At 50.6% G+C, this 115,343-nt stretch carries 94 protein-coding genes and 1 riboswitch (2 of these 95 running past the window's edge); of the genes, 54 read left to right on the forward strand and 40 right to left on the reverse strand.

Annotated elements, in window-relative coordinates; genetic code table 11:
* Both MUN82_RS01675 and MUN82_RS01680 read left to right on the forward strand, forming a co-directional pair.
* Positions 1–110, forward strand: partial view of a right-handed parallel beta-helix repeat-containing protein gene (locus MUN82_RS01675; protein ID WP_245094340.1) — the 3' end only. It extends 1,789 nt beyond the left edge of the window; only the last 110 of its 1,899 coding nucleotides appear in the window; its start codon lies off the left edge, out of view; the stop codon is at positions 108–110.
* Between the two features lie 192 nt (positions 111–302).
* Positions 303–2,066: a glycoside hydrolase family 10-like protein gene (locus tag MUN82_RS01680; RefSeq protein WP_245094343.1), complete on the forward strand. Its 1,764-nt coding sequence runs from the start codon at positions 303–305 to the stop codon at positions 2,064–2,066.
* Between the two features lie 202 nt (positions 2,067–2,268).
* On the opposite strand, the gene MUN82_RS01685 is transcribed toward MUN82_RS01680, so the two are convergent.
* The 3 genes from MUN82_RS01685 to MUN82_RS01695 all read right to left on the reverse strand — a co-directional run bounded on the left by MUN82_RS01685 (position 2,269) and on the right by MUN82_RS01695 (position 8,483).
* Positions 2,269–3,525, reverse strand: coding sequence for an SPFH domain-containing protein (locus tag MUN82_RS01685; RefSeq protein ID WP_245094346.1), 1,257 nt, complete (start codon positions 3,523–3,525; stop codon positions 2,269–2,271).
* 132 nt (positions 3,526–3,657) lie between these two features.
* Complete coding sequence (locus MUN82_RS01690; protein WP_245094348.1) at positions 3,658–5,184, reverse strand: SusD/RagB family nutrient-binding outer membrane lipoprotein; 1,527 nt, start codon at positions 5,182–5,184, stop codon at positions 3,658–3,660.
* A 185-nt stretch (positions 5,185–5,369) separates the two neighbouring features.
* Complete coding sequence (locus MUN82_RS01695) at positions 5,370–8,483, reverse strand: SusC/RagA family TonB-linked outer membrane protein (RefSeq protein ID WP_245094351.1); 3,114 nt, start codon at positions 8,481–8,483, stop codon at positions 5,370–5,372.
* 341 nt (positions 8,484–8,824) lie between these two features.
* On the opposite strand from MUN82_RS01695, the gene MUN82_RS01700 reads away from it, so the two are divergent.
* Positions 8,825–10,006: an acyltransferase family protein gene (locus tag MUN82_RS01700; protein WP_245094354.1), complete on the forward strand. Its 1,182-nt coding sequence runs from the start codon at positions 8,825–8,827 to the stop codon at positions 10,004–10,006.
* 82 nt (positions 10,007–10,088) lie between these two features.
* Entirely contained in the window at positions 10,089–10,637 is a 549-nt protein-coding gene (locus tag MUN82_RS01705) for a DUF2059 domain-containing protein (RefSeq protein WP_245094356.1), read from the forward strand.
* 94 nt (positions 10,638–10,731) lie between these two features.
* On the opposite strand, the gene MUN82_RS01710 is transcribed toward MUN82_RS01705, so the two are convergent.
* From MUN82_RS01710 to MUN82_RS01725, 4 genes are all read right to left on the reverse strand, one after another.
* Positions 10,732–10,959: a DUF2905 domain-containing protein gene (locus MUN82_RS01710; RefSeq protein ID WP_245094359.1), complete on the reverse strand. Its 228-nt coding sequence runs from the start codon at positions 10,957–10,959 to the stop codon at positions 10,732–10,734.
* Between the two features lie 126 nt (positions 10,960–11,085).
* Complete coding sequence (locus MUN82_RS01715) at positions 11,086–14,178, reverse strand: serine hydrolase domain-containing protein (protein ID WP_245094361.1); 3,093 nt, start codon at positions 14,176–14,178, stop codon at positions 11,086–11,088.
* Positions 14,179–14,407: 229 nt separating this feature from the next.
* On the reverse strand, positions 14,408–17,554 hold the full coding sequence (locus tag MUN82_RS01720; protein WP_245094364.1) for a T9SS type A sorting domain-containing protein: 3,147 nt from the start codon (positions 17,552–17,554) through the stop codon (positions 14,408–14,410).
* Between the two features lie 273 nt (positions 17,555–17,827).
* Positions 17,828–18,544 carry a 3-ketoacyl-ACP reductase gene (locus MUN82_RS01725; protein WP_245094367.1) on the reverse strand — a complete coding sequence of 239 codons (717 nt, stop codon included), beginning with the start codon at positions 18,542–18,544 and terminating at the stop codon, positions 17,828–17,830.
* A gap of 146 nt (positions 18,545–18,690) precedes the next feature.
* Positions 18,691–18,885: riboswitch (cobalamin riboswitch) on the forward strand.
* A 199-nt stretch (positions 18,886–19,084) separates the two neighbouring features.
* On the opposite strand from MUN82_RS01725, the gene metE reads away from it, so the two are divergent.
* Positions 19,085–21,391 (forward strand): 5-methyltetrahydropteroyltriglutamate--homocysteine S-methyltransferase, encoded by a 2,307-nt coding sequence (gene metE, locus MUN82_RS01730; protein ID WP_245094370.1) that lies wholly within the window; start codon positions 19,085–19,087, stop codon positions 21,389–21,391.
* Between the two features lie 281 nt (positions 21,392–21,672).
* Positions 21,673–22,908, forward strand: a complete 1,236-nt coding sequence (locus MUN82_RS01735; protein ID WP_245094373.1) for a carboxypeptidase-like regulatory domain-containing protein — start codon at positions 21,673–21,675, stop codon at positions 22,906–22,908.
* A 142-nt stretch (positions 22,909–23,050) separates the two neighbouring features.
* On the opposite strand, the gene MUN82_RS01740 is transcribed toward MUN82_RS01735, so the two are convergent.
* The 5 genes from MUN82_RS01740 to MUN82_RS01760 all read right to left on the reverse strand — a co-directional run bounded on the left by MUN82_RS01740 (position 23,051) and on the right by MUN82_RS01760 (position 29,701).
* A complete protein-coding gene (locus MUN82_RS01740) occupies positions 23,051–25,393 on the reverse strand; it encodes a GAF domain-containing protein (RefSeq protein ID WP_245094376.1) in 2,343 nt (780 codons plus the stop codon).
* Between the two features lie 77 nt (positions 25,394–25,470).
* Complete coding sequence (locus MUN82_RS01745; protein WP_245094379.1) at positions 25,471–26,031, reverse strand: hypothetical protein; 561 nt, start codon at positions 26,029–26,031, stop codon at positions 25,471–25,473.
* 170 nt (positions 26,032–26,201) lie between these two features.
* The gene (locus MUN82_RS01750) at positions 26,202–26,816 is read right to left on the reverse strand and encodes a hypothetical protein (RefSeq protein WP_245094382.1); all 615 of its coding nucleotides are present in this window, start codon (positions 26,814–26,816) and stop codon (positions 26,202–26,204) included.
* Positions 26,817–27,127: 311 nt separating this feature from the next.
* Positions 27,128–28,549 carry a dicarboxylate/amino acid:cation symporter gene (locus tag MUN82_RS01755; RefSeq protein WP_245094385.1) on the reverse strand — a complete coding sequence of 474 codons (1,422 nt, stop codon included), beginning with the start codon at positions 28,547–28,549 and terminating at the stop codon, positions 27,128–27,130.
* A 78-nt stretch (positions 28,550–28,627) separates the two neighbouring features.
* Positions 28,628–29,701 (reverse strand): PA14 domain-containing protein, encoded by a 1,074-nt coding sequence (locus MUN82_RS01760; RefSeq protein WP_245094388.1) that lies wholly within the window; start codon positions 29,699–29,701, stop codon positions 28,628–28,630.
* Positions 29,702–30,096: 395 nt separating this feature from the next.
* Here MUN82_RS01760 and MUN82_RS01765 point away from each other — a divergent pair, with 395 nt between their 5' ends.
* Entirely contained in the window at positions 30,097–31,113 is a 1,017-nt protein-coding gene (locus MUN82_RS01765; protein ID WP_245094390.1) for an enolase C-terminal domain-like protein, read from the forward strand.
* 176 nt (positions 31,114–31,289) lie between these two features.
* Here the strand turns inward: MUN82_RS01765 and MUN82_RS01770 are convergent, their stop codons facing one another.
* A complete protein-coding gene (locus MUN82_RS01770; RefSeq protein WP_245094393.1) occupies positions 31,290–31,880 on the reverse strand; it encodes a DUF6799 domain-containing protein in 591 nt (196 codons plus the stop codon).
* Positions 31,881–32,035: 155 nt separating this feature from the next.
* On the opposite strand from MUN82_RS01770, the gene MUN82_RS01775 reads away from it, so the two are divergent.
* Both MUN82_RS01775 and MUN82_RS01780 read left to right on the forward strand, forming a co-directional pair.
* Positions 32,036–32,485, forward strand: a complete 450-nt coding sequence (locus tag MUN82_RS01775) for a MarR family winged helix-turn-helix transcriptional regulator (protein ID WP_245094396.1) — start codon at positions 32,036–32,038, stop codon at positions 32,483–32,485.
* A 33-nt stretch (positions 32,486–32,518) separates the two neighbouring features.
* Positions 32,519–33,160, forward strand: coding sequence for a YceI family protein (locus MUN82_RS01780; RefSeq protein ID WP_245094399.1), 642 nt, complete (start codon positions 32,519–32,521; stop codon positions 33,158–33,160).
* Between the two features lie 269 nt (positions 33,161–33,429).
* Here the strand turns inward: MUN82_RS01780 and MUN82_RS01785 are convergent, their stop codons facing one another.
* Entirely contained in the window at positions 33,430–33,987 is a 558-nt protein-coding gene (locus MUN82_RS01785; protein ID WP_245094401.1) for a hypothetical protein, read from the reverse strand.
* A 282-nt stretch (positions 33,988–34,269) separates the two neighbouring features.
* Between MUN82_RS01785 and MUN82_RS01790 the strand changes: the two genes are divergently transcribed.
* Complete coding sequence (locus tag MUN82_RS01790) at positions 34,270–34,551, forward strand: ATP-dependent Clp protease adaptor ClpS (protein WP_245094404.1); 282 nt, start codon at positions 34,270–34,272, stop codon at positions 34,549–34,551.
* 1,084 nt (positions 34,552–35,635) lie between these two features.
* Here MUN82_RS01790 and MUN82_RS01795 read toward each other — a convergent pair.
* The 6 genes from MUN82_RS01795 to MUN82_RS01820 all read right to left on the reverse strand — a co-directional run bounded on the left by MUN82_RS01795 (position 35,636) and on the right by MUN82_RS01820 (position 39,372).
* Positions 35,636–36,052, reverse strand: coding sequence for a hypothetical protein (locus tag MUN82_RS01795; RefSeq protein WP_245094407.1), 417 nt, complete (start codon positions 36,050–36,052; stop codon positions 35,636–35,638).
* A gap of 70 nt (positions 36,053–36,122) precedes the next feature.
* A complete protein-coding gene (locus tag MUN82_RS01800; protein WP_245094409.1) occupies positions 36,123–36,302 on the reverse strand; it encodes a hypothetical protein in 180 nt (59 codons plus the stop codon).
* 18 nt (positions 36,303–36,320) lie between these two features.
* Positions 36,321–36,884, reverse strand: coding sequence for an HNH endonuclease (locus MUN82_RS01805; RefSeq protein ID WP_245094412.1), 564 nt, complete (start codon positions 36,882–36,884; stop codon positions 36,321–36,323).
* The gene (locus tag MUN82_RS01810) at positions 36,884–37,504 is read right to left on the reverse strand and encodes a phage antirepressor KilAC domain-containing protein (RefSeq protein ID WP_245094415.1); all 621 of its coding nucleotides are present in this window, start codon (positions 37,502–37,504) and stop codon (positions 36,884–36,886) included. Before MUN82_RS01810 ends, MUN82_RS01805 begins: the two co-directional genes overlap by 1 nt.
* Positions 37,505–37,529: 25 nt before the next feature.
* Positions 37,530–38,207, reverse strand: coding sequence for an antA/AntB antirepressor family protein (locus MUN82_RS01815; RefSeq protein WP_245094418.1), 678 nt, complete (start codon positions 38,205–38,207; stop codon positions 37,530–37,532).
* Between the two features lie 856 nt (positions 38,208–39,063).
* Entirely contained in the window at positions 39,064–39,372 is a 309-nt protein-coding gene (locus tag MUN82_RS01820; protein WP_245094421.1) for a hypothetical protein, read from the reverse strand.
* 368 nt (positions 39,373–39,740) lie between these two features.
* Here MUN82_RS01820 and MUN82_RS01825 point away from each other — a divergent pair, with 368 nt between their 5' ends.
* The gene (locus tag MUN82_RS01825; protein WP_245094423.1) at positions 39,741–40,712 is read left to right on the forward strand and encodes a replication initiation protein; all 972 of its coding nucleotides are present in this window, start codon (positions 39,741–39,743) and stop codon (positions 40,710–40,712) included.
* A gap of 474 nt (positions 40,713–41,186) precedes the next feature.
* The gene (locus tag MUN82_RS01830; RefSeq protein ID WP_245094426.1) at positions 41,187–41,495 is read left to right on the forward strand and encodes a hypothetical protein; all 309 of its coding nucleotides are present in this window, start codon (positions 41,187–41,189) and stop codon (positions 41,493–41,495) included.
* 49 nt (positions 41,496–41,544) lie between these two features.
* On the opposite strand, the gene MUN82_RS01835 is transcribed toward MUN82_RS01830, so the two are convergent.
* On the reverse strand, positions 41,545–41,766 hold the full coding sequence (locus tag MUN82_RS01835) for a hypothetical protein (protein WP_245094428.1): 222 nt from the start codon (positions 41,764–41,766) through the stop codon (positions 41,545–41,547).
* Between the two features lie 756 nt (positions 41,767–42,522).
* On the opposite strand from MUN82_RS01835, the gene MUN82_RS01840 reads away from it, so the two are divergent.
* The 29 genes from MUN82_RS01840 (at position 42,523) to MUN82_RS01980 (ending at position 73,351) form a co-directional block, all read left to right on the forward strand.
* Positions 42,523–44,040 carry a hypothetical protein gene (locus MUN82_RS01840; RefSeq protein WP_245094431.1) on the forward strand — a complete coding sequence of 506 codons (1,518 nt, stop codon included), beginning with the start codon at positions 42,523–42,525 and terminating at the stop codon, positions 44,038–44,040.
* A gap of 4 nt (positions 44,041–44,044) precedes the next feature.
* Complete coding sequence (locus tag MUN82_RS01845) at positions 44,045–44,584, forward strand: HNH endonuclease (RefSeq protein WP_245094434.1); 540 nt, start codon at positions 44,045–44,047, stop codon at positions 44,582–44,584.
* An 83-nt stretch (positions 44,585–44,667) separates the two neighbouring features.
* Positions 44,668–45,057, forward strand: a complete 390-nt coding sequence (locus MUN82_RS01850) for a hypothetical protein (protein ID WP_245094436.1) — start codon at positions 44,668–44,670, stop codon at positions 45,055–45,057.
* Complete coding sequence (locus MUN82_RS01855) at positions 45,057–45,398, forward strand: hypothetical protein (protein WP_245094438.1); 342 nt, start codon at positions 45,057–45,059, stop codon at positions 45,396–45,398. The genes MUN82_RS01850 and MUN82_RS01855 overlap by 1 nt, the downstream gene beginning before the upstream one ends.
* A gap of 60 nt (positions 45,399–45,458) precedes the next feature.
* Positions 45,459–45,917 carry a terminase small subunit-like protein gene (locus tag MUN82_RS01860; protein WP_245094441.1) on the forward strand — a complete coding sequence of 153 codons (459 nt, stop codon included), beginning with the start codon at positions 45,459–45,461 and terminating at the stop codon, positions 45,915–45,917.
* Positions 45,918–46,171: 254 nt separating this feature from the next.
* Positions 46,172–47,632 carry a phage terminase large subunit gene (gene terL / locus MUN82_RS01865; RefSeq protein ID WP_245094444.1) on the forward strand — a complete coding sequence of 487 codons (1,461 nt, stop codon included), beginning with the start codon at positions 46,172–46,174 and terminating at the stop codon, positions 47,630–47,632.
* A gap of 50 nt (positions 47,633–47,682) precedes the next feature.
* Positions 47,683–48,969: a phage portal protein gene (locus MUN82_RS01870; RefSeq protein WP_245094446.1), complete on the forward strand. Its 1,287-nt coding sequence runs from the start codon at positions 47,683–47,685 to the stop codon at positions 48,967–48,969.
* A 185-nt stretch (positions 48,970–49,154) separates the two neighbouring features.
* Positions 49,155–49,907: an HK97 family phage prohead protease gene (locus MUN82_RS01875; RefSeq protein ID WP_245094449.1), complete on the forward strand. Its 753-nt coding sequence runs from the start codon at positions 49,155–49,157 to the stop codon at positions 49,905–49,907.
* A gap of 26 nt (positions 49,908–49,933) precedes the next feature.
* Positions 49,934–51,073 (forward strand): phage major capsid protein, encoded by a 1,140-nt coding sequence (locus MUN82_RS01880; RefSeq protein ID WP_245094451.1) that lies wholly within the window; start codon positions 49,934–49,936, stop codon positions 51,071–51,073.
* A 12-nt stretch (positions 51,074–51,085) separates the two neighbouring features.
* Positions 51,086–51,328 (forward strand): hypothetical protein, encoded by a 243-nt coding sequence (locus MUN82_RS01885; RefSeq protein ID WP_245094454.1) that lies wholly within the window; start codon positions 51,086–51,088, stop codon positions 51,326–51,328.
* Positions 51,329–51,357: 29 nt separating this feature from the next.
* On the forward strand, positions 51,358–51,906 hold the full coding sequence (locus tag MUN82_RS01890; protein WP_245094456.1) for a head-tail connector protein: 549 nt from the start codon (positions 51,358–51,360) through the stop codon (positions 51,904–51,906).
* The gene (locus tag MUN82_RS01895; RefSeq protein ID WP_245094459.1) at positions 51,896–52,222 is read left to right on the forward strand and encodes a phage head closure protein; all 327 of its coding nucleotides are present in this window, start codon (positions 51,896–51,898) and stop codon (positions 52,220–52,222) included. The genes MUN82_RS01890 and MUN82_RS01895 overlap by 11 nt, the downstream gene beginning before the upstream one ends.
* Positions 52,212–52,544 carry an HK97-gp10 family putative phage morphogenesis protein gene (locus MUN82_RS01900; protein WP_245094462.1) on the forward strand — a complete coding sequence of 111 codons (333 nt, stop codon included), beginning with the start codon at positions 52,212–52,214 and terminating at the stop codon, positions 52,542–52,544. The genes MUN82_RS01895 and MUN82_RS01900 overlap by 11 nt, the downstream gene beginning before the upstream one ends.
* Before the next feature lie 4 nt (positions 52,545–52,548).
* Positions 52,549–52,995: a tail completion protein gp17 gene (gene gp17, locus MUN82_RS01905; RefSeq protein ID WP_245094465.1), complete on the forward strand. Its 447-nt coding sequence runs from the start codon at positions 52,549–52,551 to the stop codon at positions 52,993–52,995.
* Positions 52,996–53,070: 75 nt separating this feature from the next.
* Complete coding sequence (locus MUN82_RS01910) at positions 53,071–53,502, forward strand: phage tail tube protein (protein WP_245094468.1); 432 nt, start codon at positions 53,071–53,073, stop codon at positions 53,500–53,502.
* A 40-nt stretch (positions 53,503–53,542) separates the two neighbouring features.
* Complete coding sequence (locus MUN82_RS01915) at positions 53,543–53,935, forward strand: hypothetical protein (protein WP_245094471.1); 393 nt, start codon at positions 53,543–53,545, stop codon at positions 53,933–53,935.
* 107 nt (positions 53,936–54,042) lie between these two features.
* Positions 54,043–54,345: a hypothetical protein gene (locus tag MUN82_RS01920; RefSeq protein ID WP_245094473.1), complete on the forward strand. Its 303-nt coding sequence runs from the start codon at positions 54,043–54,045 to the stop codon at positions 54,343–54,345.
* 26 nt (positions 54,346–54,371) lie between these two features.
* Entirely contained in the window at positions 54,372–57,872 is a 3,501-nt protein-coding gene (locus MUN82_RS01925) for a phage tail tape measure protein (RefSeq protein ID WP_245094474.1), read from the forward strand.
* 20 nt (positions 57,873–57,892) lie between these two features.
* Positions 57,893–61,462, forward strand: coding sequence for a DUF1574 domain-containing protein (locus MUN82_RS01930; protein ID WP_245094475.1), 3,570 nt, complete (start codon positions 57,893–57,895; stop codon positions 61,460–61,462).
* Positions 61,463–61,491: 29 nt separating this feature from the next.
* Complete coding sequence (locus MUN82_RS01935; RefSeq protein WP_245094476.1) at positions 61,492–63,756, forward strand: hypothetical protein; 2,265 nt, start codon at positions 61,492–61,494, stop codon at positions 63,754–63,756.
* 12 nt (positions 63,757–63,768) lie between these two features.
* Positions 63,769–66,813, forward strand: a complete 3,045-nt coding sequence (locus MUN82_RS01940) for a phage tail-like protein (RefSeq protein ID WP_245094478.1) — start codon at positions 63,769–63,771, stop codon at positions 66,811–66,813.
* Entirely contained in the window at positions 66,814–67,389 is a 576-nt protein-coding gene (locus tag MUN82_RS01945) for a hypothetical protein (protein WP_245094480.1), read from the forward strand.
* Positions 67,390–67,403: 14 nt separating this feature from the next.
* A complete protein-coding gene (locus MUN82_RS01950; RefSeq protein ID WP_245094482.1) occupies positions 67,404–69,869 on the forward strand; it encodes a hypothetical protein in 2,466 nt (821 codons plus the stop codon).
* 44 nt (positions 69,870–69,913) lie between these two features.
* A complete protein-coding gene (locus tag MUN82_RS01955; protein ID WP_245094483.1) occupies positions 69,914–70,360 on the forward strand; it encodes a hypothetical protein in 447 nt (148 codons plus the stop codon).
* Between the two features lie 297 nt (positions 70,361–70,657).
* Positions 70,658–71,167, forward strand: a complete 510-nt coding sequence (locus MUN82_RS01960; RefSeq protein WP_245094485.1) for a hypothetical protein — start codon at positions 70,658–70,660, stop codon at positions 71,165–71,167.
* Positions 71,168–71,183: 16 nt separating this feature from the next.
* Entirely contained in the window at positions 71,184–71,855 is a 672-nt protein-coding gene (locus tag MUN82_RS01965) for a glycosyl hydrolase 108 family protein (RefSeq protein WP_245094486.1), read from the forward strand.
* 8 nt (positions 71,856–71,863) lie between these two features.
* Positions 71,864–72,076, forward strand: a complete 213-nt coding sequence (locus tag MUN82_RS01970) for a hypothetical protein (RefSeq protein ID WP_245094489.1) — start codon at positions 71,864–71,866, stop codon at positions 72,074–72,076.
* Positions 72,077–72,705: 629 nt separating this feature from the next.
* Positions 72,706–73,029: a hypothetical protein gene (locus tag MUN82_RS01975; RefSeq protein WP_245094491.1), complete on the forward strand. Its 324-nt coding sequence runs from the start codon at positions 72,706–72,708 to the stop codon at positions 73,027–73,029.
* Positions 73,030–73,099: 70 nt separating this feature from the next.
* A complete protein-coding gene (locus tag MUN82_RS01980; protein WP_245094493.1) occupies positions 73,100–73,351 on the forward strand; it encodes a hypothetical protein in 252 nt (83 codons plus the stop codon).
* A 412-nt stretch (positions 73,352–73,763) separates the two neighbouring features.
* Here the strand turns inward: MUN82_RS01980 and MUN82_RS01985 are convergent, their stop codons facing one another.
* Positions 73,764–75,167, reverse strand: a complete 1,404-nt coding sequence (locus tag MUN82_RS01985; protein WP_245094496.1) for a tyrosine-type recombinase/integrase — start codon at positions 75,165–75,167, stop codon at positions 73,764–73,766.
* Positions 75,168–75,230: 63 nt separating this feature from the next.
* On the opposite strand from MUN82_RS01985, the gene recR reads away from it, so the two are divergent.
* From recR to MUN82_RS02010, 5 genes are all read left to right on the forward strand, one after another.
* Positions 75,231–75,845: a recombination mediator RecR gene (gene recR, locus MUN82_RS01990; protein ID WP_245094498.1), complete on the forward strand. Its 615-nt coding sequence runs from the start codon at positions 75,231–75,233 to the stop codon at positions 75,843–75,845.
* A gap of 146 nt (positions 75,846–75,991) precedes the next feature.
* Entirely contained in the window at positions 75,992–77,380 is a 1,389-nt protein-coding gene (locus MUN82_RS01995; RefSeq protein WP_245094501.1) for an aspartate kinase, read from the forward strand.
* 72 nt (positions 77,381–77,452) lie between these two features.
* Positions 77,453–79,150, forward strand: coding sequence for a glycosyltransferase (locus MUN82_RS02000; RefSeq protein ID WP_245094504.1), 1,698 nt, complete (start codon positions 77,453–77,455; stop codon positions 79,148–79,150).
* Between the two features lie 94 nt (positions 79,151–79,244).
* Positions 79,245–80,465 carry a pyridoxal phosphate-dependent aminotransferase gene (locus MUN82_RS02005; RefSeq protein ID WP_245094507.1) on the forward strand — a complete coding sequence of 407 codons (1,221 nt, stop codon included), beginning with the start codon at positions 79,245–79,247 and terminating at the stop codon, positions 80,463–80,465.
* Positions 80,466–80,712: 247 nt separating this feature from the next.
* Positions 80,713–81,732: a bifunctional heptose 7-phosphate kinase/heptose 1-phosphate adenyltransferase gene (locus tag MUN82_RS02010; protein WP_245094510.1), complete on the forward strand. Its 1,020-nt coding sequence runs from the start codon at positions 80,713–80,715 to the stop codon at positions 81,730–81,732.
* 239 nt (positions 81,733–81,971) lie between these two features.
* Here the strand turns inward: MUN82_RS02010 and MUN82_RS02015 are convergent, their stop codons facing one another.
* Together MUN82_RS02015 and MUN82_RS02020 are read right to left on the reverse strand one after the other, a co-directional pair.
* Positions 81,972–82,850, reverse strand: coding sequence for an NmrA/HSCARG family protein (locus MUN82_RS02015; RefSeq protein ID WP_245094513.1), 879 nt, complete (start codon positions 82,848–82,850; stop codon positions 81,972–81,974).
* Between the two features lie 94 nt (positions 82,851–82,944).
* A complete protein-coding gene (locus MUN82_RS02020) occupies positions 82,945–83,526 on the reverse strand; it encodes a Crp/Fnr family transcriptional regulator (RefSeq protein ID WP_245094516.1) in 582 nt (193 codons plus the stop codon).
* Between the two features lie 552 nt (positions 83,527–84,078).
* Here MUN82_RS02020 and MUN82_RS02025 point away from each other — a divergent pair.
* Complete coding sequence (locus MUN82_RS02025) at positions 84,079–85,410, forward strand: OmpA family protein (protein ID WP_245094519.1); 1,332 nt, start codon at positions 84,079–84,081, stop codon at positions 85,408–85,410.
* Positions 85,411–85,482: 72 nt separating this feature from the next.
* On the opposite strand, the gene hemE is transcribed toward MUN82_RS02025, so the two are convergent.
* Together hemE and MUN82_RS02035 are read right to left on the reverse strand one after the other, a co-directional pair.
* Positions 85,483–86,517, reverse strand: coding sequence for a uroporphyrinogen decarboxylase (gene hemE, locus MUN82_RS02030; RefSeq protein ID WP_245094521.1), 1,035 nt, complete (start codon positions 86,515–86,517; stop codon positions 85,483–85,485).
* A gap of 202 nt (positions 86,518–86,719) precedes the next feature.
* Positions 86,720–87,346 carry a MarC family protein gene (locus MUN82_RS02035; protein WP_245094524.1) on the reverse strand — a complete coding sequence of 209 codons (627 nt, stop codon included), beginning with the start codon at positions 87,344–87,346 and terminating at the stop codon, positions 86,720–86,722.
* A gap of 150 nt (positions 87,347–87,496) precedes the next feature.
* Between MUN82_RS02035 and MUN82_RS02040 the strand changes: the two genes are divergently transcribed.
* A complete protein-coding gene (locus MUN82_RS02040) occupies positions 87,497–88,642 on the forward strand; it encodes an endonuclease/exonuclease/phosphatase family protein (RefSeq protein WP_245094527.1) in 1,146 nt (381 codons plus the stop codon).
* 165 nt (positions 88,643–88,807) lie between these two features.
* Here MUN82_RS02040 and MUN82_RS02045 read toward each other — a convergent pair whose 3' ends face one another.
* The 4 genes from MUN82_RS02045 to MUN82_RS02060 all read right to left on the reverse strand — a co-directional run bounded on the left by MUN82_RS02045 (position 88,808) and on the right by MUN82_RS02060 (position 93,342).
* On the reverse strand, positions 88,808–89,956 hold the full coding sequence (locus MUN82_RS02045) for an FAD-dependent monooxygenase (RefSeq protein ID WP_245094529.1): 1,149 nt from the start codon (positions 89,954–89,956) through the stop codon (positions 88,808–88,810).
* Positions 89,957–90,149: 193 nt separating this feature from the next.
* Positions 90,150–90,791 (reverse strand): gluconate 2-dehydrogenase subunit 3 family protein, encoded by a 642-nt coding sequence (locus MUN82_RS02050; protein ID WP_245094532.1) that lies wholly within the window; start codon positions 90,789–90,791, stop codon positions 90,150–90,152.
* 24 nt (positions 90,792–90,815) lie between these two features.
* Positions 90,816–92,558 (reverse strand): GMC family oxidoreductase, encoded by a 1,743-nt coding sequence (locus MUN82_RS02055; protein WP_245097496.1) that lies wholly within the window; start codon positions 92,556–92,558, stop codon positions 90,816–90,818.
* 97 nt (positions 92,559–92,655) lie between these two features.
* Entirely contained in the window at positions 92,656–93,342 is a 687-nt protein-coding gene (locus tag MUN82_RS02060) for a 3-keto-disaccharide hydrolase (protein ID WP_245094535.1), read from the reverse strand.
* Between the two features lie 356 nt (positions 93,343–93,698).
* Between MUN82_RS02060 and MUN82_RS02065 the strand changes: the two genes are divergently transcribed.
* Positions 93,699–93,851: a hypothetical protein gene (locus MUN82_RS02065; RefSeq protein WP_245094538.1), complete on the forward strand. Its 153-nt coding sequence runs from the start codon at positions 93,699–93,701 to the stop codon at positions 93,849–93,851.
* Positions 93,852–93,957: 106 nt separating this feature from the next.
* Here the strand turns inward: MUN82_RS02065 and dnaK are convergent, their stop codons facing one another.
* The 5 genes from dnaK to MUN82_RS02090 all read right to left on the reverse strand — a co-directional run bounded on the left by dnaK (position 93,958) and on the right by MUN82_RS02090 (position 100,540).
* The gene (gene dnaK / locus MUN82_RS02070) at positions 93,958–95,895 is read right to left on the reverse strand and encodes a molecular chaperone DnaK (protein WP_245094539.1); all 1,938 of its coding nucleotides are present in this window, start codon (positions 95,893–95,895) and stop codon (positions 93,958–93,960) included.
* 113 nt (positions 95,896–96,008) lie between these two features.
* A complete protein-coding gene (locus MUN82_RS02075) occupies positions 96,009–97,067 on the reverse strand; it encodes an alpha/beta hydrolase (protein ID WP_245094541.1) in 1,059 nt (352 codons plus the stop codon).
* On the reverse strand, positions 97,067–97,891 hold the full coding sequence (locus MUN82_RS02080) for a pseudouridine synthase (RefSeq protein WP_245094542.1): 825 nt from the start codon (positions 97,889–97,891) through the stop codon (positions 97,067–97,069). Before MUN82_RS02080 ends, MUN82_RS02075 begins: the two co-directional genes overlap by 1 nt.
* Before the next feature lie 57 nt (positions 97,892–97,948).
* Entirely contained in the window at positions 97,949–98,383 is a 435-nt protein-coding gene (locus MUN82_RS02085; protein WP_245094544.1) for a hypothetical protein, read from the reverse strand.
* A 78-nt stretch (positions 98,384–98,461) separates the two neighbouring features.
* Positions 98,462–100,540 (reverse strand): VWA domain-containing protein, encoded by a 2,079-nt coding sequence (locus MUN82_RS02090; RefSeq protein ID WP_245094546.1) that lies wholly within the window; start codon positions 100,538–100,540, stop codon positions 98,462–98,464.
* Between the two features lie 243 nt (positions 100,541–100,783).
* Between MUN82_RS02090 and MUN82_RS02095 the strand changes: the two genes are divergently transcribed.
* Positions 100,784–101,269 carry a hypothetical protein gene (locus tag MUN82_RS02095; RefSeq protein WP_245094547.1) on the forward strand — a complete coding sequence of 162 codons (486 nt, stop codon included), beginning with the start codon at positions 100,784–100,786 and terminating at the stop codon, positions 101,267–101,269.
* A gap of 29 nt (positions 101,270–101,298) precedes the next feature.
* On the opposite strand, the gene MUN82_RS02100 is transcribed toward MUN82_RS02095, so the two are convergent.
* Positions 101,299–101,856, reverse strand: coding sequence for a YiiX family permuted papain-like enzyme (locus MUN82_RS02100; RefSeq protein ID WP_245094549.1), 558 nt, complete (start codon positions 101,854–101,856; stop codon positions 101,299–101,301).
* Between the two features lie 148 nt (positions 101,857–102,004).
* Positions 102,005–102,205, reverse strand: a complete 201-nt coding sequence (locus MUN82_RS02105) for a winged helix-turn-helix domain-containing protein (RefSeq protein WP_245094551.1) — start codon at positions 102,203–102,205, stop codon at positions 102,005–102,007.
* Between the two features lie 147 nt (positions 102,206–102,352).
* On the opposite strand from MUN82_RS02105, the gene MUN82_RS02110 reads away from it, so the two are divergent.
* From MUN82_RS02110 to MUN82_RS02125, 4 genes are all read left to right on the forward strand, one after another.
* The gene (locus tag MUN82_RS02110) at positions 102,353–103,024 is read left to right on the forward strand and encodes a hypothetical protein (RefSeq protein ID WP_245094552.1); all 672 of its coding nucleotides are present in this window, start codon (positions 102,353–102,355) and stop codon (positions 103,022–103,024) included.
* A 363-nt stretch (positions 103,025–103,387) separates the two neighbouring features.
* Positions 103,388–106,066 (forward strand): TonB-dependent receptor, encoded by a 2,679-nt coding sequence (locus MUN82_RS02115; RefSeq protein ID WP_245094555.1) that lies wholly within the window; start codon positions 103,388–103,390, stop codon positions 106,064–106,066.
* Positions 106,067–106,076: 10 nt separating this feature from the next.
* Entirely contained in the window at positions 106,077–107,237 is a 1,161-nt protein-coding gene (locus tag MUN82_RS02120; protein WP_245094558.1) for a DUF4249 domain-containing protein, read from the forward strand.
* A gap of 40 nt (positions 107,238–107,277) precedes the next feature.
* A complete protein-coding gene (locus MUN82_RS02125) occupies positions 107,278–109,683 on the forward strand; it encodes a hypothetical protein (protein WP_245094561.1) in 2,406 nt (801 codons plus the stop codon).
* A 138-nt stretch (positions 109,684–109,821) separates the two neighbouring features.
* Here the strand turns inward: MUN82_RS02125 and MUN82_RS02130 are convergent, their stop codons facing one another.
* From MUN82_RS02130 to fabG, 3 genes are all read right to left on the reverse strand, one after another.
* Positions 109,822–111,159 carry an alkaline phosphatase family protein gene (locus MUN82_RS02130; RefSeq protein ID WP_245094564.1) on the reverse strand — a complete coding sequence of 446 codons (1,338 nt, stop codon included), beginning with the start codon at positions 111,157–111,159 and terminating at the stop codon, positions 109,822–109,824.
* Positions 111,160–111,269: 110 nt separating this feature from the next.
* Positions 111,270–114,431, reverse strand: coding sequence for a TonB-dependent receptor (locus tag MUN82_RS02135; protein ID WP_245094567.1), 3,162 nt, complete (start codon positions 114,429–114,431; stop codon positions 111,270–111,272).
* Between the two features lie 217 nt (positions 114,432–114,648).
* Positions 114,649–115,343: the 3' portion of a 3-oxoacyl-[acyl-carrier-protein] reductase gene (gene fabG, locus MUN82_RS02140; RefSeq protein ID WP_245094570.1), read on the reverse strand. It continues 55 nt past the right edge of the window; 695 of the gene's 750 nt are visible here — the last part of the coding sequence; the start codon falls outside the window, past its right edge; it ends in the stop codon at positions 114,649–114,651.

Genomic DNA, 115,343 nt, shown 5'->3' on the forward strand with positions numbered 1-115,343 from the left:
TGCAGGGCCGTGAAACAGAAGTGCCTGTGGCTGGTCTGGCCAGCGGCGTGTACGTACTGCGGGTAGAAGCCGCTGCCCAGCATTATCAGCAGCGTATTGTGGTGGAATAAGGTACTTATTAGTTATCGGTAAAAAGCACTTGTCATCCTGAGCTTGCGAAGGACCTTATGCTAGTTGAACGCCAACTGTACGGTTCGCTCAACTAGCATAAGGTCCTTCGCAAGCTCAGGATGACAAGTGCTTTTTACGGACCACTTCACAACTCGTAACTTGCGCGCTTATCCGATTTTAGAAGCGTGCAAATGATGCGAGTAGTAGCTGCCGGCTGCCGATGGGGTGCGGGTGTACTGATGTTATTGTGGTTGTTGGGAAATGGTGCCGTGCAAGCCCAGGACGCGCCGCCCAAGCGGGAGTTGCGGGGCGTGTGGATTGCCTCAGTGGCCAACATCGACTGGCCCAGCCGGCCCGGCCTCACCGCCGATCAGCAGCGCAACGAGTACCGTCGGATGCTGGACCAGCAGCAGCGCACGGGTATCAATGCCGTGTTTGTGCAGGTGCGGCCCGCCGCCGATGCCTTCTACCGGAGTGGTCTGGAACCCTGGAGTAAGTGGCTGACGGGCCAGCAAGGCAAAGATCCCGGCTACGATCCGCTCCCGTTTTTGATTGACGAGGCGCATAAGCGCGGCATGGAGTTTCATGCGTGGTTTAATCCCTACCGTGCCTCGCAAGATACGCTCACGCGGCGCCTGGCCGCTACCCATGCCTACCGCCAGCACCCCGAATGGTTTTTGCGCTACGGCGGCAAGCTGCTATTCAATCCCGGCTTGCCAGAAGTGCGCCAGCGCATTACGGAGGTGATTCTGGACGTAGTGCGTCGCTACGACATCGATGGCGTGCATTTCGACGACTATTTCTATCCCTACCCCGAAGCCGGCCAGGTAGTGCACGATGAAGCCGCTTTCGCTCAGTTCAACCCCGACCGCCTCGCACTGGCCGACTGGCGCCGGCAAAATGTGAACCTGCTGATTGAAAAGCTGAGCCGCGAGATTCACGCTACCAAGCGCTGGGTGAAGTTCGGCGTTTCGCCGTTTGGGGTCTGGATGAATCGCTCGGCTCATCCCGAAGGCTCCGACACGCGGGCCGGTCAGCCTACCTATGCCAACCTGTATGCTGACACGCGCCTGTGGCTACAGCGCGGCTGGATCGATTACATTGTACCACAGCTGTATTGGAGCAGCAACTTCCGGCTGGCGCCCTACCCGGTGCTAGTGGAGTGGTGGAGCCGCAACCACTTTGGGCGCCATCTTTATGTTGGACAGGCACCTTACCGGATGCTGGAAAACACCAAAGGCGATACCACCTGGCGTAATCCCCGCGAACTGATGCGTCAGATTCGTCTCAATCGCAGCTACCCTACGGAGGTAAGCGGCAGCGTATTTTTTAGCTCGAAATCATTGCTGGCCAACCCGCTGCACGTCACAGACTCGTTGCGGCAAAACGTATTTCGCTATCCGGCGCTGGTGCCCGCCATGCCCTGGCTGGACGCGGTGCCGCCCCGCCCGGCTCAGCAGCTGGTGCTGGTGCGCACGCCCCCGGCCGTGACGCTCACCTGGCAGCCCGGCCCCACCGCCGCCGATGGCGATGATGCCCGTTACTTTGTGGTGTACCGCTTCGCGGAGGGCGAAACCCCCTCGCCCGACGACCCCCGCCACATTCTGGCTCTGGTGCCACGTACCGCCTACGCGCCTACCCTGATTGATACCACGGCCCTGGCCGGCCAGGAATACGCCTACTATGTGACGGCCGTAGACCGCCTCCACAATGAAAGCGCCCCCGTGCACGTGGTGACCAGAAAAGGCGAAATTCTGGTAGCGCAAGCTCCCCGTCCAGCTGCCCTACCCTCGGGGCCTGTACCCGTTCCTGCACCACCTACTCCCGCGCAGCCTACCCCCAAGCCGGCTACTGACGTGAAAGTGAAAACCAAAACCGAAGCCGGTACCATCAAGAAGAAAACCAAGCTGAAAAAGCGGCGCAAAGGTTTCTTCGGGCGGTTGTTTGGGGGATGAGAAAGAGTGAGGTGGTGAAATAGCAAAATGGTGAAAGGGTGAAGTAGAAAAGCAGGTGTCATCCTGAGCGCAGTGAAGGACCTTCTCACAGCAGAACGATACTCGTAACAACGACTCGTTTTCACGTGAGAAGGTCCTTCGCTGCGCTCAGGATGACATACGCTTTTCACTCACAACTTCACAAACTCACCCTTTCACCAGCTCACAGCATTCGATACTCAAACCGCACCCGCGAGGTAGCGCCGGTGGCGCCGGTTTTCACGCCCAGAATGCGCAGGAGTATCACTTCGCCGGTGCCGCGCACGCGTACGGCGTACACGTCGCCAGCGGTGGCGGCGCCCAGCTCGGCGGTGTTGGTGTTCTGGTACAAGAGGTTGCCCACGGCGTTGGCAGTGGCTTGGGTATAGAAACCAGCCGCTACTTGAGTAGCAGGTACTTTGTAGTAGCGCGTGTTGTTGCCGGCCGTAAGCGTGACGCTGCTGTTGGCAACACCACTCACAAACAGGTCTTTGGTAGTGGCAGCGCTGGCGGCGGGCTCGTTGCGGGCCAGCTTTAGATTATAGGCCAGCGAGTCGGGAGAAGCACCGGTGCCGAAGCTGACCATGCCGCGCTGGGTGGTAGCCAGCGTGGTAGGCGCCACAATATTGAGGGTAGCGGAGGACAGATCGACGCGCTGAGTTTGGGCGAAGGCCGAAAACAGGAACGTGATGGGCTGGCCCTGCGCCCCGGCGGGCACGCGTACATCTACGGCGCGGGTGGCGGCCACACCAGCTGTGGGCGTGCGCAATACCCCCTGGCGCACGGGCGCTTGTGTGCCCACGCGGGCATAGTACACCAGGCTGTCGATGTTTTTGAACAGCGTGGCGCTGCTGCCAGCGGCAGGTACCGTCGAAATGCCGCCTTCATTCATCACAATAGAGTAGCCAATCAGGTCGCCGGGACTCTGAGCGTTAGCCGTCAGGCCGTTGCGGTAGGTGGCGGGGGTAGCGCCAAACTTTAGGGTAGGGGCCGAAGCTACGGTGTAGGAGAAGCGCCGCAGCTGCTTGGAGCCATTCGTGAAGTTTAACGTCACGTCTACCCGCACGGGCGTTTTGTTGGCCAGCGCAGAGGGCACTGTGTAGGGCACCGACTGCGAGAAAGCCTGCGTGGTAGCATCCAAGGCGCCGCTGGCGGGGTAGGTGCCGACTACCGCTGAATCCTGGCGGTTTATCACCTGAAATACCGTAATGTCGCGGAGGTTGTCCTGCTGGTTGTAGCTCACCAGTACCGGCACGGTTTCGCCGGGCGCAAACTTGGTAGCCGTCGTCACTAAGCCCCGCAACGAGCCGAAGCCCGCGTCTTGTTGCACAGTGTATAACTCGTCGTACGGCTCTTTCTCGCAGCCCGCGAGCAGGGCCACGGCGAGGCACGCTACCACTGGTAGCGTGCGGCGTAAAGTGAAATAAGTAGAATATAACATGCTGATGAATTGCGTTTTGGGAATGAAAGGGTAGGACGTTGTCTGTCATTTCGAGCGTAGCGAGGAATCTGGCGCAACCGTTGTGGGTGCATACTCAGATTACTCGCTACGCTCGGAATGACAGCAGGCCTTCTAATTGGCCTGATCCCACCACAGTGGCTTGGTGATGTAGTTACCGTTGGAGGTGGCGCCCACGTCGCTGAATAGCTTGGCTACGGCCACTGGGTTGTAGAGCACTTCGGTGGCGCCGGGCAACATGCGGCGCGGAAACTTGCTTTCTACCTCGGGGTTAGCCTCCACAGGGAAGCGGAAGTTGGGGTAGATGTCAGTTGAAAAATCCAAGCGGCGCAGGTCCGACCACGACTCCGGGTTCAGGAACATAGCAATGTACTTCTGCTCCATAATGCGCTTCAGGCTAAGCTGGCCCTCATTCTGGGCCACGGCGGCACTGTTCAGGTAGTCGTCAATCTGTGAGGTGGCGATAAGCGGGAACGTAACAGGCGGCACAGCGTTGGAACCTCCCGAGCCAATTTTCTCGATATGTGCCCGAATGCCAGCCCGGTAGGCCGTGAGGGCCCGCGACAGGTTGCCGGCCCGGTAAGCCGCTTCGGCCTCAATAAACTTGGCCTCTGCGTAAGTCATCACCTGAAAAATACCCAGGTCGCGGGCGTACCAGCCGGAGTAGAAGTCAGAGTAGCCATTCAATACAAAGCTGGTAGAAGGCACGCTCACGCCCGGGTCGGTGCCCAGGCTAATGGAGGTAGCCATAATGGTATAGCGCGGATCTACCACGCCAGGGTAGGCCGCCCCGCCCGCGTTGCCATTCAGGTACTTGATGATGTTGGCCGAGAAAGTGGCCGTGGAGTAGTTGTTGCGCGTGGTTCCGAAGATGTTGGTGGTGCTCGTTTGCGGCGCCACAGCCGGAATGTATTGAATCTGCGCGTCGTCAGCGTTGCTCGTAAAACCCTTGTCGAGCAAGGCCAGCACTTGCTGCGGGTTGTAGGAGCCTTTCTTGGTGAGGTGGTTGAGCTGCCGCGCTTTCAGCGTGTTGGCAAAGCGAATCCACTTTTGCACGTCGCCTTTGTACAGGATGTCGCCGCTTTCGCTGGGCGAGGTCACATACAGCGGCCGGAACTCCTCGCTGGCGGGGCGCTCCATCAGGGCAATGCCCTCATCCAGCAGGGTGTTGATAGTGGCGTAAATCTGCTGCTGTGGGTCGTAGGCGGGCGTGTAGTTGGCCGCGCCTTTAAAGGCCTCGGTATAGGGTATGTCGCCCAGCATATCGGTGGCATGGGCCAGCACCATGGCCGTCATAATCTTGCCCGCGCCCACGTAGTAGGGCGAGCCCTCTGCTTCGGCGGCGGCCGTCATCGTCGGCACGTTGCCGGCCGAGTAGTAATAGGTGTAGTTGAAAACGTTGGTGCTGTTGGCGTTCGAGAGAAAATACTGGTCGGTGCTGCCTACTGGCGTTTTGCGCACCGTGTACTGCGTGAGGTAGGTAGTGGTAAGCGAGGTGAACATCTGCGTTTGAAAGCCCTGCGAGATGATGCCAGGCAGCAGGAAATTCGGGGTCGTGGTTACTGGGTTGTTGGGGTCGGTATTCACGTCGAGGTAGCTCTCGCACGCCGTAAAGGTGCCGCTACCCAGCAGAAGACCCATCAAAAGTAGATATCGTGATTTCATTGAGTTCATATGTTGAATTGTTGTTGCCGTCCGCATTCCTGTTATGCTGAGCGGAGGCGGAGTATCTCTGCTGTAAGCTACTTTTAGTTGGTAGCAACGAAGCAGTAGAGATGCTTCGACTTTGCTGCGCTCAGCATAACGGCCTGACGAGGGGCTTCCACTTAAAAGTTCACCCGTAGTCCCATGTCTACGCCGCGGGTGCCGGGCACAGCGCCGTAGTCGAAGCCGCCGGAGCCGCCACCGCGCACGCCGGCACCCGAAGCTGCTGTTTCGGGATCTACGCCTGAGTATTTGGTGAGCAGCAGTAGGTTGCGGCCGGTCACATTCAGCTCCACGCCTTTAATGAACTTGTTGCGCTCCAGCAGGGCGGCGGGTAGGGCATACGTCAGGTTCACGTAGCGCAGGCGCACCCAGGAGCCGTCTTCAATAAACGGCGTACCGATAGCGCCCAGCACGTTTTGGTAGTAGGCTTGCGTCAGCTCTACAGGGCGCGTGTTGGCCGAGTAGGTGCCGTCTGCGTTGGCAATTACCCCATCGAACACCACCTGCTTGTAGCGGTCTTGGGTGCGCTCGGCTAACCCGGTGCCTGTGAGGTACAACTCATTGCCATTGAACACTTTGCCACCCTTCCGGAAGTCCGTCAGGAACGACAGGCCCAGGCCTTTGTAGCTGAACGAGTTGGTAATCTGGACCGTGAAATCGGGCGCGCGGTTGCCAGCGTAGATGAACGTGCCGGTGTTGATGAGCGGGTAGCCCGTGTTGCGGTTGATCAGAATCTGTCCGTCGGGTGCGCGCTGGAAATCGGTGGCGCTGATGGAGGAAATCGGGCGGCCCAGGAAGGCACCGCCGCGGGCCCCGGTCAGATTCACATCCGACTGGAACACCTCCGTCAAGAAACTCGGAATGGACTCTACCTTGTTGCGGTTGCGGGTGTAATTGGCCAGCACATCCCACGTAAAGCCGCTGGCGGCGCGCACGGGTGTGCCCGTCAACGACACTTCCCAGCCCTGGTTGCGCACGTTGCCTGCATTGATGTATTGCAGAATAAAACCCGTGGCCTGGCTCACGCGCGGCCCAATGATTTGGTCGCGGGTGAGCTGGTTGTAGTACGTCACGCTCAGGCCCAGGCGGTTCTGAATGAACTGCAAGTCCAAGCCGCCCTCAATGGCGCGGGTGCGCTCGGGTACCAGGTTGGCGTTGGAGCCGAAGAAGCCGTTGCGGAAGCCGCCCCCAATGTAGGTAGCCTGCGCCAGCGGCGAAAACACCCGGTAGGGCTGGGTGTCCTTGCCCACGTCGGCCACCGCCGCCCGAATCTTACCAAAGTTGAGGTAGCGGTTTTGATCCAAGCCCAGCAGACGCGTAAACTGCCAGCCCGCCGCCACCGAGCCGTAGCCGAAGAGCTTGCCAAAGTTTTTGCCTTCGTCGGGGCGGGGTAGGGTAGAGGATTGGTCGATGCGGCCGTTCACCTCCAGCGTCACCTGCTGCAACATGTCCAGGCTCAGGCGGGCAAAGTTACCAATTAGGCGGCGGTCCTGGGTGGTAATCAACACGTTGCGGTTCACCGTGTTGTTGATGCTGGTGAAGGTAGGGTTCTGGAAAATCAGGCCCAGATTGTCGGTGGTTTCGCGGTGCAGGTACTCCACGGTGTTGCCCAGTACCAAGGAGCCGCTAAAGTTGTCGCTGAAGCGGTGCGTGAGGGTAGCCAGCAGGTTGCTGGTAATGAGCTGGTTGAAAACGTCAGATTCTGAAATGCCCCCGTTCTGGTTGTCGCGCTGGGTGGTACCCACAGCCCGTACCGAGCGGTCTTTCTGAAAGTAGAAGTCGTTGCCGATGTTGTAGCTGAAGTTCAGCCAGTCGGTGGCTTTGAAGCCCAACTGCACGTTGCCCAGCATGCGGTTGGTGCGGCTGGTCTGGGGGTTGCGGTACACCTGGAAGTAAGGGTTATCAGCATCGGTGCTGGCTTGGGCAGCGCCCAGCAGGCGGCGCACCGAGCCATCGGGGTTCAGGTAGTTGCGGGCATCGTCGTTGCGGGGCCAGTTTAGGAGGCTACGGAGGTAGCCGCCCGCGCCCCCAAACAGGCCATCGCCCTGCAAGGGCGAGCGGTTGCCCGAATTCAGGTATTCCACCGAGCCCGAACCGCTGAACTTTGGCGTAAACTGAAAGGTGCCCGACAGGCGCGCCGTGGTTTTGTCGTACTGGCTGGTAGGCGCCACACCGGTTTGATCGAGGCGCGAGGCCGACACGAAGAAGGTCCCTTTGTCGCTGCCACCCGACATAGTGAGGTAGTGCTGCCAGCTTTTGCCGGTCTGGAAGAAGTTACCCAGGTTGTCGTATACCGGTTCGCCTGGCTGGAAGCGCGGCCCCCAGGAGCCCCGCACACCCGTATCAAACACGCCCTGCGAGCCTTGCTTGTACTGGTCCTGTAGCTTGGGTAGGCGGCTCACCTCATCCACCGAAAACTGGGTGCGGTAGTTGAGGGTAGTAGTGCCCTTGGTGCCTTTTTTGGTGGTAATCACCACAGCACCGTTGGCGGCGCGCAGGCCGTAGATGGCCGAAGCGGCCGGACCTTTCAGCACCGTCATGCTTTCAATATTCTCGGGGTTCAAGTCACCAGCGCGGTTAGTGCTGGCCGATGAGCGACCTAGAATGCCGTTGAAGGCAGAGCCTCCGCCCGGCGCCGTCGACTCCACAAACGAGGAGTTGTCCATGATAATGCCGTCAATCACGAATAGCGGCTGGTTGTCCGAGTCGAGCGAGGCCCCACCGCGAATCACGATAGACGCTCCCTCGCCGGGCGCGCCGCCCGAGCTGGTCACCTGCACGCCGGCTACCTTGCCCTGCAGGGCATTCACCACGTTCGGCTGCCGCGATTCAATAATGTCCTTGGACTTCACCACCTGCACGGCATAGTTGATTTTAGCCTGCTCTTCCTTGATGCCGTAGCCCGTCACCACGGCCTCCTGTAACTGCTGCGCCGACTCGCGCATGGACACGCTGATTTCGCCGGTAGCCTCTACCGTGCGCTCCTGACTGGTATAGCCGATAAAGCTGAATACGAGCACCGTACCAGGCGCAGCCTGTAGCGTGAAGCGGCCGTCGCCGTTAGTGGTAGCGCCGTTGGTAGTATTCTTCACCACTACCGTCACACCGGGTAGGGGCGAGTTGTCGGAGGCAGCCGTGACTACGCCCGTTACGGCGCGGGGTGCCCCCGTTTGGGCGTAGGCGCTGGGCACTACAAAGCCTAATAGCAGGAGAAATAGTAGGAGTTTGTGCATAGAAATGGGAAAGGGAAATGGAAAACATAGAGACATCGACAGCCGATGAATGCAAAGCAGAAAGTATGGCGGAACTGGAAACTTGAAAAAGGTCTATTGCTGCCGCTTTGTACAAATTACGATTGTCAGCTAGCTACTTAAAGTGCAATTGAGCTTGCTTGATGCATAAGAATCTGCTTTTCAATCTACATTTTCACCGACAATAGCGCAAGCAGTGTGAGCTGTTTGTCGAGGCTGCTTGGTATTCTGTGGGGTCAATAGCCGTCTTTATCGGTGCTGACAGCAGATAGGAAATGGGAGGTCGTGGTGAAATATATACATTTAGCAAAACGCCCCTACCTATGCACACCACTACCCAGGCTGCCGCCGCTACCACCGGTGCCCTACCCCTGGCCGAAGCCTCGCAGCCCGGCCGCTTGCTTTCTCTGGACGTGTTCCGGGGCTTCACGGTGGCGGCCATGCTGCTCGTCAACAACCCCGGCGACTGGGGCCACATCTACGCCCCGCTAGAGCACGCGCACTGGAACGGCTGCACGCCCACCGACCTCATTTTTCCGTTTTTCCTGTTTATCGTGGGCGTCAGCATTGCCTATGCCCTGGGCACGGCCCGGCAAGACACCAGCCGCCACCCGCAACTGCTCCTGCGCGTGCTAAAGCGAGCCGCCATCCTATTCGGACTAGGACTGCTGATGGCCCTCGAACCACGCTTCGATTTCGCGCACGTGCGCGTGCTAGGCGTGTTGCAGCGCATTGCGCTGGTATTTTTGGTGTGCGGAGTGGTGTTCGTAAAAACCGACTGGCGCACGCAGGTGTGGCTGCTGGTAGCGGCCCTGGTAGGGTATAACATCCTGATGCAGGTAGTGCCTGTGCCGGGGGGAGGGGCCGCCAACCTGGAGCCCGCCACCAACCTCGGCGCCTGGCTCGACCGCACGGTGTTGGGCGAGGACCACCTCTGGAGCCAGAGCAAAACCTGGGACCCCGAGGGCCTACTAGGCACCCTACCCGCCGTGGGCACGGGGTTGCTAGGCCTGCTGGCCGGGCAGTGGCTGCGCCGCAAGGCGGTGCCCGTGGCCGAGCGCATTGCCTGGCTGTTCGTACTAAGCGCCGCCGCCGTGGTGCTGGGCCTCATCTGGAACGGCTGGTTCCCGATCAACAAAAGTCTGTGGACCAGCTCGTTTGTGCTTTATGTAGGCGGACTGGCGGGTGCTACCCTAGCAGCGCTCTACTGGCTCTGCGACATACAGGGCTACCGGGGCTGGTGGTCGCGCTTTGCGGTGGTGTACGGCGTCAATGCCATTACCGTGTTTTTCCTGTCGGGGGTGGTGGCGCGGTGGCTGGGCATGTGGCAGGTGCCCAACGGGACAGGTGGCACCACGTCGGCCCACCAGTGGCTGTACCAACGTTTCTTCGTGCCCTACCTCAGTCCCCTCAATGCTTCACTGGCGGCAGCCATCGTGTGCGTACTCATCTGGTACGGCGTATTGTGGGTGATGTACAAACGTCGGATCATTATTAAAGTATGAGGCTGATTTTTGGCGTATTCCCACAAGACTCGGCTGTGTGCGCTACCTTGTATGCACACTCTCATACTCCGTATACTGCTTTATGAAACACTACATAGTACTACTGGCCTGCGGGCTACTGCTGACTGCTCCCGCGGCAGTGGCTCAGACTAAATCAGCAAAAGGCAAAACCACCAAGCCAGCTGCTGCGGCCACAACACCCGTTCCCGCACCGGTAGCCGCAGAGCCTATACCTGCTGCGCAGCGGCAAGCGGCCGAAACACTGTTTGGTACCATGCAAATGGACAAAAACATGACCACCATGATGGAGCAGATGCTGGACATGCAGGTAAAGCAGAATCCGCAGTTGCAGACAGTAGAGCCAGAAATGCGCGCATTTTTCAATAAATACATGAGCTGGACTGCGCTCCGGGAAGATATGGTGCAGGTATACGCCCGGGAATTCACGGCATCCGAGCTACAGGACCTCAACCGGTTCTACCAGACGCCCACCGGCCAGAAATACATCAGCAAGCAGACCAGTTTGATGCAGGAAGGGATGCTGATTGCTCAGCGCCGTGTGCAGGAACACATGCCTGAGCTGCAGCAGACGATTATGCAGAAGTTGGGTCAAGGCCAATCCACGGAGTAAGCTCCAACTCCTTCTTGTACACAACACCCCCTACCCCAGCACTGGGGTAGGGGGTGTTGTGTACAAGAAGGAGTTGGAGCCGTCTATCAATAATTCAGCTAAAACGTCTGATTATCCACAGTACCAGGCTAAGCAGCAGGCTGATGAGTAGCATCGAGACAAACGGCACGTAGAGCCGAAAACCGGGCCGCTCCACGCGGATGTCGCCGGGCAAGCGGCCAAACCAACTCAGTACACTACCACCGCCCCACCAAATAATGGTGCCTACTACCGCCAGCGTGAGGCCAAGAAGAACCAGTAACTTTCCAAGCTGCGGACTCATACTACAGAGAAAAACATGAGTATAACTGCTGACTGGCAGAATATGGCAAGGTAGAAAAAAATAGAGGCCGTGCGGAAAGCAATCAGTTGCTTTCCGCACGGCCTCTGCACGTGGCAGCCGCTGGCGCTACTCCTCCTTCGGCACCGTCGACTCGATGGGTAGGCGCGCCGTTTTACCGGCTTGTGCGGCCTCAATGGCAATCTGCAGAAAGTTGCTACGCACACTCAGCTCGCCCAGCTTGTTGTTGTTGCGCGTTGGATATACGCGGTTGGTAAGCAGAATGCACACCAGATCTTCGGTGGGCTCTACCCAGAAATAGGTGCCCGTGTAGCCCGTATGGCCGTAGCTCTGCTGCGAGGCACTCTTGGCCGAGTTGATGGTCGGGTCGAGGGTAGGGCGGTCGAAGCCCAGGGCGCGGCGGTTGTCGGGGCAGAACTGGCAGCGGGTGTACTCCTGCAGCGTTTCTTTTTTCAAGACCTGCTGCCCGCCGTAGCGGCCGTTCCAAGCATACATCTGCACCACTTTGGCTAAGTCGTTGGCGTTGCCGAACAAGCCGGCGTGGCCCGATAGGCCGCCCAGCAAAGAGGCCCCTTCATCGTGTACGGCACCGTGCAGCAATTGGTGCCGGTATAGCGAGTCGTACTCGGTGGGCACAATGCGGCTGAGCGGGAAGCGGCGGGTAGGGTTGAACGTGAGCGTGGTAGCCCCCAGCGGCTGGTAAATTTCCTGGCCCACAAACTGGTCCAGCGGCTCACCCGCCACGCGCTTCACAAACTCAGGATACATAATAAACGACAAGTCGGAATACACGTAGCCCGGCTTCTCGTTCAGTGGAGAAGCGCCAATTTCCCGGTGAATACGGTCGGGCATATCCTTGCGCACCCACACGTTATTGGCTGCCCGGATGGGGAACCGCGCCGACGAATCGGCCCGGAAGTAGCGCCGGCTCATCTCGCTCGGCTTCTTATCCGATACCGTAACGGCATCCGGGCGCTTGTTGAGCAAACCTTTGGGCGCCGTGTATTCCTTCCAGAATGGAATCCAGGCCTTCAGGCGGGCCTGGTGGGTAAGTACGTCGCGCAGCTTCAGATCGGCTTTGTTGGTGCCTTTGAACTCCGGAAACACCTGGCCCATCGTCATTTCGGGCGAGAACTTACCCTCGTCTTGCAGCTTCATCAGCGCGGGTAGGGCTGCCGTAATTTTCGTCACCGAGGCCATGTCGTACAGGTCGGTATTCGTGACGGGCCGGGCCTTCTGGCCGGCCGTAGGGTAGGTGTGCGTGCCGTAGCTTTTGCGCAGCACCACCGTGCCGCGCCGGGCAATAACTACCTCTGCGCCGGGAAACGCCTTGGCCGCAATAGCATTGTTGATCAGCGAGTCGATACGATGTTCGAGGTTGTTGCTCATGCCCACTGCCTCGGGGTAGGAGTAGGCCAGGCGCTGCCCGCCCTGCGTGGTGAGGCCGGCATCGTACGGAAACTGCTGGTTGATGGTAACGGGCAGGCGCCCGGTGGCACCCACGCCCCCGAAAATGATTTCGGCGGCCACTTCCTGAGCGTTCTGGCTTTCCTGGTAGGCCAGTACCACGGCGGTGGCGCGGTTCAGATCGCGCAACTTGTCTACGGCGTAGGCATTGCCAAACACGCTGACCACTACCCGCTGTTTCCCGGTGCTCAGCTCGCGCAGCAGCACGTTGGTTTCGGGCGTCACACCGAAGTTGGTAGCGGGTAGGCGGCCCAGGTTGTTCACGCCCACCAAGATGGTGTTATAAGGCTTCAGCGCTTCACGCATGCGCATCAGCTCGTCGAGGCTGGCGGAGGCAGGCAGCCAGAAGTGCTTGGTAGTGGCGTAGTCGGCCACCATTTTTTGGAAGTAGGTGGTATCGGTGGTACCAATGGCCAGGGTGGCGATGCGCAGGGTATCGAGGCGCTGCAGGGGTAGGGTTTGCTGCTGATTGCGCAGCACCGTTACGCTCAGCTCCGAGAGGCGGCGCGTGAGGTACTCGGCGTGGGGCGTGTTCAGGTCCTGATACAGGTTCTTTAGCTCCACGGGGCGGTAATGGTTGAGGCCTACCCATTGCTTGAGGGCCAATACCTTGCGGCAGCGCCTGTCTATTTCCTGCTGCGTTAGCTCGCCGCGGTTGATGGCCTCACGCACCATGCGCAGGGCCAGCGGAATGTTTTTCGAGAATTCCAGAATATCGTTGCCGGCGAGCAGGGCGCGCACATCGGCCTCGCCGGGCGGGTACTTGCTGATGACGCCCTTCATGTTCATGGCGTCGGTGAAAATCATACCGTCAAATCCCATCTTCTGCTGCAACAAGCCCGTCACGATGGGCTTGCTGAGGGTAGAGGGTAGGCCGGTGCTGTCGAGGGCCGGGATGTTGAGGTGGGCCACCATCATACCACCCAAGCCGCTCTTAATCAGGCTTTTAAATGGAAACAGCTCCAACGTATCAATCCGGCGCTGGTCTACCCGAATGAGGGGTAGGGCCAAGTGCGAGTCGGTGTCGGTGTCGCCATGGCCGGGGAAGTGCTTGGCCACGGCCAGCACGCCAGCATCCTGCATGCCGCGCATGTACTGGTAGCTTTTCTCGGTTACGTCCTCGCGGTTCTCGCCCCACGAGCGGTAGCCAATCACGGGATTGGCAGCGTTATTGTTCACGTCTACCACCGGCGCGAAGTTCACGTGCATGCCAATGCGCTTGAACTCGCGGGCAATTTCCTTCCCCATGTCGTAGAGCAGCTGATTGTCGCGGAGGCCGCCCATGCTCATCTGGTAGGGAAACCGAATGGTGCTATCTAGGCGCATGCCCAGGCCCCACTCCCCATCCAGCGCCACCAGCAGCGGCACCTTGCTCTGGCTCTGGTAGCGGTTCAGTAGCTTGGCTTGCCGCACCGGGCCACCCTGGAAAAAGATCAGCCCCCCAATACCATATTGCTGAATGAGAGTCGATACCGAATCCTCGAACGCGCGGTTGCGGTTGGAGTAGGCGGCCACCATAAACAGTTGCGCCACGCGCTGGTCGGGCGTCAGCGTGGCCATCACCGAATCAACCCAGCGTGAGCTGAGCTGCGGGGCAAAAGGCACAGGCGTGTTCAATGAAGCGGCTGGCGCAGGAGTTTTGGCTGGCTTCCGCCGCCGCTGGGCCGAAGCATCCGGGGCGTGCAGCAGCGCGAACAGCAGCAACAGGCACGGTAGAAGACGAGAGGTAGACAAGGTATTTCGCAACAGTTGAGATACGTAAGTTGCGAAAATAGAGGAATTAGGAGGGAAATAGTTGCATCTGCCCCAGCAGAAGAATATGCTAATGCGCTTGTGCAGCCCTGGGGCGTTTGAGGTGGTCTGACCGTACTAGCCAGAATAGCGCTTTGACGTGGTACTTCAGCAAAACGCCCCTGCTGCGGAAAGCAACAGGGGCGTTTGGGTGGGGGCAAAAGAGAAAGAGTTACTCTTTTATAAACTGATGTACTGAGCTGCCCTGCGGCATTTCTACGCGCAGAATGTACAACCCCGAGGCCAGCGAGCGAACATCTAGCGTTGCTGAGGTGTGCGTAGTGGTGGTAGTTTGCAGTAGGCTGCCAGCAGGAGAATAGATCAGGCAGCGGGCACCGGCAACGGGTAATTGCACATGCAGTTCCTGGCTAGCTGGGTTAGGCAATACCTGCACTACCACTGAGGCACCAAAGCGGATAGCCTGTACAGGGCTATAGGAGATAGTGCCATCCAGATCTACTTGCCGCAACCGGTAGTACACCATACCTGGCAACTCGCGCCCAATACCGGCATCTGTGAATGAGTAGGTGTGGCTGGAAGAGGAGGCTCCTTGCCCGTTCACCCGGCCAATCTCGCTGTACTGGGTACCATCTAAGCTGCGCTCCACGGCAAAATAGGCACTGCGTAGTTCCTGGGCCGTTGCCCACGTAACCAGGGCATCTTCTTTGCGGGCTACCACTGCAAATTGCTTGAGCACTACCGGTAGCGGTGCCCCAACCGGAATAGAGAAGGTAGCTGCTGCGGAGCTTTCCAGTCCTAAGTTGTCGGTGGCTGTATAGTTGAAACTGTAAGCTCCTGTGACACTAGGTTGATAAGCCAACAAATTGGCTTGGTTGAACGGAATTTGCATACCCACCGTGGCCAGTACACTGTTGAAGTAAAGCGTACCGCTGGTGGGCAACGTTTTGATTGTATAGCCTACCACAGCACCGTCCGAGTCTGTACCAATTAAGCTGTTAATGGACGTAATTCCTGCATTGCGCGGAATAGTGGAGTTCGTGACGTTGCCAGCCACTGGCTGGGCATTGGTAGCTGTGCTGGTACCGGTGCCTACCGGAATAGTGTAGGTGGCCGCGCTACTCAGCCCGTTCTGGTTGTCGGTGGCTGTGTATTGGAATATTGCCTGCCCGTTGTAGCCCGCAGCCGGAGTGAAAAGTAACTGGCCTGCACGGGCAAAGCTTACAACTGTGCCTGCTGTCACGGTTACTGTAGCTGTACCATTGTTGTAGTACAGCACGCCTGCGGCAGCGGGAGGAATGGTCGTGATTGTGAAGGCTGTAATAGTACCGTCGGTATCTGTCCCGCTGAGCGATGTTATAGCTGTTTGGCCAGCTGTGTTAGCAATGGTGGCGTTTGTTATATTATTGGCAGTAGGCGGATTGTTAATCGGAATAGTGAGTGTGGCATTGCCCGCGCTTACTGTGCCTGTATTGTTGGTGGCTGTGTAACCAACCACCGCTTCACCTGAGAAGCCACTTGCCGGATCGAATGACAAGTTGCCTCGGTCTGCAAATGGAATTACCTGACCTGCCTGCACAAGACTGGTGGTGCTCCCACTGGTATAGTACAGCACACCAGAAGCCGCTGCTGGCAACGATACGATCGTGAAAGAGGTGATGGTAGTGCCACTAGGAGTAGTAGCATCCAGTGCGGCCGTTAGTGCTGTGCGAGGCGCCATATTTTGCAAAACGGGGTTGACCACATCATTAGCGACTGGAAACTGGGCAGCAGCCGTCACAGTGAAGTTATTCGATGCTTCTGAGGTGCCCCGGGCTGTAAGCCAGGCGGTGCCGCTAATGGCGTTGCCCGCTACCAGATTGCTGACGGTAAGCGCAACGTTGGTAAAGGTTCCGTTGCTGGCTGCCGTAATCGAGCCAAGGTAGCGGCGGGTTTCGCCGTGGGGGACAGATCCTGAAGAAGTAGTTGTAATGGTGCCGTCATTGTTGCCATCATCTACTGCTTCAAAAATCTCTACGGTAGCACCTCCAAAGTCAGTTTGACCTGCTGCCGTACCTACGTAGCCGCTTACTGTAAGCGTATTGCCATTCAGAGCAGCAGCAGTGAAAATAGGGTAGTTGATGCGGTAGTTAGGAGATGCCGTGTTCGTACCAAAGGCTCCGCTGTTAGGCGTTACCCCATCCCCGTTACCGTACGTATCGGCGTTAGGAGCAGCTGTACCCACGCGAATAGCAGAGTTATCGATTAGATCGATGCTCAGCAAGCCATTGCTATAAATAGCATTCTCCGTAATGCGCACGTTGCGCTGGCCATAGCCAACCACGATACCAGAGGCTTCTGAGCCTTGAATAATATTGCGTCGGATAATGTCAGCATTCGTACCGGTGCGGGTGCCGTCGCGCTGGAGGTAGCAGATAGCCGAGCCCTCCAGCGAGGCTGTATTGGTGCCGTTACCACCTAATCCCGAGGCGAGCATCGTATTGTTCTCAATGATAGAGGCTGAAACAGAGCCAATTTCGAATTGCACGGCACTAGAGTTGGTAGCCGTGAACAAATTGCCGCGAACGGTTGCTGGCCCAGCAACCGCCGTTCCGGACCTACCTAGTGTAATGCCGTCGCCTCCGCCTCTGGTGTAGCCATTTTGGTTGAACTGACAGCCCGTAACGCTGACGGTGTTAGCAGCACCATTAATGACGTAGATACCCGAGCTGCCCGTAAAACCAATTAAGGAGTTCGTAACACTGCCTGCCCCGCCAGTGCCAATGGTAATGCCAAACGAAGCGCAGGGAGCATTTGCTGGGTAGCCGTAGTCGAGTGCCGTGGTACCTATAAGGCAATTCACTACGCTGAAACCGCTGCCATTCAAAGTCAGGGCTGCACTGTTGAACTGGTCAGAGCCTCCATGTATGGCAACACCACGGATAGTAAATCCTGCGGCCGTGCAAGTAAGTGCGGAGAAGCCTGTAGGAAAGCTAATTTCAACTTCAGGTCGTTCCACGGGAGACACAGCCAGCCCATCTATTCCTACAGTCGCGGTGGTGCCAAAGGTACCTGTGTTCGTATTGCCTACGGTTGTGGTCTGCGTAAAACCATCAAGCGTGACATTCGCTACGGTAATGTTGGGTAAAGCAGATGCAAGCGTGATTAAGGCCCGCTGGCTTGCAAAAGAACCCGTAAGCGCGCTGCTGGGAATATTGAAGGCAATAGTGTGCGGCCCAGCACCGGCGGCATTCACATCGGTAATAGCTTGCCGTAATGAGCCGGTGCCCGCATCGGCAGTGTTCGTAACAGTGAAAGTAGCCGCTTGGCTGATACTAGTGAAACCTATGATAAGGTAACTAGTCAGTAAGAAATGTTTCATAACGCTGGCAGGTAAAACAGTGCCAGAGTCCTTACAAACTTATTGCCTTACTTTATGAAGATTGGGTCTACAAAGCCTGATGTTTGAAAAGTGAATGAACATATAAGTTAAAGCCATTCCATCGGTATACTAAGTTGAAAACGAGCTGTTACGGATCGATAGGAAGGATTTTGTTTAACCATAGTTCTCTAAAAATAAGAAAGTACCTAATCGAGCGAAGCTCCTCCTAAACAGATCGTAAGCAGGAGCTTCGTTCGATTAGGCACTTCTGCTTTACGGATTGGTGCTCCACAGCCCGGCTTCCTTCACAAACACCCGGCGGTTCAGCTTGAGTTGGGCAATGATGAACTCGGCCAGATCTTCCGGCTGCATCACTTTCTCGGGGTTGCCATCCGTAAGCTTTAGCTCCTGCGCCAGCGGGGTAGCCACGGTGCTAGGTGTGAGGGCCGACACGCGAATGTTGTGCTTGCGCACCTCCTGCATCAGCGACTCGGTGAGGCCCAGCACGGCAAACTTGGAGGCCGAGTAGGCACTGGTGCCTGCCGCCCCGCGCTGTCCGGCCGTGGAAGAAATATTGATAATGTCGCCGGTCTGGCGCTCAATCATGCCGGGTAGTACAGCGCGAGTGGCATAGTACACGCCCATGAGGTTCACCCGGATAATGTTTTCCCAGGCGTCGGGTTCCTGCTCCAGAAACTTGCCGAACGCGGCTGTGCCAGCGTTGTTGAGCAGAATATCAATGGCCCCGAGTTGCTGCTGTATCTGCGCTACGGCAGCTTCCACGGCGCCTCGGTCAGCTACATCAGCCGTTGCAATGGCAGCTTTCACGCCTAGCTTTTCCAGTTCGGCGGCTACGTTGCGCAAGTCGTTTTCGGAGCGGGCCAGCAAGCCCACGTGCACGCCTTCGTGTGCCAGAGCCACGGCTACGGCGCGGCCAATGCCTTTGCCGGCACCCGTTACAAGGGCGACTTTTCCGGTCAGATTTTCCATATAAGTAAAGGGGATTAAAGAGGTTGGTGAGCCCTACCCCAGGTTCCCTGTGAGGTAGGGGTAAGGGGTAGGACTACTAGCAACCAACTAGCCTGCGAGTTGTTGCGCCGGAAATTTCGCGTATCATTGCCCTTAGTTCTTTGCAATATCAATTGCCGTAGAGGGGTTTTCGGGTAATACCGGAATTAATAAGGAACCGTGTGTGAATCACGGGCTGTCGCGCAACTGTAAGTACCCAAACAAGTTACGATCCGTAGCACGTCCATTGTTCTGCCAGGCAGAATGAGAAGGATGATCGTAATGGTACAAGCCAGGAGACTTGCCTTTCTACGCCTTGACGTATGCTTCCGCGCTCTGAAGCAGTAGTCTGGTCAATTGCATACTGCTGTCTTCTTAAGAGTCTCCGCGAGGTGGAGGCTGGCGCGTGCGTATGCACGCCGGACGGTAGGGTGCAGGGTAGGCCATACACTGTGTTGGGCGCGTAACGTACTCGTTGCGAGAACAATAAATCCATTTATTGTTCCCTTCACCCTAAGCACTATGCTTACGCACAACCTCGGCTACCCGCGCATTGGTAGCCAACGCGAACTGAAAAAGGCCAGTGAGAAATACTGGTCGGGCCAGCTGACGCTGTCCGAATTGCAGGCCGCCGCCCGCCACATTGCCCAACACAACTGGCAGTTGCAGCAGGAAGCCGGCCTCGATCTGATTCCCTGCAACGACTTCAGCTACTACGATCAGGTGCTGGATACCAGCTTGATGGTAGGGGCCATTCCCAGGCGCTACACGCCCGTGCTCAGTGAAAATCCGCAGAACACCGCGGTGGATCTATACTTTGCCATGGCCCGTGGCTACCAGCGCAATGGCCTCGACATCACGGCGATGGAGATGACGAAGTGGTTCGACACCAACTACCACTACCTCGTGCCCGAGTTCACGGCCGACCAGGAGTTTCGGCTGTTTTCGGAGCACATTTTCGATCAGTTCATTCACGCACGCAACACGCTCAGCACCACGCCCAAGCCGGTGCTGCTGGGGCCGGTTTCCTACCTGCTGTTGGGGAAGGAAAAGGAAGAGGGCTTCCACCGGATTGAGTTGCTGAAGCGGTTGCTGCCCGTGTACGTGGAGGTGCTAACCAAGCTGCATCAGTACGGTGCCACCTGGGTGCAGCTCGACGAGCCCTACCTAGCTCTTGATCTAACATCTGCTGAAAAAGACGCCTACCTGTTTGCCTACGCCAAACTGGCGCGCAGCTGCCCCGGGCTCAAATTACTTGTAGCCACTTACTTCGAAGGCCTGCGCGACAATGCCGAGCTGGCCGTGAGCCTACCCATCAGCGCCCTGCACCTAGACCTGGTGCGGGCGCCAGAGCAGTTGGATGCTGTGCTGCCGCTGGTGCCGCAGTGGCTAAGCCTGTCGCTGGGCGTGGTAGATGGCCGCAATATTTGGAAGAACGACTACCAGGCGTCGTTGGCGCTGCTTGAAAAAGCAGTAGCAGCGCTGGGCACCGAGCGGGTGCTGCTGGCGCCCAGCTGCTCGTTGCTCCACAGCCCCTGCGACCTGGACCTGGAAACCAACGACGCGACGCTGACGCCGGAAATTAAGAACTGGCTGGCCTTTGCGAAGCAGAAGCTGCGCGAAGTAGAAGAATTGCGTCAGATTGCAGACCATAGTGCTCAGGACCTGCTACGCCAAAACCAACAGGCGCTGGATAGCCGCCGCAAGTCGGAGCGTATCCACCGTACCCATATCAAGGAGCGTACCGCCGCCGTTACGGAGGCAGATGCGCGCCGCCGGAGCCCGTTTGCGGTGCGGCAGGCCCGGCAGCAGGAGCACCTGCAACTGCCGTTGTTCCCCACGACTACCATCGGCTCCTTCCCGCAGACCGAGGACATCCGGCAGTTGCGTGCCCGCTTCAAGAAAGGAGAACTGAGCAGCGAGCAGTACGATGAAGCCTTGCAGAACGCTACCATCGACGTGATTCGCTGGCAGGAAGAGGTAGGGCTGGATGTGCTGGTGCACGGTGAGTTTGAGCGCAACGATATGGTGGAGTACTTTGGCGAGCTGCTCGACGGCTTTGCTTTCACCAAAAACGGCTGGGTGCAGAGCTACGGCTCGCGCTGCGTGAAACCGCCTGTTCTGTACGGCGACATTCACCGCCCGCAGGACATGACTGTGGCCTGGAGCACCTTCGCGCAGGCCCAGACCCAGCAATATGTAAAAGGTATGCTGACGGGACCGGTAACCATTTTGCAATGGTCGTTTGTGCGCGACGACCAGCCAAGGGCCACTACCGCCTTGCAGATTGCGCTGGCCATTCGCGAAGAAGTGCTTGCACTGGAAAAAGCTGGTATTCAGCTGATTCAAATTGACGAGCCTGCCATTCGGGAAGGGCTGCCCCTACGCCGCTCCGACTGGCCTACCTACCTGGCCTGGGCCGTACAGGCGTTTCGGGTAGCCGCTGCCGGCGTGCGCGACGAAACCCAGATTCACACGCACATGTGCTATTCGGAGTTCAACGAAATACTTCCTGCCATTGCCGAGCTGGACGCCGACGTGATTACCATGGAAACCTCCCGCTCGCAGATGGAGTTGCTGGCCGCCTTCGCCGATTTTCAATATCCCAATCAGATTGGGCCGGGCGTGTACGACATCCATTCGCCCCGCGTGCCCAGCACCACTGAGATGGTAGCGTTGCTGGAAAAAGCGCAAACGCTTCTACCAGCCGAAAATCTATGGGTAAACCCCGACTGCGGCCTGAAAACTCGCAAATGGCCCGAAACCGAAGCCGCCCTGCGCAACATGGTGCAAGCCGCCTACCATGTGCGCGCCAGGGTAGGGAAGTAGTGAAAGGGGATGTTTGTGAGAGATTGAGAAGGTGAAAGGGTGAGTTTTGATGTTCTGTCATCCTGAGCAGCGCGAAGGACCTTATGCCCGCAGAACGAGTCGTTGGTACGCTTGTCGTTCACGTGTGAGAAGGTCCTTTGCAAGCTCAGGATGAGAGAACATCGAAACTCACCCTTTCACCTTCTTATTGAGGGTGCGGCCCGTATTTTGCGGGGCGGCGTACGGCTGCATGCTTTATTGGCGTTGTAGCCAGACGCTCGTTCATCTAATCTTCCTTTGCTTTGGCTCGTTCAAACATCTTTGCTGTTACCGCTGCCCGTCTGCTCGCGCTCATGGGTTTTTTCTTGCTGCTAGGCAGCAGCGCCGCGCAGGCGCAATACCAATTGCGCGGCTCTGTCCTCGATAAAGAAACTAAGGAGCCGATTCCCTTCGTGAGTATCGGTATTCCGGGCACGTCATTGGGTACGGCCAGCAACGCCGACGGCCAGTTTTTCCTGAACCTGCCGTCGCTGCCGCAGCGCGTCATTTTCTCCGAAATTGGTCACTTGCGCGATACGCTGGTGGTCACCAGCACGCAAAAGCCCTTTGAGGTGCTCTTGGGCTCAGCCACCGTGACGCTGCCCGAAGTGAAGGTAGGCAGCTATGCCTTTCAATTGGTAGACCGCGCCTATCGCCACATGGCTGAGAATTACGACAAGAAATTTTACGGCAAGGCCTACTACCGGCAGGTGACGCGCATCGGCGCGGAGCCTACTGAGTTGCAGGAAATGATCTGGAACGTGAAGTCTAACAACGCTCGGATTGAGGGAACCACCACAGCACAAGGGCGCTTTGCCGCCAAGCAGGCGCTGCTCAACTTCACCAACTTTTCCTTTAACACCAAAGGCTATGGCCTTTACAACCCCAATGCCGATAGCACCGTGTCGCTGGCTCTGCTGAGCCCGAATGCGGTGAAAAACTACTACGTGGAGCTACAGGGTATCTTGGAAAAAGGCGATGCCAATGTAGCTGAAATCACTTTCGAAACCCGCCCCGAGGTGGAAGGTTACCAGGCCAACGGCACCATCTGGGTTGATACGGATACCTACAAAGTGGTGCGCTTCACCATCACCTCGCCCAACTATACATCGGCTTCGCAAAACCCTACCTACAAGCTGAAAAACACGAAGTTGACGTTTGACCTCAGCTTTCAGAACACGCCCGACCCCGTGTCGCCGCTTGACTACATGAAGGTCAACCTAACGGCGGACGTACTGCGCCCCGGTACGCCTACCACCAAGCTCGACGTGTCGTCGTTCACTTTCTTCTACGACACCAACCGCAAGCCCACCGGTATTGCCTACGAGCGCGGCACCCTGGACGAAAAAGACCGCGAAACCATCCGCCAAGCCAAGTACGACCCCGAGTTTTGGGCCAACAACCCCGTAGTGCAGCGCACGCCGGTAGAGGATGAAGTAATTAAATCCTTCGAGCAGAAAGGCGCTTTTGGTACCACCATCAAGCCCAAGCGGAAGTAAGAGGGTAGGATAGAGTTTGTCCAAAAACCGCCTGTCCTCCTGAGCAGCGCGAAGGACCTTCTCACGCGTGAACAACTATCGTAATAACGACTCGTTCTACCGTGAGAAGGTCCTTCGCAAGCTCAGGAGGACAGGCGGTTTTCTAATTACTCTGTTCTTCTAACTTCACTCGTACCCGCAACGCGAGCAGGCCTTTCACGCCTTGCAGCTCTTCCAGCTCCAGCTCCTCTATCTCGGGTTCCAATAGGCCGCGGTCCTGGAGGTAATCGAGGTATTCTAAGTATTCGTCGGCTTCGCGCTGTTGGGCGTATACCAAGGCAATGCAACCGGGCTGCGTAAGTCGTTCGCCAGTGCCCAGAATTGTGGCCTTATCGATGCGCTTTTTGATGATTTCGTAGCGGATGTTGTAGGCGCCGTCCACATCAAACTGGCGCTCGTCCTGCCGGAAGCGAATGGCCAGCGGCTGACCATGGATGAGGATAAGTTGCGTGGTATCGAGCGGCACGGGTAGGTGTGCCTTGAGGGCGGCGGTGCGGCGCGTAATTTCCACCATCACCAGCAACTGCCACAGGCGCAGGTTTTTCAGAAATACCAAGTCAAACGGCTTGTTCTCTACCAGCGACGCACCCACGTAGATGTTGTGCTCCACCCCATCGGTCTTGAAGCGCTGAAAGTAGTGCGGAAACATCTGTTGCGCTTTCTGCTCTTCCTCGTCGAGGTAGTCGCTTACCGTATCGTTGAGCAGGGTAATGCTGCGCTCAAACGCCTTGCGCCGCTTGTACAGAATGCCCAGCACAGGGTCGATGTTGTTCCAGTACTCCGCAATGACGGGGCGCAATTCTAACGTGTTCTGCGCGAAATACTCAAACAGGGGCTCTACCTCCGATTTCAACGAGTCGAAGATGCTCACCTCATCGCCCGAAACAATCCCCTGCTGCAACCGCTTCAGGTTTTTTTCCACGTAAAACTTCAGCTCATCCAGAATAGGAAGCTGCTGAAACTCGGAAGCCTTTTTGAGCACTTTGTTGGCCAGTGTAAGGTGCTCAATCAGGTCGCCCTGCACGGCTTCGTTGCGGGCCGTGCTGCTGCCGCGAATGTCGCAGGAGCCATGCAGCGGATACACCTCCTGGAAGACAATATCCTCCATCTCAGCACTTTTGTTGCCGGCTTCAATCTTCTCCAGCAGGTTCAGAGCGGCGTCGTTGAAGCGCCACTCCATAGTAGGATGCAGGGCCGTAAACTTCTCCTTCACAATGGCTTGCACGCGGTTTTGCATGTCCTCGGCATTGCGCTTCACGGCCACCGCAAACAGCGGCACAAACTGATTCACCTTTTCCAAGCTGAATTCGTCTAGGTCACCCACATTAGGGGAGCCCAGCTCCAGCAGGCCCACGGTATCGTCGCCGTAGGGTAGGAGGGCCAGGATGGCGCTTTTGATACCGATGCTACGGATCTGCTGTCGCAAGTCTTCCGGAATATCAGCCGTTTCTACGTTTTCCAGAATCAGTGGCTGGCGGTCCTGCAACAGTTGGGAGTAGATTTGGTGAAAACCCGCGCCGGCCTGTTGGTTGTTGAGCTGCTTGGTTAGGAAGCTGTGGTTGATTTTGCGGCCGAAGTCCACAAAAGCCTGCTTGTTCTCGTCGTAGGCGGCAATGCCCAGCTGCAAAAACGGCCGCTTAAACAGCACCCGCAGCTTCTCTTGAATCTGCTCCAGCCGGTCGGAGGCCTGCAACACGTCGCGCTCCAGCAAGTCGTACTTCAATTCCGACAGGATTTCCTGGTCCGTCACGTCCACCAAGTGCAGGATGTTGAAGCCTTCCAACTCGAAGCGCTCGGGCGGCAGCAGCTCCCGCCACAAATCCTGGCGGTGCATATTGTGCAGCAGCAAATCAATCTGCTCTTCAGTCAGCTCGGGCCGCTCACCTACCAGCTTTACATTCAGGAAGGTGGAGTTAAAATCGACGCCGTAGTGCCGGTACAGGCCGATGCTATAATCGGGTACCGTAAACACCAGCGTATCGTTCTTTGGTAGCTCTACATCGTATATCTTGCTCAGGATGAGATGATAGGCCATGCGCGCCAGATATATTTCCATATGGCGGCTGTCGATGTTGAGCGGCTGCTTGATGATGTCGTTGGCATTCAGCAGCACCTCCCCAAACAAAGGCGTATAGTAGAAGCTGCGGCGCTGAAACGGCGGAACAGCCCCGCTGATATCCGTGGAGAAGGAAGCCGGCGGAAACACGGCCATCATCAGCGTTTCAATCAGGTGGCAACCACATTCTACGGCATGAGGGTCCGTAATAGGGCCATGTGCCCAGGGCTCTTGGGCCACCTGCTCGCCAATACTACGAGCCAATTGTGCGAGGCCAGCGTTTGAATCGTTTTCCCGGCTTTTCCAGTACGTAATCAGCGGTTCTAGGCTGAGCGTAGTGTGGAAAGGGAAAATAGTACTTTCGATGGGGGAGACGAGTTCTTTCAGCATATCGGTTTCCGTAGGCAGGCCACTAGTAGAGTAGCTGTACTATATACGAAGAAACCGTGCAGTTCGCCTACCCTCAGTTAGGGTACTAGCGGAGCATAGGATATTTTGTTGAGGTCGATGCCGGATTGTAGCGTTCTGCCGTTATAAAGATCTATGGTTTTAAGCGTATTCATGTAATAAGTGCAGCAGCCATCTTCATCGTTGAACCCGCCTTGCAATTGGACGTTTGTAATATCGAAACGCAGTACTTTAGTTTTGCCAGTGGTATCAGCCGGATTCGGCGTGTAAATCTCGTACGTGTAAGCATTGAGCTTACGGTTAGCCGTGGCTACAAACGGGGTATTATTACCGATGGCGAGGTTGCGGTTTGTCGATGAATCAGCGGCTGTGCTTATCAACCGAGCAGTATCGCGCACTGGAGGGCCAGGAGTAGGTGTTGGAATAGCGTTGGGCTTAGGCGTATAAGTTCGGACGATATACACGGTTTCAATAGCTTCGTCTGTCACCGAAGGTGCAAACCGAAAAAATAGCGTATCAGCATTCTTTTCCCGATTATCACAGGCGACGCTGCCGCAGCAGGCCGCCGTAGCAAAAGCAAGAAGAGAAAGAAACAGCCAGGAAAAGGAGGTGCGTAGCATAACAGGACAAAGATAAGCAGCCGGTGCCGGATGCCTATGTACGTTGCAGAGGTAAGGATTATTGCTTCGGCACGCCACTGTTCTGTCAGTAAGGGTAGTCAAGAAACACCAGCGCCGCCCCAACAATCGTCGGGGCGGCGCTGGTGTTTCTTGACAAGCGGCAGTAATTATTAATAAGCTGCGCCAATAATGGTTTCTACTGGGCCCGTGTGCAGCAGCTGCTGGCGCAGGGTGTCAGCATCTTCGGCCAGCTGCGGACGAATCTGGCTGAGCGCCTGCCGCAGGGCTTCTACGTCGGCCAGGCGCGGGGCCTTGCTCTGAGAGTAGCCGTGGTACATGGCCACCCGCACGTTCGACTTACCCGAGCCGGTGTAAGTGCCCAGCACGTGGCCTTGGGCATCCATAATCTGTACTTCAGCCTGAATATCGGTGCAGTAGTTTTCGAGGGGTAGGCCCAGCAAGCTGGGGGTCAGCAACGTTAGCATCTGTAAGGCCTGAAAGCCCTTGCCCTTGCGCGTAACGTCGGCCTTAATTACTTGCAATTTGGCGTAGCCGAATACTGTGCTATCAGTGGGCTCTAGCACGTTGCGCTTCATCTCCGTATCGAACAGCTTCTCGGGGTCGTCGGGGTAGGCGCCTTCGGTAGCCATTAGCGGGCCGGGGTCTACGGCCAGCTCTAGTGCTGGCAACCGGTTTTCGATGATGTTGACCTCGCTTTTTGCCATAATCTGGCTAGCTGAGCGGCAGCCGATAAGCAGCAGCGTGAGCGGTAAGATCAAATGCAAAGAGCGAGAAACCAGAGAAGAGTACATAGTTCAGGCGAATAGAAGGTCGAAGATAGAAACTCTCTACGCACCTTGTATGCCAGCCCTTTACGTATCAGATAGATTGTTTAATACTTAAAAATTAATATTTGATAAGTGCAAAGTATAGTATGACTTTTTCGATACAGGGTAGGATTCGGACTTAAGACGCTTTTCCATTTGGAAATCGGACCGTCCCTATTCAATTAAGCATCAACTAGAAATGCGAAACGCTCCCTCAGTCACCGGAAAGCCCGATTGAATGAGGGAGCGTATGGAGGCGGCAAACAAGACTAGTGGCCTGAATGAGCCAGTGTGCTATCGGCTTCGGCCAGTTCCGTTACGGGCTCCGGGGCCACGTAATTGTCGATAAACTCACCTTCCCAGCGGGCTACCACCGCCGAGGCTAGGCAGTTGCCCATCACGTTTACGGCGGTACGGGCCATATCCATTAGCGCATCGATACCGAGGATGATGAAGACCGGCCAAGAGGGTAGATTGAAGGAAGAAACGGTAGCCAGCAGAATAACCAGGGAAGCGCGCGGCACGCCGGCCACGCCTTTGCTGGTGAGCATTAGCGTAAACACCATCACCAACTGCTGCCCAAGCGACAGCTCGATACCTGCGGCCTGGGCTACAAAAATGGCCGCCAGAGACAGGTAGAGGGTAGTGCCATCGAGGTTGAACGAATAGCCCGTGGGCATCACGAAGGCTACAATGCGGCGCGGTACGCCCACGCTTTCCATGGCCTCCATGGCGCGGGGTAGGGCAGCTTCGGAGGAGGTAGTAGCGAAGGCAATACTAACCGGCTCGGCAATAGCCGACACAATGCGCTTTACGGGCAGGCGCGCGATAAGGGCCACGGGTAGCAGGATCAGCAGCAGGAAGGCTATAAGGGCGCCGTAGAGTGTGAGCAGCAGTTGAAAGGCATTTACCAACGGTCCGAAGCCCATCTTGCCCACCGTGTAGGCCAAGGCGCCGCCTACCCCAAAGGGAGCAAAAAACATGACCACGTTGGTGAATTTAAACATCACCTCCGATAGGCTTTCTGTCCAGCTGAGCATGGGTTGCCGGTGCTTGGAGGGCACCATGGCCAGACCAATGGCGAAAATGATGGCGAAGATAACCACCTGCAACACCTGTCCCTCGGCCACCGACTTGGCAATATTCTCGGGGAAAATATGCAGGATAATGTCGCTGGTGGTCTGGTTGACGGTTTCCAGCTTTTCGGTGTCGGCGGCAATAGCGCCGCGGTTGATGCCCGCTCCGGCCTGCGTGAGGTTGATAGCCGCCAGCCCGATAAACAGCGCGAAGGTGGTAACTATCTCAAAGTATATCAGCGCTTTCACGCCCATGCGCCCTACCTGCTTCAGGTCGGCGTGGCCGGCAATACCTACTACTAGGGTGGCGAATACCAGCGGGGCAATAATCGTTTTTACTAAGCGCAGGAAGGCGTCGCTGAGCACCTTCATGTTGACGGCTGCCGCTGGGAAGTCGTGCCCAAACTCGGCTCCCACAAACATGCTGACTACAATCCAGAACGTGAGTGAGCGGCGGCGGGCTGCCAGTACGCCCAGCGCTACCAAGGCCAGCCAGCGTGCCACCAGGGGCACAACCGGAGCCAGCGTGAGCCAGCCGTACGCTTGACCGGCCGTGAGCAGGCCGGCTAGTAGAAATAAAACGAGGGTGAGTAGAACCAGGGGAGAAAACTTCATCAGCAGCAAAAAAGGAAAATACTTGGCGACGGAAAGTCAGCAAATATACTCCTTTGCGCGTGGCGCCCCAGCACTCGGCTAGTGCCCAATCACAATCCGCCGCACAATAGTTTTGTTGGCCATCTGGAGGCGTAGCGTATACAGGCCGATGGGCACGTTGGGCGAAACCTGAACGTCGGGCTGGCCGGTGATGGGTAGGGGGGCACTATACGCCCGCACGCCACTGGCATCCCATAGCTCTAGGGTGGCAGTTTGGGGTAGGGCCGGCTGCACGCGCAAGTAGAAGGTGCCGTTGTTGGGAACAGGATACAGGCTTACTTGTAGCGGCACCTCTTTCACCTCCACTGCTTTGATAGGGGAATACACAGCCTGGGTACCGCAAAGCTGGCGCAAGCGGTAGTAGGTGGTGCCTAGCGGAGCACGCTGATCAATCAGGTCGTAGGTGTGGGCCTGCGTGGATGTGCCGGCGCCAGCCAGGCTACCAATTTCCTCAAACGTAACGCCATCGGAGGAGCGCTCTACTACAAAGGATTTGCTGTGGTGCTCCGTGGCGGTGGTCCAATGCAGTTGCACTTGCTGGCCTACACTGTTCAGCTCAAACTCGGTGAGGACAGGAGAGGGGTTGCCGTTTCTATTAGTATATAATACGCCGTTGGGGACCACTTGCTGTATCATGTCGGGGCCGTCGTAGCGCAGTACCAGCCCCTGGCTGCCACCATGCTCGCCGTAGAATACCCGTATGGTATGAAAACCAGCACTGAGCTTTTTGGTGGCCGTGGCCTCGCGGTAGCCGTGCGCGTCGCCAACATTGACGACCGTAGGCTGCGTGTCCTGATCAAACCAAACGGAAGCGGCATCGTCGGAACCGAGGTAGAACGTGTAGGTGCCGCCCGTGAGAGCATATAGCTTACCAGTATACGTAGCGCTGAACTCGTCAGGGTTGCCGGGGGAGTTGTAGACGGCTACATCGCCCACGTTGAACATATCCGTCTGCCCAAACGGAAAGTTTAGCTCATTCACGGCACGATTGACAATACCTGGCTTTGCTCGCGCAAAAAAAGACAAGTCATCGTAGAAATACCCCCGGTAATAGGTAGCCAATAAGCCCGCTTCGCAGTCAGTAGCTGGAGTAGTCTGACCCCACGTAAACAAAGGCGACAGAATACTTACGCAAAAGAATACAGATAATGCTATATACTTTGCTGATTGTAGCCAACGAAAAAAAGCGTAAAAGTTAATTTTCATAATCTGGGTGGAAAAGACGTAGAGGGCAGAAAACGGCAAACGTGAAGGAGTAAAAAGGCAAGCGAGAAACAACCCAAAATCCAACTATATTATCTTGCAATTGTAATATTCCAACGCCACCTGCTGCCATATACGCACACCACTTTCTGAGGTTTAAAATTATGGCATTGCGAGGAAAAAGAAAGAAAAATAAAGGCTAAATACTATTCACAAAGTAGAGAGCTTCTTTCCATAAAAAGGTTGCAGTTCTTTGTGAAACTCACCGCCCGCGCCCTGAATAAGTTTTCGTTTCCTCTGGTTATATGCTGATCTGGACCCTTACACCCCTGCTATTGCCCCTGCGCTATACCTGGAAAATTGCCCGCAACGCTTCTGACAGCAAAACCAATCTAGTGGTACAGCTTACTGATGGGCAGGGGCAGTACCAGGGTAGGGGCGAGGCGGCGCCCAACGTGCGCTACGGGGAGTCGCCGGAGCGGCTGTTGCAGGAGTTTGGGCAGCTGCTGGCAGTGGGGCTGGGCCGTGTGAGCAGCTTGGCGGAACTGCAAGCCTTACTGACGGCCTACCCACCCGCCCACGCGTTGCGCTTTGCCTTAGAGTCGGCCTATCTGCACCGCGAGGCGGCACGATTGGGGCAGTCGGTGCCTGCGCTGCTGGGCGTACCCGCGCCGGCAGCACGTACGCCCACCGCGTTTTCCTTACCCATTATGGAACCGGGCGCTGTGGCTGGCTTTATGCAGGAGCAGGCCATGCAGCGCTTTCCTCTGCTGAAAATCAAAGTGAACCAGGAAAGTGGCTACGAGCTGCTGCGGGAGGTAGTGCGCGCCGCACCGGGGCACCTGTTGCTGATTGACGGCAATGAGTCCTGGGCCGATGCCGATGCTTTGTTGCTGTTCCTGGAGAAAATCGGGCAGTTGCCGGGCTTGCGCGTGCGCCTGCTGGAGCAGCCCCTACCCGCCGCCTGCACCACCGACTACGAATACCTGCGTCCCCGCACGCCCTACCCCCTGTTTGCCGATGAGTCGGTGACCGATACGGCCGATTTTGCGGCTATTGCCCAGCAGTTTCATGGCGTAAATATGAAGCTGATGAAGGCCGGCGGTTATTATAATGGCCTACAGCTGTTTGCGCAAACCCGCGCTCATGGCCTGCAAACCATGCTGGGCTGCATGGTCGAAACCTCACTGGGCATCTGGTCGGCCCTGCAGGTAAGTGCCCTAGCCGATGTATGCGACCTGGACGGCTTCCTAATTCTGCGCGACGAACCGTTTGGGCTAGTACGCGAGCAGGATGGAGAGTTAGAAATGGCGGAGTTGTGAGCTTGTAAGTAGTGAGTAACAATACGGGTGTCATCCTGAGCTTGCGAAGGACCTTATCACGCTGGAATGACAGGCGTACCAACGACTCGTTCTGCGGGCATAAGGTCCTTCGCAAGCTCAGGATGACACGCATTTTCACTTCTCATTACCTACAAACTCACAACTTCACCTTTTCACTATTTCGCTACTTGCTGAAGCTGCTGGTCCAGCTCTTTAAGTTGCTGGTCGAGCTGACGGGTATTGGGCGAGGTAGGCTGGCGGGAGAGTAGGTCAATTTTTTGGTTGAGCAGCCGTACTTTTTGCTCCATAAGCTGCAACTGCTGACGCTGGCGGCTCAGTTGCGCTTGTAAATCGGGTAGAGGTACCACTTGGCCCCGCTCCACATACTGCTCAAAGCGGGCCGCCGTGGCACCAACGGTATCGTGACGGGCCGCGGCGGCACTGCTTGGCGTGGCAAATACAATGTTGCCTGTACTGTTCACGTAGTCTCCTTCGTGCAGGGTCGTCATTTTGCCGCTGGGAAGCTCCACAATGCCACTTTTGTAATTTATTTTGGTGCCGTTGGCTAGCCGGATGTTTTTCGTGAGCGGCTGATAATTATTATCTTGATGAAGCACTACCTCTCCATTGCGAAACAGAAACTGGGCTCCTATGCCGTAGGCGACTGCACCCACAGGCCGGACGCGGGGAGTTTTATTCTGGGCTTTTGCAAACGGTGTGGCTGTCAGCATACTACCCATTAGCAAAAGGGAAAGAAACGTGCGCATACGTTGCAGTTGAGAGTGAGAAAGTCTCCTCTACGCAACGGTACAATACAAGGACGGAGTAGTAGGTAGAGAAATTTTTTTGCGAAATATGTTGCGACATTAAATGTATGTACATACATTTGTATCGTTCATTCGCCGCGTAACTTATGTCAGCCATGAAGATAGAGGATGCCATCAAACAGCCGGTTTTCAAGGACTCCTATCAGAAGGTGATGATTAACCTCTTATATACAGCTGGGTGGCTGGAGTTGCGGCAAGCCTCGGCTTTCCGCGAGTACGGTATCACTGGGCCTCAATATAATATACTGCGCATTCTGCGGGGGCAGCACCCCAAGCCAGCCACTGTAAATCTGCTGATAGAGCGGATGCTGGATAAGACCAGTAACGCCTCGCGCATTGTGGATAAGCTAGAGGCCAAGCAGTTCGTGACGCGCACAGTATGCCCGAGCAACCGTCGTGCCGTGGACATCCGCATCACCGACGCTGGCCTAGCGTTGCTAGAAAGCATGCAGCCCGCGTTGGAAGAACAAAATACCGTGTTACAGAAGCTGAGCGCGGCCGAAGCCGAGCAACTCAGCGACTTACTAGATAAACTCCGGGACTGACGGCTTTCAGTCACATTCACTCCTTTTTTCATCATGAAAAAAATCGTTTTGTCGGCTCTCGTGGCCGCCACTTTCCTCGGCACTTCTGCTTTTGTTGCTGCTCCTGGCACCAACGCTGTTCGAGTGGAAAAAGCTGCCGCTAAGACCTACAAAGTACAGCCGCAACTCAGCACCCTGGGTTGGGAAGGTAAAGCCGTAACGCACGGCCACAATGGTACGGCTCAGTTTACGGGCGGTGAGCTGATGGTGAACGGTAATCAGTTGGTAGGCGGTACTGTTACGGTGGACATGACCACAGTAAAGACCACCGATATCAAAGATGCCGATAGCAACACCAAGTTTATGGGCCACATCAACTCGGATGATTTCTTCAGCACTTCTAAGTTTCCAACTGCTACCTTCAAAATCACGAAAGTAGCCTATATCAAAGGTGCCGCAGCTGATGCCAACAACGCCAACATCACCGGCGACCTAACCATCAAAGGCAAAACCAACAGCATCACCTTCCCTGCCAAGGTAGGCGTGAAAAACGGCGTAGCTGCTGCCAGCGGTACTGCCACTGTTGACCGCACCAAGTACGACATCAAATACGGCTCGAAGTCGTTCTTCGAAGGCATCGGCGACAAAGCTATCTACGATGACTTTACGCTGAGCTTCAACGTAATTGCCAAGTAGAATAGCACAAGACGTAAAAAGCAAAAGCCCCGCTACTATGCTAGTAGCGGGGCTTTTGCGTCTTATAGCATGGCTCGTTATTACGCAGGTAGTACTAAATAAGCTGTTGCTAACTGGAAATGAAGCAAATAAGCAGTAGTCAGAGTAGTAGGCAACCCACGGGTAAACAGCATAAAGCGGGCAACAGGCAGCTGGATTGTTGCTCCCACACCCCCGATACTGGCGGGTAGGGTAGGGTAGGGTAGGGTAGGGTAGGGTAGGGTAGGCGCTTACTGGGGTAAGGCTAGCTCGTGTGGCAGCTCAAACCGCAGGCTGTGGCTTTTGCTACGGGCATGCAGCTGCTGTAAAAACAAATCGAGGTCGGCCTTGTATTCCAACCACAGATCCTCGTGCAAGTTGGTACGCACCAGCGTGGTGGTGCGAGCTGCCAGCCGGGCGGTAGCGGTATAAAAGCCTGCAAATGGACTCTCAAACTGCCCCGTATAGTTGGCGAAAATATGCCGCAGGATATACAGGTTCAGGTCGACTTCCAGGCGCTTGTCTTTGGTGATGCGACGGGCGCGGGCTACCTCCTTCGTGGCTTTGCTAAGAGCTTTGGTGAGGCTACGGTTGAGCAGGCGCCCGGTAGCGCCTACCGCAAACAGCTCATGAATCTGATCCGAAGCCTGCTCATATACTGTTTCCACCGTCACATCAGAAAGTAGCTCGAAGCGAAGCGTATCGTATAGCTCGGCGTCGCGGCGCGCGGCGCGCAGGAGCAGGGCTTCTTTTTCCTTGTCGGTGAGGCGTTTCAGCGCCTTCTTAAACTCAGCGGATGGAACGGGCATGAGAGGTAATTAAAAAATTAAAAGGAAGAATTAAAAACGGATAAGTTGAGGCTAAGCTTCGGACCGACGGTACTGCCACGACGCGAAGGTAGGCAGGACCCGTTACGGCCAACACCCACTTCCTCCATGTGGTAGCAAGACACTGGGAGAAGCGTATTCCTGGTGAGCTGCGCTTCAAATAGAGGAAGGGACTAGCAACTGCGCAGCCTTTCAGGATGTTATCTGCGTAGAAACACGTAGCTGAGGTTGACCTTTTGCCTGGTTTTTTCGTAAATTTGCCCCATGCATAGCAACCCGCAAATCGATTACGACGAGGACGTACTGCTCTTAGAAGAAACCATTGACGTGCGCGACTTGGTCGTGTACAACGATGATGTCAATACGTTTGAGCACGTTATTAAAACCCTGATTGACGTGTGCCAGCACGAGCCTGACCAGGCCGAGCAGTGCACGCTGTTGATTCACTACAAAGGCAAATGCACTGTGAAGCACGGCGCCTACGATGAGCTGGCCGGCATGTGCACCGCCATTCACGACCGGGGCATTTCGGCTGACATTCTGTAGCAGCTCTTCCCTCGAAAAATTCTGTCATCCTGCGTCCGGCGAAGGACCTTATCACCCCTTGTTCGTTGTTAAGAAACGGGCCGGCGTGCTACGGTATCTGGCCGGCTTCAGGATGACAGTCTATTTTACTCCTTCCCGCTTTTTGAATGGAATTTCCCTCCAATTTTTGGACTCAGGGAAGTTAGTGTAGTATATAGTGTTAGTTATTAGTTAGTTAAGATAAGGCGTTGTTACATTAAAAATAGATTATGACCACTATTTCAGTATTGGTGGTCTTATTTTCTACAATCGGTGGTCCTAAGTTTTGAGTCTCTGAGATTGTATTTTAACTATATCAGTACCAACAAACTACGTCGGGAAAACTGTTTCTCTGTGCTGCACGTTCGCGGCGTCGGTAATGTGATTCCCTTCTACGGGTGCTGAACGTCGCGTGGTGAGGCTATAAATGCAAAAACCGGCTACTCATGGCCGGTTTTGTTGCATCGTCGGGGTAGGAGGGAGGCTAGTCCATAAGATTGACCATTATACCATGTTGACTAGAAAAGTATGCCACGAAAGTATGCTGAGGGTCACATAAGAACTCTACAGCCTCAGGACCTTTGTGAAGTTGCTCTATAGCGTCGGCTAAGTCTGGTGCGTCGTGCTTATAGACTTTGACTCTATCTGGCATTTCCTGAACCATCTTATCCAGCAAATAAGTATTCCGAAAAATCGTGTTGTACATTGTTTTATTGAGTTAGGTGAAAAAGAAAAAGGTTGGAAGAAAAGAGTCTGGTACACTCGATTCAACCAACCTATTACACTCCGAAAAGTGTTTTTATTTATTAAGACTAGTACCAGTAGCCTTGTAATCCCGTTTTGATATTACAAATGTATGGCAATCAAATAACCATTGTCAAGCCGCAGTTTATGTTTCGAAGAACATTATAATTTTGAAAACCGCGCCAATTAATTATTTTTATTGTAACAATGTGGCTCTATTAATCAGAATCAAAACCTTTTAGAATAATTCAGAGTTAGTATTCAGATTTCCCCAAATGTTTCTTTCCAGCGTTTGAGTAAGATTCTAGAAAAGTTTATATTCCTAGTCGTGGTATGTGGTTTTATCCTCTTTTTCGTAGATTCTCAGCTCACTATCTTTATACACTGCATATAAGTTAGTGTTTAGCTTTAATACAATGTCTTGGAGGCGCTGATTATTCTCTTTTAGCTGCTCAATCTCCTTATAGAAATCAGTGTGCTTTAGATTTTCAGCAACATATTCAGCAACTTGACGCTTCTTTTTATCAAGTAAGAAATGTATTCTCTGTTCTTCTTGTGTCATTTTCCGAACAATTATATCATTTGCCTGAATTTCATGTTCTTGACCATCTTTGGTGAAGTTGAATACAATATCTTCTACAGAGTCAATTGTGTTAAGTAATTCGTTTTCTTCACGCACTTGGAGTAATTTAAGTGTTAATTCTTCAATGCTTAGTTTGTTTAGTTCGTCGTATGTCATAATATTATATGTTTAATGGTGTTACAGTCCAAACCTAAATACTCTCAAATCTGGTAACAGCCATAAATGATTAGTTATAAAGTGCTGCAAAGCCTATTTTATTTTCCAGTGCCTTTATTTCAATTTGCGCTTCTACCACTGAGTCTTGTAACATTTTCAGGTAGCCTTTCTTGCTTTTCAATTCTGTCTCCATGCTTTCAATTTCAGTTGGAGTGAATTCCTGGTTTAAGAATCGTTGAATTTTTGTCATTTTGGTTTTGATTTTGTATTAGATTTTATGCAATTGGGCTTTAGCTGTCTGATATGCTTCATGGGCTTCTATCTCTGTTTTGAAGTATCCTAGATTTTCATTTTTACCATTTGTTTCTATCTGAGCCTTCCATTTGTCTCTATCTTTAGCCCAACTAACTCCAACATATTGGCTACTACTACCTTTAACTGAACTCGTATTGAATTGATTTTTCTGATTAGTAACCCAACGTAAATTGTTAACATTGTTATTTTGTCTGTTATGGTCAATATGGTCTATTTGTGGGGAATCGTTAAAATTTGGAATAAATGTATTTGCTACTAGTCGGTGGGCTAATTGACTTTTACTTTTACCATTAGTACAGATTCCGAAATATTTATACCCACCTTTATTAGTCCCAGGTTTCAAATACTTTCTCCTTTTCTCAGAATAAACAGTCCCATCCGTAAAGACCGTGTAGTTATCATCTTCCTGAAGTGGTAGCCCAAGACTGTGATTACTAATCTTCACTGAGAAAACTTGGTTCTTAATTATTCCTTTGATTGGTTTTATTTTCATTAACTCAATACGCTGGTTTATCATTAGTACTGAGGAATTAGATTATCTTTTGTTAGCTGCTGCCACAGAAAATACATACCTGGACTAGTTATTTCAATTGTGCGGTCAACAGAGGCAAAATATCCGCTATTCTTGTAGGCTTCAGCAATATGATAACGTCCTCCGCTTTTGGTTAACATCTTGCGTTCAACTAGAAACTTAAATAAGCCTCTGATTCCATGCCTTAGAATCCTAGCAGCAATACCAATAGTGTAACTACCTTCTGCTTCCAACATATTATTGGTCCAATCAATTTTTTCTTGTCGGGTTGTGCCGGGCTTATGGCTTCCAACGGCGTCAGCATAAAGAGCTAGTTTATTTTCGGCCTCATAACTTTCCTTTTTATGTGTTTGGCAACCTAGTTCAAAAATGTAGGCGAGACTTAGGGGGAAATCATTATCAGTTAGTAAAACATTTGGTACGAAATATTCCCACGCCTCTTTAGGTATGTAATCAGTGACCAATAGTTTACCACCCTGCAATACTGCCAATCCGGTAAAATCTCCAACTTCTCTCTTGTAATCTTTTTCGTCGTTTTGTGAAACTTGCATATAATTATTTGTTTTTTTGTTTTGAGTTTTAAGAAAAGAGTGCTGATTTTTCACAACACCCTTTTCGATTTAGCTATTATTAGAAACCAGTTACCAACTTCAATACTGATACATGGTAAACCCCAACCTGACCATATTTGGCGTCTGGAATAAAACGCTTTGGATATTCTGAATCCTTACTCAGTGCCGTAGCTAGTTTTCCCATACGTTGCACGTCGGCAGGTGTGAGAGTTTTTTTCTGTTTCTTGCAATAACCTGCTACAGCGTAATAATCAAGTGGAATTACATTATTCTCGTAGGCGTGTTGTAATTGCTTAACCTCCTGCTGAACGTCGGCCACGTCGGTTTCAACTGCTACCATGCGTTGCTCCTGGTGCTGTAGTGCCTGGATTGCTCCTGCTAGAATATCCAGCTGACTTTGTGGTTTAGCTGCTATCTCCTTTAGTTGCTTTTCGCACTGGATAAAATAACGTCGGGCAATACGTCCTTTTTCGTTACCCTCCACCATTGATAGTTCCTTGGCGGTATCCAGTAGGAGAGCATATTCTATTGTAGGTCTGCCTCCTTCAAGGTTTTCCACAAGATTATGGTAAACCTCAAAGTCTACATTTTCAACGAAACCGTATTTTTTAATTCTATTCTTAATCCAAGTTGAAAAGTCTTGCTTGGACTCTAAGAATGTGTGTAGTTCTCTTGCTGATACTACTTGCTGACCATTTCCATTAGGATTAGGTGTGATTGTGATTAAATCTTGCATAATTTATTTTGTTAAAAACCCTAGGCTCTATTAGTTTAAGCGAACTTCGGGGTACTCTGAGCCTGGATTCCAAGCATTTTTTCTATTACCTGTTTTGGATAGAAATATTTGATACCACACTTGTAAAACGGTGGCTTATTTTGTAGTAACCAGTAGTTTATTGTACTTGGTGTTAAGTGGTTAGGGTAAAAATGCACCAGATTATGTCTAGCTAATACTCTAACTCCCTCAATGTAAAATTCAATGTCATTCTCTGTTATTTCCTGAATCTGTAGTAGGTTTTCCTTTTCATTCATATAATATGTTTTAGTGTGCATTAAATTCTTTGGTTGCTAAAAAAAGACAGTGAGAACTACTGCCTTAATTCAGAAATAATCTATATGCAAAGAATTAATTTTCTTGTTGGTGTGTTTGGTTGGTTGTATTCAAAAATACCAGTCTTTATTTTATGCCGATAGTCTTTATTCAAAATTTATTTCTGTGGTTTGTTAGGAAGAAAGCAAGTCGGGGAATCACAAACCCAACTCACTTTCAAACTAACGGCTCAATAAGTATTATGAATAACAGAAAGGATAGAACGGCTAAGAGCAATAACTTTCTTGAACAAATATGGACTCACTTTATTTATAACGATAGGGGCAAACTGAAAATAATTAGAGACAATTTGTCAGGTAGTAATATTTTATTTTTAATGTAACCCACGTCGGGAAGGGTAGAGTGGCCTACGTCGGGAAGAATCAGTTGTGTAAAATATATGTACCTACATAGGTCGCCCACTGTCATACGCACAAAGAAGCCCCAACACGTTAATGTTGAGGCTCTTAGGACTGTTGCAATAAGTAGGAGTGGAGTTCTGTTAGAAGAGCGTTAGTTGAGGCATGTAGGCAAATAGGTTATCATACTGGTTATTTGTTGTGTCTCCATCAATATGCTTCACCTTAAATTTCCCCTCTACCAGCTTTTCTCCTGTTAAATGTGGTTGCCATGTACCAGCTACTAAATAATGTACTGGTAGGTCTAGATTTGCATAAATAAAACCATCTGCACCTTTTCTCAACTCACACAATTCTTTGGAATCAACAAAACGCACATTACCAAAATCCGACACTTCGAATCCTGGATTAAATGCAGCTGGTAGCCAACGCTCAAAATTGTTAGTTTCCATAGATGATAATTTACGCAAATCAGAATGTAAAGATACTTGATTTCTAATATTTTAACAAATCAATTAATATTCAAAAAATCCGAAATAGACATTCGATTATATTCTAATGTATTCCTTTTCTTCCTATTTCGAAGGCCAGTAACTACTTGATAATCAATATATCATAAGGGTACTTTTGTTCTATCGTACTGCTTTACTTGGTATATGATACAGTAAGTAGGCTGTTTATATACTGTTTGTCCTGGTGTTATATACTGCTAATAGTGGTTAATCATACTGCAAGCAAGGTATATTTTTATGATATGTGTTGTATTGTACTGAATTGTTTCTACCTTTGCAGTACCAGAACACACACAACCAGTATTACCATGAAGCCTCAAGCCTGTATCAGTAACGCCGTGATTCGTGAAAATCAGCCTGTTATGACAGTGACTGAGGCGCGGCTATTTGTGGCTTGCCTCCGTGCTGTAACTCTGAGCGCGGGCGAACTACAGGAGATTCGAGTACGGATGGTGCCTGACGTTATCAGTAGTTATAGTGGTCAGGCTTATAGCTTGGTGAGAGATGCCATAGAGAGTCTGAAAGGCCGAAAGTATGAAGCTGCTGGTGGTGAGTCCCTGTTTGCAACCTTGGAGATAGAGGACCAGACAGGAGACGTGGTGGGGGCATGGAATCCGGCTGTTAGAGAGCACTTGACAGATTACAAGGCCAATGATGTTACCTATACTACTTTGGATTGGCAGGATAAGCGGTTTAAGAATGCCCATACCTACCGGCTCCTGTGGCTGCTGAAGTCGTATCAGAGTCTCCATACCCCGAAAGTTTGGAAGGTAGAAGAGCTGAGGCTTGCTATCCTGAATGACTTGACTACCTACCCCAATCTTGCCGATTTTAGACGTGGTTTATTGGATAAGGTGTGTGCTGAACTAGGTTATGGATATGAGACCAAAAAGCGCGGCAAACGTGTCACAGGCATTGTTTTTAAAGCTTTACCCGTTCGGAATCCTGCTCAGGTTGCTATTGATTTTAAGGAGCCTGTAGTAACTCCCAAGAAAACGCAAAAAGAAGCTCCTGGTAAGACTTTGGAGATTGGAGCTGAATGGAGTGACAGTGATAAGCCGATAGTGGCTCAGAAGTGCTCTGTATTGCAAAAACGTGGATTAACAGTGCCTCAGGTTATGCAAATTCTCAGCTGGTGTGGTGGTAGCGTTGCCAAATTCGATAAGGTTACAAAAGCTGCGCACGGTGCCTACTGCGAAACACAGACAAACGGTGGTATAACCAATGTGGCTGCCTATATAGTGGCTCGTATCAAGAAAGACTGTCCTGGTATCTTCTAAATCTATTGAAATGTTTAAAAGCAGTGAACTTGGGAAACCTAAGAATGCCGAGAATAAATGTGTTCTACTTGAAGGCATTATAAAGATGGATTTTGGTTCTGGTAGTTTTATTAAAATAGACCTTACACCTCTTGAAATAATTTGCCTCAGTAGCTATGCTTATGGTACTGAAAAAACTGCTAGTGAATTCAATGAGATTATTAGGAAATGTAAACTGACTAACTTAGGTATATAATAAATCCTCTCTAACGCACTCAAATTCACTTAGCCTTATGATTCCCTTACCTTACCGCTAAAAGTCTTGTGGTGAGGCTAAAAATGGTGTAAACAGTAAGCTTTGGCTTCTATTGAGGTCAAATGTTTGTTTTTGCATTAAAGTCAGTTTATCTAAATATAGTAAAAACTGAATGTAACAAAGTGCCTAAGTTCCAAGTATAATGATTACAAACCTCAAACATTTTGAACTTTACGACTATGACTAAGAGAGAAAAAGACCGCCTGACCAAAATTGTGGACAAATACGTGGAGAAGAATAGCAATTATATCAGATTAATGCGGGAGGCGATTGAGAAAGGTGAAGGGTTTTATGAGGCTGCTGGTGAGGGTCAGACATTAGCCATGAATCTACCAACTGAGCATTATGCTTTCAATTCACATGTTGAAGCTGAAGCGGCTAAAATGCCACCACCAAAGTATAATTATGCTCGTAAGCCTGGGAGACCAAAACAACCATACGTGGAACCTGTAGAATTAAAAGATGTGGCTGTAGAACCTAAAGCATAAAAAAAGGAGACTCGTTATGGGTCTCCTTTTTCATTATCAATACTTCTGGTTATTCAGCTGGTGTTGCCTGTTTCTTTGGCCGACCAACTTTCTTTGTTCCCTCAGCACGTGGTTTGCGCTCTTTTGGCTCGGGCTTGTAAGAAGGGTCTAGAATTTCATTAAGCTCTTCCATAAGTCCAGCTATTTTAGCTACGTTCTTACGGGCTGCATTTAATACAGTCTCATTCTTGCTGGCGCTGTCAATCAGTTCCTGAAGTTTGGTAATATCCATCTTAGTAATTTGGTTGGTGTGTGGTTAATTATTATTGATTACGTGCCAAAGATAATTAAGATTATAGATATTCAATACTTATTTTGATAGAGAATAAAAGGAGAATCTACCCCTAATGAGAAGGTGTTAACTAACTGATATATTATACGTTATGTGTATGTTTTCTGACATTTAGCAGTACATAAAGTAATATGCTTACTCTAGGTAGATTGATAACTACTTATTGATACCTATACATAATACCTATACTTGATACTAATTGATATGATACCTACTATCCTGGTAGGAAGGAGATGCTGAAAGCATTAATCTCCTGACGCTACTAATATACTACACGAATCGTTGTTACAGAGTCCGGCGAAAACCGGCGAATGTAGAAACCCAAATAATTTCTTCACACTGGCTATATCGCGGCAAGGTGAGGGAGGGTATATTTGTTCAAGAGCAACTAATAACTCTCGCGCTAATGTCCAGTAGCAGCAAAGAAATCACTCTATAACCACTATGTAGAAATCGTTCGTGGAATAGGGACAAATCAAATCCTGAATTGGTAGAGCCTGGACAGTCTGCCTTTTCAGGATTTTTTGTTTTCAATGAGTCGATAAAATAAAAGCATACTATTTATAACTGCTGGTAGAGATACTGGCTTGGGGGTCAGCTAGGGTTTTTCATTTCAGTTACCTAGCTGACGCACCATCCCCAAAACTTGAAATGGCTGGTTGTGGTGACTAGATATAAAGATGACTGAAATGATAAGTGTCAACGCGTAAAAGAGGTATCGTATTCCTGGTACCAAGTAAAATAAATATCCCCAAAATTCTTATCGAGAAAGGCAAGACACAGAGAGAAGTGAATGACCATCAAGATAAGTACCATTACATTCTTCATAAAATCACTGAGGAACGCATTTTAAAGGCATTCTACAGCACGAAAGAAGATAAATCAATTGCTAGCTTCACTCAATTATCAATGAAGGTCCTGGACCAAATTCTAGGTTCTCATTATGCTCATAAAGTAGTATCTGACTTATTGGCATGGGGCCTAATTCAAAGTGATAATAGATATATAACCCTTGCAACAGCTGTAAAGGAGACTGAGAAAGGATTCAAGACAGAAGCAAAAGCTAAAGGGTATCGGATTCATCCAGATTATGTCAGCAAATGCGTGGCCTGGGACGTGTATAAGACGGAAACCATTGGTAGAAAGCTGGAAAACAAGGCTACAATGACTCTTACTAAGTCTCCAACAGCATTCAACATAATTGGCCGGAACCTCAGAGACCTCAGGATTCACGAAAAAGAGGCATACAGCCATATCCAAGAGCTACAAAACCTGGCTAAAACGTTTCTGCTGGATAATAAGAAGCTCCTGACCATTCAAAGAAGTCAGAAAGGCTATAGAGAAGTACTGAAAACCTATAAGAATCTACGTTCTCAGCTTGGTATTCAACACCAGACACAACTAACCGGCTATCCTTTTCTCATGGAGCCAAAGAAGCTCAGAAAGGCTCTAAAATCGGCCCACAATGAGGGATTGACCATATACGAGTATCTGAAGCTAAACGTGCAAGACAGAGCGGAAAGAGCTGAAATAACCATTGATAAGATAGTGACTGGTGCCAAACCTGGGGGCTTCTTTATCGAGCAACCAGACAAGTCTAGCAGGATATACACCAACCTCACCATGTTATCTAAGGAGATAAGACAGTTCCTCTACCACAGACAGTCAGATAGCTTGGTAAACATGGATATAGCCAATAGTCAACCTTTCTTCTTCAATAAGCTACTCAAGGAATACTATGCTGATTGTGAGCTACCAGAAGATGTTAGGTTATATATCGAGCTAACGTCTACAGGACAATTCTACAAGTACATTCAGCCTCGTATCTCGCCAAATTGCACCGACATAGGAGGATTCAAGCAGGAATTTTTTGCAGCTGTGTTCTTCTGTCAGATTGAGCACACAGAATCCAGCAAGAAAGCTCAAAAGTTTGGTGAAATGTTCCCGAATGTGTTAGAAGCAATTCAATACTATAAAAGAGGGGACTACAAACAGCTGGCTATTCGGATGCAAAGGGTAGAAGCGGGTGTAATGCTCAATCGGATAGTCAAAGAGCTTCATAAAAGGGCTATTTGGTGCTCTACAATCCACGATAGTATAGTATGTCTACCCCAACATCAATCTCAGGTCCTGAGCATCATGGAAGAGATATTTAATGATGAATTGAGAATGATACCAACCATAAAAGCAGAAACAATAAAAATCAAAGGATAAGAATATGAAAGTAAAACCAATCAAAGGAATAATTAAGAACCACGTTTTCTCAGTAAAGATTAGTAACCATGCATTCGGATTACCATTAGGAGAAGATAAAAACTATATGGTATTCAATGATGGTACTGTTTATTCTGAAAAGAGTAGAAAGTATTTGAAGCCTGGGAACGATAGTAAAGGATATTTATTCTATGGTATCTGTACTAACGGAAAAAGTAAGAGTCAAAAAGCGCACCGATTAGTAGCAAAGACCCATATTCCTAATTTTAACAATTACCCACAAATAGACCACATAGATAGAGATAGACAGAATAACCATGTTTCAAATCTTAGGTGGTGTACGAATCAAATGAATCATATGAATAGAAGTGCTAAGAAATCCAGTACAAGTAAATTTGTGGGTGTTTATTGGAATACCGCTGCAAAGAAATGGCATAGTTCCCTTGGTATTAATGGTAAGGTAAAATATCTAGGTCTATTTGATGATGAATTAAAAGCTCACCAAGCATATTTAACAGCTAAAGAGAAATATCATAAAATGTGAAAACTAATCCTGGTCTTAACTGGTCAGGATTTTTTATTTGTTCTACTATTTAGACGTATAGAATTGATATAAATAAAACTACTATGGAAACAATTGATTTTGTGTTTTTTCTTTCTTGCGGATTGCTGGCCTTCTCTATAATTCATCTCTATGTGAGTAATATGGCACAACATCTAAAGAATATTCATAATGCTCTGATAACAAGTACACTACAATTAGAAACTAACTCGTATGAAGTGATTAAACAAGAAGATATAATGTCCCTTGGTTTTGTTCCTTATTTCCAAAGTTATGAGGATTATGGATTTGCCAATGAAGATGATAAAGGATATATCACTAAGATTAAACTTGCCCCAATTAACCAAGTGACCATTGTAACAAAGGATAGTAAGTTCACACAGAGCTTCATGAATAAAGGTGACTTAGTGCAATACCTATTACTGATACAAGATTCAGTAGTAGCAGGATTCTAATGATAGGAGAAGTATTATATATCGGTAAATTTCCAAGTACGAATCAGTTATACACAAAGACTTGGCAAGAAAGGAAAGTAATTCAAGATGATTTCAAGGATAGGCTAAGACCTTTCATCATAGCAGCTGATTTACCTAAACTGGCATTCTTCAAACTGAAATATGAATACAATTCTAGATATGACGTGGATAATGCTGCTGGTGGTTGTATCAAGATATTTGTGGACCTAATGAGGGAGTTGAAGATTATTCATAATGATACTCAAGGGATATTCAGAGGTTTTGAAGCATATCCAAATAAAAATCTACCTCCACAATCATTCAAAATAACTATTTACTAAGCTAATTCTGTATTAATGCCAAAGTGACAGTATTTATAATTATATAGATAGATTATTATTATGGGTGTATTTCAATATAGTGATGAGATAAGAGAGAAAATATGTGAGGGTATTGCTGAAGGTAAGAGCTTGCGTAAAGTGTGTTCTCAACCTGGTTTTCCTGGTGCTTCTACCGTAGTGGATTGGCTTACTAAGAACCATTTTCCAGCCTTTACCGAACAGTACGCACACGCACGGAAGGTAGCCTATCAGTTGATGGCAGATGAATTAGCTGATATAGCAGATGATGACAGTAAGGACCAACAGAGTAAGCAGAATAGTCAGAGGTCAAAGCTAAAAGTAGATACTAGAAAATGGGTTCTCTCTAAAATGTTACCTAAGGTTTATGGTGACAAATTGACTTTAGCAGGAGATTCAGAAAACCCAATAGTTACCAATGCTGCTGAGGATACTTCGAAACTGACTACTGAGGAATTAGAAATATTATTGGAGCTGCGTAGAAAAATGCGTTCAGAGTAACGGGCGTCAGCAACGAAACAATGATTGAATTACTATCTGTCGTCAGCAAGATTGGAGCTACCGATAAAGAAAGATTTTTTGAAACTCTAAGAAACTGAAGCGGCTGAAGTGACTTGAAGAAACTCAGTAGCTATGATTCTTAGGTTCGTTCAATATCGGTTGCCCCGCAGCAATGACACAATGACAGATAAGGTAAGCTAAAACTAGAAGCTAGAATTAGTCTAGAGCTAAATTTATTAATTATTAAAATTATAGTGAGTGTTAAATTAAATGATATACCAAGTGAGGATGCAATTCTAAGAGATTTATGTAACAGGAGCTTTTATAGATTCTTCTGTGAATTCTGGGAGACTATAGAGGCTGCACCACTTATCCCAAGTCCACATATAAAGTATATCTGTAATGAGTTACAAGTTGCGTACGAGAAGTGGGAGAGGGGTGAAAGTCAGGATGATATAATTATTAATGTTCCTCCTGGTAGTAGTAAAAGCACTGTAATCAGTCAATTGTATCCAGCATGGCTATGGGTTAAGGATTCATCAATATTTACCCTATGCACCAGTTATAAAGCTAAACTGAGTACTAAAAATATAAGCAGAACAAAAGACTGTCTTACTTCAAAGAAATTCAAATCAGTATTCCCAAATCTGATTCAGCTAAGGGATAATGATAACAGTAAAACTAGATTCAAGAATAATAATAAAGGTGGTGAAATAGAAGTATCCTCTACTGGTGGTGAAGCTACTGGTAACCACTATCACTTTATCATTATTGACGACCCATTATCAGTGAAACTCGCTGCTTCTGAGGTAGCCAGAGAAACAGCGAATGACTACATAAACACCTCATTAGCCAGTAGAAAGAAGAATTTTGATACTACGGTTACCATCCTGGTTATGCAGCGTCTTCACGAAGAGGACCCTACCGGCGTGTGGCTCTCAACAAAGGAGGTAAACCATATCTGTCTACCAGCTGAACTAACAGATAATGTCAAGCCTGTAGCAGCCAGAGCACTTTATGTAGATGGATTATTAGACCCTGTACGCAAATCCAATAAGGTTCTAAAGTCAACTAAGGTCAGTCTTGGTAGCTATGCTTATGCTGGTCAATTTCTACAACAACCGGCCCCGAGTGAAGGAGGGTTATTAAAGAAGCATTGGTTTCAGAAGGCTACATGGCAACAATTCCAAGAGCTTACAAGAGGTCAAAAAGTTGTCTGGGAATTTGACGCTGACACAGCCTACACAAAGAACACGACAAACGACCCATCAGCACTACTAGCTTCAACCTACGTCAACAACACGCTCTATATCCGTGCTGTGAATCAGAAGTGGCTTGAGCTTCCAGAGCTTCTAAGATTCATTCCAAAGTTTCTTGAGGATAACGGTCAAACACCGGATAGCAAACTTTACATAGAGCCTAAAGCCAGTGGTAAGAGCATAGTCCAGAGTATCCGTGCTGAGACCCTGGTGAATGTGGTAGAAGCTCCCTCACCGACGCTTGATAAGATAACGCGAGTCCACGGTATAGCAGCTTTTGTAGAGAGCCTAAGAGTAGTGCTGATTGATGGTAGCTGGAACCAAGATTTCATTGCTCAATGTGCCACGTTCCCAAATGCTGCACATGATGATATGGTAGACTGTCTGACACAACGGATAGAAAGAATATTAGCAGCACCATTAAATCAGAAACGCAATAAAGCTATTTACCTATAACTCATAATTAAGCAGTATTTATATAATATAGGCATACATATAATTATTTAATGAATCAAGAATTTAAAACTTTACTACAGGAATACGATAGTAAGTCAGCATACAAAACAAAGGCAATAGTAGGAAACGACGCATTAGGGCGAACAAATCCAATAAATATTGTAGGTAATTCCGCTATTAATTGGTTAGGTACTGGTAACGACACTATTACAAAAGATGGTTATTCAGCTAGTGCTACAGGTTATGCTATTCAAAACTTTATTCTCACTTCAGCTAAGAAGATAGATTGGAAGGCTTATAAATTAACTGGTGATGATAATAAGAAAGAACCTGTAACTAATCATCCCTTAGCTAATATCCTGTACCGACCTAACTACAGTCAATCTTGGAGTCAATTCAAAAATGAAGCATTAGCCCATTATCTACTTACTGGTAACGCTTATATCTGGTTCAATAGAAATGTTAAAGGTAAAACTATTGAAATGATTGTATTGCCATTTGCTACAGAAGTATTAGGTGGTGGATTTATGAAAGAAGTTACTGGATATAAGGTGTTGAAAACAGATGGCACTTTTGATACTTATGAAGCCGCCGACGTATTGCACCTTAAAACATTCAATCCAGAAAGTTATAAGTACGGTTTATCTCCTGTTACAGCCTGTTATAAAGCCTTTACAGCATCCAACGCAAGTTTAGACGCATTAGTTAAGCTGCTACAGAACTTAGGCCCAGCTGGTGTATTATTCAACAAAGAAAAAGATTTTGAATGGACTCCTGAGCAAAGCAACAGTATTCGTAGTTGGTATAAGCAATATTCAAACGGTGGTAAGAATCAAGGCCAATTACCAATATTTAGTAATGAAGTTGGCTATGTAAAGTTAGGCTTGAATACAGTGGAATTAGAAGTACTGAAAGTGATTAATGCGAGTCGTGATATGATTTGTGATGCTTATAGTTTTCCTAATCAACTTCTAAATGGAGATAATTCCAGCACATTCAACAATAAAAATGAAGCACGTAAATCAGTTTACACTAACTGTGTTATCCCATTAGAAACCGAACTACGTGATGGACTGAATAGAATGCTGGGACAGGAGTATAATGACGAGGTATTTATTGATTTTGACACTTCCAATATCACTGAATTACAGGAAGATAAGAAGGAAATGGTGAGCTGGTTGAAAGATGCTTGGTGGGTATCTACAGCTGAGAAACAGGCTATGTTAGGTGTAAAAGTTGATAAGACTCTACCTCAATACATACTTCCCAACACCAAGAAATCTACTGACGAAACCGACGCTGAAACCGACGTAGCCGACGAAAAAGATAAAAAATAAAAAAATATTATCTGATTTTCTGATTTAATACAAAAACCGTAGTATTTAATTATAAGGACACAGTTATAAGTGTTAGGTGTTCTTATTATATAAATCCTCTGTGTATAGTATCCGTCGTTTGGGTTAGGCCGAATTAATCATAAGTCCTACCCAGCGACAATTATTATTAGTGTCCACAATTATTAATGTTAAAGAATTACGAATATAAAAACTGTGCTATACCCAATTTAGAGGTTAAAGCTATTGATGCTGAACAGCGCACGGTAACATTTTATGCAGCTGCCTTTGGTTCTGTAGACTCGCACGGAGATATAATTTTAAAAGGTGCATTTGCAAAGACCATAAAGGAGAATGCAGCCCGTTTCAAGTGGCTAAATCAGCACGATACTTACCAATTAATAGGTCGAGTACTCTCAATTGAAGAGGATGATTTTGGGCTATTGGTGACGTGTAAAGCTTCTGAAACTACTCTTGGTAATGATGTTCTAGCCCTTGAAAGTGATAGGACTTATGAGCATAGCATTGGATTCAATACCATTGTTTCTGAGTGGGATTCAAGCCAAGAAATCAGAATAATTAAAGAAATACAATTGTGGGAAGTTAGTTCGGTAACATGGGGTAGTAATCCTAATACACCAACGGTTTCCATGAAATCTATGTCACGCCAAGAAAAAGGTGACTATTTACTAAAGAAACTATCTCGTTTGCACACAACACTAAGGAAAAAGAATATTAGTGACGAACGAGTAGAAATGTTAGAGTTAGAAGTATTACAAATTAATCAATCTATTCAAGACTTATTATCAGAGTCAAAGTCACTTGAAGAAACTCCTGAGCCGCCCGTAGAAAGCACTCCTGAAGTTGAAGAGCCGACGAATAATATCAGTGTTGAGGATATATTAAATGTATTTACAAAGGCTATAACAACCAATAAATAAACAACTATATAATTATCAATTTTAAATTGGAAACTAAAGAAGTATTAGAAAAAGTAGAATCTGTTGCTAATGAAGTAAAATCTACTGCTAACGAAGCTAAGTCTGCTGCTGAAAAAGCTGAGGCTAAAGCTATTGCTCTCCAAGGTCAACTAGACGCTCTGGAAGCTAAAATGAACCGCCAAGGCAAAGGTGAAGCTGGTGAGCCTGTGAAGGATGCTGTAATGGCCCTTTTCGAAGCTAAAGCCGACGCTCTACGCAATCGTACCACTGGTGAGAAAGTTGAAATCCAGCTTGATAAGAAGGCTGCTGTTACGATGCTTTCTGGTGCTGCTGTTGCCTTGCGCACGGAATCTCCAAACATGTTGCCTTACGTGCCGACGCCTACCAACGTGGAAGATGTTTTGGCTAAAGGGACTATTGCTGGTGACCTCCTAACCTACGTGCAAGAGTCTGGTTTTGAAGGTGCTCCTGCTATGACTGGTGAAGGTGCATTGAAGCCTAAAGTTTCGATTACCCTAGAAACCAAGCGTGAAGCTGTTAAGAAGATTGCTGCACATTTCAAGGTTTCGGAAGAGACAACGCGTGATTATGTGCAATTCGTAGACTACCTAAAGTCTCGCGTAGTAGCTGAACTAAAAGACGTAAAGCAAGCACAACTAATCTACGGTGATGGTCTTAATGTAAATCTCCAAGGTATCTATCCAGTTGCTACTGAGTTTGCTTATTCAGGTTCTCCTATTGAGCATGTATCGAATATTGATGCACTCCGCAAAGCTATTGCTCAAGTTCGCAAGGCAAAATACAATGCTACTGCTATCTTGATGCACCCAGACGACGTAGCTGATTTGGAACTTATCAAGGATGAAAACGGAAATTACGTCCTTCCAACTATCCTAACGGGTAACATGCCAAATATCGGTAAAATCCAGATTATGGATATCGATGTTATGACTCCTGGTACATTCCTAGTTGGTGCGTTTGATAAAGGTGCTCAATACTTTACCCGCGAAGGTCTAACGATTCGTGTCTACGACCAAAACGAGGACGACGCTATCAAAAACATGGTAACGGTAGTAGTTGAAGAGCGTGGTGTACAAGCTGTTTACCGTCCTGAAGCTTTCGTTAAAGGTACGTTTGCAGCTGCTAAAGGCCTAATGTCTGCTTAATAGTAAAGTACAATGCCAGAAGTAACCGCAAAAACAATTTTTCTCGGAAATGAGGGAATGTGGCAGGTAGGAGAAACCAAAGAGGTAAGTATCCTACGTGCTAAAGAGTTGGTGAAACATGGACTGGTTATAGAGAAGGTGGTAGAGGCTCCAAAGGCTTCTACCTCTACTTCAAAAAGTGCTAAAAAAACACGTCTAAAGGCCGAAAATAGGGAGACTAAACCTAAAAATGTTCAAGATATAGAGCAGAAATAACGATAAAGAATACAGGATTATAATTAAGAGTGAGTATTACAAAATTTATAACAAAACCAACAACTGAGCCTGTATCTATTGAATTATTTAAAGCTCATATCCGAATTGGAGCCGACGAAACCAGCGAAGACACACTATTACAGCACTATCTGTCAACAGCGAGAGCCAAAGCGGAAAAGTACTGTAATCAACCTTTTGCAAGTAGAGTCTTAGAGACAACTTTTAGTGTAACTGAGCCCTACGTTTTGCCTCCTGGTGCTGGTGAAATCCTTAGTGTTAGTGGTTTTATCAACGATTTGAGCCAACTACCGACATTAGGTCAGTATTGGAATGAGTATGTGAAAGGAATATCAGTGTCAAGGGAATATCCTATTTGCTACGATAATCTACCTACTTACACAGTCCGTTACACCTTCGAAGCCGACGTAGAAGCCGACGTAATCCAAGCCATTTTAAAGATAGCTGCTGACTTGTACGAAAACAGGGAGAATAGCACTACAGGAGCCTCAAATAAGGCATTAGGGATTAACTACCAAGTCCTTCTAAACCCATATAGAGTTATTGGAGATGGCAGTTAGAGCAGGACAATTCAGAGAGCAAATTCAGCTTGTGTTTCCTGGTGCTGTAGAACAAACTGAGTCAGGAGGTCTAAGGAGTACCGGCGAAGGTCTGAAAGTGGCAACGTGGGCTAGAGTCCAGCAAATGAAGGGTAATCAGTTACTCGCATTAGGCAAGGAAATAACTACTGAAGGTTTCAAAATTAGTATCCGCTATAAAATGGCTGCATTCAACGCTGTGCAAATTATTTGGGGCAATAAAACGCTAAAAGTTGAAGGTGTAACCGGCGATGAAAAGCGTACTGAAATAACCATGTATTGTATAAATGCCAATTAGCGGATTAGATAAGCTCATAAAGCAATTAAAACAGCTTGAGAGTAGGGTAGAGGTTGAAGTTGATAAAGTAACAAAGGAGACAGCCGAAGCTATAGCAGCCGACGCAAAAAAACTCGCACCAGTACAGACAGGAAAGCTACGTGATAGTATTCATGTGGTGAAAGATGGTGCTGCATACGAAGTCCTAACCGACGTGGAATATGCACCCAAAATTGAGCTAGGAGTACGAGGATTACCAGCGAGACCTTTTCTATTTCCTGCTTATTTATTACACAAAAACAAATTCCTGGATAACCTAAAAACCGCTATTAATAATATTTAAATAAGTGCCAACGTACGACCCAATTATAACTATCCAAAAAGCTGTTTTTAAGGCTCTACGTGACGCTCAAATTACTTTAATGGCTACTCCTGTGCCGACGTTTGAATTCGTGCCACAGACGGTAAATCCACCCTATATATTAATCTCACAACAAACGTGTATTCCTTCAAATGGTAGCACGAATTGTAAAGTTTGGGAATGTACTCTCTTGCTAGATATTCTCACAACTTTCAGTACTGGTGGTGGAATAAATAGTGATGATGTTGCAGAAATAGCAGCTCAGGTATTAGGGGTATTAGAAGATAAGCGTTTAGAATTATCCAACGGATTTCAAATGAGTCCAGCTGAATTGATTATGTCAAACAATTTAGTAGATAATAAGACAAAAGAAACGATTGATGTTCACAGATTTTTAAGATTCTCTTTTAGTCTGGAATATCATCAAGATTAATAATTAGTATCTGAATTATAAATTAAGAATTACAGATATATAAAACTATTTAAAGTAGAGAATACAAATTATAATATGGCAAAGAAAAATATTAATGCTAAAGACATTGTTGTTAAAGCAGATGGTAAAGTAGTAGGTTGCGCTCAATCCGCTCAATTCGCAATTTCAGTAGAGATTGATGAAGCAACATGCTCTGATTCAAATGGTTGGAAAGAGAGTGTTCCTGGTCAAAAATCGTGGAATGGTAGTTTTTCTGCCGCTTATCGTGAACTAACTGGTGCAGATGCTGAAAATGGTGTTACAGCCGACGACGTAATTGATATGCTCCTAGATGCTACTGAAGTTGAAATTGAATACTCTCAGCGTGAAGGTGGTATGCGTTATATTGGTAAAGCATTTATTTCGGAGTTTTCGTTTGATAAGCCAGATAAAGGTTTGGTTACGTGGAATGCCTCTTATGAAGGTAATGGTCCTTTCCAGAAATTAGCATCTGTTCCAACGGTATAATTAAACAACGTATACTATTTAGTAGAAATAACTAATAGATATGATTGATAAATTAGCTGAAGTAAATTATTTGACCTTTAAAGGTAAGAAGCATCCCTTTGTTGTTAGCAATATTCTCCAACAATTCGAATTCTGTAAAGTTCGCGGAATTAAGTTGAGTGAGTATTATGCTGAATTAGGTAAGTTGAATGTAGAGGAAGGTGAGGTAGAAGTTTCTCCTGAATATATGGAGGTTCTAACAGCTTATATCTACAGTACATTATATGCTGGATATACCAATAAAAAGAAACCAGTAGACTTTAAAGCTATTGATGTATTGGAATGGTATCTAACGAGTAGTGCTGAAGAAATTACTGAATTGGTTAAACCAGTGACAATTTTTGCTGAAGCTATTCAAGATAATAACACCGACGAAGAGCCAAAAAAAGCCTAGGGGCAACAGATTTAAGTAACAGTGATAGCCGACCTCCCCAAACGTGGTCGGCTATTATTGATTATGCCTTAAACGTGGTTGGTCTGTCGCCCCGAAAATTCTGGAAAATGGGTTGGGATGAATATGATAGGGCCTGTCTTGCATTCCAATATAAAGAGCAAAGTGCATTAGTGGGACCTAGAATGGTTGCTACTCAGATATATAACCTATTGGCTGAAAAAGGTAAGTCAATAAAGGAGACTGATTATTACTATTTACCATTAATAGATAAAAAAATAGAATCTGATAAGGTAGAATCTGATGAAGTAGAATTGGATGAAATGGAAACTGAGAGTAGTGAATCTATGACTGAGTTCTTAGATAGAATGGAAAAAATGAATTACCATCAAAAAGCTACAGATGATAAATAATTAGAGTTACAGTACAAATATAATTAGTGGATTTACAGAATTTAAAAATATTAATAGGTGCCAATATTCAGAATCTTCAGAATGGTTTAAAGAATGCTGCTGGTGCTCTCAGGACTTTTGGTGCTGAAGCTGGTAGAGCTGGTAAGGATGCTGCAAATAAGTTCGGTGCTGGTTTCGATGGCCTAAATGGTCGGATAGCTGGACAAATCAAAGTTTTAGAAGCCACACAGAAGAAATATGCTGATGGTTTCGGCAAGTTGGGAGATGCTTTTAAGAGTGTAGGTAAGGACTTTTCAACTTATGTAAGCCTACCTATTGCTGCTGGTTTTGCTCTCAGTGCTAAGGCTGCAATTGACTTTGAATCTGCCTTTGCTGGTGTTAAAAAGACACTGAATACTACGGGCTTAGATGCTCAACAGACACAAGCTGAATATGCTCGATTGTCTGAAGGTATTCGGGAAATGGCTAAGGAAATCCCAGCCGCCGCCACCGAGATTGCCAAGGTTGCTGAGAGTGCTGGACAGCTAGGTATTAAGAGGGATGCCATATTGGACTTTTCAAGGGTAATGATTGACCTTGGAAACAGTACAAACTTAAGTGCTGACCAAGCTGCTACAAGTCTTGCACGATTAGCTAATATCACTCAACTCCCTCAAAACCAGTTTTCAAATCTTGGTAGCTCGATTGTCGCACTTGGTAACAACTTCGCTACAACAGAGAGTGAGATTAGTGAATTAGGACTCCGTTTAGCTGGTGCCGGAAAGCAAGTAAACCTTACTGAAGCTGACATTTTGGGCTTTAGTGCTGCTATTAGTTCGGTAGGTATCAATGCTGAAGCTGGTGGTACTGCCTTCTCAACAGTCCTTAAAAAGATACAGGTAGCAGTAGAAACAGGAGGTAAATCACTCCAAAGTTTCGCCAAAGTTTCGGGCCAATCCAGCGCAGAGTTTAAGAAGAATTTCCAGACCAATGCAGCTCAAGCCACTCTAAGCTTTGTAGAAGGACTTGGTAAAATTAAAGATGAGGGTGGTAGCACAATAGGCACACTAAAGGAGCTTGGATTAGCCAATATCCGCACTTCTGATACGCTTCTACGTTTGGCTGGTGCTGGTGACGTTACTCGCCGTGCTGTAGAATTATCAACTCAAGCCTTCGAAGAAAACACCGCTCTCAGTAAAGAAGCTGGGCAGAGATACGAGACTACTGCAAGCCAAGTACAGATAGCTAAAAACCGTCTGACTGACCTTGCTATAACAGTTGGAAACCAGTTATTACCAGTCATTAAGACCTTTAGTGCTGGTGTTGGTGCTCTTGCTGATGGTCTCGGTAAACTATCTCCTGGTGTTGTTTCTACTACTATTACGGTTGCTGCTTTTGCGGCTGCTATTGGTCCTGTAGTGACTGGTATTGGTGCTCTAATCAGTGCGCTCGGTAGTGCTGCTGTTGCGGCTTCTGGCTTTGGTGCTGCTATCGTTGCTTTTACTGGTCCTATCGGTGCTGCTGTGGCTGCTGTTGCGGCTCTTGCTGCTGGTATCTACTATTTCACAACCTCAAGTGACCGTGCAAACAAAGCATTCCAAGAGCAACGTCAACAGACCGAAAATCTAACTACCAGTATCAGTCCTTTGCTCGATAGGTACGACGATTTAAAGACTAAAACTGAGCTAAATGCTGATGAACAGAAGGAGCTAGAAAGCATAATTAAGAAGGTTGCTGCTACAATTCCTGGTGCCGCGAGTAGGGTAGATGCTTATGGAAATATCATTGAAATCAACACTAAAAAGACTCGGGAAGCCATACGTGCTGAAGAAAAGCTATTGAAGCTCCAAGCCAGAAAGAGTATTGGTGGAAATGTTGACGAATTAGAGAAACGTAGACGCGAGTTAGCTAATTACCAAGTTGAGGTTGACAGATTTAACAAGGAAGGAAAAGTACTAACCATTGGTACCAGTAGTCTCCAATTTAGTTCAGACCCAGACGACGTTAAGAAGGTATTGGATGGCTATAAGGAACGTAGAAAAGCCTTTATTGAGCAAAACGACCTGGTTAACGCACAACGTAAAGCCCTTGAAGAAACAGCTGGTGTTGGTATAGGTAAAATTATATCTCCTGAAATCCAGAATCTAACCAAAGGATTCCAAGGGTTAACGCCTGCCACCACTACCAGCACCAAGGCTCTAAAGGATGCTGGAAAAGTTGTAGCTGAAGATGTTGCACCAACACTCGGAGAACTAAAGCAACGTCTAAAGGACCTACGCGAAGAATTGGATGGTGAAACTCCTGGTACGAAAGAATTTGCAGCCACTAAGGCCAAGATAGCCAACCTGGAAGAGCTGATTAAAAAGTATGAGGATACTGGTAAAGCTGGTAAAAAGGCTGCTACTGATATACAGAAAGCTTTTGCAGAAATAACCAGCAAGTTAAAAGGTGTAGATACTCAGGTTCGTCTTGGAATTGTAGACTCAGGAGCTGAGGAAAGTGCTGCTAAAATAAAGGTCCTGGAAGATGGTCTTAAGAAGTTAGCTGACCTAGGAGTAACACCAACGAATACCAAGCTACAGGCTCTCAATACACAGCTTCTAAAGTTGTCGCAAGGTCTGAATGTAGGATTTGACCAACTAGACTTGAAGGTTCCAGACCTAAAAGTTAAACCTGTCAAAATACCCTTAATTCTTGGTGAGGCTGCCACCGATTCTCAAGGTGCCTCTAATGCTACTATCCAAAGCCAGAAGCTCTTAGCAGCCAATTTAGCCTACTCTAAGAGCATGGAAGATATTTCTGCTAAGAGTCTAATCTATGGTAAAAGTTTTGATGGAATTGGAGAAAGAATAGGTGCTCTACAGCAAGTCATAGCGAGTTTCCGTGCTGCTGGACTTGGTGAAATGTCTGCTGAAATTCAGAGTGCAAGTGACCAATTACAAGCTGCTGTAAACTTTGATAAGCTTAGTCAGGCATTTGATATAGGTCCCGTAATAGGTCAGAAACTAGCCAATCTAACAGCTGTATTTGATGTAAACCTAGACCGCATTATTCAACAGACAAACGCTATTGGTACTGCAAGCTCAATCTTAGGTGAAGGACTTGGTAACATGGCTGCTGGTGTAACAGATGGCAGCGGATTCCTTAAGTCTGCTTTTGGTGCTCTGTTGGCGGTGTTAGCTGATTACATGCAAAAGAAAGGTGCTGCTATTGTGGCCTTAGGACTAGCTGATTTGGCCGTTCCTGGTATGCAAGCTGCTGGTTTGGCTCAGATTGCTGGTGGTACGGCTCTTATTGCTGCTGCTGGTGCCGCTCGGGCTTTTGGTAGTGCTGCAAGTAGTGGACAAGGAATCTTTAGGTCTGGTAGTAAAAACACTCCTGGTTCTGGTGGTAGTGGTAATTATCGTGGCTCAGAAGCTCAAAATCAAAACCGTGAGAAGATTGAGGTACAAATTAAGGTGACTGGTAAATTACGTACTGAAGATGATGGTAGAACTTTAGTTGGTATGATAGATAATCAAAAATACCGTACTACTAATTATCGTTAAAAAAGGAGTATTTACAATTAATGGCAAAAATATTATTACAAACAGTTTCAGTTAAAGAAGACGAAAATACTTACAGATACGATAACATATATTATAGCAGTGACGCTCGTAATGGGCTGAATGCTTTGATTAAAGAATTCGATAGAGGTATTACAGAAAAAAGCTATACAATCCAAGATAATACCGTCTTGGATTCGTATTGCACTATCCATAATGGAGACGGTAAAAAGGCTACAGCTATTTCAGACGCTTCACAAGATTTTCTCTACAGAATTGAATACTCTGATAGTGCTGAATGTGCTGGAATTTCGGACCTAACATTACTGAATATTACTCCAACGCCTACCACAACTCTTACAAGTGATGATGGTGTAATAACAGTGTATGCTAGTTCAAGTGCTCCACCAATTAGCATATATATTCCCTCATTAGGTAGTCGTACGGCTCCTGGTGCTGAGGTTCTATTTACGTTCAATAATGTCAAGCCTGGAACCTATGCAGCCCGTTTGCAAGATGCTAATAACAACCAACTTACAACTAAAAGTGTAACGGTCTCAGCTGGTCAAGCTCCTGGTCAAAATATCCCTGGTCCTCTAAAAATCAATTGGGCAAAGTATGAGATTGTACCTAATCCAAGGTCTTTCGATTTGCCTTGGCATTTGGAAGGAATCATTTGGGATAATTATAATAAGCAAAGTGGAACTACTGTCTCTCCACCACTTACTTATCCAGTATTTTACCAGTATCAAGACCAATATTTAAAAGGTAGTGTTGTAACATATAAGAAAAAATTTGATTATGCAACACGCTATTACCGTGCAAGTGTTGACTTAATTGGTAAGAATTATTCGGATAATAAAAACAAGATTCCATATCCTGACGACAATGGTATTACTCAAGGCGTTTGGGAAGAATTAACACCAGATAATATTAATTATTTTTCTGAAACTTACCAAGAAACGATTAAGAATAATAAGGGTGATAATGAGTATTTATCCTATCCAAGTTATTCTGAAGGTCGAATTGTTAGATATGGTTTTGATACCTATTATAAGGCTAAAAAATTCATCGATTCTCGTTTGTTTGTTGATAAGAAAAATCCAAAACCAACGTACAAAAAGAGTAATGATTATTGGGAATACCTGACAAATTGGCCTGGAAGTTATTTCACCTATGTAATACCTGAGTCACAGCCAATTGACGCTTATTTTATTGGTACTATCTATCGGCAGTGGTTCTTTCATCTCCAAAACCCAGACCTCCCTTGGAGCGAAGAAAATAGAGATAGATTCTATTATGAGGATACAGATACCAAGGCAGAAAGCACAAGTGGAGACCTCAGGATTATCGATATTATAAAGAACGACATTGATGAATCTGGTGCAACAAATGGTAGTGCATGGATTATTGCTACTAGTCCCTCATTGCCTCTCAAGTATCAAATCTCTACCACGAATTTCAGCGAGTCCAACGATACCGGCCAATTTGAAAATCTTGCTCCTGGTACTTATGAGGTCCTGGTTACAGATGCTCAAAACCGACGTGCTGTAGACTCATTTGAGATAGAGGATAGATATAGACCACGTTGGAGGCTACTCTACTCAGACCTCAAAGGAGTTAACTTAGAAACGTACATTTTTGAGCGTGATTGGGAAGGAGATGTTACAGACGTTGTTGGTACTGGTTCGCCCGTTGAGTTAAGCTGGGATAGTGGTAGTAGTAAAGCTGGTTATTTGCCTGAATCGATTGGTGCTAACCTTGTTTTCAACCTAAGAACTCAAGTAGCTCAACAGTTTGTAGATACCATCCTGAAAGACGACAGAAGTCATAGGGTAGACCACTATAGAGCTGGTAAAATACAATTTCGTGGTTATGTAAATTCTACTTCTTATTCTGAAAAGCTACTAGGTCCAAATCAAGAAGTTCAACTAACTGCGACAGATGGTCTTGGAGACTTGCGTAATACCTTTTTTCTCAATCATAAGGCAGAGAAACAGGCAGGACGTACCAACTTATTATCTACTCTGCTTTCATGCCTTTCAAGATGTGACGTGAATTTCCCTCTCAACATTGGCTTGAACCTGAGGGATAGGCTAATGGCTGAAACCGGCGACCCTCTACAGCTTGCCTACGGCCACCGTGAAGCCTACCAGAAACAGGACTCAGATAGCACGGCTCCAACTACTGTAGAGGATACGGTAGATATGAGGACTGTAGTAGATGCAATCCTCAGGAACTTCAATGCTTTCCTCTATCAGCGTGAAGGAGCTTGGTACATAGTTTCATTGAATGAGGCTCCTTTTACCTACGACGTTCGCTCTTGGAGTCCAGCTGGTAAGTTGATTGGAAATACTACGGGTGGTACGGCTCAGGATGCACTTAGAATCTTGCCTCCAACGAATGCAACTGAGAGCAATGAGTTATTCTGGATAAATGCCAACCAAAACAGAACCACAATAGCGAGTGCCAACGTGGTTAAGGCTACCGTACCTCTTCTCTTTCAAGATAACTTACTAAAAAATGGAGGATTCCAAGATTGGTCTAGTCCTTCGAAACCCTTGGATTGGACACTAAATGGTACTATCGGAACCTCAATAGCTAAAGGTGAAAAGGCTGGTGAAAGAGCTGTTAAAATCAGTGGCTATACCGGAACAATTCAAAATGGTAGCTATCTCCTTTCCAGCGAGGCTCCACACCTAACAGGTCAAGAAGAAGAGGTTTATGAGTTGAAAGTTAAAGCTAAAACAGAGAGTGCTATTGACCCTTATAGTAGCGAAGAAGTAACTGTAAAGCTCCTGTTTCAAATAGTTTGTGATGGTCAGCCTTATGGAGAAATCATTGAGTTTGAGCTATCCAGCAAAGACAAATGGAAAGAAAACAAAGTAGACTTACCACTTGGATTGCCCGGCCAGCAAGTACGGATAAGGGTCCTGAATCCAATTTCAGTTAGTGGAAATAGCGTAACATATCTATCTAGTGTTGCTCTCTCAATTCGACCCTTCAACCAAGATTGGAGTGAGACCGACGAAGACCATATTAGCCGCATGAATGAGATTAGTCAAACAGGAATAAAGCTGGAAGATGTTGAGTTAGTACACGCTGACCTACCTACGCCTCCTGGTGCGAACGACAGAGCTTTAAAGCCGCTCGGGATGGATATATATGCTTGGAAACATGCCCTTTCATTAGAGGACTACACAGCTACATGGGAATGGAAAAGGCCGCGAGACACAAAGTATACTTCACTGCTTTTAACTGCTGCCAACGATAGAATTAGCCTCAGATTAACAGCCACCGATGAAATAACCGGCGAAGTCTCAGGTCCTGGATTCAATGCCTTATCAGTTGGAGTCATGCTGGATTTGCCTACTGAAAATATCTCAGGAAGATTTATGGTAATCAGTTGCTTCAAACGCGAAAAGGACAGAATAGCTCAAATCACTCTTAAGAAATTAGCTCCTGGTTCGTATGGTGAAGAGACTGAAAACTTGACTCCAAATAATGCACGTATTGCAAACATTAATGGAGTTAAAAATTATAGAGTTGCAAATAGTAATGGTGAGAAACTATTTAGAGTAGCTAACAGATAAAATAAGAATTAGACGTATTTATATATAAGATGCCGATTGAAGAAATTAAAGAAAGTTATATAAAGGATTTACCCCAAATAGTTAGTCCAGCTGATTTATATAATACAAAAATTGAGGTAGAGAAAGTTATTAATGGGGAACCAGCAAACCATAGTGTCAATTTCGGCACTATGGTTACTGGTGTTGCTAATGCTCTGCCAAAAGGAAACAATTCAGCAAGCTTATACAAAACTGTAAGATGCTATGATTCAACTGTTCCTGGTTACAATGCTGGTAATAGTACACTGGTAGATTTAGACCCAAGATTCCTAGCTCTTGGTGCTATTTGCTATGTAGAATTTCCTCAACCTAGCCGCGAATACCGTTTGGTTTGGGACCCAAATTCTACTTTGTATGTAGCAATAGATGGTGGTTTTGGTGGTGAAACAATTGGTGCCAAGTGGGTAGAAAAGGATTCGTTAGAAGATAAATATGCTCGTATCCTAGAGTTTAATCCTTTCGAAAATAGCTATCAAAAGGATGATATTGTTAAGTATATTTTAGATGGTACGCTAACATTATTTGCAGCCAAACAGACACTAATTAAATCTACTTTCCCTGGTAATGTTATTCCTGAACCAACTGGAAATGTTACAGACCAATATTGGCAAAAGTTAGGTGCTTCAGATGGTGGTGAAAATCCTGAAGCTTATGATGATACTGAGCTAAGAGGACGTGTAGAAGTTGTAGAGCAAGATGTTGAGGACCTACTAACCAATATTGAAACAGCTAAAACCAATCTGAATAATCGGATTGATGGTATTGTAACTGCTGTAATTCCCTACGTGCCAGATAGCTATGTAGAAGGTCAGCTGGTGCATCATAACGGGCTAATATTTATGGCTCGGCAGGATATAGCAAACTCTACTGTAGCTCCAACTTCTACTAACGCTTATTGGCTCCTGGTTAATGGCACGTCAAGTGGCTCAACATCTGGTGGTACTGTCGATTTGAGCAATTACTACACTAAGGCTCAGGTAGATGCAATTGGAAATACCAAAGTTGAAAAGCGTACTGGATATAGTCTGGTATCGGATGCTGAGATAGCCAGATTAGCCACTATTACCAACTATGTCTTGGTAGATGGAAGCGTAACAGAAGCCAAATTATCAGCTGAAGTTCGGGCCAAATTGAATGCAGTAGAAACCGGATTTGATGATACTGAGCTAAGAAATCTAATCACTACCAAAGTAGATAAGGTCCCTGGTAAGAGTCTGGTCCTAGATACAGAGATTGCCCGTTTAGCCAGTTTACAGCCTTTTGATAATACTTCCAACGATACTCGCCTAACGGCCTTAGAGAACAAACCTGAGCCGCAACCTTTCGACAATACCAGCAATGACCAACGCCTAACAGCTCTTGAGAATGCTCCTGGTTTTGATGATACAGCTATTGTCAATCGATTGGATACAAATGAGGCTGAAGTAGCTGATATAGATACGCGAGTAACGGCACTGGAAAATGCTCCTACTACTTCTGGTGGAACTATCGATTCATTGAATGATGAGAAAGTATTTGTTGGATTTACTGGTATTACAGAAACTATTGGTGGTCTGACTCCTGGAAACTTCAATGGAACCTTAGAGGAATTACTAGCCAAGATTCTAATTAAATATCAAGCTCCTTTCTTCACAGGGTTTGCTTATAATGGTGCTGGTAGTCGCACGGTAGAAGCTGGAACAACATTCACTGGAACGGATACTTTTAGTTGGTCTATTGGTAATAATAGTAATGTCAAACCAAATACAATCATTATCAAAGATGGTGGTTCTATTATAGGTTCTGGACTTGCAAATAATGGCTCTCACACGCTTGATTTACCAACCTTCACCTTAGATGCTGGACAATCAAAATCATTCAGCATAGAGGCTCAAAATACCGAAAACAACGTATTTACAGGAGGATTAACTATCAATACTCAATTAGCCCGCTATTATGGTGCAAGCTCTTTAACACCATCTGAACTAAAGGCTCAACTGGCTAATAATGCCAACGGGGTACTAGGTGGCAAAGATTTAAATGGTGGTAGAGGATTAGAAAATAACTTTAATTGCAGTGGTGGTAAATATCCGTACTATTTATATCAAGCTGGTTTTGGTAATCCAAGTTATGTTCAACAAGGTCCAAATAACTTTTCTGCTTACACAGTTGAGGATATTGTTATTAAAGATGTGTTTGGGATTATGAGAAATTACAAATTATTCTATACCGATACCATTCAATTTAGCTCAAGTTTTAACCTAAGAATTAATTAAAAATATATATAAGTGTCAGATATTAAAGGTAATAATATAGGTGCTCCGATAACTCCATTTACAACAGAAGATATTTATCCAACTCACCTTGCCGAATATGGTAAAGGTGGGTTGCGTACGGTCTTGAACTATAGTGCTCTAGAGGCTATTATTTCAGCACGTAGAGAATGGTACATGGAAGTGGTGTTGGAGGACACTGGAAAGAAATATAAGCTAACCAAAGGTCTTGTATCCAACGTCTTAACGGACAATGGTAACTGGAAAGAAGTAATAACTGGTGAGAGCTACGATGATACTGAGCTAGTAGAACGGATTGAGGTTCTGGAAAACAAGCCTGAGCCTGAAACCTACGATGATACAGCACTAAGCAACAGAGTCACAGTATTAGAGAACAAACCTGAGCCTCAACCTTTTGATAACTCAACCAACGAAACTCGCCTAAGCAGCTTAGAAGGTGAGGTTAATGACCATGAAACAAGAATTGTAAGTCTAGAAAACCGTCCTATTTCAAGTGGTGGAACGTCTACAGATAAAATTTATGATGCTGATTCGTGGTCTTCAGAACTTGCTAAAACAGGATTAAATTGGAATGGTAACAGCAAACAGCTTCAGGTATTAGGTACTACGCAATTCGGCCAAAACGGTGCTGTAGATGGTAGTATTACTGTCGCTGGTGTTATCCGCACAGTTTCGGACCCTGGTGGTCAGAGTGGCGTTGAAGTGATAAATGGCGCTGAATCTGGCTTTTCTAAAATCTCACTAGGCAATAATGGCAACAATGGTCGCGTATGGGATTTCCTAGTAGGAGGTAATAACAATGCTGGACAGAATGGAAATGGTGCCGTTGAAGGTAACTTAATCCTTGCTGTTAATGGAGATTGGAAATTTGTATTCAGGAAAGATGGTAGAGCTGGGATTAACACCAATTCACCACACCCTAGCGCCACTTTAGAAGTAGGTGGTACTACTGGTGGTCTATTAGCTCCACGTCTTACCAGCACACAAAGAGACGCTATATCCAATCCAGCTACCAGTTTACTTATATACAACACTACTACAGCTGGTTTCCAATACTATAACTCAGGTTGGAAGGACCTAGTGTCAGCTGGTGAAAGCTATGATGATACACTTATTATCAATCGTTTAGATGCTGTTGAAACTGAGGTTAATAACCTGGATACAAGAGTAGAAATATTAGAAAGAATAAGTAATAATCAAGAGCTTTTAATAGACCCTGAATTTCTACAACCTCTAACACAAGATACAACAGGAGGTAGTGTATTCAGTATAGGCAATTGGAAATATACAACTGGTTGGCAGCAAACAAATGGTGTTGTAAATGCAATCAATGGTGCTTATCTATTCCAAGATTTCGCGGCTACTATTGGTGCTAAATATACCGTTACTGTTAAAATCAATAGCGTCAATAGTGGTGGTGTTGCTCTGGTTTCAAGAGGTGGCTATGATGCTGAAGACGTTGCGTTAAAAACAGCTATACTAACACAACCTGGAATTTACACTTTCACATTTCCAGCAAAGTTTGACATAGAGCGAATTCACGCCTACGGATTCAACAATTTCAACGGCCAATTAGAATATATCAGTCTTAAAAATGAAAAGGCTGCTATTGGTGGTGAAAGCTATGATGACACTGAACTACGTGCTCGGGTAGGAGAGGTAGAGACTGACCTTGCTGCTGTTGAGACAGAAGTAATAGCTGTACAAGGTGAGGTAGATGGATTGGAGGATAGAATAGAAGCACTGGAAAACAAGCCCGCTCCAACTCCTTTCGACAATACTACCAATGATGCTCGACTAAGCAGCTTAGAAGCTAATAAGACGGATAAGACTACTACAGCTGCTATTGATTCGCGTGTAACAGCCTTAGAAAACCGTCCTGTTACTCCTGCCTACAATGATGCTGAAGTACGTGGTTTGATAGCGGATAAAGTAGATAAGGTCCCTGGTAAATCTTTGCTCCTAGACACTGAAATAGCTCGTCTCTCAGGACTAACGAACTTCGATGCTACCAACCTAACCAACAGAGTAACCAGCGTAGAAACAGCTATTGGAACCAAGACAGACAAAGCCACTACAGATGCACTAACAGGACGTGTAACAGTGCTGGAAAATAAGCCTGCTGTGATTCCTGGTGACACTATTCAGACCATAACCTTTGAGTCCAATAACCTTGTAATCCGCACGGACAAAGGAGACAAGTCAGTTAGTCTAGCTTCTTTGGCTAATGGTGAAACAGTAGTACAAGCAGCTCCAAGCCTCCTAAACTTCGCTGGAAATCTATCTGGTTCTCTGACTCTGAATCTGCCTTTTGGTGCTGTAAACGTGCTTGCTGTAAGTGCTGATAACTATGCTTCTCTACCTCCAACAGATTACACAGTAGACTATACACAGAATCCACCAATCCTGACTATCACGAATCCAGCATTAGTAGCAGGAGACCGAATCTGGGGTACGGCTGTAATGACTCCTGAGGCTGATTTTGGAGACTACTACACTAAGACTGAAGTTGAAACCAGTATAGCAAGTAAAGTAGACAAGGTTGCTGGTAAGAGCTTGATTCTAGATACTGAGATTGCCCGTTTAGCAGCTGTAACCAACTACAATGATACAGCACTAAGCAACAGAATAACCAGCGTAGAAAACAATAAGGTTGACAAGGTTAATGGTAAGTCCCTGGTGAGTGATAGTGAAATTACACGTCTTGCCACTGTTGCCAATTTCGATAATACAGCTAATAATAACCGTTTTACTACTGTTGAAAATAGAGTAACCAATCTGGAAAACTTGCCACAAAATAAGGTGACACTAGATTTCAATTTTGCATCTGGATATTCCAATACATACACAGCTACAATTACTACCAACACTGCTAAAACTTATGTTGCTCAAACGCTCAATAACGTGGCTACTGTCGTATATAAAGTGAATGGTGCTACTGTGAATTTGCCTTTTGCTGTTGCTTCTGGAAATACATTGGAAATAACAATTACTCGCTCAAATAATAGCTTAGGCTCAATAGTTACAATCAATACATAAGTGAATTTATATTATAGTTTTTATAGTAATATTATTAGTGTTCCTGTTGTTCCTGCTAAAACATATTTGATTGATATTGGTGAGCAAAATGGTTCTTTTAAAACTAATTTAGCAGGGTGGAATAACGTAGATGCATATTTTACTTCTGTTAGCTTAGTAGATAGTAATAATAATAGTAGCAGTATAGTATTTAATTTAATTAGAGGTAATAGTAAAGGTGTGAATACCAGTGGCTTTAATGGTGCTGCTGGTGGCTTTCCTCAAAGTGCGTGGATTGATACAATGTATACTGAAACCGATAGTGCTGATTTTACGCTAACTGGTTTAGACTCAAGTAGAAAGTACGATTTGGAATTCTATGGTGCGCGTGGTGGTGTAACTGATATTCGTAGAACACAGATAATAATAAATGGTGTTACCAAAATTTATCAGAATACAACCAGTGATGGTAAAGGCTCTACTACTGGTGCAACTTTTACGGATATAGTTCCAACAAATAACACAATAGCTTTTAATTTAAATAAGAATACAGGTAGTTTTGGCTATTTAGGTATACTGAAAATAACAGAGAAATAATATAAAATATATAGATGCCATTAAACGTAAAAATAACAAAGGATGAAATTCAAGATACGAGTGCTGAGATTCTAACAGGTTCTACAGGTAACGTTGAATTCACTTATGATGATGCTGCTAATAAATTAACTGCTAGTGTTGAAATTCCACCAGTAGACCTATCCAATTATTATAATAAGCAAGAAGTATATAATAAAAATGAGGTAGATACAAAAGGTGAGGTAGATAGTAAGATTGCTGCTATTCCAAAAGTAGACTTAACGCCATACTATCAGAAAGTAGAAGTTTATAATAAAGTAGAGGTAGATTCTAAAATTAGTAGCGTTAATACGGAAAAAAGTATTGCAGACCGCGCATTTCAAGACCGTGGTAGCTATTCACGTGGTTTGCCACATCCTTTGTATTATATAGCGAATGCAAGTGATTTTACTGAATTTCCAGATAATATAAATTTAGCTCAGGAAGGTGGAAACCCGTATTATTTAACACAAATAAAACCTAGTAATGTTTATCAACCAGAACTTGATAATTATATTATTTATTTTAAAACAGGTAACTATCAGTCAGGAATTGCTTTTATAGGTCAACACGTTTACTATAAAGATTTATTTCCTGGTGGTCAATATAATCATACTAATACTATATTTTATCAAACGTATCCACGTGAATTTGATGAAAAGTTTGTCTATAATGTTTCACTAAATAATGCAAGCTCAGAAAAGGGTTATGAGTCTGAATTAAATCTATCACAGGCGCGGGTTTTCTTCGATAGTATTACTACACAAAATATAGACGCCTATAATTATATCAATGGTAGCACGTATTTAACTACCAGTGGCGAAAATACTATTAGTGCAGTAGTTAATGAATCAACAATTACTGTAGATAAGGATAAGATTTTTATTGATGCTGCTGAGGTTTCGATACCAAAATATGACCAAAAAATTGCTGCTATCAGTGCTGGTGGTGGTGGCGTAGAGAGTATTGCTGATAAGTTATTTGGAGGCACTATGAGACCGCTTCCGATAAAGGCTCTATTCTATATCAATAAATCATTAAGTAGTTCTTGGAATGGTACTTATCCAACTTATGTAAGCTCTGATGCAACTATTAGTGGTGATACTACAAAAGGGTGGGTATTTGAAAATGTAGAATATGCTGGTGAATCAGAAGCTGACGAACCTATCTATATATTATATGATTCGGCACCAGTATTACTCTCGCCACAATTCTTTGGTGGTCCTATTGAAAAATATAGTGATATTCTAGATTTCAATGATGATATAGATTATAAAAAAAGTTGGTGGTATACGAATGAGAATTTTACTGATGATGAGTACTATAATGAATACTATAAGGTATTGTTTAGAGGGATTCTTCAGGTTAATAATTATCATTACACTGTAACTACTACTGCTGATAAGTCCAGTGATAATTCTTTGGATTTATCTTCATTTAGTGTGAATACACGTAAGATGGAAATCAGTCGTTCAGCTAATGCGTCTGATTCAGAAACTGTGCTTAATGTGCAAGGTAATTCTAGATTTTATAGTGACAGATATGAGATAGTTGCTAATGGTAGTCGTTTAGATATTGATAAAAATAACTTTAGTGTCAATACCTATGGTGGTGGTCAAGTAACGGGAACAATAAGTATTTCTGGTAATAGTATTTTAATTGATGCTGCTAATGTTAGTATCCCAAAATATGACCAAAAAATTGCTGCTATGTCTGGTGGTTCTGGTGGTACTGTAGACTTGAGTAATTATTACAATAAAAGTGAAACGGATACTAAAATAAATGAAAATGCTTTTACAAATGAAAAAGTAGCTTTTTTCTTTCTTTTAAATTCTGACGCTGCAAGTGATGTAGGATTTACATATTTTAATAATAAAGTAGGTTTATTTATTCAAAATAATGTTGTAACAGAGGCTAAATTAAGTGAAGGAGTAAGAGCTAAATTAAATTCGAGCGGTGGTTCTGTAGATTTAAGTAATTATTATACGAAAGTTGAAGTAGACAATAAAACAGAGAAACAATATTATTTATTTCCAAATAATCAGATGCAACCTTATCAGCAATCAGTTATTTTAACAAACGTTGCTGGTGGTTTTACACGTTACATAGCGCCTGGAAATAGCAGCACTGTAACAGACCCACACGGTTTTTATACAAGTGGTGGCGTGAACTTAAATCTGCAAGCTGGTAAACGTTATAGCTATACGTTAACAATGCGATTTATCACAGATGGTGGTACTTATACTGGTGGAATATCTTTTGGTCTAACTTCTACACCAGAATCAGATAATGATTTAGAAATAGCTAATAAAAACTGGTTTCAACTTGCAAATGGTAAATCTGAAACATTGGTATTTAGTGATATAATTCAAGGTGGTTTCTCACACAAAATTGGATTCAGGTTGGATGGCACGGCTGATAAATTACAGTGGCGTTATTCACTAAAAATCCACGAAATATAATATATCCAACGTATTTATATATATACTATTCTATTTAAATTATAATGTTATTTTTAGAAATACCTGCACACCTAAGCCAAGAACCAAGCATTCTAGATTGGAGTAAAATAGTTCCTACTGTTGCTGGTGGCTTGGTGGTAGGTATTGTTATGCTTATTATCAACCATTTTCGTGAGGGTAGTAAGCAATATTCCAACAGAATCAAAACATTGGAATCTCAAGCTGTGAGTCATGAAAACAGATTTACTCAAATGCAATTGCAGCACGAAAATGCGGTAGATGCAAATAAAAAAGACGTATCACGATTAGAACAACGGGTTTCACAAGTTGACCAAGTGCTTCAGAAAGTTCAACAATTAGAGATTAGATTGGAGGCTCAGAATTCTCAGATTGCAATGATTAAGGAACGTGTTGATGATGTTAAGAGAGCTGTTGAGAAATCGAATAATGATATTATAGAATTGATTAAATCACATAATGCGAAAAATTAAGTATAGTGAATTCTTTAAGGATGCACAAGGTAGATTTACTGTTTATAGCGTAATTAGTTTATTAGCTGGATTTACCTTAGTGTCATCTCCATTAATTGTCAGGTTATTTAGTTGGCCTTTATTAATAGACCTTGAAATATACAGTCTAACTTTTATTTATTGTATAGCTGCCTTATCTGAATATTTACTAGCTGCCTATATAAATAAAATGCCTAGTGTTAATATCAATAAAGCTCAAGAAATAAATATTGAGTCTGTTGATTCTCAGGAGATACCCAAAGTGGAGTAATATAGTTTATGGGTACTCCTGATTTTTCCGGCCTAACACGCCTATTTATCATTTTCTGTCTATTTATTCTTGCTCTTGGATTTGCCTTAGGAGTCTTGGTTAGTTGCCAACGTCCTCAAGGTCCAGAAAAGACCATTCTAAGCGCTCCTATTACCCTCACTATCGATAGCATACACAATACCTATCCAGATACCATAAAGGCTGTAGATGGCCCTAAAACGGTGGTTATTGGTGGGCGTAAGGTGAAGGTGAAACGGGGTGGTACTCTGATAGTCCAGACTGGTAGTAATAGTGTGGCAAGCTCAGTCCAAAAGGCTAAGGCTCCTGTAGCAGTTGCAGCCAAAGAAGCTCAAGCAACGCAAGTAGTAAAGCCTCAGAATTCACCAACTACTGTAGCGAAAGAAGCTCAGGTTACTACCAGCGTCAAAGAATCGAATAATAATAACCTACTATTTATCCTGGTAGCTATTGTGGTTACATGCCTAGGAGGATTTTACCTATGGCTCAAAAAGAAATAATTATTAAATATAAAAATTGGGTTCATTTAAATTATTTTATCCTCACTTAGTTAGAAATGAAGGTGGATATGCAAATAACAAATTAGATGTTGGTGGTGAAACTTATCGGGGAGTAGCTAGAAAATATCATCCAAATTGGCAGGGTTGGAAATATGTTGACGCCTACAAAAAGGAGTGGTTAGCGGCTGGTAAAAAGCTCAACACACGTACGGAATGGGCTGCCTTTTCAAAGGTTCTATATAAAGACCCTCACCTAGAAAATTCCCTGTTAAACTTCTACGAAAGTCTGTATTGGGACTCACTGCATTTAGACCTTGTAGCTAATCAAAGTGTAGCTGAATCGTTAGCTGATATGGGTGTAAACGCTGGTACGGGCCGTATTGGTTGGATGGTACAATATGTCCTACGCTTCCATTTCGGTAGGCTGGATTTGGATTTTGATGGTGACATAGGGCCACAAACTCTCAAGGCTTTGAACGCCGTAAACCAAGCAAATTTTCATGCTCGTTTTGCTCAACTCAGAAATGACTTCTACCGCTATCGGAGTGGAGAATATGAAAATGAATCACGTCTATTAGGAGTACACCAATTCCTGAGAAATAAATTGAAGTTAAAGACTAATACAAGCCAAAAGGTTTTCCTGAATACCTGGTTAAAAAGAGTCTCAGATATGAAATACAAAGATTAAATAATATTATGAAATTAATTAAACAACTATTTCCAAATCACGATACCCCAACTGCATTAGCTATTATTACACTATTTCTATTTGCTGTTATCGTTGCTATTTATACTGTAAGTGACACAATCAAACATGGTTATGTAGAAGATGGTAATGTCTATTGTGGTCTGTTCTTTGGCCTTTTGAGTGCTGCTATCTACGTATTCGGAAAGGCTAAGAGTGCTTAATCTATTGTTGCTCCTGGTTTTGCCTTTGGCTTGTGGTATCGATGGTTATGCACAAGGTCTCTATACCAAGCTCAGTAGAGAATACATTCCACCAGCTGAACAGAGTCGGGTGAATCTTGCTCTACACGTTCTCTATCCAATCCTTTACTGTCTGTTGGCTCTTAGTACTGCTGTAGCTCTATCTAACGTCCTGGTGCTTCCTATTGCCTTGTTACTGAGGTTCAGTCTGTTTGATATAGTGCTGAATAAGGTAAAGAAGGATAGCCCGTTTGCAGTTGGAACCAGTGCCTCTACAGATATCCTTCTAAGGAGTGCCGCGAAGAGGCTAGGAGTAGAGGTAGAAAGTCTAGTGAAAGTTTCGAAGCTCCTGAGTCTGGTAGGTGCCTTGGTGCTAGTGGTGTTAATCCTGCTATAGCTAAAATATTTTAAGTTCAATGAAATGCCTCTTGGAGTAATCTGAGGGGCTTTTTTGTGTCTGGTAAAAAATTGTAAGAAAAAAATCTTACAGTTTGCTTGACTTGTAAGAAAAGCGTCTTACATTTGTATCAACACAACGGCAAAAGGCCAAGAGTGTACTGCTTAGTTCTTTGAAATTCTGACCCATACTACCTACTAAAACAAAAAACAAAATGGCAACTCAAACTTTGAACCTCGAACCAGTTTATAACAAACTCAAGTCTTATTTCAACACGAAAAAGGCTGTGAAAGTAACTCCTTGGACTGATAAAGTAACTGTCACTCACTACGAAACAGTAATCTTCGAAATTGATGCTTGGGGCCAAATAACTCTAAATAACGGAGGCTACTTAACCAAGACTACTAAAAGCCACTTGAATGAGTGCTTAGAAATAGCTGGAAAAGTTGAAAAAGTCTACCAGAAAGGAGGTATTTGGTACGTGAAGGGCTTAGATAATGTAGAGTTTACTAAGAACTTCAAAATGACAACCTACTAAAACAAACGGGGTGGCCTAAGCAGCGCCCCAATTTTAGTTTTCTGCTCACAACCTTAACTAAAACAACATAATGGCAACTCGTTTCGCTTTCATCTTCGCGTCTGAATTAAAAGACAATGGTTTAGCTTTCATGCACTTTAATGCAAGTAAGGATAGAATAGATTATTTAAAACACAGTAATATTATTAGCGTTATTCAAGCTGCTGACCAACAATCTACAGAAAGAAAATTATTGAATCTGGTGAAAGAAGCTGGTTATAAATCGGCTGAAATCTGGGAGGATAAGGAGCACGTTGCTAGGTATCGATATATTAAGAAGTAGGAGAGAGGCTGGCTATTATAGCTGGCCTTTATCTTTGCGCTAAATTTGCCTCACACTGCACTCAAAATCAAAAGCCTATGTCTACCTCAGTTGACCCTAACAAGCTGCCTCATATCAAAGCACTCATGCAAAAATGGGGTATCAGTATAACGGCCTTGAGTGAGGCTATTGACCTGAGTGTTAAGACAGTAAGTAATAAGTTCAGTCCAGCACACAGAGATACATTCAGTGAGGCACAACAGCTATTGGTGAGGGACTATCTAGCACGTTTAAAGGATGCAATTGGCAAGACGTTGGAAGAGTAGTATCTTTGCAGCTGAAAATGTAGAAACCATATGTTGCAAAATTTGGGGTTTCCATATTTTTGTTTTAGTAGTTGGAAAAAGGTCTGGATTCTGTCTGGACCTTTTTTTTATTCACCTAATAATTTATAAGCCTCCTTTTTGGCGTGTCTCTTTTTATTTGCGTAGTGCTTTTGTAATGTATTCGTGTTGGTGTGTCCCAAATATTCAGCAAGTGCCATTAGGGTAACATCTTTATCAAGTGCATTATCAGTAAATTTCTTTCTAGCTAAGTGAGAGGTTAAAGCTTTCCATTTTGGCATTCTGGTAACTAATACTTTGTCTCCACTATACCCCGTTTTTGTTATTTCAACCTGGAACGCTGGACACTTTTTAGCCATTGCTTGTAGAGCTTGGTTATATTGGCTCTCTTGAGGTCGGCTGAATTGATATTTATTACGCTCAAGGATTTCCAAGGCTTTCCTGGTGAGTGGTATTTCAACCTGTTTGCTATATTTCTGTGTGGCGAAGGATAAGAATTTATTTCCCTCTTTATCAGTGATTATATTTTTCTTTTCAGCTGATAAAATGTCGGAGTACCTTAGTCCTGTCTCCATACAAAATAGAAAACATTCCCTGGTTCTATATTGTCCTTTAGTCTTAATTTCTAAATCCTCAATCTCTTTGATTTCATTATCTTCCAATATTATTTTGTTTTCATCTTGTCTTGGTGGAACTATTTTGAATTTGGTGAGAAAGGTGATAGGTAAATCTAATTCGAATGCATAATATTTATACACTGCTAAGACCTTGACAAATATTTCTCTTATGGTATTGTTTAAAATATTACGGTCAATCAGATGGTTTTGGAAGTCTTGGAGGAATGTGAGACTAATATCTTTCATATGGACATTAGGACGGAACTTTGTTAAGGCATTACCAGCAACAGTATAGTTCTTTATAGTCCCTTCTGTTTTACGCTCTCTCTTCAGGACCTCTTTATAGGCTTCTAGCTTATCCTGGAAAAGAATGGGTTTCTCTAAAGCTGTGATTCCAACATTTGCCTCAATTCGTGCTACTTCTGCTTTTGCGGCTGCTAACTGTTTCTCCAAGCTGGCTATATATGCGTGTCCCTCTTTGAGTCCAGTAAGTACCATCTCTTGTGCTAGTGGCGCTACAGCTGCATTGAAACTCACTATACTACCTACCATAGTTGCCGTAGGGGTTATCTCAGCACGTTCTAAGTCTCGTAGTGCTTTCTCAAACTCGGATGCTATAGCTTGTATCTTTACATTCTTCTCTGGAAAAAGTGGGTCTTTGGGACTGATTTTGCCCGTTTTTGTGTTGAAATGAGCTGGCTTAACCTGAACTCCTGTGCTCTTCAACGTCTCTTTTCCCTCATCATCTCTGAATACCACATTGACCACTCCGAGTCCGGTTTTCTTGCTGATTCCTTTTACTTTATAGAACATTCCGAAGGTGGTTACATGGTAAGAAGAGGCAAAATACTTAGGACCACTTTTAGTCCCAAACATAGGACCACATTGCCTCTCTACAAAGTTGTAACTGACTGAAAATCAGATATAAATACAGACTACATGGAATTTCCTTCCAAGCTGATAGAAAACGCCGTGGGCGAGCTGGCCAAGCTGCCGGGCATTGGCAAAAAAACTGCCCTGCGTCTGGCCCTGCACCTGCTTAAGGCCGAAACCGAAACCACCAGCAACCTGGCGGAGGCGCTGGCCAAAATGCGCTTCGACATCACCTATTGCCAGACCTGCCACAACATCTCCGACACGGAACAGTGTAGCATCTGCGCCAACAAGCTGCGCGACCACGCCACCATCTGCGTGGTGTCGGACATTCGCGATGTTATTGCCATTGAAAACACTGGTCAGTACCAAGGCACGTATCACGTGCTGGGCGGCGTTATTTCGCCTATTGAGGGCATCGGCCCCGGCGACCTGCACATCGATACGCTGCTAGAGCGTGTCACCTCCCCCGGCTCGGAGGTGCAGGAAGTGATTCTTGCCATCAGCCCGACCATGGAAGGTGATACCACGGCGTTTTATCTCTCGCGCAAGCTCCGCGACCAGGAAGGTGTCAACATCAGCACCATTGCCCGCGGCATTCCGGTGGGGGGCGAGCTGGAGTACGCCGACGAAATAACACTGGGCCGTAGCATTGTGGAGCGCCAGCGCCAGGTGCGGTAAGCGAAACGTTGAGCATACAAAACTTACTTACCAAAGCCCTACCGTGCCCAAACGCGGTAGGGCTTTTTGCTTGGTGTAGTTACGCTATGTGGCTACTTCGCACTATATAATTAGGTATTTCGCCTCACGGCCCTACTTTTGCCGGTATGCTTACGGTAGAAAAAATTGGCGGCACTTCCATGAGTGCTTTCGGGGATGTGCTTGAGAACATCATCCTGTATGGCCGCGAGGGCGCGGCGCTGTATAATCGCATCTTCGTCGTGTCGGCCTACGCTGGCGTTACCAACTGGCTGCTGGAGAACAAAAAAACCGGCGCGCCGGGCGTCTACCACCGCTTTGCTAAGCACGAGCAATTTCGGGAGGCCCTGAGCCAGGTGAGCGACCAGCTACAGGAGCTAAACAAACAGTATGAGCCGCTAGGGTTAGACTTGGCGGTAGCCAACGCCTTCATCGCGCAGCGCATCCAAGATGCGCAGGGCTACCTCGATAACCTAGCCAGTATTCTGGCCTCAGGCTACGTGAGCAGCGAAAATATCCTACAAGCCGCCCGCGAGATTCTGGCGTCCATTGGGGAGTCGCACTCGGCTTTCAACTCCGTGAACATCCTGCAAAACCGCGGCATCAACGCCACGCTGGTAGACTTAAGCGGCTTCCACGACGCCACCCCCTACACCATCGACCAGCGCATTCAGCAGGCCTTTGGCAGCATCGATTTTGCCGCTACCATCTGCATTGCCACCGGCTACACCAAGGGTACTGAGGGTATTATGCGCGAGTTCGATCGGGGCTATTCGGAGGTGACATTCAGTAAGATAGCCGTGGCCGTGCGGCCGCAGGAAGCCATCATCCACAAAGAGTACCACCTGTGCACCGCCGACCCCGGTGTGGTAGGGCTGGCCAATTGCGCGCCGGTAGGCTTCACCAACTACGACGTGGCCGACCAACTGGCCGACGTAGGCATGGAAGCTATTCATCCAAAAGCTTCCAAGCCTTTGGAAATCAACAAGATTAACCTGCGTATCAAGAATACCTTCGAGCCCGAGCACCCCGGCACGCTCATCACCGAAGACTACGTGAGCCCCACCAAGCGCGTGGAGGTAGTTACGGGCACCGACCGCGTGCTGATTGTGGACGTGTACGACCCGCTGATGGTAGGCGGCGTGGGCTTCGACCTGCACATTATGGAGGCTTTTGCTCAATTGGGCATCAGCTATTCCTTTAAAGCTACCAGTGCCAATAGCATCTCGCTGGTTATCTGGGAGAAAGATTTTAAGCCACAACTGGTAGCAGAGCTGCAAGCCAAGTTTGAGAAAGTGACGGTGGAGAAGGCCGCTATGGTCTGCATCATCGGCTCTAATATCGACGAGCCGGGGCTACTGGCGCGGGCAGCGGGCGCGTTGGCGGGCGCGGGCATCAACATCAAGAGCGCCGGGTTTGCCCTGCGCAAAGTGAATATCCAGTTTCTAGTGGCCAGGGAGGATTTCAACCCCGCCGTAGTAGCCTTGAACGCGGCCTTATACGCCACGGAAGGGTAGAAGCTATATTCATATAGGAGTATAGAAGGGTAGAGTAGGGCTTTTTAGGTAGTTCAGCGTAATTTGCTCACCTTGCACTCTGCCCTACCTACCCGCCGCGTGAAGCTCTCCGTTGTCATTGTCAGCTACAATGTTTGCCACTTTCTGGAGCAGGCCCTGCTGTCGGTGCGCAAAGCGGCGGCGCGACTGGGTGAGCCGGTAGAAGTGTTTGTGGTAGACAACCACTCCGCCGACGGCTCGGTAGCGATGGTGCGGACGCGTTTTCCGGAGGTCATCCTTCTTGAAAACAAGACCAACCCCGGCTTCAGCACCGCCAACAACCAAGCCCTACGCCGCGCCCGCGGCCAGTACGTGCTGCTGCTCAATCCTGATACGGTAGTGGAGGAAGACGCCTTCCAGCAGTGCTGCCAGTTTATGGACGAGCACCCCGAGGGCGGTGGCATGGGCGTGCACATGCTGGACGGGCAGGGGCGGTTCTTGCCCGAAAGCAAGCGCGGACTGCCCACGCCCTGGGTAGCTTTCTATAAGGTATTTGGGTTGGCGTGGCTGTTTCCTAAGTCGCGCACCTTCGGCCGCTACCACCTGGGCTACCTCAGCAAGGAGCAAACTCACGAAGTGGACGTCCTCAGCGGTGCTTTCATGCTGATGCGTCGGCAGGCGCTGGACGAGGTAGGGCTGCTCGATGAGGACTACTTCATGTATGGGGAAGACATTGACCTGTCGTACCGGCTCACGCAGGGCGGCTGGAAAAACTACTACTACCCCGGTACCCGCATTATTCACTACAAAGGCGAAAGCACCCGGCGCACGAGCATCAACTATGTGTTCGTTTTTTACCGGGCCATGGTCATTTTCGCCGGCAAGCATTTCGCGCCGGGCAAGGCCAGTGTGTTTAGCTTGTTACTGAATCTGGCTATCTGGGTACGTGCCGGTGCCGCCGTGGCCCACCGCGTAGTGGCTGGCTGCGCCCCCGCGCTGTTGGATGCCGTAGGGGTAGGGACGGGCCTACTGGCAATGCGCGCTTATTGGCCCGAGGCCACCATAGCGAATCCGGCGGCCGTGCCGGCGTGGGTGGCTACCTGGCTCACGGCCGCCTACCTCAGCGGTACGTATGACCAGCCCCCGCGCCTCTGGCCCATTATGCGCGGCATCTTGCTGGGTACGGTAGCACTACTGGCCGTGGATGGGTTTGCGGAAGCAGGCTACGCAGCCAAGACACTGCTGCTAGGGGGAAGCTGGGCAGCCGCCATCATGGCGGGTTGGCGGGTGGCGGTGCATGCCGTGCGCCACGGCAGCGTACACCTGCACCAGCCCCGCACCCGGCGTGTGGCTATTGTAGGTTCTAAGGCCGAGAGCAGCCGGGTGCGTAAGCTGCTACGGCAATCCGGTGCGCCCGTGTGCGTGGTAGGGCACGTGAGCCCCAGCGCCGCACCAGATGGCAGGCAGCAACTAGGCCCGGTGAGCGAACTACCGGCTATCATTCGCCGCCACCGGGTAGACGAGTTAATCTTCTGTGGGCAAGACCTGACCTCGCAGCAAATTATGACCCTGATGGCGCAGTTGCCTCAGCGGCTGAACCTTGTGTACCGCATCCTGGCACAGGATAGTCAGTACATTGTGGGCAGCTCCAGCCGCGTGGCAGCCGGCGACTATTACGCGCCGGAGCAAGCAGCGGCCGCCTACTCGCCGGCCCCCGATATGAGCGTGCTGGTGCGTTGTTTTCGGTGGCTGGGCTGGGTGCCCGAGGCCAACAATGCGCCGCGCGACTAGCAGGTAGTCAGCGTAAAAAGAGCAAGGAAAGCTGCACGGCTTCAACTCAAATCCGTACATTGGCCGAACTTCTGACTTGTTTCACCCTTTTCACATGTCCAGCTCCGCTACCTCCGTTGCCTCCGTGTTGTCCGACCGCATCAACGCTTTGCAGGAATCCCAAACGATTGCCATGGCCAAAAAAGGCCGCGAATTGGCCGCCCAAGGCATTGATGTAATCAGCCTAAGCTTTGGTGAACCGGATTTTCAAACGCCGCAGTATGTGAAGGATGCCGCCAAGGCCGCCATCGACGAGGGCTACACATTCTACACGCCCGTGCCCGGCTACTTGGATCTGCGCCAGGAAATCTCTGCCAAGTTCAAGCGCGACAACAACCTCGACTATCAGCCCGACCAAATTGTGGTGAGCACCGGCGCCAAGCAGTCGCTGGCCAATGTGGTGCTGAGCGTGATAAACCCCGGCGACGAGGTAATCGTGTTTGCCCCGTATTGGGTGAGCTACGAGGAAATGGTGAAACTAGCCGAGGGCGTGCCCGTGCCACTGATGGGCACCATCGAAAACGACTATAAAGTGACGGCCCAGGAGCTGGAAGCTGCCATTACGCCGCGCACCAAGCTCATCATGTATTCTTCGCCCTGCAACCCTACGGGCGCCGTGTTCTCGCGTGAGGAGCTGGCGGCTATTGCCGAGGTAGTGGCTCGCCATCCGCAGGTGCTGGTGATGGCCGACGAGATTTACGAGTACATCAACTTCGTGGGTGAGCACGTGAGCATTGCGCAATTCGAGGAGATAAAAGACCGGGTGATTACCGTGAACGGCTTCTCGAAAGGCTACGCCATGACGGGCTGGCGCGTGGGCTACCTAGCCGCCAGCAAGGAAATTGCTTCAGCTTGCGACAAGCTCCAAAGTCAGATTACGTCTGGCACGTGCTCCATTGCCCAGCGCGCCGGCCTGGCCGCCCTGCAAGGCGGCCGCGCCTCCGCCGACGAAATGGTAACGGCCTACCGTCGTCGCCGCGACTTGGTACTGGACCTGGTGCAGGACATCCCCGGTTTCCGTACGCCGGTGCCCGAAGGAGCCTTTTATATCTTCCCCGACGTGAGCGGTTGCTTTGGCAAGACCACGCCCGAAGGCAAAGTGCTGGAAACCTCGGCCGACGTAGCATTCTACCTGCTCAGCGATGCGCACGTAGTAGCCGTGAGCGGTGACGCGTTTGGTGCTCCCAACTGCATCCGCTTCAGCACCGCCGCTGCCGATGAGAAGTTGCAAGAAGCCTTTACCCGCATCAAGACCAGCATTGAGAAGCTGGGGTAGTAGTGAGATAGTGATATGGTGAGTTTGTAAAAACGCGCCTGTCATCCTGAGCAGAGCGAAGGACCTTATCACGTGTGAACGACGAGCGTAACAACGACTCGTTCTGGCGTGATAAGGTCCTTCGCTCTGCTCAGGATGACAGGCGCGTTTTTACAAACTCACCATTTCACTACTCACTATCTCACCACTTCACAAACTCACAATTTCACCACTTCCCTACCTTTGCGGCCTTACTAGTCTTTGTGTAATGCCTCATCCTGCTACTCCCACCACACTGCCTGATTTATTTTCTGCGTTCAACCAACTCACGGTGCTGATTGTGGGCGATGTAATGGTAGATGCCTACGTGTGGGGGAAGGCCAGTCGCCTGTCGCCGGAAGCACCGGTGCCGGTGGTGAATGTGGTACGCACTGAGCAGCGCCTGGGCGGCGCCGCCAACGTAGCCCTGAACGTGCAGGCCTTAGGTGCTACCCCGCTGCTATGCGCCGTGGTAGGCCAGGACCAGGGCGGCGACCAGCTGCTGACGTTATTGCAGGAGCGCAACCTATCGGCCGAAGGTATTGTGCGCAGTGCCCATCGGCCTACCACCGTGAAGCAACGCGTGTTGGCCGCCGGGCAGCAGCTGCTTCGCCTCGATTCTGAGGTAGAGCACGACCTCAACGAAGCAGAGAATACCAGCCTGCATGCTCGCTACGAACAGTTGCTGGCTGGCGCCGATGTGGTAGTATTTGAGGATTACGACAAAGGGGTGCTCAACGAAGCGACTATTCAGCGCTTTATTCAGTTGGCGCGGGCGCGGCAGGTGCCTACGGTAGTCGACCCTAAGAAGAAAAACTTCCTGGCCTACCAGCACTGCACCCTGTTCAAGCCCAACCTGAAAGAACTGCGCGAAGGCCTAAAGTTGGAGTTTGGCGACACCGATGCCGACCGCCCGCACTTTGAAGCAGCCGTGGCCCGACTGCGGCAGCTGCTGCAACCAGCCAATGTGCTCGTAACGCTCTCAGAGCGAGGAGTATTTATTGAAGATGCGCAGCAACATCAAACGTATATTCCGGCGCACCTACGCGCTATTTCCGACGTTTCGGGAGCCGGCGACACGGTTATCAGCATTGCGGCCCTATGCGTGGCGCTGGGGGTAGGGGCGCCTGCCACCGCGGCACTAGCCAATTTGGGAGGCGGGCTGGTATGCGAGCAGGTAGGCGTGGTACCTATAGCCAAGCAGCAACTGTTGGCCGAAGCGCAGGCTACAGGGCTAAGCCTAAGCTAAACTAGGCGACCTGCTGAACTCCAGCCACCAACTGCGGATAAATGCAGTTAGCAGGTTGAAACCTATTTCAACCTGCTAACTGCGTTACGTCCTACTATCGATCTGGCACCCTCTCCTTATAGCAGCTATATCTCTACTACCGTGTCGAGGCGAGTCGTATTGCTGGGTGGTAATAAAACACCTGTCGGCTGCTTTTTCACCCATTGTCGACTTTAAAAAATAATACCCAGTCCTTATTATTAGATGGATGTTTTAATCCATTCCTTGAGCGGGGTGAAGGGTTCCGTTGCGATGTCGTTAGCTAAGTGGACTTGCGCTTCAGAAGTAGGGCCCATATACGTGTACGCCTCAATGTAGCCTAGCAACTGTGCCACGGCTCCAGCGCCCTCAAAGAAGGTGGCAAATGCCTCGGCCGGAACTTGGTAAAAGGTATAGTCTTTCCCATTGGCCCTGAACGCCTCCACAACATCATGGAAGCTGTTTACCTCGGCCGCCAGGGATAAGTATGCGCCATTGCCCACCTTCTCGGGGTGTAAAAACGCGCCGGCGACCACCTTGCCCAAATCATGTATGTCGGCCATGTGCAGCACCTTCTTGGTCGGGTCAATGGGCAAGGTCCAGCCGATAGAGCCATCCTGTTGCTGGTGCGGAGCAGTGTGACCGTGAAAGTTTTGAAAGTAAAAAGGCGGCTGCACGAAGGTATAATGCGCAAATCCAGCATTTTTCACCACCTCATCAACGGCTGACTTTCCGGTAAACTGAGGCACGGTAAACCGGCCGTTACTGATTTTCTCCACGTTTGGCAACGTAGACCAAATGAAGTGCTGCACCTGCGCGTCTTTGGCGGCTTCGACAGCCAGGGTCCCTTGTGCCAGCTCATCGGCTCCTTCCCAAAAGTTAGTGACCACAAATACCCCGTGCGCACCCCTGAAGGCATTGGTCATCGAGGCCAGGTCCGTCAAATCTCCCTGCACTACCTCGTGCGCTTTGCCCTGATAGGTAGTGGGGTTTCGGGTAACTGCCCGAACGGCGAAAGACCCCTCCTTTACTAGCGCATCTACAACTCCTGTGCCCTGCAGGCCAGTGGCCCCCACAACGGCAATTAGTTTCTTTTCCACCTTGGCTGTTTTTAAAGATTATTAGAGCCACAAAGGTGGAGGAGCTAGCTTGCGTTAGCCTATAAGGTAGTTTAAGAAAGAGGCTTAAGCTAGCTTAAGAGCCGACCCTCTTTTTCCGGATGGTACTCAGAAATTCGGGCGTTACTCCCAGGTAGGAGGCAATCTGCACGTTCGATAGCCGCTGCAGGAACTGCGGGTATCTTTTCAAAAAGTCGAGATAACGCTCTTCCGCGGTGGAGCTGATCGTTTGCAGAATTCTTCGATGCGCATTGACCAGCGCGTTTTCCGTAAGGGCCCGAAAAATCCGGTTAAACGTGAGGTTATCATCGAAAAACCTGATCTGGTCTTCCTTCTTTAGTTGCAGGACGGTTGCATTTTCCAAGGCTTCTATGTACAGACTACTCGGCTCTTCTGCGTAGAAACTGGCAATGTCCGTTATCCACCAGTTCTCAATGGCAAACTGCAGATTATGCTCTTTGCCTTTGTCGTCTACTAGGTACATTCTAAAACAGCCCTCTACTACGAACGTGTGGTGCTTGCATACATCCCCTTTCTGCAGAATAAAATGCCTACGTTTCACCGTTCGCTCCTGGAAAGCGGCTGCTACGATAGACTTTTCTTCTTCCGTTAGAGGAAGAACATGTTCGAAATAGTTTAGTAGGGCTGTTGTCGTCATTTGCCAAATTCGCTACAACTAAGAAATAACGGAAGTCCGGCTCTAATGTAAACTTCCGTCCGCGGCCAAGGAGCAACAGGGGCCAGGCGCTACCAGCGGCAGGAGTAAAACGGTTGTGGGTGGCGGAGCGGCCTCCACGTAAACTAGTACTAACTCCCTGCCTTATTCACCGCCCACCACGCGGTAGCTGCCCCAAAGCTACTAGCTCATCCGAGAACTTATGCTTGCCTACGAGGTGCACTAAATACCTGCGATATCGGGGCATTATCATGCATAGTCATCAGATAGCCGCAGTTAAGCCGACCGATTGAGCTTTGTATTTGCTTGTTGACTAAATCTCTTAACGTGCTATTTATTTCGTTTTCTAACAAAACCTCTATTAGGTACCGAGTACTCTTTTGCGGCCTATCTCCAGGTACTGGCGTCTAGGTGAGGGAAAGATTTTACTATGTCATCAATCTGACTGCTTGTTCATTACGTACATAAAATATGCATAATCCATTATAAAATTGGATTATATAAATTAAGTGTAATAGATAAAGCGGGAATTATATGATGGATGGGCAAAATCTTTCGGGCGAAATCAACCATTTTTTGAAAAGCCATGCGTTGCTGCCAACTACTATAGCTGCTGATTCCGAAGTAGTTGACCAGGTGATAGAACTGGTAGTAGCTAAATTAGCTGAAGTATCTCGGCAAGTAGACGGGCGAGAAGTCGTTTGGAACGCTGCTCACCAAACGGATGCTGCTCAGGTAATCCAAGAGCCTGCTAGAGTACACAATGCAACCGTTAGCAGCCACGGCAACGACCTGATGAAATCGTTGCTGGAAGATCGTTACCACGGTACGGTGCATAGCCTAGCGACGGATACGGGCATCGATGCCAGTGAGGTAACACGGCTGGTGGGCCAAGTAGGCTTGGTGGCGGCCGGTCTATTAGGACAGAAAGCTGATGCCAACCAGTGGGATGCTGACGCCCTCAGCCAGTGGCTGCAAGAGCAGCGCGGCGGTCAACCGCAAGTTCAACGCACTGTGCGTCCTGCCCTACCGCCCTTGCCTGCCTTCACTGCCACGCCTCGCGAGCCGGTGGCGGCTCGCAGTGGGGGTAGCAGCCACTGGGGATGGATTGCACTGCTGGTGGCCGTTGCCATTGCGAGCTTTCTCCTGGGCCGACAAACGGCGCCCGCTATCAACTACCAACTGCCGGATACTGCTCTGGCCAGCAATGCTTTGTCGGCCAAAGACCGGTTTTCCCTACCCACTGCCGCTACCGATAACCGTACGACTTGGGATGCGGCCAATCCAATCAACGTGACCACCAACGAAAACTTCCAGGCGGCCGGGGGCTACCCGACTGTTATTGCTACCAACACTACCCCCAACAGCGGCGGGGGCTATGTGTATGGCAATGCTGGGGTGCCGGTGGTACTGAAGCTGAGCGGTGGCCTGCAACAAATTATTGGCTCCAACTCCACCGAGAGCCGCCTGTACCAGTTTCTAGCCGACCCAACAATGGAAGTGGATACCTTAAATCCGCTGAAAGGGTGGATTGGCTTCGACCGCATCTACTTTGAGTCCAGTAAAGCTACACTCACCAACGAATCGATGTGGCAGCTGTCCAACGTGGCCAGTATTCTGAAAACCTTTCCCAGAGCCGAAGTGCGGATTGGGGGCTACACCGACAGCTCCGGCGACCCGCTGTTCAACCTGCGCCTGAGTCGCGACCGGGCACAAGCCGCCCGCGCTACCCTCATCAGCATGGGCGTCGACCCAAATAACGTAGAGGCCATCGGCTACGGCTCCCTCGACAACATTGCCAGCAACGATACCCCCGATGGCCGCTCGCTCAACCGCCGGGTTAGCATTCGGGTATTAGAGAAATAGAATAGCATACGAATGCCAAGGCCCGCCGGAAGCATGTTCTGGCGGGCCTTGGTGTGTGGGTAGGGTAGGGGGTTACGCCCGTAGCGTGGTGCTAAACTCCTTCACTGTATCGATGAACACGCGCACATTGTCGGGGTTGGTGTCGGGGTAAACGCCGTGTCCGAGGTTGGCAATGTGGCGTTGTGGGCCAAAGCGGCGCAGCATCTCCATGGTAGCCTCGCGTACTTGCGCCGGCGAACCGTAGAGGGCGCAGGGGTCGAGGTTGCCTTGCAGCGTTTTGTCGCCTACGAGTGGGCGCACGGTGCGCGGGTCCTCATTCCAATCGAGCCCAATGGTACGGCAGGGCAGCTGGGCAAAATCGGCGGTGGCAAAGTAGGCACCTTTAGCGAATACTGTGACGGGCACATCGGGGATGGCCTGACAAATTTCGCGGATATAGCGCGTGCTGAACTCGCGGTAGTGGTCGGGTGGCAAGATGCCCGCCCACGAGTCGAACACCTGAATCAGGTTGGCGCCGGCTGCTACCTGCGCCTGGAGGTAAGCAATAGTCGTAGCCGTGATTTTGCGCAGCAGCTCATGCGCCAGCTCAGGGTTGGCGTAGAGCAAGCGGCGGGCTTTCGAGAAAGTCTTAGAGCCATGGCCTTCTACCATATACGCCAGAATAGTCCAGGGCGCACCGGCAAAACCGATAAGTGGCACGCGGCCGTTAAGCGCCGTTTTGGTGACGCGGATGGCCTCCAGCACGTAGCCCAGGTGCTCCTCGGGGTCGGCTACGCGCAGGCGGTCCACATCCTGCGCCGACTTCACTGTATCCGGGAAAAGTGGCCCGCGGGCTTCTACCATCTCGTAGGGTAGGCCCATGGCCTCGGGCACCACCAGAATATCAGAGAAAATAATAGCTGCGTCTACATCCAGCGCATCTACGGGCTGGATAGTGACTTCGGCGGCCAGCTCGGGGGTTTCTACCAGTTCCTTGAAGCCGCTGAGGCGGCCTCGCAACTCGCGGTATTGGGGGAGAATACGGCCTGCCTGGCGCATAAGCCAGACGGGAGTGCGTTCAGTTTCTTCGCCGCGGGCGGCACGCAACAGCAGATCATTCTTGAGCATGCCGCAAAGGTAGAGGGGAAATGGCGAAATTGTGAGGTTGTGAAATGGTGAGTTACAGGGTGCCTATCTCTTGAGCAGAGCGAAGGACCTTCTCACGGTAGAACGACAGTCACGACAACGACTCTTTCTGGCGTGAGAAGGTCCTTCGCTGCGCTCAGGATGACAGGCGCTTTCTTACTCACCCATTAACTCATTCAGCCATTTACCCCTTCATGAACAGCGCCCGAATGGCCGTAGCGATGAAGCTGACGCCGATACTGAGTGTGAGAAAGCCCATTACGCGGGCCATAGCCGTCATACCAGCACGACCCATCACGCGGGTGAGGCGCAGGCTGCTCACGAGAATCAGAAAGCTGGCAACAGCCACCAGCACAAAGCCTACCAGGGTAAGGGCTACCCCGGAGTAAGACAAGCGGCTGGTAAACAAGCCAATGCACACGGCAATGGAGCCCGGCCCTGAAAGCATGGGCATGGCCAGCGGCGTAAAGGAAATATCGTCTTTCTGCTTGCTGTCCTCCACCGTAGCGTCCGAAACCTTCGATTTGTTGGCGCCGGGCGTAAGCAAGTCAAAGGCTGAGCGCATCAGTAGAATGCCGCCCGCAATGCGCAAGTGGTAGATATTAATACCGAAGAAATTGAGCACGTATTGGCCGGCAAAAAACGATACGGCCATAATACACACCATGTACATGCACGCGCGCAAGGCCGTGCGGCTGCGCTCAGGGGCCGAGTCGTTTTCGGTTAGAGTTAGGAAAACCGGCATGGCCCCAAACGGATTCACCACAGAGAACAACGTGGTGAACGTGGCAATCAAAATATTTATATCCATAAGGCAGCGGGTTGAATTCCCTAGCGGGTAAAGGTACATGCTGCTGTGCCACCGCAAAAATGCAAAAGCGTATGTTTGTTTTACTGCTGACCTACGTATAGGTATCTTTTAGTCCTACCCCTCGTACTCCCGACCTAAACTGCTACCCCCTTGTTGACTCTAGACGGCCCCTGGTGGCTACTCCTAAGCCAATCCTTCACGCTATTGCTTGCGGTGGTGGCCATTGTAGCCACTGTAGTGCCCTTGGTAAAGGCACAGGCATGGTGGATCCGAGTTTTTGATTTTCCTCGTCTGCAAATCGTTGTAGGAGCCCTGCTGAGCGAAGTAGCACTGCTCGCCCTCCGCATGACGGCTGAGCCCAGTGGAACAGCGCTTGCCGTGGCGCTGGGCATATGCGCTGCGTATCAGATATTTCGCATTTTGCCTTATACGCCTCTGCGCCCTAAGCAGGTAGACGACAGCGACCCGGAAGGCCTCGCAAACAAGGACCGTCAGATCACCATCATGGTGGCCAACGTGCTGATGACGAACCGCGACGCACCCAGCTGCCTGCGAGCCATACGTGACTGCGGACCGGATATCTTGCTGGCAGTTGAGACTGACCAATGGTGGTTGGATCAGTTGCGTGTGTTGGAAAAGGACTACCCCTACACGGCCTACGAACCTCTGCCTAATACATATGGGCTCCTCCTGTTTTCGCGGTTGGAACTGCGCGATGCCCATATTCGCTACCTCATTGACGATGAAGTGCCTTCGTTTCATGCACAGGTCATCTTAAAGTCGGGTGAGGAAGTATGCCTGCATTGTCTGCACCCCAAGCCGCCAGCACCCGCCGAGGCCAAGACCAGCACTCGCCGCGATGCCGAGTTGCTGTTGATTGGGCGGGAAATAGAAAACAAGGACCAACCGACGATTGTAGCGGGCGACCTAAACGACGTGGCATGGTCACACACCTCTGAGCTGTTCCGGCGCACTAGTGGCCTCCTCGACCCGCGTATTGGGCGGGGTATGATGCCTACCTTCCACGCCGACTACTCGCTGCTACGCTGGCCGTTGGACCATATCTTCCACTCGCCTCACTTCAAGGTAGTGCAAATGCATCGCCTAGAATACATCGGTTCCGACCACTTTCCTATCTGCATCACCCTTAGCTACGAGCCCGAGGACGAAGCCGAGCAGGAGGCCGAAGCCGCCAAGCCCGATGCCGAGGACCACGAGGAAGTGCAGGAAAAAATTGCCGCTGGCTTTGCCGAAGAAGCTGAAGAGGAGCGTGAGGAAGCGCAAGGAAAGCAGTAAGTACTAAAAAAAACTGTTTGTCCTCCTGAGCGCAGCGAAGGGCCTTCTCACGCTAGGACGAATCGTTAGTTCAACGGTCATTCTAACGTGAGAAGGCCCTTCGCTGCGCTCAGGAGGATTGATGACTTTTAGCTAGAGGCTACCTGCCAACCCGCACTTCACAACTTAATACCCCTCCTCAAACAGAAAAGCCATTTGTTGCTGGTTGATGCTGGCCGGCACGTACCGCATGATCGTATTGCGTAAGCGGACGAGGGTAGGGCTTTCGAGTTGCGCTACCCTACCTAATTGCCACGACAGCCGCACAATGCGGGTAGTGCGGGCATGGCGGCGAGCCTCAAACGTTTGGAAAGCTTCGCGTATATCCGCTTGGTTGGCTAGGCAATTGGCAAGAATAGCGGCATCTTCCACCGCTTGACCGGCGCCCTGGCCCAGGTTGGGGGTAGTGGCGTGAGCTGCATCGCCGAGGAGTAGCACTGGGCCATAGGCAAAGTGCGTGATGGGCTTCAGGTCCGTAATGTCGTTCCAGAGGAGCTGGTCGTCTCGGGTGAGGGCTAGCAGCTGCGGAACGGGCGCATGAAAATCAGCGAAATGCCGCCGCAAATCGGCCGCCCGGAAATGCTGAAACCGTGGGTTACGCGGCTGCGCACTGTTGATGCACGCAAACCAATACGTTTGCCCGTGGGCCAGCGGCACGTAGCCGAAGCGGCCAGTGCGGCCCCAGGTTTCGTAGGCATGGCCGGTGGGTAGGCGCAGTGCAGTAGCATCCACTACGGCCCGCCAGCACGTGTAGCCTGCGTAGCGCGGCTCGGTGCCGGGCAATAGCTGCCGCCGCACCCTCGACCGAATACCGTCGGCGCCCAGCAAGGCGTGGCCCACAGCCTGACTGCCATCGGCAAAATGGGCGCGCACCTCGCCGGTAGTCAACACCTCGAAGCGCTCGAAGGGGCAAGCAAGCGTGAGGCAATGGCTGGGCAACTGGCGTAGCAAGGCTTGCTGAAGGGCTGCCCGATGAATCCCTAGATTCTCGAAGCCCAGCCGGTGGCTGAACGGCCGTGTGTCGGTGTGGTTGAGCTGCCTACCCTGTTGGTCTACTAAATGCAGCTCCGTGATGGGACTGCCGGCAGCCCGTATTGTTTCGTGCAGGCCCAGATCGTGCAGGGCGCGCATGGCGTTCAGCCCCAGTACTACGCCCGCGCCTACCTCGCGCAGCATCGGGGCAGCCTCATATACCTGCACCGTATGTCCTTGCCGCCGCAGGGCTATAGCGGCAGTCAGACCGCCAATGCCTGCCCCGATGATGAGAAAATGCATATGGCAGTATAGCGTTGCTACAATGAACGGGTTATGAACAAGAAACGTGCAAGGGCGGCAAGGTAGGGGAGCCTGATGTGCTAAAAGTACCAAAGCACCAGGCAGGCGCCGAAAGATACTATAGTATCTTTCGGCGCCTGCCTGGTGCTCCGATTTTGCTTCGCAAGACGAACTTGCTCAGTTAAGCAATTCCCTACACTTTCACGTTTTCCATGCCGTATTGTTTCAGCACGTCTTCGGGTACGCCCATCCAGCGATTAGGCGCGTTGCCGGCATAGCCAATATCGGCAATGCCGATTTTGCTGGTGAAGAAGCCCGTAGCCGTGAGGTCGCGCATGCGGTTGAAGAACGTGACGCCGGGTGCCATTTCCGGTTTGGCTTTCATGGGGTAGGCAATGGCCGTCACCATTTCCAGCTGCTGCTGCTGGCTGCACTCCACAAAGGGCTTGCCGTAGCGGTTGGAACACTGCACATCCAGCCAGCGCAGGCCGCCGCGCATGGGCACCTGGTGCGTGGGTATGTCCTTCACAATGAACTCAATGAAGTCAGGTACACCCGCATCAGAAGCACTGCCCGACTTCTCATCCTTCGGAATGATGATGTCGCCCAGCACCGTGATGGTAGCCATTTCGTGCTTGGTGAAGAACGTCTCGGCGTGCAGCTTCTTATTGCGCTCTACCTCGAAGGCTTCCCGGCCAGCATTGTCCTCCTCGGAGGCAGCTTTCTTGGTGGTAGCGGCCTGCTTGTTGTCCGTGTCGCTTTTGCAGGAGTCCAGCAACAACCCGGTGGAAAGGGCCGTGAGGCCAATAGCTTTTAACGAATCCCGTCTTTTCATCGGAATAAAAAATGAAGCGTCTGGTTATACATTCAGTTTTTTGCGCTGGTCCAGGATGTACTCGCTCGTGCGCATCGACAAGGCAAGAATAGTCCAGGTAGCGTTTTTGTCGCCTTGCTGCACAAAAGGAGCCGCGTCTACCACAAACAAGTTGCGGCAGTCGTGGGCCTGGCACCACTTGTTGAGTGCCGATTTCTTGGGGTCGTCGCCCATGCGCACGGTGCCTACCTCGTGAATGATGCGGCCAGGCGCTTCCAGCCCGTAGTTGGTTTCGGGGCCAGGAATTTTGGAAGTGATAACGGCGCCCATACCGTGCATGATTTCCTGGAAGGTTTCCTGCATGTGTTTGGCCTGCTGCACCTCAGCATCGGTCCACTTGTAGTGGAATTTCAGGACCGGAATACCATATTTATCCACTACGTCCTTGTCGATTTCGCAGTAGTTGTCGGCGCGGGCAATGGCGGTGCCGCGGCCGGCCATGCCCACCTGCGTGCCGTAGAAGCGGCGGTAGTCGTCTTTCAGCGAGGCGCCAAAGCCCCCGGCTTCTTTCTTATTACCGTCGCGGTCGGGCACCAGGCCGTTCAGCTTGTGCATGCCCATCCCGAAACCGTAGGAGGGCATGTGCATGCCGCCGCCGTATTCGATGTGGTAGCCACGGGGAAAGTTCAGCTTCTTGTTGTCGAGCCACCATGGGGTATAGATGTGCACGCTACCCACACCGTCTTCGTTGTAGCGCTTGCGGTCCATCAGTTGGGGTAGGAAACCGCCCAGGCTGGCACCCGTGGAGTCGTGGATGTACTTGCCCACCACGCCGCTGCTGTTAGCCAGCCCGTTGGGGTGGCGCGCCGAGACAGAGTTGAGCAGCAAACGAGCCGATTCGCCGGCGCTAGCACCCAAAATCACTGTTTTGCCCAGCACCTGGTACTCCTGCAACGTCTCCTTGTCTACGTACGATACGCCCGTAGCTATGCCGTCGGCATCGGTCAGCACCTCGCGCACCATGGCATTGGTGATGAGCTTCAGGTTGCCGGTTTTCAGGGCTGGAATCACCAAGCACGATGACGCGGAGAAGTCACCGTACACTTTGCAGCTACGGCCGCACTGCCCGCAGAAGAAGCAGGCGCCCCGGTCTTTGTTGTCGGGTAAGGCTTCGGTGAGCACAGAGCCCCGGCCCGTAATGACCTTCACGCCAGCTTTTTCGGCGCCTTTCTTAATAAATAGCTCGTTGAGGCGGGGCTTGGGTGGGGGTAGGAAAATGCCATCGGGTTCGTTTTCCAAGTTTTCTACGGTACCGTAGATGCCAATCATCCGGTCAATCTTGTCGTAGAACGGCTTCACCTCGTCGTAGGTGATAGGCCAGTCGTCGGTGAGGCCGTCGATGTGGTGGCTCTTGAAATCGTTGGGCCCCATGCGCAGCGAGATGCGCCCCCAGTGGTTGGTGCGCCCACCCAGCATCCGCGCCCGAAACCAGTCGAACTGCGTGCCGTCCTTCGTGGTGTATGGTTCGCCTTCCAACTCCCAGCCGCCGTAGGCTGCATCAAAATCTCCAAAAGGGCGCACCGTAGAGGCCCCGCGCCGCGGCGACTCGTATGGGAACTTCAACTGCTGTGCGTCCTTTGCTGGGTCGAAGTAGGCGCCGGCTTCCAGCATCAGTACCTTCAGACCGGCGTGAGCTAGCACGTAGCCCGCCATGCCGCCCCCGGCCCCCGAACCCACAATCACGGCATCGTATACCGTCCCCGATTTTTTAATCTCGAATGTGCTCATGGTTTGATTTACTTGTGCGTGGTGGGCTGCCGACTGCTGAGGCAAGAAGTCGAAGTAACAACTGGCACCGCACCGCGCGCAACTACTTTATATTTGTTTATAATTCAGTGATGGTGATGTTGCGAAAAGACACTTCGTGGCCGTGGTCTTGCAGGGCAATGTGGCCTTTAGGGTAGGCGGCAAAGTCTTTCCAGGTTTTAAACTTGCTATTGTTGATCAGCTCGTTCCACTCCGGGCTACCCATCTGCGTCTCCACGATCTTGGTGCCGTTCAGCCAGAATGTGAGGTGCCCGTCTTGCTTGCGCAGTTTCACCTTGTTCCACTGGCCAGCGGGTTTCGCTACATCCTTGGCTGGGGCTTTCATATCATATAAAGAGCCAGCTAAGTGATTGGCTTTCTTGTTGTCAGAAGCCTTTTCGTTGTCCAATACCTGCATCTCGATGCCGGTTTGGTAGGTAGCATGAAACTTAGGGTCTTCCTGCACACCGAAGATGATCCCGCTGTTGCCCGTCTCCGTAATATTCCAATCCAGGGCCAGCTCAAAGTTTTCGTATTCTTTGTCCGTCACCAAGTCGCCACGGCCTTCCGCTTTTGGGTCTAGTTGCAGAGTGCCGTTCACTGCTTTCCAAGCGGGCGTGGTCGTGGGCTTCAGGTACAGGTGCCAGCCGTTGGTGGTTTTGCCGTCAAACAAAACCTGGGGCTTTTTCCCTGCCGGCTGCTTGTGAGCCGACGCGAGCGGACTACAAGCTATCAGGGTTGCAATACTGACAACGAGAAATTTCATAGGGTGTGGGTTATGAACAGGGTAGGCAAGAAGGCAGGGACTGGTAGTAGGAGCAGGCAAACGAGCAAAAGGAAGCAAATAGTTAGCAGCAACACACCGCCGCTAGCTGCCAATTGACTCAACATACAGAGCATTAGTTGCTTTTCCTAGCACTGGTAGATAGGCTATTTAACTGGCATAAAAGCGTACTCAATTTACCATGTATTAATGCTAAAACGATTTTGCAACGTAAGATAAGATAAATGCCTGAACAATGAGATGAAACAGCGAATCATGTTGTACCGTAGGCTTAACTATACCGAAATGCCAATAGCTCCGTGGCTGTACCGGTCGCGTAGCCTTTAACACTTGTAGTTATGGCTCAGACAGAAAAAGGACTCAAATTCATCCGGGTACCTGCCTACACGCGCAGCTACCACGGCAAGACCATCACAGTGCCCGCCCACGTGCGTAGCACCCCTACTCACTGCCCTACCACCGAAAAAGTAAGGGTAGGAGAGAAGCAGTAGAAACGGTGTGTCATCCTGCGCAAGCTCAGGATGACAGAGAAAAAATAACGCAAAAAGGCCCGGAAGAATTTCTTCCGGGCCTTTCTTATTTAAAGCGTGTCAGCAATTACTTGCTGCCGTCCACTTCTTCATAATCTACATCGGTCACGTTGTCGGCACCTTGGGGCTGGCCTTGCTGGCCGTTGCCGCCGGGCTGACCACCGAAACCTTCTGCACCGGGTTGGCCTTGTGGGCCGCCCTGGGCGTACATTTCCTGCGAAGCAGCCTGCCAAGCAGCGTTGATGGCTTCCATCGCCGTGTCAATCTGCGCGAGGTCTTTGCTCTCGTGGGCCTTCTTGAGGTCGGCGAGGGCATTTTCAACGGCCGTTTTGTTGCCGCCGCTCAGCTTGTCGCCGTACTCTTTCAGTTGCTTTTCCGTCTGGAAAATCATCGAGTCAGCCTCGTTCACTTTCTTGATGCGGTCAGCTTCGGCGCGGTCGTTTGCTTCATTGGCTTTCGCCTCGTTGCGCATCCGCTCGATGTCAGCATCCGACAGACCCGACGAAGCTTCGATGCGAATCTTCTGCTCCTTGCCGGTGCCTTTGTCTTTTGCCGATACGTTCAGGATACCGTTAGCGTCGATGTCGAAGGTTACTTCGATCTGTGGTACGCCGCGGGGTGCTGGCGGAATGTCCGACAGGTGGAACTTACCAATGGTGCGGTTCTGCGAAGCCATCGGACGCTCGCCTTGCAATACGTGGATTTCCACCGAAGGCTGGTTGTCCGAAGCCGTAGAGAACGTCTCCGATTTCTTAGTAGGAATCGTAGTGTTCGACTCGATGAGCTTGGTCATCACGCCGCCCATCGTTTCGATACCCAGCGAAAGCGGGGTTACGTCGAGCAGCAGCACGTCTTTCACGTCGCCGGTCAGTACACCACCTTGGATGGCAGCGCCAATAGCTACTACCTCGTCGGGGTTTACGCCTTTGTTCGGCTTCTTGCCGAAGAACTTCTCTACCTCTTCCTGAATGCGCGGAATGCGGGTAGAACCACCCACGAGGATAACCTCGTCGATGTCCGAAGCCGACAGGCCAGCATCTTGCAGCGCCTTTTTGCAAGGCTCCATCGAACGACGCACGAGGTCGTCGGAGAGCTGCTCGAACTTAGCGCGGCTCAGCTTCACTACCAAGTGCTTAGGACCGGTAGCCGTAGCCGTAATGTAGGGTAGGTTGATTTCCGTCTCGTTCGACGACGACAGCTCAATCTTGGCTTTCTCAGCGGCTTCTTTCAAGCGCTGTAGGGCCAAGGGGTCATTGCGCAGGTCTAGGTTGTCGTTCTCTGCTTTGAACTGATCGGCTAGGAAGTTGATGATTACCTGGTCGAAGTCGTCACCACCGAGGTGGGTGTCACCGTTGGTGCTCAGTACTTCGAATACACCGTCGCCCAGCTCCAAAATCGAGATGTCGAAGGTACCACCACCCAGGTCGTACACAGCAATCTTCTCGTCTTTATGCTGCTTGTCGAGGCCATAGGCCAGAGCAGCGGCAGTAGGCTCGTTGATAATACGCTTCACGTCGAGGCCGGCAATAGCACCAGCTTCTTTGGTAGCCTGGCGCTGGGCATCGTTGAAGTACGCTGGAACCGTGATAACGGCCTCGGTTACGGTGGTACCGAGGTAGTCTTCAGCGGTTTGCTTCATTTTTTGCAGTACCATGGCCGAGATTTCCTGCGGCGTGTACTGCCGGTCGCCGATTTTCACGCCTACCGTGTTGTTCGAACCACCCTGTACATCGTAGGCTACGTGGTCGGTTTCACCGCGTACTTCGGAGAAGCTACGGCCCATGAAACGCTTGATCGACGCGATGGTGTTGGTGGGGTTGGTAATGGCTTGGCGCTTGGCGGGGTCACCTACTTTGCGCTCACCTTTACCGTTATCGAGGAACGCCACAATCGACGGCGTCGTGCGGCGGCCTTCGCTGTTCGGAATTACGACCGGCTCGTTGCCTTCCATTACGGCGACGCAGGAGTTGGTCGTACCGAGGTCAATACCGATTATCTTTCCCATGTTGGAGGGTTATAGTTTGTAGTTGAAGTGTCTTGGAATAGTGTGCAACTCAGGCACGCAAGGGTAGATACAAGCAATGTACCAGCCCTTTTTTTGTGACAGATTGTCATTTTTCAATATTCCGCGCCGCCGATATCCGACGGACTGACCTTTACGAAAATCCTAGGGTAGGGATTACGTGACAGGTAGGCAGCAACTGGTTGGGGTAGGCCTGTAGCCGGATGTTTTCCCCCAGCTGACAGCTGAGTAAGAAACCCCGCAATGGTCTGCTGCCACAGCGCAGGCTGTTTGCGCCAGTAGGGCTCGTGGCCGGCCAAGGCAAAGTCCTGCCGCTGCTTGGGACCGCGCAGACCACTAAACACGGCGTCGGTTTCGGCGCGGGTTACGCGGGCATCCTGCTCGCCCCATAGCAGCAGGGTAGGGGTCGTGATGCGCGGGGCATACTCGGTGGCCTTCAGCCCATAGGCCCAGAAGCCATTCTGCACGCCGCCCCAAAACACGAGTAGGTAGGCCATCGGAAAGCTCGGCACGTGCATGGAGGCGAAGCGGTTTTGGGCGGTTTGCAGCATGCTGCCGTACGGGCATCCCAGGATATTGGCTGCCGGGCGCACGCCCAATTCACTTTCGGACCGCAGAATGGCTACAGCGCCCATGCTAGGACCATAGAGCACTAGCGGGCCAGTGTCGGGTTGCCGTTGCAACCACCGCACCACGGCCGCTACGTCGTCGGCCTCGCGGTAACCGACGGTGGTTTGATAACCCTCGGAACCGCCGTTGCCGGCAAAATCGACCAGCAGCACCGCGTAACCTAACTGCCGGAAGTACGCAGCCTCCGTCACCAGCTTCGACTTATTGCTGGTGTAGCCATGAAACAGCGCTACAGTACCGCGCCGCCCGACCACTGGGCCGTACCACGCGGCCAACCGGCCATTGGGGCTCTTAATGAAAACCGACTGGTAGGGAAAGGTTGGGACGCCCTCGTTCACGGGTTTGGGGTTGCGCACGCCCGTGAGCAATAACATCAGCTTCTGCGCCGCCGAAACGCGCTCTGGGCTCTGGGTGCGGGGGCCACCAGCCTCCACAAAATGCGTAAAGCGCCACGCGTGAAAAAACGCTACTACGTTTACCACCAGCAGCGCCGCTACCAGCGCCCACAGCCACCATCGGCGCATTATTTTCGGCCGGCGTTGCGGCCACCGCTGGCCGGGCGGCTGGTGCCGGGCTTCCGGCTGGCGCCGCGGCTGCCCTTGTCGGAGGGTTTGGGTTTGTCGTTGGATCGAGCATCCTGTTTGCCGCCGAAACCGCCGCGCTTGTAGCCGCCAGCTGTGTTCTTGGGTTTGGTGCCGGGGCGCACGCCACCGGGCCAAAACTCACCTTTTTTGCGGCTGTCGGTGGCGCGGGAGGTGCCAGCCTCGGCGGTTTGGGCGGCCGTCAGGTCTTTCAGGGTTTGTACTTCGGTGGTGGTCAGCTCGCGCCACTGGCCGGGTGCGAGGTCCAACAGATCGAGGCCGGCGAGCCGGGCGCGCACCAGGCGGAGGGTAGGGAACCCCACGGCGGCCGTCATTTTGCGCACCTGTCGGTTCATGCCCTGCGAAATCGTGATTTGCACCCAGCTAGTCGGAATATTGGCCCGAAACCGCACCGGCTTACTCCGCTCCCAGAGAGTGGGGGGCTCGGGTAGCAATGCTGCTTCAGCAGGGGTAGTGAAGCCTGATTTGATATCCACGCCGCGGCGGAGCTGCTCCAGGGCTTCTTCCGTCGGCTCGCCCTCTACCTGCACCCAATACGTTTTCGGGATTTTGAAGCGCGGCTCCGACAAGCGGTGTTGCAGCTGCTTGTCGTCGGTGAGCAGCACCAGTCCTTCCGAGTCGTAATCCAGCCGCCCTACGGGGTAGATGTTGGGCACCGCTACGAAATCTTTGAGCGTGGCCCGCCCGCTTTCGTCGGTAAATTGGGTGAGGACTTCGTAGGGCTTGTTGAGCAGCAGGTAGCGCATAGGAGCAGGATGAAATACCCTGCAAAGGACGACAAATTTCGGGGCCCGTGACCTGACTTAGCGCCCCAGTTTGCGCAGGCGTGCCTGCACCAGGCCCGTGGGCACCACTTCGTGCAGGGTGCCCGAGCGGTACATCACGTACGTGGCGCTGTCCTGACGGGCAAGGCCGTGCCCGCCCGACGTGTTATACGTGTGTGCTATCAGTGTGCCGATGCGTACCGTGTCGGCAGGGCGGCGCGGAGGTAGGGTCAAGGCCAGCACAGTGTCAGGGGAAAGCATAGTGGCATTCAGCACCGCCATGCGTGCCTGGTAGGTAAGCGAGTCGTAGCGCGTGTAAGGACGTGAGCGGAACTCGCCTGGCTTGTAGTCTTCGCTGTGCGTGAAGTGGGTGCGCACAGCTTCTTGCACCTGGGCTTGCGCTTGCTCCTCTGCGGTTTGTTGGCAAGCGGGCAGGCAAAAAATCAGAAGCAGAGCGGGAACAAAGGCTTTCATATAAAGGTAGGGTAGGGCCAAAGCAAAACGGCGTGCTGGCAAAGCAGCAATTCCTTAGTGTTGCAAAAATAAAACGCCTCAGATGCTGCCCGAATATTTCCGAATCACCCACTCGGCCGTTACGAGCGTCAGCAACAGGAAAAACAACCATTTCTGGTCTATCAACTCCTTGAGGTCTTCTTGCGAGTAGATGACGGGCTTGTAGTTGGCCTTCTCGATATCCTGCGCAAGCTGGGCAAACTGACTGGGATAGTACAAGCGCTGCCCACTCTGGCGGCTAAGCTGGTAGAGCAGGTTGTGGTCGGCGCGCGATTGGAGGGCTTCCAACTGCTGCTCCTGCACCAGCAGCTCGCCGCTGGCCTGCTGGGGCTGGCCGCCCAGGGTGGCGCGGGCCTGGTAGCGGTAGAGCCCGCCGGGCAAGGGGCCAAGGTGAAGCGGCGCACCGTCCTCGCTGTTGCTGAAGGTGAACGTGCGCGGCTGATTCTGCTCGTTGGTGAGCGTGAGGGTAATCTTCTGATTGTAAATGCGCTCGAAAATAGCATTGTAGGTTTCTACCCCAAACGTCACATCGTCGCGGGTCGTGAAGTCGTCCTGGGTAGGGTACACGTCGAGGCGCTTCTTGTTGGCGTTTTGGGTGAGCAGCTGGAGCGTGCGCACCACTAGGCGGTCGTAGGCCTCGGGGCGGTCATCGTGCTCCACGGCTTCTTGCAAGCGCCATTGCCAACTGCCGTCTGTGAGTAAGGTAGCCGCTTTGGTTTGCGTCCCGCCGCCGAACACCAGTAGCGGCTTGGTGGTGCGCAGGCGCCCTACCTGTTGCAATAAGGCAGCCTCGCTACCCCCGCCCAACTGCACCTCCCCAAAGGGTACCGGCGCGGGGGGGTAGGCAGCAAAGCGCTGCAAGTCGTCCTGCGAAAATGTGAAGCGGGCAAAAGCCGGGTTGGTCGCAGGCGTCACGTCGTCGGTCTGCTGGCCGCGGGGCTGCACCGTAAGGCCCGCGCCGGCCTGGTTGAACGCCGCAAAATCGGACTGAGCGCCCAGAATATATAAAGCCGGCAGGCGCTGCTGGCGCACCAGGTTCAGCACTTCCTGCCCTACCCCTAAGCGACTGGGCAGTTGGTGCAAGATGGCCACGTCGTAGTCCTGCGCCTTCAGGGGCGTGATGCCGGGCAGGTAGGCCACCAGCTCGTAGTTGTCGTTGCTGCTGATGGCGGCGCGCAGGGCTTTCAGGTCGGGGTGGGGGGCGGCGGCGGCTAGCAGCACGCGCAGCTTGCCGCGCACTACATCCACATAGGCAAACTTGCTGTTGTTGAGCAAGGTAAATTCGCCGGCCTGCTTCTGCACCACTACCTCATAGCGACGTTTGCCGGGCGCGGGGGCGGTCAGCAGAAAGGTGGTTTTCACGCGGCGCTGCCCTGCGGGTAGTTTCACGGTATTAGTCGCCAGCACGCGGCCGCCTTCGCGCAGTTGCACGGTAGCCGTGCCGCCCGCAAAGCCATCATAGGCCACTTCGGCCTCAATCGGAAACTTGTTGCCGCTGAAGGCCACGCGGTTGTAGTTGAGCGCGGGTAGGCTCAAATCCTTTTTGGGCACGGTGTCGCCCACGGCCACGCTGTAAATCGGGAACTTATACGTGGTGTATTCCGGGGCCCTACCCTGGTTCACGATGCCATCGGAGAGCAGCACCACGCCGGCCAGATTGCGACCCTCATAGCCGTCCTGCACGCCCGTGAGCAGCGCATCAAGGTCGGTGGCCGGGGCCGAGAAGCGCACTGAATCGGGCGTGGCAGGCGGCCGCGGGGCGGGGGGTAGGGTTCGGGTTTCTACGTTGAAGCCGCGGCCGCGCAAGGTGGTGGCCAGCTGCGTGAGGCCGGTGCGCGCCTGCTGCAACACCGGCGCCGGCGTAAACAGCCCCACCGACTGTGAGTTATCCATAGCCAGCACCAGGGTAGGCGCCTCGGTGGTATTGGTAGTAGAGCGCACAAACGGCCCCAGCAGCAGAAAGCACAGAAAGCTCACCACCACAAAGCGCAGCCCGGCCAGCAGATAGTTAATGGGCTTGCTCCACGGCGCCCGCGCCGAGTAAAGCAAGGCCGCATAGCCGGCGCCCACGGCCAGGCACAGCAAGATAAACCAGGGAGAATAAGCGGTAGTCAGCAAAAGGCGACAGTATCAGATGGAATGCTAAGAACCCGGGAGCAGCGGGGATAGTTGCGTGGGGTAGGAGGTAGAGCGAAGGTAGGAAGTTACGCGGGGAGAAGTTAAGCCGTTGAAAAATCAATAGCTTAGCCGTAGCAGTATTTAATAGGCTATTATCATCTATCTTTTATGCTTCACTACTTGCAAAATCTACTATGCTGTAATGCATTCCTATTGCTGTGGTTGTCAACTAGCCTCGAAGGTATGCCAAAACGTAACCCAGTTGCTGTCACTTTCTCGGAACATCTACTCGGTAATTTTCGCAATGATACGTTGGTATTAAGTGCCAACTACTCAGAATGCGGTGAGTTTGGCGGCCACCGGGAAATGATTAAAATATATATGCGGGCCGAGGAGCAAAGGCAGGCACGCCAAGCAGATTGGAACTGGGCAGCGGTGCCGCTCACAGCAGTGTGGTATTTGGATACCGCACGCTGCTCCCAGCCCAATAGCATGCTTTCTCTAGTAAAGCAGCAACAGATTACTGTTTCGCATGAGGAAGCTATTGTGGAGTATATTCAAACGATGCTGACGCGCAACCTGGCAGATAACGGCATGACACTTACGAATGGTAGCAATCGATACTCTGTCAAGCGTACCAATAGGGAAAGCCTACATGTTGAGTATCGCGACGTGCGACGGGCATGGGATGGGTTTGAGCGTTTACGGGAAAGGATATTTGAGAAGTAAAAGGGTGAGTTTATAAGCAGTAGGCATTCTTACCGCTTTATCACCGTCACCAACTCTCTACTCTCCAGCATCCGCACAGGCGAAATAACTAGTTCATCCAGCGGCAATTGACTGCCGTAGCGTTCCTTCATCTTGGCCTGCACGGCGGGGTGGCTCAGGTCGAACTCGCGCAGGTGTTGTAGTTGGCCTATTTCGCGGCCAGTGGCCTGTTGGTACATCTTCCACAGTAGCTCGGAGCAATAGATACGGTCGTCGGACCAGCCGAAGTAGAGGTCGTACGGCTTCCCACGGTACTGTTCGCCAGCAGCGCGGAGGCGGCGTAAGACGGCAGGCGTAAGCACCTGTTCGGCGTCACGCAAACGCTTCACCACAAAATGGTTGCCGGCACCGCGTGCAATCCAACTATTTAGGGGGGTGTCGCTCACGGGCTGCACAGCTTCATACACGCGCCACTCGCTTCCCTGGCGGTAGAGGATGCCGCAGTGGCTATAAGGTGAGTGCGTGGCCAACTGAATAGCCCGGCTCTGAGCGGAGGTGGATGTCTGGAAAATCAGGTCGCCGTTGTGGAGTTGTGGGGCGGCCTCCATTGCCTGCAATCTTTCTAGGAAAAGAGCACGGCGAGCGTAGGGGCGATAGGCACGCAAACCAACAAAAGCAGTCACTACGAAACCAAGCAGCAACAATAGTAACGGAGCGCGCTTGTGCATGGATAGAGGATATAAAAAGCGATACAATCTACCCAATTAGCTTAAACCCTACCCCTCGGATATTCAAAATATCCAGCGTCTCATCCTGCCGCAGGTGCTTGCGCAAGCGCGACACGTACACGTCCATGGTGCGGGCGGTGAAGAAGTTGTCGTCGCCCCAGAGGCGGCGGAGGCAGGTGCGGCGGTCCACCACGCCGTTGCGGTGCTGCACCAATAGCAGGAGAATCAAGATGAATCGATTGCTGTGATTCAGCGACTATGAACTCTGATTTCTACGACTTCCTCTTTTTATTCCAGTAAATAGTAACTACTTAGCTGCATGAAGCAGTGGTTTTTCCTTCTTACTGTCAGTGTCCTTTTAGGTGGTAGCCACCGTTTGCTTGCCCAGGTTGCAAGTGCTGACACAAGCGCAAGGGTAGCGGAAGCCAGTCTCCGCCAGCAGTACGAGCGGGCATTGCGCAATGAGTGGAGCCTGTACAACGGCCCGGAATACGTGGATTACGTGCGGAGAAACACAAAGGGCCATCGGTTTTTTGGCAGCCCAGACGAGCAGCTTGCAACCGTGACGTACGGTGGAACCACCTACGCCAAGATACCGCTGCGCTACGATTTGGTACGGCAGCAGCTCGTACTCAGGCCCTACCAGGATGATCATCAGATACAGCTGGTGGATGAGCTAGTCGAGCAGTTTTCCATCGGCGGGCACACCTTCGTGCGGCTCGGCGCCGAGGCGCCGGGCCGGGGCCGGTTCTACGACGTGTTGGTAGAAGGACCCGTGAGCGTTTTGGCGTCGCACCACAAAAACTACTCGGTGCGCACTGCTGCTACTGCTATAGAAGGCGAAATAACCGCTGCAACCGACTACTACATTCGCAAGGAAGGGGTTTACCATTCCGTCAAAAAGGCGAAAGACGTGGTGCGGCTCTTTCCGGAGCACCGGGCGGCACTGCGCAGCTATCTGCAAGCCAACAAAGTTGCCGGGCGGGAGCAGGCTATTGTTGCCCTGGTGCGCTACCAGGCCGGGCTACCGACTGCCTCCAGTCAATAAGTGCACTTATGCCTGCTCAGCAAGCCAGTGGCTTCAGATGCTGAAAGGTATTTTCAGGGTAGGAGCCACCCACGTAGAGACGCTGGGCTGGCTTTTCTTCCAACACGTATGGCTGAAGACCATTACAGATCTGCTATATTCTTATAATAAATCAGTTACTTAACGGCTGCCTTTACTTACAATACCCGTTAGTCTGCACCGAACAGCGGCGCCTACAGCGGCAATTTACCTTTATGCTTATCCAGCGTATTTCGAATGAAGCATATTTACGTAGTGGTATTGCTGTGTTGGTGCGGCATGAGGTGCGTCTACGGACAGCAGGTGCCTCCGCTCGTTACAGGCAATTTTCAACGGCTCAGTCTTGTGCAGTTTGCCGAGCAGCTGGAAGCGCAGACTTCTTACCGCGTTTTCTTTGACTCGGCGGCGGTGCGGGGCGTGACAGTGACGTTGCAGGCACAGCAGCAGTCGTTGCCGAGCGTGCTGCAACAGGCCTTGGCCGCCAGCGACCTACACTTTGTAGTAGACGAGCAGCGCAACGTGTTCATTTTTCGTGGCACTGGCCCATCCACCGCGCTGCCGGAAAATTACTTTCAGCAGCAGCCCGTGGCCGGTAGGGTAGCGCCACCGCAGCCGGCTCCTGCGCCGGCGCAACACCCTACCCCGCGCCCTACCTCGAAGGCAACCGCAACGGCTAGTAATTCAGCTCGTCTCTACGAGATAGGCACCCCGCAGGCCAGCAGCCGCAACAGCCGCGTAACGGTAGCGGGTGTGGTGCGCGAGGCCAAATCAGGTGAGCCGGTAATTGGGGCCTCGGTGGCCGTGGAGGCGCTGGCGCTGGGTACTGCGACCAACCAGTTTGGCTACTACACCCTCACGTTGCCCGTGGGGCAGCACACGCTCAGCGTTCGGGGGCTGGGCCTCAAGCCGGCCGAGCGGCGCATCCTGCTGCACAGCAGCGGCAAACTGGACATAGAGGCTGCCGAGGACATCACAGCCCTGAAGGAAGTGGTAGTGCAGGGCGAAAAGAGCGGTAACCTGACGGGCCTGCAAATGGGCGTCGAGCGGCTGGATATTCGCACTATCCGGCAGGTGCCCACCGTGTTTGGCGAGACGGATATTCTGCGGGTAGTGATGACGCTGCCGGGCGTGAAAACCATCGGGGAAGGTAGCACCAGCCTGAGCGTGCGCGGTGGCAACACCGACCAGAACCTGATCTTGTTCAACGATGCCGTGGTGTACAGTCCTTCGCACTTGTTCGGCTTTTTCTCGGCCTTCAACCCCGACCTGTTGAAGACCGTGGAGCTGTATAAAAGCGGCATTCCGGCCCAGTACGGCGGGCGGCTGTCGTCGGTGCTCAACATTACGACCCGCGAGGGCAACAAGAAAAAGTTTGCTGGCTCGGGCGGCATTGGGCTGCTCACGAGTCGCCTCATGTTGGAAGGTCCCATTGTGAAAGACAAAAGCTCGTTCATTATTGGGGGGCGCACGTCGTACTCTGATTGGCTGTTGAACCTGCTGCCCGACCGCGCCCTGCGCCAGAGTTCAGCTTCTTTCTACGATATCAGCGCCCATGCCACCCACGAGTTCAACGCCAACAACACGCTCTACGCCACCGGCTACCTGAGCAGTGACCGGTTCAAGCTCTCAGCTGATACCTCGTACCGCTACCACAACCGTAGCGCCAGCCTGAAATGGAAGCACGTGTTCGGCGACCAGCTCTACGGCGTGCTCACGGCCACGGGCAGCCAGTACACCTACCGCATTGCCAGTGAGCGAAATGCGGTAAACTCATCGGAGCTGGAGTTTGGCATTGCGCAGTTCGGTGGGCAGGCCGATTTTACGTATTTCCCTACCGCCGCGCACACCATCGACTTCGGCGCCAGCACCACGGGCTACCGCACCCGGCCGGGTAGCTTGCAGCCGCTCGGAAGCGAATCGTTGATGATGCCGGATGTGCTGCCCCGCGAGCAAGGTCAGGAAAGCGCCTTGTACGCGGCCGACCAGTGGACCCTGACGCCCAAACTCTCGCTGTACCTGGGGCTGCGCTACTCGCTGTACCAGGCGCTGGGGCCGCGCGAAAGCTATACCTATCTGCCCGGCGTGCCGCGCAGCCTCAGCAGCCTCGCCGATACGGTGCGCTACGGCCGGGGTAGCCGCGTGGCTACTTACCACGGCCCCGAGTACCGGGCGTCGTTGAAGTATGCGCTGTCGGAGAAGTCGTCGGTGAAAGTCAGCTACAACCGCACCCGGCAGTATTTGCACCAGCTTTCCAACACGGCCTCCATCTCGCCGGCCGATACCTGGAAGCTCTCCGACCAGCATGTGCGCCCCCAGATTGGCGACCAAGTGGCGCTGGGTTACTACCGCAACTTCCACAATAACAGCATTGAGTTGTCGGTGGAATCGTACTACAAGCGGCTGCGCGACTTTGTGGACTACACCAGTGGGGCGGTGTTGCTGCTCAACCGCCACATCGAAACCGATCTGGTGAATGCCGAGGGTAGGGCCTATGGGGTGGAAGTGTCGTTGAAGAAAACGGCGGGCAAGCTCAACGGCTGGCTAAACTACACCTACTCCCGCGCCCTGGTGCGCGTGCCCACTGGCCCTGAGGCCGAGGCCATCAACGAAGGGCGCTACTACCCCAGCAACTTCGATAAGCCCCACGACGTGAGCTTGGCCGGCAACTACCGCTTCAGCCGGCGCGTGAGCACCTCCCTGAACGTGAACTACAGCACGGGTCGGCCCATCACGCTACCTGTTTCCACCTACGATTTCGGGGGTGTGGAGCGGGTGCTGTACTCAGACCGCAACCAGTACCGGGTGCCCAACTACTTCCGCATTGATCTGGGCCTGAACATAGAAGGTAGCCATATAGCCAAAAAGCTGGCGCACAGCTCCTGGACGTTCTCGGTGTACAACCTCACGGGGCGGAAAAATCCCTACTCCGTGTATTTCAAGTCGCAAGGCGGCCGCATCCGGGGCTACCAGCTGTCGGTGTTCGGCCGGCCCATTCCGACGGTTACCTACAACTTTAAGTTCTAACGCTGACTACATGATAGCCCAGAAACCGATTCGCTCCGTTGGACTGCTGCTCAGCCTGCTGCTGTGGCTGGCAGGCTGCGTCGAGCCCTTCGAGCCCGACGTGGTCAGCTCGCCCCAAAGCTACCTCGTGGTGGAGGGCCTCATCAATCTGCGCGGCGTGACGACGGTGCGCCTCTCGCGCACGCGTGAGCTGAGCGCCACTGCCTCGCCGGTGGAGGCCCAGGCTAGCGTGGCCATTGAGGATCAGGCCGGCACGCGCTACCCCCTCACCGAGCAAATGCCTGGTACCTACACCTCGGCTTCGCTCACGCTGGATGCTAGTCGCCAGTACCGGCTGCGGCTGCGCACGGCTGTGGGCCGCGAATATGCTTCTGAGTTGGTGCAGGGCAAGCTGACACCGCCCATCGACCGGCTCTCGTGGGCATTGGAGCGCAACGGCGTGCAGCTCTACCTCGACGCCCACGACGATGCTAATGCCACTCGTTACTACCGCTGGACCTACCACGAAACGTGGGAGTTTCGCTCGCCCTACACCTCGCAATTTGAACTTGTGAATGGCGCAATGGTGCCGCGTACCGAGGATATTCGGCAGTGCTGGCGCTCCGACTCTTCCACTGTGATTCTGCAAAGCAGCACGGCCCGCTTGAGCCAGGATGTGGTGTCGAAATTCCCGCTGAAGCTGCTACCCAGCAACTCCGACAAGCTGCGCTTCCGGTACAGCATTCTGGTGCAGCAGTATGCGCAAAGTCAGGAGGAATTCACCTATTGGGAAACACTTAGGAGAAACACCGAGAGCCTGGGCACGCTCTTCGACCCATTGCCTACCCTGCTTACGGGTAATGTGCGTAGCCTGAGCGATGCCTCAGAGCTAGTGCTAGGCTACGTAGGAGCCAGCTCCATGACTGAGCGCCGCTTATTTATCGCAGCCAGCGAATTACCGGCCGATTCTCGCTTCCTGACTGGCTACGAGAACCTATGCGACCAACCTGATACGGTAGCAGCACTGGATCCACGCACGCTAACGGCTTCCTTTAGTGCTGTCCGATTGCCCCTCTGGGAAGTGTATTCCCTACCCCCAGCCAACGCTCTAATAGGCTATGCCCGCGCCTTTGCCTTCTGCGCCGACTGCCGCTTCCGGGGTACCAACGTGAAGCCCGATTTCTGGCCCTAGCGCAAGCCGCAGTTCTTACACTCACTTATCCTACTGTACTATGGATGATTGTCGCACCTGGCCTCGGCAGTTTCGGTGGTTGGTTTTTATGGGGTATGGGTGCGTAAGCCTGCTGCAAGCGGCTCCAGCCCATAGCCAGGCTCCTGCTATGGCGCTGGATAGCATTGGGCGACGCTTTGAGCGCTACGGTCAGCGCATGCCCATCGAGAAGTTGTTTGTGCACCTGGACCGGCCGGCGTACGTGAGCGGTGAAACCATGTGGTGCAAGCTGTACGCAGTGGAGGGCATCCGGCATCAGCCACTGGCCAGCAGTACGGTGGCTTACCTGGAAGTGCTCAACGCGCAGCAAAGCCCGGTGCTGCAAACCAAAATAACCCTGCACAAGGCCACTGGCCAGGGCTCGGTGGTGCTGCCGCCAGAGCTACCCTCTGGCAACTACACGGTGCGCGCCTACACCAGCTGGATGAAGAACTTTGGGCCCGCGTATTATTTCCATAGTACGGTTGCTATCCACAACACCCGCACGCCACCGGGTAAGGCCGCCCGGTCCGCCACAAGCTACGAGGCGCAGTTTTTTCCCGAAGGCGGCTATCTGGTGCGCGGGCTACCCAGCAAAATTGGCTTCAAGCTGACAGATGCGGCCGGCCGGGGCGTGGAGGGGCAAGGCACGGTGCTCGACCAAGCGGGCCGCGTGGTAGCACAATTCAACACACTGCGCTACGGCCTGGGCAGCTTCCTGTTCACGCCGGCCACGGCGGGTGCCGCCTACCGAGCCGTGGTCACGTTTCCTGATCAGCAGACGCGTACGTATGAGTTGCCCCTGGTGCAGGCGCAAGGCTACGTGCTGCGCCTCGAAGACAACGGCGCTGCCGACCTGCGCCTGGAAGTGCAGGCCACAACACCAGTTGCCGAAACGCTGTACCTACTTGGGCACGCCCGGCACCGGGTAGCCGTGGCGGCGGCAGGCCAGTTGCAGGCCGGGCGGGCAACCTTCCTGGTGCCCCGGCAGCACCTAGTGGCCGGAGTTTCGCACTTCACGCTGTTCGACAGCCGCCAGCAGCCCGTGTGCGAACGGCTGTATTTCCGCGCCCCAACGGATACCTTGCAACTGAGCATCCGCCCCGACAAACCCGCCTACCAAGCCCGCGAGAAAGTCACGCTCCGCCTGTCGGCTGCCGGCACCACGGCCGCCAACCTGTCGGTAGCCGTTTATCAGCTCGATTCAGTGTCGGCCCAGGCGGGGCCCGATATTACCAGCTACCTGTGGCTGAATGCGGACATAAAAGGCCAGATCGAAAACCCTGCTTACTACCTGAAAGCGGCCAACCACCAAGCGGCCGACAACCTGATGCTGACGCAGGGGTGGAGCCGTTTTCGCTGGACCAACGTGCTGGCGGATACCGCCAGTAAGCTGCTGTTTCCGCCCGAACTGCACGGCCACCTTGTGCGCGGTCGGGTAGTAGATAGCCGCACGGGTGCCCCGGTTGTCGGCCAACGGGTATACCTGACGGCTCCCAGCCGCGTTCCTCAGCTTTATAATACATTGAGTCAACTAGACGGAATCTTCCTGGCAGAAGTGCCCGATTGGTATGGCCCCAAGCAACTCATCGCCCAAACCGATACTCGCCAGTCTGCTTCCTATCGGGTAGAGCTTTTTAGTCCGTTTTCCGCAGACGTTGCCACCGGACAGGTAGCGCCTTTTGTCCTGTCGGAACGCTTGGCCCCGAGCCTGTTGCGGCGCCACGTGCAGGCCGAAGTGCAGCAGCAGTACCCGCAGGGCGGCCCCATTGTGTACCGGCTGCCTCCCACCGATAGCCTACCCTTTTATGGGAAACCCAAGGAACAATACCTGTTGGATAAGTACACCCGTTTCAAAACGCTGGAAGATGTGATGCGGGAATACGTGCCGGGCGTATTGGTGCGAGCCCGCCAAGACGGTTTCCACTTCCTGATACCCGACGACAACAGCCGTACCACCATGGAAAACCCGCTGGTGCTGCTCGATGGAATGCCAGTATTTGATGTCAACCGCATCATGGCCTTCGACCCGTTGAAAATTCGCCGGCTAGACGTTATAACGAAGCGCTACGCAATAGGTCCCGTACTGCACGACGGCCTTGTGAGCTACACCACCTATTCGGGTGACTTGAGCGGCTTTCCGCCGGATCCGCAGGCGTTGTTGCAAGCGTATGAGGGCATGCAGGGGCAGCGCGATTTTTACGCCCCACGCTACGATACACCCGCTGCCAGCAAAAGCCGCCTACCCGATTTTCGTAACCTGCTGTACTGGAATCCGCAAGTCACAGCAGGCACTGCTGCCGGCACGTCGCTATCCTTCTACACCTCCGATCAGGTGGGTAGGTACCGTGTGGTTGTGCAAGGCGTTGGCCCAGCAGGAAATACCGGCAGTACCAGCTTCGATGTTGAGGTAGGGGCAGTGCAGTAGGATGGTGTTTTATTCAGTTAAGTAGAAGAAGGGTAGGAAATAGCTGTGTAGGAGAGTAGGCTACAGTACCACCAGACGCAAAGAGCCGCACCCTGTGGCTGCGGCTCTCGTGCTTTGGCAAACGCCAGTGCGTGTTGCCTATCTCGTGGCGGTTTTGATGACCTTCGGGGCCGCTGGAGACGTTTGCCAGGGTAGGCCCAGCAGCTTGGCTGTGAGGGGCGCCACGTCCTGCAGATTCATTTGCGGCACCACCTTGCCCGCCTCGAAGCCGGGGCCGTAGCCAATAAAGCCCGTCCGAATCTGGTCGAAATCGGGGAAGAAGCCGTGGGTGCCGCCCTTGCCGGGGCGCACCACCTGCCCCTCGCGGGCACTGCTCATCGACACGCCCGGCACCGGCGCTAGGGCCAGCGCGGCGTTGGGGTCGGCGCCAACCTCATCCAACTCGGCGCGCTCTACCACCCGGAACAGCTTGCGCTGCTCGGCAGGGGCGGCCGCCAGTAGCTGGCGTACCTTCGCCAGGGTTTTTTTGTCCTTGGGGTCTTTCAGCATCAGAAAAGCCGCCGCGCCGGACGTGTGGAACTGCGCTTTCCAATCACCTTTTTCGGCGTTGTAAAGGCCGTTTTGGGCCAGCCACACGTTGGGCGCCAGCGCAGTGTTGATGTCCACAAAACCATGGTCGCCGGTAACGATAACGGCCGTTTCCTTGTCGATGCCGGCTTTGGCGAGGGCTTCCAGCAGGTGGCCCACCACCCAGTCGGCGGTGGCCAGGGCGCGGCGCACGTGGGCGCCGTCGCGGCCGTCCTGGTGCTCGGCGTGGTCTACCCCGAACACGTGCAGGGTGAGTAGGTTGGGCTTGTAGGTTTCGAGCAGGTAGGCGGCCATGCGGCTGCCGTTTTCGTCGCCGCTCACATAGTCGCTGCTCATGTCGCGGGCCGTGAGCTTGCCGGTGGCGTTCAGCTCAATCTCCTCCATCAGGCCCTTGGGCATAGTGTTTTGGCGCACCGGCGTGAAGCGGTCCACGCTCTTGTCCAGAGACCAGAACTCGGGAATGTTGTAATCGATTGGCGCGCCCACCGACACGGGCCACATCACCGAGGCCGACTTCAGGCCCGCCTTGCGCACGGCATCCCACAGCGTTTCGGTCTTGATCAGGTTTTCTTCCCAGTACCAGCGGCCGGTGGCGCCATCGGGCTCGAAGGGCGAGTTATAGTAGATGCCGTGCTGGGCCGGCGCTACCCCCGTAATCAGGGTGGTGTGCGAAGGGTAGGTCACGCTCGGAAACACGCCCCGCACGCCGTCGGCCGAGGTGCCCTCGGCGGCTATGCGCTGCAAGTTGGGGGTAGGCCACTTGGCCTCGCGGTAGAAATCAGGCCGAAACCCATCGATGCTAACCAGCACCACGTGCTTAGCCGTTTGGCTGAAAGACGCGAGGGGTAGGGAAAGGAATAAGCTGATGGAGAGAAAAAAAGATTTCATTGTAATTGAGTGTGTTGGTTTGTTGCGGATGGAGAACCTCACCCCCCGCCCCCGCAAATACTTGATGCGCATTACCTCAGGGAGAGGGGGCTGGGGGGGGAGGCGAAACGTTAGAACGAATACCGGGCGCCCAGCTGAATCTGGTAAGGCGTGCCGTTCTGGCGGGTGGTGCCCACATTTTCATTCACGCGGTACACATAGCGGCGCGTGGCCTGGTCGAAGCCCGTGACCGAGAGCAGGTTCTGGTTGCCCAGGTTGTAGTTCACGCCCCAATCCTTATTGAGCAGGTTGGCGAAGTTGAACACGTCCACGCTCAGCGTGAAGGCCTGTGTTTTGAAGGTTTTGAACGTCTTTTGCAGGCGCACGTCAAACGTGCCGGCAAAGGGATTCACGCCGCCGTTGCGGTCGGCAATGGTGCCCAAGCTGCGGCGGATGTAGTCGCGGGCGCGGTTGTCAGGGTTGTCGAGCACCTTCTGCATGGAGGCAGCCACGGCGGGGTCGGTGGCGGGGTTGCTGGGGTCAAACACAAAGGCTAGGTCGTTGTCGGTGCCAGGGCCGCCCACAAAGTCACCGTTGATGTCGGCATCCACCGTGAGGGAGTAGCGCGTGCCGCCCAGGCCTGTGAAGCGGCCACTCAGCACAAAGCCCTTCACGCTGGGCGAAGCGCCGAAGAACACCACCTTATGCCGGAACTGGTTATCAGAGTAGTTGATTTCGCTCAGGCTGCGTGGGTCCGACTTAATGGGCCGGAACGTGGACGTGTTGGCCACGTTGCCGTTGTAGGAGCTGTTGTCGCGGGTGCTGTTCCAGGTGTAGCTAGCATTGAAAAACCCGTCGCGGAAGTAGCGCAGCTCCGCATCGGCCACCACCGTTGCCTGCTGAATCTTGGCCCCGTTCACGAACTCCAAGGTGCGGCCCACGGCCTGGGTTTTGCGCCCCAATACGTTGTTGGTGATGCCCGCCCGCGTAATCGTATTGGCTGGCACAAACACCCCGCGGCCGGCTTCGTTGTCGAGCGTGAAGTAGGGCTGATCTACCAGGTTGCGGTCCAGGTACACGTAGTTGTCGGTGGTGTAGGAGTACAGGAAGTTGACGCCTACGCGCAGCACCGGCCCAAATAAGTGGTTCAGGCTCAGGTTAGCCTTGTAGATATTTGGCACCTGCAAGTCCTTATTGTTCAAGTTGATGGTCGACACGTAGGGCACGCCGGGTAGCAGGCCTGGCGCCGTGTTGGGGTCGTTGCGGTAGGCCGGGAAGTCGGGGCGGGGTACCGGGTTAGCGCCCGTCGAAGGCCGCGTCACGTCGATGGAGGCCACCTTGGTGCCGCTGTTCTGGATGTTGTTCACCTGCGCATAGTTCACGGGGTTGGCCGAGAAGATGCCCCCGCCCAGGCGGATGATGCTTTTCCGCTCGCCCTTCACGTCCCAGGTAAGCTGCAGGCGGGGCTGAAAGTTGTTCCAGTCGGTTGGGTTGTTGTCGGTGCGCAGGCCTAGGGTTTCCTGCACTACCGGATTGTAGGCACCCGCCGTGAGGTAGCTGGTCATGTCCCAGCGCAGGCCCACAATGGCCTCCACGTGCGGCAGTGGGTTGTACTGCATCTGCCCAAACAGCGAGGCGTTCAAGACCCACTGCTGCACCGACGGCACACCCTGCAACGGCACCTCGCGGGCGTAGCGCGAGGGGTTCAGGTCGTCGAATTCCTGCAAGCTGTTGAATACAAAGCGGCCGTTCTGCTCGCTGGAAATGTACGTGTCGAGGTAGGTGAGCGTGTTGTCGGTGCCGAAGGTGAAATTGTAACGCCCTTTGGTGAGGTAGGCCGTATTCACCAGCTGCAGCTGGTTTTCCAGGTTGTTTTCGGGAGTGAAACGCTGGCCGCCCAGCTGCACCGAGGTAGTGCCCTGGCGGCCGTTGGGTAGGCGGGAGCGCACCGTCACAATAGCCCGCGGGATGTTGGCGCCAGGCAGCAGGTCGTTGGGCGTGTAGTCGCGCCGCACGGTCTGGTACTGCACTTTTAGCTCATTCAGCAGGGTAGGGCTGAACTGAGTACGCAAGGAGGCCAACGTGCTGTTCTCGCGCGACTTAAAGTTGCCGTACACCTCAAACAGGTTGATGGCCGAGTTGTCGTTCACGCTGTTGGGGTTGTCCCAGGAGCTATAGTTGTTGCGCAGCGTCAGGCGGTTCCGGTCGTTGATCTGCCAGTCTAGGCGAGCGAAAAACGTGTTGGCTACCGTCTTACGGCCAAACTCGCCGGTTTGCCTGGCGTCGCTCAGACCGTATTTGGTGCGGGCAATGTTCAAGACCGTGTCCAGCGCGCCCGCGCTGATGCCCAAAGCGTTGGCATCGGCATCGGACTTGATGTCGGCAATGAAAAACGGCGCCGACTCATTCTGCCGGTCCAGGGCCGTGAAGAAGTGCAGCTTGTCTTTGATGATGGGGCCGCCCAGGCTGAAACCGTACTGGTTGGTGGTGAAATTTTGTTTGCGACGGTTGCCCCGGATGTCGTAGGGGCTGGCCAGAAAATCGGCGCGGTAATAGTCGAAAATAGAGCCCGTAAACGTGTTGGTGCCCGATTTCGTGACAGCGCTAACGGTGCCGCCGCCTTGCCTGCCCTGGGTCACATCGTACACGTTGGTAGCCACCTCAAACTCCCGGATGGCTTCCAGCGACAACGAGTACGGCCCGTTGCCTACCGCCCCGGAGGTCAAGTTATTGCGGGCACTCACGCCGTCAATCAGGTAGTTGGTCGACGAGGGTAGCTGCCCGCCCACGCTGCCCCCGTTGGAGGTAGGCGCCAGCGACACTAGGTTGGTGAAGCTGCGGTTCAGGGTCGGAATCTGCCGGATGGTTTGGTCCGTGATGGCCGTGCTGCTGCCCAGCCGGTCTACGCGGCTGTTGAGGGCGTTGCCGCGCACTACTACCTCCTGCAAGCCCACGGCTTCGGGCTGCATCCGGAAGTCCACTCGCAGCTGGTCACCTAGGTTCAGAGCCAGGCCGTTTTTCACTTGCGGGGCCGAGCCCACGTAGCTCACCCGCACGCTGTAGGGCTTGCCCAGCGGCAGCTGCCGCAGCTGGTAGCGCCCGTCGGTAGTGGTCACGGTAGTGGCCTGAAAGCCCGTGGCCTCGTTGCGCACGACCACCGTCACGCCGGGTAGGGTAGTGCCGGCCTCGTCCACAATGCGTCCTTCAATGGTCGCGTCGGTGGATTGGGCGAAGGTGGAATAGCCGCATAAGAGCAGCCACACACTGAGAAAGAGTAGAAAGTGTTTGCGCATGGGGTAGGGTTGGTTTTGGATGCGCAAATGTCTTCCGGCAGTGTAAAGCGTATATTAAGGGTGTGCGATATTGCGGTTATGAGTTGTGAGAGAAAACCAGGGATTTTGTAACGATTTCACAATGCAACCTCCTACCCCCAAAACGCGACGGCGTGCCCGGCGTCAGCCGCTAGGGCCATGCCAGGCACGCCGTCGTGCCACTAGGGTAGGGAGTGGGTTAGGTCAGCATTCCGCCATCCACTTGCAGTACTTGCCCAGTGATGTACGAAGAGTCATCCGAGGCTAAAAAGGCAGTGGCTTTGGCCACATCCTCGGGCGAGCCACCGCGGCGTAGCGGAATAGCCTTGCGCCACTCCTCCACCTGCTTCTGGTCGAGGGCGCCGGTCATTTCGGTTTCAATGAAGCCGGGCGCAATGGCGTTGCAACGAATGTTGCGCGAGCCCAGCTCTAAGGCCACCGATTTAGTGAAGCCAATGATACCCGCTTTAGAAGCGGCGTAGTTGGCTTGGCCCGCGTTGCCCTTCACACCCACCACCGACGACATATTAATGATGCTGCCCGTTTTGGCGCGCATCATGGGCTTGGTGGCGGCTTTGGTGAGGTTGAACACCGACTTCAGGTTCACGTTGAGCACCTGGTCCCACTGCTGCTCGCTCATGCGCATCAGCAGCCCGTCCTGCGTGATGCCGGCGTTATTCACCAGAATGTCCAGCTTGCCGAACTCTGCCACCACGTCGTCTACCAGCTTTTCGGCCTCGGCGAAGATGGAAGCGTCGGAGCGGAAGCCTTTCACCTTCGTGCCGAACTCCGCCAGCTCCTGTTCTAGCTGTTGGCCTTTTTCTACACTAGAAAGGTAGGTGAAAGCCACCTGTGCGCCCTGCTGGGCAAAATATACGGCCACCGCGCGGCCAA

Origin of the sequence: Hymenobacter aerilatus, assembly GCF_022921095.1 — a bacterium.
GTDB classification, from domain to species: domain Bacteria; phylum Bacteroidota; class Bacteroidia; order Cytophagales; family Hymenobacteraceae; genus Hymenobacter; species Hymenobacter aerilatus.

What these genes read in the sequence shown, in the direction of transcription:
- MUN82_RS01955 (WP_245094483.1), top strand. Translation starts at nt 69,914, where the DNA reads ATGTTATTTTTAGAAATACCTGCACACCTAAGCCAAGAACCAAGCATT.
- MUN82_RS02095 (WP_245094547.1), top strand. Translation starts at nt 100,784, where the DNA reads ATGCCAAAACGTAACCCAGTTGCTGTCACTTTCTCGGAACATCTACTC.
- MUN82_RS01710 (WP_245094359.1), bottom strand. Translation starts at nt 10,959, where the DNA reads ATGAGTCCGCAGCTTGGAAAGTTACTGGTTCTTCTTGGCCTCACGCTG.
- MUN82_RS02085 (WP_245094544.1), bottom strand. Translation starts at nt 98,383, where the DNA reads ATGAAAGCCTTTGTTCCCGCTCTGCTTCTGATTTTTTGCCTGCCCGCT.
- MUN82_RS01790 (WP_245094404.1), top strand. Translation starts at nt 34,270, where the DNA reads ATGCATAGCAACCCGCAAATCGATTACGACGAGGACGTACTGCTCTTA.
- MUN82_RS01900 (WP_245094462.1), top strand. Translation starts at nt 52,212, where the DNA reads ATGCCAATTAGCGGATTAGATAAGCTCATAAAGCAATTAAAACAGCTT.
- MUN82_RS02100 (WP_245094549.1), bottom strand. Translation starts at nt 101,856, where the DNA reads ATGGAGGCCGCCCCACAACTCCACAACGGCGACCTGATTTTCCAGACA.
- MUN82_RS02130 (WP_245094564.1), bottom strand. Translation starts at nt 111,159, where the DNA reads ATGAAATCTTTTTTTCTCTCCATCAGCTTATTCCTTTCCCTACCCCTC.
- MUN82_RS01805 (WP_245094412.1), bottom strand. Translation starts at nt 36,884, where the DNA reads ATGATAAACCAGCGTATTGAGTTAATGAAAATAAAACCAATCAAAGGA.
- MUN82_RS01960 (WP_245094485.1), top strand. Translation starts at nt 70,658, where the DNA reads ATGGGTACTCCTGATTTTTCCGGCCTAACACGCCTATTTATCATTTTC.
- MUN82_RS02025 (WP_245094519.1), top strand. Translation starts at nt 84,079, where the DNA reads ATGATGGATGGGCAAAATCTTTCGGGCGAAATCAACCATTTTTTGAAA.
- MUN82_RS01795 (WP_245094407.1), bottom strand. Translation starts at nt 36,052, where the DNA reads ATGACATACGACGAACTAAACAAACTAAGCATTGAAGAATTAACACTT.
- MUN82_RS02020 (WP_245094516.1), bottom strand. Translation starts at nt 83,526, where the DNA reads ATGACGACAACAGCCCTACTAAACTATTTCGAACATGTTCTTCCTCTA.
- MUN82_RS02125 (WP_245094561.1), top strand. Translation starts at nt 107,278, where the DNA reads ATGGATGATTGTCGCACCTGGCCTCGGCAGTTTCGGTGGTTGGTTTTT.
- MUN82_RS01855 (WP_245094438.1), top strand. Translation starts at nt 45,057, where the DNA reads ATGATAGGAGAAGTATTATATATCGGTAAATTTCCAAGTACGAATCAG.
- MUN82_RS01975 (WP_245094491.1), top strand. Translation starts at nt 72,706, where the DNA reads ATGGCAACTCAAACTTTGAACCTCGAACCAGTTTATAACAAACTCAAG.
- MUN82_RS02050 (WP_245094532.1), bottom strand. Translation starts at nt 90,791, where the DNA reads ATGAAAAGACGGGATTCGTTAAAAGCTATTGGCCTCACGGCCCTTTCC.
- MUN82_RS02055 (WP_245097496.1), bottom strand. Translation starts at nt 92,558, where the DNA reads ATGAGCACATTCGAGATTAAAAAATCGGGGACGGTATACGATGCCGTG.
- MUN82_RS02035 (WP_245094524.1), bottom strand. Translation starts at nt 87,346, where the DNA reads ATGGATATAAATATTTTGATTGCCACGTTCACCACGTTGTTCTCTGTG.
- MUN82_RS01690 (WP_245094348.1), bottom strand. Translation starts at nt 5,184, where the DNA reads ATGGGTCTTCTGCTGGGTAGCGGCACCTTTACGGCGTGCGAGAGCTAC.
- MUN82_RS01860 (WP_245094441.1), top strand. Translation starts at nt 45,459, where the DNA reads ATGGGTGTATTTCAATATAGTGATGAGATAAGAGAGAAAATATGTGAG.
- metE (WP_245094370.1), top strand. Translation starts at nt 19,085, where the DNA reads ATGCTTACGCACAACCTCGGCTACCCGCGCATTGGTAGCCAACGCGAA.
- MUN82_RS01820 (WP_245094421.1), bottom strand. Translation starts at nt 39,372, where the DNA reads ATGGAAACTAACAATTTTGAGCGTTGGCTACCAGCTGCATTTAATCCA.
- MUN82_RS01780 (WP_245094399.1), top strand. Translation starts at nt 32,519, where the DNA reads ATGAAAAAAATCGTTTTGTCGGCTCTCGTGGCCGCCACTTTCCTCGGC.
- MUN82_RS01845 (WP_245094434.1), top strand. Translation starts at nt 44,045, where the DNA reads ATGAAAGTAAAACCAATCAAAGGAATAATTAAGAACCACGTTTTCTCA.
- MUN82_RS01705 (WP_245094356.1), top strand. Translation starts at nt 10,089, where the DNA reads ATGAAACACTACATAGTACTACTGGCCTGCGGGCTACTGCTGACTGCT.
- MUN82_RS01970 (WP_245094489.1), top strand. Translation starts at nt 71,864, where the DNA reads ATGAAATTAATTAAACAACTATTTCCAAATCACGATACCCCAACTGCA.
- MUN82_RS01775 (WP_245094396.1), top strand. Translation starts at nt 32,036, where the DNA reads ATGAAGATAGAGGATGCCATCAAACAGCCGGTTTTCAAGGACTCCTAT.
- MUN82_RS01950 (WP_245094482.1), top strand. Translation starts at nt 67,404, where the DNA reads ATGCCATTAAACGTAAAAATAACAAAGGATGAAATTCAAGATACGAGT.
- MUN82_RS01850 (WP_245094436.1), top strand. Translation starts at nt 44,668, where the DNA reads ATGGAAACAATTGATTTTGTGTTTTTTCTTTCTTGCGGATTGCTGGCC.
- MUN82_RS02005 (WP_245094507.1), top strand. Translation starts at nt 79,245, where the DNA reads ATGTCCAGCTCCGCTACCTCCGTTGCCTCCGTGTTGTCCGACCGCATC.
- MUN82_RS01745 (WP_245094379.1), bottom strand. Translation starts at nt 26,031, where the DNA reads ATGCTACGCACCTCCTTTTCCTGGCTGTTTCTTTCTCTTCTTGCTTTT.
- recR (WP_245094498.1), top strand. Translation starts at nt 75,231, where the DNA reads ATGGAATTTCCTTCCAAGCTGATAGAAAACGCCGTGGGCGAGCTGGCC.
- MUN82_RS02080 (WP_245094542.1), bottom strand. Translation starts at nt 97,891, where the DNA reads ATGCGCTACCTGCTGCTCAACAAGCCCTACGAAGTCCTCACCCAATTT.
- MUN82_RS01830 (WP_245094426.1), top strand. Translation starts at nt 41,187, where the DNA reads ATGACTAAGAGAGAAAAAGACCGCCTGACCAAAATTGTGGACAAATAC.
- MUN82_RS02135 (WP_245094567.1), bottom strand. Translation starts at nt 114,431, where the DNA reads ATGCGCAAACACTTTCTACTCTTTCTCAGTGTGTGGCTGCTCTTATGC.
- MUN82_RS01985 (WP_245094496.1), bottom strand. Translation starts at nt 75,167, where the DNA reads ATGTTTGGGACTAAAAGTGGTCCTAAGTATTTTGCCTCTTCTTACCAT.
- MUN82_RS01835 (WP_245094428.1), bottom strand. Translation starts at nt 41,766, where the DNA reads ATGGATATTACCAAACTTCAGGAACTGATTGACAGCGCCAGCAAGAAT.
- MUN82_RS01685 (WP_245094346.1), bottom strand. Translation starts at nt 3,525, where the DNA reads ATGTTATATTCTACTTATTTCACTTTACGCCGCACGCTACCAGTGGTA.
- MUN82_RS01720 (WP_245094364.1), bottom strand. Translation starts at nt 17,554, where the DNA reads ATGAAACATTTCTTACTGACTAGTTACCTTATCATAGGTTTCACTAGT.
- MUN82_RS02060 (WP_245094535.1), bottom strand. Translation starts at nt 93,342, where the DNA reads ATGAAATTTCTCGTTGTCAGTATTGCAACCCTGATAGCTTGTAGTCCG.
- MUN82_RS01800 (WP_245094409.1), bottom strand. Translation starts at nt 36,302, where the DNA reads ATGACAAAAATTCAACGATTCTTAAACCAGGAATTCACTCCAACTGAA.
- MUN82_RS01980 (WP_245094493.1), top strand. Translation starts at nt 73,100, where the DNA reads ATGGCAACTCGTTTCGCTTTCATCTTCGCGTCTGAATTAAAAGACAAT.
- MUN82_RS01895 (WP_245094459.1), top strand. Translation starts at nt 51,896, where the DNA reads ATGGCAGTTAGAGCAGGACAATTCAGAGAGCAAATTCAGCTTGTGTTT.
- MUN82_RS02065 (WP_245094538.1), top strand. Translation starts at nt 93,699, where the DNA reads ATGGCTCAGACAGAAAAAGGACTCAAATTCATCCGGGTACCTGCCTAC.
- MUN82_RS01885 (WP_245094454.1), top strand. Translation starts at nt 51,086, where the DNA reads ATGCCAGAAGTAACCGCAAAAACAATTTTTCTCGGAAATGAGGGAATG.
- MUN82_RS01815 (WP_245094418.1), bottom strand. Translation starts at nt 38,207, where the DNA reads ATGCAAGATTTAATCACAATCACACCTAATCCTAATGGAAATGGTCAG.
- MUN82_RS01935 (WP_245094476.1), top strand. Translation starts at nt 61,492, where the DNA reads ATGCCGATTGAAGAAATTAAAGAAAGTTATATAAAGGATTTACCCCAA.
- MUN82_RS01680 (WP_245094343.1), top strand. Translation starts at nt 303, where the DNA reads ATGATGCGAGTAGTAGCTGCCGGCTGCCGATGGGGTGCGGGTGTACTG.
- MUN82_RS02120 (WP_245094558.1), top strand. Translation starts at nt 106,077, where the DNA reads ATGATAGCCCAGAAACCGATTCGCTCCGTTGGACTGCTGCTCAGCCTG.
- MUN82_RS01785 (WP_245094401.1), bottom strand. Translation starts at nt 33,987, where the DNA reads ATGCCCGTTCCATCCGCTGAGTTTAAGAAGGCGCTGAAACGCCTCACC.
- dnaK (WP_245094539.1), bottom strand. Translation starts at nt 95,895, where the DNA reads ATGGGAAAGATAATCGGTATTGACCTCGGTACGACCAACTCCTGCGTC.
- MUN82_RS01825 (WP_245094423.1), top strand. Translation starts at nt 39,741, where the DNA reads ATGAAGCCTCAAGCCTGTATCAGTAACGCCGTGATTCGTGAAAATCAG.
- MUN82_RS01695 (WP_245094351.1), bottom strand. Translation starts at nt 8,483, where the DNA reads ATGCACAAACTCCTACTATTTCTCCTGCTATTAGGCTTTGTAGTGCCC.
- MUN82_RS01755 (WP_245094385.1), bottom strand. Translation starts at nt 28,549, where the DNA reads ATGAAGTTTTCTCCCCTGGTTCTACTCACCCTCGTTTTATTTCTACTA.
- MUN82_RS01915 (WP_245094471.1), top strand. Translation starts at nt 53,543, where the DNA reads ATGATTGATAAATTAGCTGAAGTAAATTATTTGACCTTTAAAGGTAAG.
- MUN82_RS01765 (WP_245094390.1), top strand. Translation starts at nt 30,097, where the DNA reads ATGCTGATCTGGACCCTTACACCCCTGCTATTGCCCCTGCGCTATACC.
- MUN82_RS01700 (WP_245094354.1), top strand. Translation starts at nt 8,825, where the DNA reads ATGCACACCACTACCCAGGCTGCCGCCGCTACCACCGGTGCCCTACCC.
- MUN82_RS01995 (WP_245094501.1), top strand. Translation starts at nt 75,992, where the DNA reads ATGCTTACGGTAGAAAAAATTGGCGGCACTTCCATGAGTGCTTTCGGG.
- MUN82_RS02075 (WP_245094541.1), bottom strand. Translation starts at nt 97,067, where the DNA reads ATGCGCCGATGGTGGCTGTGGGCGCTGGTAGCGGCGCTGCTGGTGGTA.
- MUN82_RS01930 (WP_245094475.1), top strand. Translation starts at nt 57,893, where the DNA reads ATGGCAAAAATATTATTACAAACAGTTTCAGTTAAAGAAGACGAAAAT.
- MUN82_RS01910 (WP_245094468.1), top strand. Translation starts at nt 53,071, where the DNA reads ATGGCAAAGAAAAATATTAATGCTAAAGACATTGTTGTTAAAGCAGAT.
- MUN82_RS01920 (WP_245094473.1), top strand. Translation starts at nt 54,043, where the DNA reads ATGGGTTGGGATGAATATGATAGGGCCTGTCTTGCATTCCAATATAAA.
- MUN82_RS01740 (WP_245094376.1), bottom strand. Translation starts at nt 25,393, where the DNA reads ATGCTGAAAGAACTCGTCTCCCCCATCGAAAGTACTATTTTCCCTTTC.
- MUN82_RS02010 (WP_245094510.1), top strand. Translation starts at nt 80,713, where the DNA reads ATGCCTCATCCTGCTACTCCCACCACACTGCCTGATTTATTTTCTGCG.
- MUN82_RS01770 (WP_245094393.1), bottom strand. Translation starts at nt 31,880, where the DNA reads ATGCGCACGTTTCTTTCCCTTTTGCTAATGGGTAGTATGCTGACAGCC.
- hemE (WP_245094521.1), bottom strand. Translation starts at nt 86,517, where the DNA reads ATGCTCAAGAATGATCTGCTGTTGCGTGCCGCCCGCGGCGAAGAAACT.
- MUN82_RS01870 (WP_245094446.1), top strand. Translation starts at nt 47,683, where the DNA reads ATGAATCAAGAATTTAAAACTTTACTACAGGAATACGATAGTAAGTCA.
- MUN82_RS02045 (WP_245094529.1), bottom strand. Translation starts at nt 89,956, where the DNA reads ATGCATTTTCTCATCATCGGGGCAGGCATTGGCGGTCTGACTGCCGCT.
- MUN82_RS01725 (WP_245094367.1), bottom strand. Translation starts at nt 18,544, where the DNA reads ATGGAAAATCTGACCGGAAAAGTCGCCCTTGTAACGGGTGCCGGCAAA.
- MUN82_RS01875 (WP_245094449.1), top strand. Translation starts at nt 49,155, where the DNA reads ATGTTAAAGAATTACGAATATAAAAACTGTGCTATACCCAATTTAGAG.